This window comes from Streptomyces sp. CA189 (genome assembly GCF_056428985.1).
Genome location: NZ_JBWJVM010000004.1, coordinates 1 through 106134 on the forward strand (window position 1 = coordinate 1; position 106134 = coordinate 106134).

Consider the following 106134-nt stretch of genomic DNA (forward strand, 5'->3'; position numbering starts at 1 on the left):
TGGAGGGGCTGCGGCCCAGCTCCGCCGCTATCGCGCGGATCGTGGCCTTCTCCCGCAGGCGGTCGGCGATGTGGATGCGGTCGGCCTCGCGCAAGTACCGCGAGGGCACGGAAGGCGGCTCCACCGCGTTGAGCGGTGGAGCCGCCTTCTTCCCGCCGGACGGGTTGCGTCCGTATCGCCAGCGCTTCCCGGTCCGCCGGTTGATCCCGACGATCCGGCACGCTTCCGTGTTGCTTACGCCCTGCTCCATGAGCCGGGAGTATGCCGCCCGCTCACGAGCGAGCTTCTTACGTCCCTGCGGCTGCCGGTCCTCGCGGATCTCGAAGCCCATGCCACCCCTTGAACTGGGGTGTTGCAACGACTCCTAGAACCCAAGAGAAGCTGGGGGCCTTTCTCATCCCCGCATGCGCGGGGAGCAATGGCGGCGACGTGTGTCCTGGAAGACATACCGCCATGTGCGGTGCGCCGCCCTGAAAGGAACCAACTACGGCGTCCCGCGTGAGCCACTATGCCACTGCCGTGTGGCGTGCGGGGGCGAATCCCGGGATGCCGCGGCGCCATCCCGCGCGCACCCTGGAGGCATGAGCCAGGTCATCGTGGTCCACGCGCCAGACTCCTCCGGCGGTCGGCGCGTGCACGTCGACTCGGAGATCCTCGGCCTCGCCTACTCGCTGCGGGACGTCCAGGAGTTCCTTCGACGCGCTGGCCTGGACTGGGAGACGGAGCAGATCTCCAGCTCCCCGCTCATCGAGTGGCGGGGCGGCGGGCCCGACACGTGGCCGGCACCGTGGGGGCCCGGCGGGCCGTGAGCGCGCGGCAGCCCTCCCGTGGGGAGCCGGGAGGGCGACGAGCCCGGGATGATCCGGAGCCACACCATATGCACTGGTCGAAGCGGGACGGTAGGCATATGACAGGGGAGATTCCGGATAGCAGAACGCCCGCCCCCGCAGGATGCGAGAGCGGGCGTCAGGGCCTGGTCGTCAGATGCGACAGTCGATGTCGCACTCCTCCCGCTCCATGTGCCCGCAGGGCAGCGAGCCGGGCGGGAGCGGCGCTGGCTTAGGGAGGGCCGCACACACCGCGTCGTAGGCCTGCTCCTTCTCCTCCACGGGCCGGGCCGGCACGCGCACAACTTCGTCGTACCAGGCCCACAGCTCGGCGCTCGGGCGGGACTTGAGATCTGCGGGGATCGTCAGCATCCGCCAAGTCTGGCAGGCGACTCCGACAGCGGGCAGGCGTCAGGCTGGGTCGCTGGTCGGCGCCGGCTTCCACCCATGCTGGCCGCCCATGGGAACCCGGACGGCTCGTGCAACTGCACCAGCCTGCCGTCGGGCGAATCGCTCCCCGTACTCGTACTCCTCGCGCGCTACCGCCTCGCCCTGCAGCAACACCGAGTACGCGTCGCAAGCGGCTGCAACGGCGGCCTGCGCGTCATGGTGTCGCGAGGACGGGAGGTCGCCGTACTCCCACGAGAGGTGCCAGCCCTCCGCCTCGCCAGCGACGTACCCAATGCGGCCGATTCGCTGGTTGCCGTCGTGATGGCGGATGGCCAGACCGGCATCTCCCCACGGCACGAAGGTGGGCATGGGCGGCTTCTTCGGACGGGGCATGCGGTTCTCCCTCTATGCCGACGGGAGCCCATTCAACGCCCAGAGCCCCCGCCGCGGTAGGCCCAAGCCGCAGGGCAGCGCATAACGTTCCCTTAAGCGGTGGCCTTGCTCTGCTGCTCCTGCCAGGCGAGGCGAAGGTTCTGGGCTTGGCGGCACAGATCGTCGAAGCGGTGCCGTGCACGAGCCAGGGCCTGCCGCGCGTCTTCGATGTCATCGGCCACGCGCCGCTGCTGCTCGTCGTACTCATCCTTGGTCATGCTGAACTCCTTGAGCTAGAGACCGATGTCATCGGACGCGGCGTCGACCCAGCGGTCGGCTTCCTGGATGTACCCCCAGAACACGGGGCTGTTGGCGGCATGCCCGGACTGCGCGCGGATCTTCTCCTCGCGCTTCCCTGCCTTGCGGGAGGTGGTGATGAACCCGGCTCGCATCGAGTGGCCGGTAAGCCGGACGGCTACCCCGGCTCGTTCGGCGCTGCGGGAGATGATCTCCTGGCAGCCGGACGCGGTGAGGCCGTCGTCGCCGAGGTGCCCGTGGACGCTGACGGGCCGGAAGGCTGGGCCGCTGGTGAGTCCGGCGGCGGCTTTCCAGGTGAGCCAGGCGCGGACGGGGCAGGTGTCGGGGTTTTTGCCGTAGGCGACGACGACGTCGCGGGGCGGGCGTTGCTTGACGGAGGGGACGTGGACGTCGAGGCCTTCGCTGACGAGTTGGATACTGTCGGTTCGGAGGGCGGAGACTTCGGCGGACCGGCCGGCGATCCCGAAGGCCATGAGCCAGAGGGCACGGTCGCGGAGTCCGGCGAGGCCTGCTGGGGCGGCGGCGTACATCTGCCGGAGCTGGGCTGGCGTGGCGGCGGGAGCCTTGCCGCGGCCTCGGGCGATGCGGTCGGGGTCGAGCTTGAGGGGCTTGAGGGCTTGGCGGGCGGCGACGGTGGCGTCCTTGGGGACTTCGACCCCTTCGGCCCGCGCGGTGACGGTGACCCCGGTGATCCTGCGGTCGATGCTGGCCGGCGCCGCGAGCTTGACCGTGTCGAGCCAGACTACGAATCCGACGAGCGTTCCCTTGGTGACGGCGGTGAGCGGCAGCCGGTGTCCGGTGCGTTCGGCGAGCCAGTCGTGGAACTCGGCCCAGAGTGCCCAGTCGTTGGCGTAGCCGCGCTTGGTGTTGTGGGGGCGGATGGCGTCGAGGTGCTCTTCGGCGGCTTGTTCCATGGCGGCGAGGACGGCGAGAGTCGCCGGGTCGTAGACGGCCGGGGCGGCGCCGAGCTGGAGCGGAACGAGGCCGCTCATGACTCACCTTCCAGCATGCAGCCGAGAAGTCCGGCCGGGCTGTAGCCGTGCCCTTGAACCGGAGGTCCCGTGCGGTGCGGTTCGAACCGCCGCCACTGCTTGCGCTCGTGCCCGTTGAGGAAGCGCACGGCGTCGTAGCACGTGAAGCACAGGCGGGCGTCGGTGTCCTGCGTCCCGCACTTGGGGCAGCACCCTGCGAGTACCCAGGCGTGACGTTGGCGTAGTCCGAGTTCGCGCGTCGTGGCCTGGCTTGCCTGCACCTCGGCGAGTCGAAGAGCGACGTGCTTGTCGATGGCTGCCATTACGACGGCGATCTCCCACTCAACTGCGGGGCTCATCCTCGTGTGGCAGCAGATGGTCGATGCGACCACTCCTTCGAGTCCCTCGCGCGTCATCGGGACATCCCCGGACTGATCACTATCAAGGCTCTGAGACATGCTCAAGTATACCAATTTCGGGCGCTGATATGGCATCTTATCGCTGGCAACCCCTTCTAAGGCAGGGCCAGTTCGGCGGGCATAGCAAGAGGCCCCCACCGCGGCGGCGGTGGGGGCGGTCAGACTCCAGTTCGGTTGTACTCATCTACCGCGTCCGGCGGCGCCGGCGGTTCCATGCCGTTCGCGCGCATCTGGCCCGTGAGGTGACCTACGTAGGAGGAGAAGGCGCGGACAAGGACTTCAAGTCGGTAGACCCTTCCGCGCAAGGATCCGTTCTCCTCATCCACCCTCATCACCGATGCCTGCAGGATCGCGAGGCTGGCTTCCTGCTGAGCCGGCGCGGCAGTTGCACGGGCCGCCGCCTCGTTAGCCAGACCGATGGCACGCTGGGCGTCCGCTGTTACTTGTGCCGCGCGGACCGTGGCGCGGGCTACGAACCAGCCGCCGCCTCCAAGGACGCTGCCGCCCGCCGTGGCCACGGCCGCCCACTCCCCAATGTTCATCCGCCCTCAGCTTTCCGGGCCGCGACAGGAGCGGGTACCGAGTACTCGGGCACCGTCGAGGCCCACAGAATCACCCCCACATGGGAAGTGAGGTACCAGGTAGCGACGTAGCCGCCGCGTGAGTAGTCGCCGGTGATGACTGCGGCGAGGTATGCGATCGCCCAGACGGCTGGGGGGACGAGAGCAGCGGCGAATCCCGCCCAGTCACGGCCGATCTTCAAGAAGGCACTGGACGTCGTGACGAAGCCGGCGACAATCCAGAGCCACGCCCAGGACTCCATGGGGCACCACTGCGTGAGCAGCCCCAAGCCCTGGACGCTGGGTGGGTCGGCGATGAAGCTGATGCCCAGGTTCGTCATACCGACACCCAGCAGGACAAGGAACGGGCCGCGGCGGCCCAGCAGCTTGCACAGCCACCGGACCGCACGGCAGATCACTACACGCTCCGGGGCGAGCCAGCCGTGACCAGACTGTCCTGGGCCTTGCCGCTGATGCCTGCGGGCTTCCACAGCCCGAAGTGGGCGAGGACGCCGGTGGCGAAGGCGACGGCGGCCAGGACCGCGGCGGTGCCGAGGTCGAAGCCGGGGCCCGGGTTGGCGACCTCCACGAGGAGCCCGTTCGCCGTGGACAGCGCGAGCAGGAGAACGGCCTTGGTGCCGGCCGAGGTGATCCGGGTCGTGACGAGGCCGACGAGAACGGGGAGGATGACGGAGATGAGGAGGCCGAGCCAGTAGGCGCGGTCGAGGGCGACGTTCATGATTCTCCTTAGTTGGCGCCGGTGACGTTGACGTCCACGTGGACGACGGCGTTGGCGATGGCCTGCTCAACGGCGGCCACGATGGTGTCCGTGTCGACGTCGTCGTGCTGGCCGAGCTGGGTGGCGAGCGCGGTCACGGCGGCCTGTGTCGCGGCGAGCTGCCGCACGACCGTCTCGGTCTGCGTGTTGTGGACCTTGTCCATCCAGGCCATGACGGCGCCCGGGGTTACGGGCTGTCCGGTGGCCACGTTGGTGAGCTGCTTGGCCCAGACGGCGTCGGCGATCTCCTGAGCTGTGGGCATGTCGTCCTCCTCGGACGGGTCGGGGGTCTGGCCGTTGGCCCGGGCGACGATGCCCGGGAAGATGACCTCGCGGAACTGCTTCACGCGGGCATCTCCGGGGCATGCGGTGCCGCCCTTTGCCCAGTCCGCGTGAAGCCGGTGGTAGCCGTAGCCCGGATCGGATGCGGTACGGCAGGTGCGGAGCGGGATGCCGTGGCGCTGGTGCAGCCACACGCCGAGGCTGATCAGCCCCTCAACCTGTGCGGCTGTCCACGGGTCGGAGTGATCTTTATTGGACGCGGTCTCGATGCTGACGGCGCCAGTCCCGTCAGGCCTGCGATTGGCCAGGTACGTTGCGTCGGCGCGGGTCTCGGTTCCGATGTACTGGGCGATGCTCCCGTCGTAGGACTGGCCGAAGTGGGACTCGAGATTCGTGCTGTCGCGCCAGTACTCGAAGGTGCGCTCCTTCGTCCAGGGAGCGGCGATGGAGTGCAGCACGAACTGTGTTGGGACGATCGCGGGCTGGTCGTCGGACTCCGGCTGGAGTTCCATCCGGACTGCTCCGGGATACCAGGCCATGAGGACCTCCAGGGTCGGTAGTGGTGGGTTAGGGGCAGCCGGTGAGGAGGATGAGCCTGTAGTCGAACGTGCCGGTGCCGCCGCTGACACGGTGCTTGCTGGTCACGGTGAGGGTCTCGCCGACGCTCAGTCCCGTCAGCCGGTACGACAGGTCGACGCTGACGTTGGCGGTGCCGCCGATGATCAGCCCCGCGTTGTCGTTCGCGGAGTACACCGTCCCGGAGGTGCTACCTGAGGCCGACCAGCTCGTGATCGTGTTCGTGGCACCGGAGTTGCGCTGCGTCGACCGGATCTCGACGACCACCTCCCCCGACGCGGGCACGATCACCACCGCTGACAGAGCCCCACCAGACGCGTCCGTGTACGACGTACTCGTCGTCGTCCGCGTAGTCGTGTCCTCAGTCTGGGCGTTCCCGACGGTCAGCAACCCCGCGGTGAGGCGCTGACCGGCCCTGAAATGCGTACCCATGAGATGGCTCCTAGAGGGCGAGGATGGTCGGGGTAGCGAGGCGGATGTCCTCGCTGGCGGCTTGGGCTTTCACCACGCCGTTTGCGCTGCGGGTGACCGTGATGCGCTGTGGTGTCTCGATGAGCCAGTCGTCGAACCTGCACTCGGGGGCCACGTTGGTGTTGCCGGTGAGGGCGGCGGCGGCGAGGCCGACCGTGCCGGACGGGATCGGGCTGGAGGTGATCGTGCGGTCCATGTGCCAGACGAGCGGCTCGGCCGTGCCGGTCGCCCAGGCGCGCCCCAGGACGCGGTCCCCGATCACCCGAGCCCGGACTTGGATGATGTCTCCGGGTGTATAGGTGAGGCCGGTGACTGTCTCGGCCGTGTCGATCTGCACCGCGACCCGAGTCACGCTGAGGCCCACGGTCCCGGATGTATTGAAGTGGGCCCGGAGGCGGTAGTGCTCGGACGAAGAGACCCATCGCACGATGACAGACGGCGTGAGTGCGGCGCCGGTCGCCGTGGCCGACACGGACACCGCGACCAGCACGTCGCAGTCCTGGCAGGTCTCCGCCACGGTCTGAAATCTGGCATTCGTAGGCGTCGCACCCAGCGTCACGATGCCCTGCCCGCTGGCCACCGACCTCTCGCTGGATGACCCGCCGGTCAGCGTGTACGTGTGGCCGTCGCTCGCCGTGCCCCAGCCGCCGGCAGCGACCGTCCGGGTGAAGTTGTCCGCCGCGAGGCTGGTGGCCGCCGACGCGGTGACGACCTCCCCGCCCACCCGCAGGTCGAACGGAAAGTCGCCAGCGTCCTCAGTCCAGATCGGGGTCATGCCGTCGGCGGTCTGTGTGGTGTGGACGGTGAGCGTGGTGGCCGTGCTGGTAGCTGCAGCGCCGAGGGTGGAGCCGTCGGTGTCGAGGCGGCCGAGGTCGTCATCGTCGAGGACGATCACCGTGTACGGGGACGCGGGCGAGCAGTTCAGCTCGACGTCCCATTCGAACTGCGCCAGGGTCTCGCGGTAGCCCTGGACGATCTGGTCGATGTCCCCCGGCGGCAGCTTGGTTGTCGGGTCGAGGATCTTGAAGCGGCTGCCGCAGTCCAACGACATCACCGCATCGGCAATGGCCGGGGCAGCCTGCACCAACACCCGAACCACCGGATAGCGGAGCTCATCCACCGTGCCCAGGTTCACGTACCAGGAAGCATGCTGGGCGGGCTGCTCATCGGTGTATAGGTTGCGGGTGAGGCTGGTCGGGTAGCGGCCCATGCCGTCGGGCGCGAGAGCGATGGACATCGGCCCCTCGCCTTCGACGGCGTACCCCCACGCCCCGTCAACCCGCTGCACAGCCACCACGTTCCTGGCGAGCTGATCATCATCCGTCGGGGCGAGGCCAGGCATCAGGTCGGTCGAGTAGGTGAGCTCCACGGGTGCCTGGTTGTACAGCGTAGGCAGGCCGCGGTATTGGAGAGCTGACTGGTGACGGGCCTCGTAGAGGATGCCGTGACCCACGTCCGCTGCATCCCGCATCAGCTGCAGGACGGTCGAGGACTTCTGTGCACCGACAGGCTCGTCGTCTCCCTTGTTGAGAAGGGTGACTGGAAGGTCTTCCTCGTCAGCGAGCCGAGCAATGCGAGTGGAGGCTGCCTCGCCAGCGTTGCCAACGAGGGCACCCGACGTGAAGGCGAAGCCCTGCTCGGTTCTGGAGAAGGCGATGTGTCCGAAGGCTGTGCCGGACAGTCCGTAGGTTGCTCCGACTCGAATCTCGGTGATGCGCCCGAACGTCTCCGAGGAGAGCGTGCCGGTCAGGGTCGACTCAACAACTCCGCTGTCGACGTCGAACGACCTCAGGGTCCAGGCCGTGTCAACACCGTCCTGAAAAAGCTCAAGCGCGATCTGCACCTTGCTGCCGGTGATACCTGCGGTGAGCGTGGAGGACGTCAGGATGTTCACGACGTCGGCGTCGAAGGCCTTCAGGATCAGGTCTCCGCCGGTGGTGACCCTCACGGTCCACGTCTTGGCTGTGCCCGTGCCAACCATGTCGAGCAGGGTCGTCTCGGAACCCACCGCCTGCGGGAGGTGGAAGAAGCAGCGGAGCTGAGCCACGCCTGCTGCGGTGTAGTTGGGAACCTGGCCCGTGGCGATGCTGTCGGTGCCTAGGGTCGGCAGGGCGTCCGATGCACTCCAGCCTGAGTAGGCGGCCAGGCTCATGGCTCCGGTGATCACCATGCCGGGTTCGCCTTGGTTGGCTGATGCGAGCAGGGTGGCCGTGGTGCCGTCCTCGCAGGGCCAGTACGCGACGATCCCCTCATCGGGTATCCCGCCGGGGTAGACGATCCCATGCAGTGCCGGGTCCCCAAGCTCCCGGCGCATCGCCGATTGGATGGCCTCGTCGCCCTGCCCGAGCCGGCGAAGGATCCCTGCGGCTTCGATCGGGGTGTAGATGTCTTGGCCTGAGGTGTCCCATCGGGGAGGCCAGGAGGTGACCTCGCCGACGAAGCGGGGCTGCCTGTTGATGATCGTTGCGTTGCCCGCGAGCGTCCACGTCCTGCCAGCACTGTCCGCGAAGCTTGTGGTGCCGACGGCCTGCGCTGTCCAGTCCGGGTTCGCGCGGATGGCCCCGCCGATCCCGGAACGCACCTGCGCAGCGAGGACTTGGCCGACGGGGGCGAGGTGGCCCCAGACATCGCCTACATAGCCGACGTCGAGCGCGCCGCCGCCGGAGAAGATCGAGGTGACGCCCGCGTCGATGTTGGCTTCGCCGAGCTGCGTCCACGCTCCTGACGAGATGCTGGGTGCCGTGTAGAAAGTCACGGTGTGGCCGCTCGCGCCGTTGTTGACGTCAAGGGTGGCCCTGACGGCGAGGCGGCGCGACCCCGTCAGCACAACCTTCTCAGTGCACATCTCGCTCTGGAAGGTTCCGATCGTTCCGTCGGTAGTCCATCCGAAGATCAGACTGCCGTCGAGGATGGTGAGCAGCCACGAGCGTCCGCTGGTGTTGTACTTCCCCATCAGGAAGGTCGTGTCGGCCGGGTACCAGTCGTCGAGGATGCCCTCGAAGGCGACGTCGATGTCCCCCACGATGTCGAGGTTGGCGTGGTCGACGGTCGTCCCGCGGTCGCCCACCGTGTCGGCGATGTTGAGGTACGCGTCGCCATGGTTGACGCTGACCCGGATCGGGGTATTGCGGCCGATCTTGCCGTAGTAGACGCCCGTTGGATTTCGCGGGCTGTACTTGCCCGTCCGGTTGTTGAGCGTCAGCTCACAACTCGACGGCCCAACCTGGCCCTCTTCATTCGATCGGCCGCGGGTGATGGTGATCTGGTCCCGCCGGTACACGTCCGACGTGATCTCAGTCCACGCTCCGTCGATCATGAGGTCGACCTGGATGTCCAGAGGTGTCTGCGGGAAGGTCATCGTCCTCGACTCCCAAGCACTACCTGCACGTCGCCGCCCTTCACGCGGATCGCACCGCGGAGGATCTCCAGCAGCAGGTCATCGATGCGGGACCCCGAGGATCGGATCTCCAGGACCGCCGGGCCACCGCGACCGCCGCCGGCCATGCCGTCAGCGATCCTCTTCGAGTCCGGGTTAGAGCGGACCCTCGACCCGGGCGCCAGGTCGACGAGTTCGGGGCCCTGCTCGCCCACGAGGGTCATCCGGGACCGCGGGCCGCCGCCAGCAGCTCCGATAACGCCGCCATGCGCGAACTCCCGGCCACCCGACGGCAGGTACGGAGAGCCAGTCGCCTTGTAGTGCACCCACACGGTGTAGTTCTTCCGCATGCTGCTGAGCGCGGCTTCGGCCTGCGCGATCTGGCCTTCCAGGTTCGCGATGTCCGCCCGGATCGACGCCTTCCGCGAGTCCGGAACGTTCGCCAGTTCTACCTTCGCGGTCCTGAGCTTGGCCTGCAGGTCCTCGAGGTTGCCCCGCACCCACGTCGTCTTCTCACCCGGCATTGCCAGGATCTGATCCGTGAGCGAGCGCGCCTGCACCTCGGTGAGGCCCATCTGCTGGGCGCTGGCCATCAGCTGCTGCCGGCCCCGCTCGTAGATTCCCCCGACGGTGACCCACGACTCGCCGTTCTCGCGGGCTGCGGCCGCGGCCTCATCGGTCGTAGTAGCCAACGCCGCCAGCAGCGACGCGGCCGTCCGCGCCTTCTCACCGTTGAGGTCGAGGACACCGTTGACCATGTTGAGGGCGCCTGCATTCTCGGCAGCCCCCTTCGCTGCAGCATCGATGGCGGCCTCGAAGCCGATCATCCCGCCGAGGGCCTGCCGGTTGACGTCGTTGAGGGCCTGAATGGACTGCCGGAGGCCGTCCGTGGACTGCCTCTGCAGGTCGAGCTTCGCCTGCACGGCGATGGCCTGCTCACCGAACATGCCCATCGCGCGGGCTGTGATCTCCTGCTCCGAGGCAACATTGGCCAGTGCCTCGCCATAGGACGGCATGAGGTCCTTGACCTCTTGCAGCGAGTACCCGCCCTTCTGGGCAGCTTCGGCGATTTGATCGAAGGACGCGGCGGCGAGGTCTGCGTATCCGCTCTTCACTGCGTCGGACATGGCTGCGTCGAGGCCCTTGAACTCGTCCTGCAGTGCGCGGAGGGACTTCTCCCCCTTGTTCATCTCCGTGAACTTGGTGCCGAGCCAGTTACCGATGTCGTCGAGGACAGGGATCTTGAAGCCGAACGCTCCCTTGCCAGCCTCGCCAGCCTTCTTCGTTGCCTCGTTGAGCTGCCCGATCTTCTCCACCAGGCCGTCCATGTCTCCGAACGACTTCCGCAGTTCGCCGCCGAACTTCCCGGTCGCGCCGAGCTCCTTAAGTGAGACGGTGAGCTTGTCGACGTCCGGGGGCGCACCTCGCGCCTTCTCTGCCAGCGCGTTCACCGCGAGTCCGATGCCAGCGACGACGGCGATGACGACGGATGCCTTCTGCAGGGCCGTGAGGCTGGCCACGACACCGGAGATGGCCATCGAGACACCAGCGAACCGTGCGGATGCGATGAAGGTACGGATCGCGCCAGCCGCCACCAGAATGGACGGCCCAACAAGGGCGAACCCAGCCGCGGCCAGCCTCACCGCGTTCAGGGCGACGGCGGTCTGTACCAGCACGGTCAGTAGGCCGAGCGGTATCGCGTTGACCAGGCTGGCGAATGCGTTGACGACGGAGAGGATCGAGACACCCGTATCCGCGGCTGCACGCGCGATGTGGGCGAGCATCTCACCAAGGTTGCCCAGGGTCTCAGCGACTAGCGGACCATTCTCCTTCGCGTACCGCATGAACTCGGCGATGCCGCTGGACGCCTTGCCTGCATCGAGGTTCGCGGCGAACCGGACCAGACCGCTGTTCGCCTTGGCCAGCGTCTCCGTCGCGAACGTGCTGAAGCTGGCCATGAACCGGTCGAAGGTGGGCGACTGAATGCCGCCCGTCGCCAGAGTCATGAACCGGCCGAGCTGACCCGAAGCACCCGCTACCAGCGGCGTGAGCTTCGGGAACAGGGCGCCGAACGCGGCGAAGCCTTTCGTGGCGACAGGCAGCGTGTCCCCACGAAGTTCGTTCGACCAGTCCTTGTACTCCTCTTTCATCACGGACAGGGACGCGGCTGCCCGGCGGACTTCAGGCGAGGCCTTCTGGACCTCTTTCAACCATGCGCTTTCAGCCTTCGCTGTCGAGGCGGCGTGCCGCCCGTTCTCGGCGAGGGAGGCGTTGTACGCCTTCTGCGCTTCAGTGATCTTCCCCATCGCAAGCGTCTGCGGAATGATGGCCGCCCCGAACGCCGTCACGGCAACGCCGGCAGCAGCCGCGCCCGCCGCAATCGGCGCCATCTGAGCGGCTATTGGCAGGAGTGCCGGCGAGAGGGTCAACGCCGCCGACTTAAGGCGCTGCATGCCGCTCTGAGCCCCCGCGAACCCCGCATGAGTGTTATTGGTGGCCGTGACCTGGATGTTCACATTGTTGGCCATGACTCACCTCACTCTGCGGCCGAAGGGGGCGTTCCGAGACGTTCGATTTCAAGGAGGCGCATGACCGTTGCCTCCTCACTGAGGATCTGACTGGGAGGGCAGTGGAAGCGCTCGCACAAGCCGAGCACGATCTCCGCGTAGATCAGCTCACGAGGCTTGCGGGCAGGGTGTCCATCGGAATCGACTCCACCAGGGACGGCTCGCCAACGGGCGAGCTCGGCCCCAAAGGGGCGGAAACCGCCGTGAGCCCGTCCAGCCACGCGTTCAGCACGGCGATCATCAGCTCGCGGTCCTGGTCCATGACGGCCTCAAGAGTCGTCGGAACGGGGCCGTCCTCATCCTCAAGATTCCAGCTGACCAGCTTGTCGGCCATCCTGCGCAACTGGTCCCCGACGTGCCGGACCGTGGGCTCCTCGTCGTCGCCCATGCCAGTGATCTCCAACCACTCGCCCAACTTCAGCTTGCGAAGAACGACCGTGAGGCCGTGGTACTCGTGGCCTTCCTCGAAGGCCACGTTGATGCGCGGGATCTGGTGCTTGTAGCCCATGACGAGCCCCCTTTGTCGTAGTGGTCAGCTCCAGGCCGGAACTACGCCATCCGCAAGAACGCCAGGAGCGCTCCACGTAAGTTCGCCGGAGTCGGCACGGTTGAGCTGGTAGTCGGTGAAGAGGAGCTCCGGAGCAAGGGTCTGGCCGGAGATGGTGGCCGTCGTTGTGCGGGCCACGCTGGTGCTGGACACCGTCTTGAACACGATGTGGGAGGCACCCGCAGCGTCGTTGAAGACGCCGTTGAGGGTGACGCTGACGTCAGCCAGGAGCAGCAGTCGCTCCGTCGCGGACTTGTCGATGCCAGTCACGTCCTGGACGGCCCTCGGAGTGGAGATCGCGAGGTTGGTGATGTCGTTCTTGATTGCCTGCGGGCTACCCGCACTATCGTCAACCGACAGTGTGGTCCAGGCGAGGCCTGATTCCTTCGCGATGGCTACTGCCCTCCTTCATGATTGGAGGGCAGTAGCTGCCGCCCTCCACTATTGACCCGACTCGGCCTCATGGCTGAGTAGGAAGTTGATGGCCTGCTGCATGAGTTCGACGTCCTCACCAAAGAGGCCGATCGCTCGGTTGCACGCATGACAGAGGAGCGCTCGCACGCGACCAGTCGCATGGCAGTGGTCAACGGGCATGCGCATGAGCTTTCCCTGCCGCACGACTCGTTCAGGGCGCCGGCATATGGCACACAACCCATTCTGCTGTTCAAGCATCGCCGCGTACTGCTCAGGAGTGAGCCCATAGTTCTGCTTGAGTTGCAGCCTTCGCCGATTCGTGTTGCTGCGATCGCTATTCCGGCCGTACCACTCGCGCACCTGCGAGGAGTGGCAAGGCTTGCAGATGCTCTTGAGCACGGGACCGTACTTGCCCTCATGACTCTTATGGAATTCGGACCGCGGCTTGACTTCTCCGCACTGGGTGCACTTCTTGGCGCCCCCCCGTCTTGCCTCCAGGCGATCGCGGACGACCGCCGGATCCATGGCGCGCGACTGTGTATCCGCGGCTGCGTGGCGTGCTGCATCGCAAGCCTTACAGGAGGCCTTGCGGCCATACTTGCCGCGTGGCGCCTTGGAAAATTCAACCAGAGGCTTTTCGGTGCCGCATTTGCGGCACTCGCGGGAGTCGGGGAGCATGCCCCAATTCTATTGAATTCCTTAGCCACTTTCCTCAACTCCTTTCGATTGCCGGTGTGATGTGGTGCAGCTAGCCGCGCATTTTGGCGTCGATGAGGCGCTGCTGGTTCTCGGACATTTCCTCAACCCAGTGCTCCGGGCGTGTGTGCTGGCGGGCCTGCCCGAAGGTCTGTCGCCAGTCGCCGTCCTGCACCAGGTACAGCTCCGGCTTGCCGATCGGAGTCTTGTGCTGACCGGCCCGGAAGCAAGGTTGGCCCGGCTCGAACACCAGCCACGTCTCGCCCGCCGCCAGCGCCTGCTCGCGGTAGCGGCGACCGCTGGCCTTCGCCGCATGGAGGAGCTCCGGGGTGAGGCTTTCCACACGGACCTGCCAGCCGCTCAGCCAGTTCGGGCAGTCGACCTCGGCGCACGTCGCTGGCCGGAAGTGCGACGAGACCGGCGCCGAGATCCGGAAGGTGCGAAACGTGTGGGCGGGGAGGGCAGGCGCGATGCGGTTCAGTGGCATGTCATCCCCTAGAAACTGGTGGCGGTGTCGTTACGGCAGACGGAGACAGCGAAGACGGCGTTGGAGAAAGTTCCGGTGGTAGTCACCCGCAGGTAGCGCTCGACGGTTTGGCCTGCCGCCGTGGCGATCCGCTGAGTGGTGATCCCGGTGGCCGCCGTGAACCCGCCGCCGGTGACGTCTGCCCAGGCGTCGCCGCCGCCGTTGTCGCTGGACTGCTGCAGCTTCACCGTGACGCTGGTACCGGTGAAGCTGAAAACGTGCAGGTAGGCCTGCAACCCGTGGACCGTCGACCCGGTGCCGAAGTCGACGCTCGTCCCGCTGGTCGCGGTGGTGTCTGTCCGCTTGCCAGCCGTGAGCTGCGTGCACCACTCAAGGCCAAAGCCGTTGGCCTGCGCCTGCACAGCGAACGTGAATGCCCCGTCGTCGCCGCGGGTCGCGGCGTAGTCGATCTGCTTGGCGATCAGGTTGGCGGCTGGCGAGCCCAGCGTGGTGCCGCGGCAGTACGTGATCTGCACGTCCGTCAGCGGTAGTGCTGAGAAGCGTTCGTGAGCCTGGTCCGTGGCGGGGTTGAAGTACGACACCCAGTCGATGCCGCCGTCTCGGAGACCGCCGATGCGCTGGAAGGCGCTCTTGTCGATACCGGTGACGTCGAGTACGGCGGGGCCGCCGCCTATTCGGCCCAGCGAGTTGATGTCCCCGCTGACGTCGTAACCCGAGACGTACAGGTTGTCGCCCAAGCCGCTCTGTTTCATGGCGCCTGCTCCCAAAGGTCATTGATGATCAGCGGCAGGGTGATCGTGAAGACCCGGAACTCGCCCTCGGCCACCGAGAGGTATCCGGACGTGGCCTCAAGTGATTCCCCTTCGGCCCCCAGCAGGTCGACTGAGCGGATCAGCCCGCCAAGGGTGAAGTCACCGGAGTAGGCGGACATGAGGGCGTCCACAGCCGCGGTGAGTGCCGGGTCGATCCAGTCCTCCGGCTGAGACAGCAGGTTGGAGTAGAGGCGAAGGCTGAACAGCAGGTAGCCGGACGTCGAGGACAACCCCGACGAGGTGCGGGCCGGCCGGATCCGCTCCACCCACACGGCGGCGCTGAGCCCGTTGCCAGGCGGGTTCTTCGGTTCGTGGCCGTTGACCTGCTCGAAGAGGCCGCTGGCCATGGCATGCGAGGTGACAGCGGACACGATGTCGTTGATGGCGAGGGTCATCCGAACGCCCCCCTTGCCCGGTAGCGGGCGAGGAGGCGCTGCGCGATCCCATTGGCCTGCCGGTCCACGAGCGCCTTGGTGCGCCGGAACGTGGAGTAGCCGCGGAACCGGGTCACGGGGAAGTTCCGGCTGCCTGTGCCCTCAAGCCACGGTCCGTAGACGACGCCGCTGTCGTGGACCTCGTAGGTGCTGCCGCTGGGGCGCACGCTGATTCGGGTCTCGTAGTAGGGCGTCGGGTTCTTGAGAACCTGCTGCAGGCGGGTGAGTACAAGCTCCTCGGCGCGTATGGCGACGGCGTACCGGATATCGTCGGTGTAGTTGCCAGCAGCCCGCTGGGCGCGGCCGTCGAACATGGGGCCGCTGGCGTTGACGTTGGCGCGTATCTCGAAGCCGGGCATGTCACACCCCCCTGATCCGGGCCATACGGCCGTGGGATGCACGGACCGAAGCACGCAGGTCAGCGAGGCCAGCATTGGATACGCGCCGCTCAGATCCTTCGCCAACGCGGCGGACTTCCGAGTAGGACGTTTTCTCCAGCTGGAGGCTGTAGAGCGCCTCAGCGATGGCAAGCTGCCGGATGGGGCCGGGCGGGTCCCACCGGTAGATGGTGGCTGCCAGGCTGTGTGCGGCCGCGGCGGTGCCGAGGGCGCCGCGCTCCACGGTGAGGGTCCGCGGCGCGTAGATGTCCACGCCGGCGGCGTGTGCGGCGATGACGGATCCGTCCCATGCCCGCTTGACGGTGAGGTTGTTGCCGGCGATGTCCACGACGAGCATGCGCTCGGACTCAACGAGAACGACTTCGTCAGGCGTGAAGGCCGCGCCGCTGGCCACGGTCAGCGTGACGGAGTTGTTCTGAGCCGTGAGCCCGGATCCGCCGACGTCCTGCCCGGTGTCGAGCATGGTCCGGCCGGTGACGACCATGCGCTCGGAGTCGATGCGGAGGACGCTGCCGACGCCAACCTCCGCCGAGGTGGCGCTGTCCACGTCCATGCCCGTCTCGGACGCATCGAGCGCTTCAGCTACGGCGCCGAGCTGCGTCTCGTCGTTGCGGTAGCCGTACAGGCCGGTGATGGTGATGTCCCTCTGGTGGCTCTGCCCGCCGCCGAAGGCTGCGCTGCTGCCGAGGTTCAGCTCGAGACGGTTGTACGGGGGTCCGTATTCGTTCGGCTCGAGTAGGACGTCGCTGGTGGAGATGGTGGTGCCGCCGGAGGACACGGCGCTGACGGAGATCAGCTCGTTGGCATCGAGCCAGAGCCGCCACGGCGCCGCGTGCTGACTGTTCGGCCAGTCGAAGGACTTCGTCGCGACGTGCGGGTAGAAGATGCGGTGGCAAAGACCTTCGACCAGAACCGATGCCGATTCGAGGGCACGGTCGATCTGCCGGGCGGACCGTGCGGTCTCCTTGAAGTCGAGGGCCCGCATGACGTCCTCGCGGGTGGCGTACACGATGCCCATGTCAGCTCACCACGTACCAGTTGCCGCCGGAGGGGATGACCGTGACGGTCTCCCACTGCGTGGTGAGGACTTTGGTGGTGGCGCCGTCGATGGTCTCGGAGCCTGCCCCGTCGATCGTGACCGTGTTGACCGATGCGTCTGTCTTCTTGATCGTGTAGTTGTTCGGGGTGGCTACGGCCGAGATCAACGTGATGGTCACGTTGCCGGCCGTGGCGTCGACGAGCAGCACTTCGTCGATGACGCGGACGGTCGCGTTGGCTGTCACGACGCGGACCGGGTAGGGGTCCTGCCCGTTGATCAACTTGATGCCACAAGGACTGCCGACCGTCACACCCGACTCAGTGAAGAGGCCGGTGAGGCGAATGGTGCCCCTACTCGCCTCCATCGCGGCGGTGCTGCTACCCGCGATGTTCGGGGTTCCCGACTCGGTGGACAGCTGGTCGATGTCGATGATCGGCCCGACCCCTGAGGAGCCGGCGCCCATGATGTAGACCTCGTTGGTGCAGGCCTCAATGCTGGCGCTAACCACCTTCATGGCGTGGACGGAGCCGACTGAGCCGGAGTAGGTACCCACGGCGACGATGCCTGCCCAGCAGTACAAGGCCATGTACCGGTCGATCAGGGCATGTTCGGTTACGAAGGCCGCGTAGGTGTAGCCGCCGCCGATGCTGACATTCTTCGCAACGACGTTCGCGTTGTTCCCGGGGGCAGGCATGAGCATGCCGACGCTGAGTCCGGTGCCGAATACGCCTGGGGAGGTGTAGTCGGTGGACGGGCTGGCGACGGTGCCGAGGGTGCCGCACCCGAAGTTCTCAAGGTGCATGTTCGCGCAGCCGTAGAAGTTGTACGCACCGTAGGTCAGGCCGAACGAGCTGTGCGTGGTGAGGATGGCCATGTTGCGGAGCACCGGCATGATGTTGCTGAAGAGGGCGGCGGCGCCGTAGCCAAACCCCTCGTTCGGCCCCGACAAGACCCCTGGATTTCCGTCAGCGTTGATGGACGTGATCTGTGCGGCCGTCGAGGCGTACACCCCGGCGGACACCCAGCAGCTACCGGAGATCTGCGGGACCGTCTGCTGCCAGTGCCGGACCGCCGCGGCACCGTCAGTCTCGCCGCAAAACTCCAGGATCGGCTTGTTGGCGGTCGTCGCGTACACCCCGAAGACGATCTGCCCGTTGCCCGACTTGGAGTTGTTCAGCGGCCCGGCGATCAGGAACGGCTGCGGCGGGGTGTAGACCTGCGCGTAGGTCGCTCCGGCGGCGAGGTAGGCCTCGGCGGCGTCGACTGCGTCCTGGATGGCGTCGGTGTTGTCGGTGCCCCAGATGACGAGGGCGCCCGAGACCGTGGTGGCCGCGTTGGCAGCAAGGGTGACCTGGGTGTCGCTCGTCCTGCTGAGGATGGTGGTGACCAGGCTGGTCACGCCGTTTGCGGCGGCACCCTTGACGATCACCGTCTTGCCGACAGGGCTCGAGGCAGCGGTGAACGGCCCGGAAGCGCAGGTGAGGGTGGCGGCGCTGGAGGTCATCGCGCCGTCGGTCGCGGTCCGGACGTCCCCCACAGCACCGTAGGTGGCGATGTCGAACACCCAGGGCGCCGCGGCCGAGAAGCGGTCGTCATCGCCGGCCGCCACTGTGCCCGCCGTCGTGCCCACGTTGAGGATCGCGGCGTCGCCAAGGCCAAGCCGTGCGCGGCCCTCGGCTGCTGTGTTCAGTGTGCTCATGAGTCACCTCCTTCCGGTGCCATCGGGACTGGGCTATTCGTCAGGTGTGGCGTCCGTCGGGTCGCCATCCGTCGAAGGGGCAGAAGAGTCCGCCGTCTGGGCCTTCTTTGAGCGGCTCGCCGTCTTGCGGGCAGGCGAAGGGGGTTCGGTCTCGGTCGGCTCGCTGCTCGGCTCGGATGTCTTTGACGATGCTGAGGAGCTGTTCCCAGGAGATGACGCACCTCCGTCGTCGGGGGCCGGTGCCGTGCTCGCGGGGGGCTCAACGGCACCGGCTGTCTCGGGGTCGTGGCGGCTGCTGGCGCCGCCCGCAACGGTGATCTTCGGCATGGGGTCTCCTGGCTCGAGGTAGGTAGTGGCCTGGCAGTGTGGGCAGCGTGGAGCGCCCACCGAGTAGGCGGTCGTACAGTCCGCGCACACCCACACCGCCATGTCAGGCCGCCACTACCGTCGCGCCGTCGTCCAGCGGCACGTAGGTCAGGTACCAGGTGATTTCGCCGTCCGTGCCAGCGGACACGGACTCGATCTGACCGACGGGGAGGATCAGCTGCGCCGGGATGTTATAGCCGCCCTTGAGGAGCGCCGGAGCTGCGGTGGTGCCCTGGCCGAAGCCGATGACCGTGCCGGCCGCCGTGTCGGTCGTACCGATGTCCGTCGCGGCGTTGATGTCGGTGGTGTCGCCCGCGGTCGGGTTGTTCTGCAGCTTGTAAGAGTTGGCGACGGTGATGGCTGTGCCGACCACACCCCAAAGCGCGGTGATCATGACGCGTCCACCGGTGATGGTGAACAGGGGCACCGTCGTTGCGGCGAGTGTGCCGGTGCTCTTCGAGAGCGGTGCGCCACCGAGATGCAGGTTCCGGTAGGACCTGCCAGACGTGGGAGATGCAGACATCTGTCAGGCTCCTTAGCTCAGCGGGGCAACGAGGTTGGCGGGGGTCCGCTGGACGGCGAGGTCGCGCAGCAGGTAGAGCCCGGAGCAGTGGCGGGTGCCGTTGGTGCCGAGGTCCGGGATGTCGAGGCTGATGTAGTCGTAGCCGTCGGACAGCTGGCGGGCATCGACCTCGATGACGAGGAGGAGTTCCTCGGATGCGGCGCCCACGTTGGTGATCTCCGAGGCTGCCGTCTGCGAGGCCCGCGTCCAGGTCTCATCACCGTCGAGCGTGGTCTCCGACTTGTAGTAGTAGTAGGTGATCACGTCGAGGTCGGCGGTCGTGCCACCGGAGGAGGCAGTGTGCTGCTGCAGGTCGACGTCGGTGATGTCCGTCGAAGCGCCAGTGGTCTGCACGACGATCGTGCAGCCACCCGCGTTGCGCAGCGAGACGCGCTTGCCGGTGACCGCTCCCGCGACCGCGTCCGTGGGGACGAAGGCCGTCGAGATGTCGAAGAGGCGTCCCAGTCCGTCCTGTGCCATGTCTTTGTCTCCTGTCTGAGGGGCCCTGCCGGGGCGACACTGCCGGCCCGGGTGATAGCGGGCGCCGGGGGTTGATTGCCGACGCCCGCCCGGTGGTTACGCGCGGTCCGCGATTTCGACGAATGGGCTGAGCGGCGGACCGCCGTTCGCGGGAGTGATCGGGTTCTGCAGCCACGGCCGGCCATCGACGCGCTGGATGATCCGGTAGGCGGTCTGGTCGTTGCCGAACTTGTACTCGGTCGAGGAGGCGGCGGTCATCTGCTGCCGGTCGCCGATGAGGTAGTACGACAGGTCCACGAAGGACAGGTCGGAGCGGTCGCCGAGGCGGCCGGCCTTCTCTGCGACGACGAGGGGGCGCCCGAAGATGGTCATCGGGGCGGGGCCTGCGACGTTGGTCAGCATGACCGGGCCGCCACCCGTACCCACGGAGAGCGCCATCGTGTACAGCTCGGGGATGGCCTCCGGGGAACACACCCAGATCCCGCGCGACAGCGACGAAGGCAGCATCCGCGAGTACATCTTGATGACGTTCTCGACGACGATGGTGTCCGCCGTCTGGCCGGTCTCCTTGGCGACCGCGACACCCGCCGGGTTGGCAGAGCCGAGGAAGCCAAGGGGCTCGCCGACGCCAGTGCCGGACATGAACGCCAGGTCTTCAAAGAACGCGAGGGCCTTCGGCCAGAGCGATTCGATCAGCGAGGAGAAGCTGACGAGCGAGTCCTGCAGCAGCTCGTTCGGGACGAGTGCGAACCCAGTCAGCTTCTTCGCGTCGAGGACGGCGCGCGCGAACTTCGGGTTGGACTCGACGAGCGCGGCGCCTTCCTCACCCCAGTAGCCGATCATGCCGCCGAAGACCGAGCCGACGTTCGTCGTCGAGTCGATCATCGGGAACGGCACGCGGGCCGTCTCCATCGGAACGACCGTCGCCCTCGGCCGGACGACGGACTCCTCTAGCGCTATCTGCAGCAGCTGCGAGCGGAGCGTCTCCGGAACGAGGAACCCACCATCCGCGGGGATGACGGAGCTGTACGCGTTGCGGAGCTCGTCCATCTTCGCGATGGCCTGCGGGTCGCGGTTGAGGTGCCAGGCGTGCCGGAAGTAGTCCGCGGCGTTCTCGAACTTGCCGTCGAGGACCGAGCCGACGGCCTTCGCGTTGTAGGCGGTGGCCTGCTTGTGGCCGGACAGCATGTTCGCCGGCCGGGTCTGCGGGTCCAGGTTGAGACGCTGGATGGCGTCGCGGTCGGACTTCTGGTCGTTCTCCCGCAGGTGGTTGGCGAGCTGCCGCTGAGTCTCCTCAGCGATCTGCCGCTGCATGTCGGTGCCTTCGCCCTGCTGGCGCTGTGCGTAGGCGTCCATGAAGTCCTTCGTGGACTCCTTGGTCGCGAAGATTGCCTTGCTCTTGGCGGGGTCCGCGAGCATCTCCGCCAGCTCATCGCTGGTGCGCGGCGTGGGGATGGTGGTGGTCACGATGCCTCCTTAGGCATGCCTGTCGCCGCGCTGTGCGACGTGGTGGGGTTCGTCAGATTCGCGACGACAGCAGCCCACGAGTCGGGGGCTGGCGTGTAGAGGTGGGCGGTGATGGCAGCCCAGTTGTCCGACTCGGGCTCGATGAGCGGCTCCGGGGGCCAGGCAGCATCCGGCAGCAGGTCGATGACCTCCGGCCCCTGTTCACCTTGCACGGTCATCTCCATGACGAGCGGGGCCGGCTCGACCCTCGGAGCGACGGCCGCGCGCAGAGCTTCGACGAGTTGCTCGTCAATCACGCTGCCGATGTTGATCGTCAGCGTCGTCGACTCGGCTGTGACCGGCGGCTTCGGATTCGGAGCGGGCGCCTGGGGCGGGCCGGTGTAGCCGTATGCGGCGAGGTCGAAGGACTTCCGCATCTCCGGCTCGGCCTCGTCGGGCTGCTGCTTCCGAGAGGGCATGACCTCATCGGCCAGTCCAGCCTCGACGGCTTCGGCGGCGGTGTACCAGGTCTCGGTCTTCATGACCTGCCGCCAGTCGGCGCGGTCTCCGCCGGCCTTCGCGACATAGGCGTCGGCAATGTTGTCGCTGATCTTGTTGAGCAGCGAAGCCATGTCGGCCATGTCCTGGGCGTTGCCGAGGCAGACGCCGCTGGCGTCGTGCACCATCAGCATCGACTGCGGCTGCATGACCACCCGGTCAGCCGCCACTGCGATGACTGAGGCGATCGATGCTGCGATGCCGTCGACCTGCACGGTGACCTCGGCAGGGTGGGCGCGGAGTGCGTTCGCGAGAGCCACGCCCTCGAAAACCGAACCGCCGGGGCTGTTGACCTTGACCCGGAGCCGCGGTGCCGTGACGGCCTTCAGCTCGGCGAGGAAGTCGTCGGCGAAGGTTCCCCAGCCGCCGATCTCGTCATAGAGCAGCAGCTCGACTTCATCGCTCGCGACGTTCTTGAACCGGAACCACGGCTGGTGCTGCCGTGCCTGCGCTCGCAGGCCCGGCACTGGCAGGTCGGGCAGGTCAATGAAGGGCACTGGTCTGCACCTCCTCTCGGGTCTGCTTCCGCTGGTGGGTTCGCTCGGCGTGGCAGTTGGCACAGACGACCTCGCACTTAGCGATCTCGGCAAGGAGGCGCTCGTAGCTTGCGCACGTCACGCCAGCTCCGACGTTGAACTCCTTGACCGAGCCGTCAAGGTGGTCGAATTCCATGACGTAGTACGGGTACTGGACGCCACAGTCGGTACAAGGCCTGTCCTTCGCGGCTCGCAGGGCGGCCCGGCTCTTACCGATGACGCGGTGCTTGGCAGCTTTGGCGGCCGCGGGATCCCGCTCCCGCCAGCGCTTATGGGCGGCAGCGTTCTCCGCGCGGAACTGTGCCTTCTCCGCGTCGGACAGAGCATGCCGCCTGGCGAGCGACTTGGCGGAGAAGGCATCAAGGCAGGGTCGGCATGCCGACTCGCCCGCGTCCCGATGGGCCTGATAGCCGGCCGAGGTACCAGTACGTCCTGCGGGGTACTTCTTGGTCGGCGTGGCGCAGACGAGGGCTACCGGCGACATGACAACGATGTCACCCTGCCGGTGGACGTGGTCCACGACGAACTCCGACTCTCCCCGCGAGCCACTGACCATCATGCACCATCCCCCTCACTGGCCTTGCGCTTCACAACGCGGCACCTGCAGTCGTTGCCGAACTCGGCACCGACGCATTCGACGTAGCCTGCGCCACCGGGGTAGTCCCGGTAGGCGGCGGCCCGATTGCGATACGTCTGGCCGTTGTTGTCGCGGCAGGGTTCGCACGTGTTGTCGTCGTCCTCGGAGACAGCCACCCACTTCTGGGCGGCCTGCACGTCGGGGATGCCGAGCATCGCGGCCATCTCGGGGCCGAGAGGCAGAGCATTCGCCGACTCGGCAGGCGCCGCGGGTGCGGCAGGAGGAGTGTCCGGCAGCTCGAAGCCGAGCATCGGCAAGATCAGCGGCGACAGCAGCGGCGCCCCGATGACCAGCTTGATCAGCAGCTCGCGGTCCTGATCTGCCCCCGGCTGCCCGAACGCCATCACCGGAAGGCCGACAGCCTCGAGGGCTTCAGGCCCGTACACGCCGGCGTCCACAAGTTCGCGCACTGCGGCGGCCTTGGCGGCTAGTTCCTGCGCGGCTAGCTCGCGGTCCTCGGGCACCGGGTTCTCGAAATCGAACTCGAGGTCGCGCGCGGCAAGCCCAAAGAGTGGCAGGAGCTGGTTGTTCAGGGCGTCCTTGACGGCCTCGAGGTCGGGGACGACGAGCCAGCGGGCGAACATGACCTCGCCGGCGTCGGCGTTGGCGCGGTTGACGTCGTCGACGGTGCCGAGCATGGGCTTGGGGAACCCGAAGGCCTCACGGATGATCTCCTGGGCGACGTGGCGCAGCTCAACGAACTGCATGTCGCGCTGGCTGTACTTGCGGTCCTTCCACACCCCGTGCTCGAGGATGGCGACCCGGTGGGCGTTGGCGACGCCGCGGTGCTGCTCGTTCCAGCGTTCGCGGAGCTGGTCGAAGTCCGGGTCGCTGAGGGCGTTGGGGACTTCGATGATGCCGCCGGGCTCGGCCGAGTTCAGGAAGAAGTTGCGGTTCCACTCGGCGGAGTACCGCACCGCGTCCAGGTCGGTGAGTAGAGCCTGAACGGGCCCGATGCCGCGGTATGGGTCGGTGGGGTGGGGCGTGCGGATGAAGATGACGTCTTCGATGCGCAGGGCCACCTGCTCGCCGTTGGGGCCCGTGTACATGTAGCCGCTGATGAACTTTTCGGGGTCCGGCACCGGCCGCATTCGGTCGGGGCGTACTGGCCACAGTTCCAGGGGTATCGATGACCGTTCGTCGCGGCCGATGATCCACCACTGTTCGCCGGTCAGCTGCTTGTGCTGGGCGCCTGCCTCGACGAACACGCTCTGCGTGTAGAAGGCGTTGGGCCGGTTCCAGAGGTCGAGGGCGGCGTGTGAGGTGACCTCGACGCGGTCTTCGTCCTTGCCGGATTTCGCCTTGCGCAACAGCTTCCAGTCGACCTGCGCTTCGGCTTTGGCTGTGCGGTTGACGATGGCGAACAGGGTGCTGACGGAGCCCATGCTCTCGAGCTCTGCTGTGGTGCCTCGCCGGCCGAGGCCGCCGAGGGCGTAGGACTGGGCGCGGGAGGCGAAGGGGACAGGAGTGTTGGTCTGGGCGGTCACGCGGTTGAGGATGGCGCCGAGCATCGTCCTGCCCATGGCCACCTCCCAGCGCTACGCCTCAGTGCCGCCGTAGTGACGCCACTCGAGGAGCCATGCCCCCAGCCCAGCGGCGATCCAGCCCGCCGGTTCATAGGCCATGCCTATGCCAATTGCCACAAGCATAGTTCCAGTCAATGACAAAGTGGAAGGCATGACTTTATTCAGGAGCCCCAGGACCGTCGTTCGCTTCACAGCCACCTCACCCGAGTACGGCCCGCGCTGTAGAAGGCGAGCAGGAGTGCGTCGGCGTTGTCGGGGCTCCGACCAAGCCGTTTGATGATTTCCGTCTTCGGTTCGACGCGGATCCTGCCGCTGGGGTCGACGTCCCAGCGGGGCTCGAGGAGCTGCGCGATCGTGGTGTCGGCGTTGTCCATCTTGGTGAGGTCCCAGCCAGCGGAGGCGGACAGGCCGCGGCCGATCTCCCACCAGATCTCGGCGCGCAGGTTGATGTACTTGGTCTTGTCGCTGGCGGATTCGGAGACGTTGACGGCGATGATCTGTGCCGTGTGTTCTTTCCGGTTGGCGGCGTTGCGGAGTTCGCCGATCACGCCGAAGCCGACGCCTATGCTGTCGATCTTCACGGCGGTCGCTCCGGTCTCCCGGATGGCTTGGATGATGAGCGGGGCGATCTTCTCCGGCCGGTCCGTGTGCGCCCGCCACTCCCTGCCAGCCAGTGGGCCGCGGCGTTCGCGGATGACGGTCTCGTCTCCACCGCCGCCGACGTCCACGCCGAGCTCGACGGGCTCGAGGGACTCCATCGGGGGCCGGCGCGAGTTGGGCTCGACGCGGCACTTCGCGATGTCGCTGGCCCTCACGACCTGGTTCGGGGAGTCCGCGGTGAACTCACCGAGGACCTTCGACTTGTAGACCGGATTGTCCTCGCCCCACTCGGCGGCCTTCTCCGCGACCCACTCGGCGCCGACGAGGGAGAGTGCCATCTCCTCCGGCACTTCCTCACCGGTCAGGTTGGGACTGTCGAAGGCGCTGATGCTGATCTGGTGCCAGCTCGAGCCGGGGGTGCACACCTTGCGGAAGTGGGACGCCGGGTTGTCGGGGTTGCCGATGGCGAGGATCCGGCAGTCAGGTCCGGTGGCCAGCGCGTCGGCGGCGATCCACAACTGCTCGGGGATTCCGCAGGCTTCGTCGAGGACGACGAGGACGTAACGGGCGTGGATGCCTTGGAACCCGGACTCGTCGTGGTCGGCGGGCTTCCGGCCGTACCCGACGAGCTCGTCGTCGATCAGCCACTCGGTCTGGTTCACCCGGCCGGCGAGCTCGCCTGTGCGGTGGTGCTTGCGGATGTACCGCCACAGGATCGCGCGGACCTGGGAGAACGTCGGGGCGGTGGACACGACGAACGCACTGCCGGGCGGGTGGGTGTCGAGCCACCAGCAGACGACGAGCGCCGCGGTCCAGGACTTGCCGACGCCATGCCCGGAGCGGACGGCGGTACGGCGGTGGTCCCGGACTGCGGCAAGGATCTCGCGCTGCTTGGACCACACAGTCTGCCGTAGGCGTTCCTGAACCCAGCCGACCGGGTCGCCCTGGTAGCGGGCCGCGCGGACTGCAAGGTCGCGCTTGTCGAGGCCAGCCTTGAGTCGGTCGCGGACGACCTTCAGCTGCTTCGAGTCCCCCGCCTTGATCAGTGTTTCGACCTGGGCGCGGAGGACTGTCAGGTCAGGTGGCGCTGTCATCGGTGGGGTTCGTGAGGCGGTCGAGGATGTGGGCTATCTCGGCGCCGATCTGCTGGGCTTCGACGGAGACGCGGGCCGGCTCATCGGCGCCCTCGAGCTTGCGCTCGGACTCGTTGATCCGCAGGAGGAGGCCGACCGCGTTCAGTGCTGGCCCGGGGTCCTTGAGCGGCTCGTCGTTAAGGGAGACGACGCGCCCGTTGGAGACGACGATGTGCTCGCGCTCGAGGATCTCCCACGTGGCTTCGGTGAGCATGCGGAGTTGCTCGCGCTTGATGGCCCGGAACTCGTCGCCGGCGTCCTTCGCTGTCTCGGCGAGGACGCGTTGGACGGCCTTGTGGGCGGAGGCCTTGTCTGAGTAGCCGAGCTCGTTGGCGATGCGGAGGTAGGTCCAGCCTTGGGCTCGGAGCCGGGCGGCTGCGGCTCGCTTCTCGGCGTCGTCGATGCTCTTTGTGAACCTGTGGCGGCCGTCGCGAACTCGATCGCTTCCCATGATTGGCCTCCCTCCTGACGCCATGGTGGCATGGAGGGCAGGCAATTGGCCCGCCTCTGGGTGCGGGATGCGGGCCAGTGGTGGGCCAATTAGGCGGCGAGGATGCTGGCGCGGATGGCCACGAAGCGGGCGGCGCGGGGGTTGTAGGCGGTGATGAGGGTGAGGAACTGCCGGTCGGTGTAGCGGGTGCAGGGCCGCTTGGGGGCTCGCTTGGGGAGCTTTCCGGCGGAGGTCTTGCAGGTGAGGGAGCGGCGGCCGGTGACGCCGAGGGCCTTGGCTTTGCCGCGGAGGGCGCCGGCGACGCAGTTGGCGTCGGAGGGGTTGGCGCCGCGGGTGAGGAGGTGGCTGGCGAGGGTGTGGGGGCGGCGGGCGTCTCGGTTGGCGCGGGTGCGGTTGCGGAGGGTCTGGCGGGCGGTGCGGGCCTTGGCGTTCATGGGGTCCCCCTCGTTCGACGCTGTCTATTTTCTAGACACAAGAAGCATCGCAGGATCCGCCACCCCTGTCTATGGATTAGACGAAACCCGTCTAGGAATCAGACAGCCTTCGTGGGACCATGAGCCCATGACCGACTGGGAGAAGCAGCTGCAACGGAAGGCCGCGACCGTAGACCGCGCCAAGACCGACCTCGACGAAGCCATCGCCGCCGCCCGCCTCGACGGCAAGACCTTCCGCGAGATCGGCACCTGGGCCGGCGTCAACCACGAGCGCGCCCGGACCATCGCCATCCGCATCAACGGCGACTCCCGAACTCGAGCCGAACGAGAGGCCGCAGCGTGACTGCACGCGAGAACGTCCTGTTCCATGTGCATGATCTGTTCTTCGAGCAGATGCAGCTTTGCGGCTGCAGCAACCCTGACGCCGCTTACGGCCTGGTACGGGATCTGCTTGTCTTGGCCCCGTTCCATGAGGATCCGCAGGCGGTTGAGAGGCGCGTTGGGGAGCCGGGCGCGTACCACATCGTGCTCTGCACGCTGGAGCGTGCCGACCTGATCGAACACGGCGGCAGCATCGGCGGCTCCTGGTTGACACCCAAGGGCGAGTGGTACCTCAAGGCCTTGCAGTCGATCGACGACTGGGAAGACATCCAGTTCCCCAAGTACGACTCACCCGACGCTCACGAGGGTGACTGCACGTCGGCGTGCTGGACCCGCGAGGTGACGCCGTGACCGCCCGGGATGAGCTGCTGCGGGAGATGACCGCCCATCACCTGTACATGACCGACGAGCGGGCCGAGGAGCTGATCGACGCCTACGCGCACGAGCTGGCCGAGAGGATCCGCACGGAGGCCGAGCGCATGGGCGCAGAGGAGTACGGCAGCTACCAGAACGTCCTCGAGGCGGCCGACCTCATCGCCCCCCAGGCGAGGTAACCCGCCCCAACCAGCAGCACCGAGACCCCCAGGCGCGGCATGATGCCCGCATGGGGGTCTCTTTCGGTATCGCGGCTGATACGGCGCAGGAGTGCGCGGACGGCCTGGCCCTGCTCGTGCACCGGCTCGGCGCCGAGATCACGTTGCAGCCGGCGCAGGTCGGCGGAACCCGCTGGGTCGCGCGGGCCGTACCCACGCCGAAGGCCCCCGCGGATGGCGAGGGCCTGGTCGAGCCGTAGGTCAGCCGAGCATCCGCAGCACCGGGCCGGGCCCGGACTGGGCGTCGTTCCAGGCGCCGGAAGACAGGGTGTCGGGGGCTTCGCGGCGGATCCGGTCGAAGAACACCTCGGACGCCTCGTCTGCGAGCGGCCCTGATCCGCCAGCTGCGACTCGGATCGCGCCGATCGCGCAGTATCCGACGCCCGCGTGGCCGACGTAGCCGCGGATCCAGCCGTGGGTGCGGATCAGTCGGGCCGCCTCGACGAATACCTCGTCGACGGTGGTCGGCTGTACGGCGGGGGCTACGGCTGGGAGCGGGTCGGCGAGGATCTCGGGGATCTCGATGTGGGCGGTGCGGATGACGTACTGGACGCCGGCGCCGCCGAGCCGGTCATCCATGGCCAGCTTGGACAGGGCGAGCCGCTCGTCGAGGGTGAGGGTGCGGGCCGTCGCCCTCACCCGGGACGCGATGGTGGGTGCCATCAGAACCACGAGGTCCGCTTGCGGCGCCCGGCCTTGAGGTCGGCGTTAGCGCGATCCTCCGCCTCATCGGCGTCGTACTGCCGTTCCTTGAGTTCCTGGCGGTCGAGGCGGCGGCCGAACTCTTCGCCAGCGGGGAGCGGTGCGGCGACGCGCGGTCCAGGGTCGGAGACGTGCGGGATGCCGCGCGGCTGGGTGTCGTAGATGGTGCCGCCACCCTGCCCGAAGAGATGGCTCACGCTCTTGGTGGGGTCCCCGTCGAAGTACCAGTTGCCGATCAGGGGGTGCCGCTTGGTGCAGGTGTGTGCGCTCCACATTCGGGCGTGGTTCCAGAGGCCGGAGTCTCCGGCGTAGTTGGGGGTCTCGATGATGTAGACGGTCTTGCCTTGGCTGAGCCAGCGGCTGAGCTCTTTCTCGTCTCCGCGGCGGCGGGTGGTCCAGGTCTTGCCCATGACGGCTCCTTCGGTGCGCGGTTTGTGTGGGTTTGCGGGCCGGACACGGCCCTAGTTTGCGGTGGTTTGCACCCCGGACAGTGGCCGGACACGGGGCGGACAGGGCCGGGTTGTGTCCGGGGGCTGTCCGCCCTCTGTCCAGGGTGCGTATCGGGAGGAACTGGGTGCTGTCCGGGGGTTGTCCGGCCTCTACAGGGCCTTGAGTGCGGCCTCGAGGCAGGCCCGGTCGTAGCCGCGGACGCGGCCCTTGCCGGGGATGTCGACCTTCTCGGGGCGGACGACGCGGGCGGCCCGCAGCCCGTCGGCGAGGACTCCGGCCGGAGCGCCGAGGAGCTCCGCGAGTTCCTCCAACTGAGCCGTGTCCCGACCCAGCTGGTCCATCGCCTCAAGGCAGCCGACAACGAAGCGGCGTGACTCTGCGGTCCGCTGGGTCCGCTCCTCGCGGGCAGCGGCATCTCCGGTCAAGGTCCCGGCTTCAATGCGGAGTTGCCGGCCGCGCTCGCAGATCTTCACGAAGTCGGGCAGGTCGATCACGTCGCCGCGCAGTGTGCGGTAGCCGTCTTCGGCTCCCTCGTCGAGGACGAAGACACCCTTGGAGCTTTCGAACAGGGCGTGAGGTGCAGCGCCAGCAGTGACGGCGAGGTCGCCGAGGACCATCTTCGAGCTCTCCGGGCTCTTCGTCCGGAAGCACGCCCGCTTGACGCAGACCTCCCGCAGCTCGGTGGGGACGCTGTCCGAGTCGGGCCGCTGGGTGATGTACAGGCCCATCCCGAGCACGAAGCGCGTCATCCGGTTGAAGCGAGCGAAGATGTCGACGAGCGGCCCCTTGGCGGACACGAGACGGGGGTTTTCCGAGTCGTCGTCCGGCAGCGCCATCTTGGTGACGGCGGCACCGTCGAGGAGTTCCTGGAGCTCCTCGACGATGAGGAGTACCGGGCCCATCCCTTCCTCGGCGAGCTCGGGCGTGATCTTCCCCTGGGGTACCCGGTGGGGCTCCTTCTCGAAGATCCGGTCGAGCTTGGTGCCGCGCTCCTGCATCTCCATGATCGTGTCGTCCATGAGGCTGAAGATGCTGCGGATGGTGTCCGGGTCGGCGCCGGCGATCCAGCGGTGGGCAATGGCTTTGAGGGGCGCCCAGTCGGGTCCGGTCTTGCCGGTGATGACGATGATGCGCACCGTCGGGTCAAGGGCGGCAGCGGCGGCGATGAGGCGGGCCAGGTAGGACTTGCCGTAGTCCTGGAGTCCGCCGATGAGGATCGACGACCAGATCAGGCGGAGGACCTGTCGGGCCTGGCGGGCGTCCATGCCGACCGGGATCCCGTCACGCCAGAAGTGCCAGCGGGGTGCGTCGATGAGCTCGCTGTGCACCTTGGGTCCGGCGTGGGGGTTTGGGCTGTCCGCGACCCAGAGGGTGGCCATGCCTTCGTGCCCGGTCTCGGAGGTGTCGGGCCGGAGTTCGAGCTGCGCGGCCTTCTTGCGGAGGGCTCCGGCAAGGTTGTTGACCTTCGCCGTGGCCTTCACGGCCGGCATGCCTTCGGGGAGTTCGATCTTTGCTGCCCAGCCGGGGCCGTCCTGCCGGATACCGCCGACGATCCGGGTCTCAGAGCGCTGCGCCTGGGTGATGATGTCGGCCTTGACCAGGGCGGCGATGAGGGCATCCTCCTGCGGATGCACGGCGCCGGGCGTAGCGGCCTGCCCCGTCTGGGCGAAGGTGTTCTCGATGGCGCCGCGGGCCACCGGTGCATCATCCTTGGCTCCTTGGCGGATGCCGTAGAGGTAGGCGCCGAGCCCGGCTGCGAGGGTGACCCAGAAGCCTCCGGTGAGAGTGCCGGCTGTGGTCGCGGTGGCGGCGGTGGCGGCCCACATGCTGGTCTTGGTCGAGTGGATGATGCGGTGCCGGCGGGAGTCAGCGCGGAGCTGACCAACCACGGCCTTAAGTTCCTGCTGTTCGGAAACGTCGTCGGTCGCGGTGAGTGCCCGTCGTGCGGTGTCGATCATGTGGGGGTAGTCGTCGCGGTGCTGGTCGAGCCAGCGGCGCCCGAGCCGTGCGTAGCCGCGGGCAGCGAGCGGCGCGTACAGGTTGCGGTCCGTCGCATGGTTGACGGCGGCCCCCAGCCACGACGGCCGGGCGGCCTTCTCGACGGCCGCGGTCTTCTCGATGACGCCTTCGAGCGGGACGGCCAGCTGCTCGGGGACGATGGTCAGGTGCGGGTACTCGGCGGCGATGCTCACGCGGTCTCACCCTCTCGGTTCTCAGCGTTGGACTTGCGCTTGGACTCGCCTGCGGCGATGCATGCGAGGGGGCTGTACGGAGCGGTGTCACCGGGCGTCCGCAAGGGCGGCAGACCGCCGTTCGAGCGGCGCCCGTCAGGGGCGCTGGGGTCCTTCTTGGCGGGAGTGTTCATTTGGGATTCGACCTGCGGCGTTGATCCTTCGAGCGCACCCTCTGTGGCAGCCTTCATTCGGGCGGCTGCGCTGCGGCTCTGGGCCTCGAGCTCGGGCCAGATTCCGACAACCTTGGAACCGGTCTCGCGGTACCAGGCTTCGCCCCAGATCTGGTCGCTGACGACCTCGAGGCCGCGGGCGGAGCGCATCGCGTCGGCGATCTTCCACACCGCCGGGTGGGCTGTCTGGCGATCCTTGTCCTTGCGCTCCTGCTCAGTCCGCGCGGCGTCCTCGGTCGCCCTCTTCTCGGAGGCACGAGCCAGGTCTGCGGCCTGCTTCTCGGCGGCCTTGCGGTCGGCCTCGGCTTGCTCTGCCGCGGCACGCTTCTCCTCGTCTCGGCGCTCACGCCAGGACGGGATTTTGTCGCGCTTCTGGGTGATGCCGTGCTCGTAAGCCATGAGCACGAGCGGGCCGCCAAGGGAGGCAAGTGCGCCAACGATCCCGGCTCCCAGGCCGATGCGCGGGTCATCGATTCCATGCCACAGATTGACGCCGGCGGCGGTGGCTGCGGCCACCATGATCCAGATGCGGTACGGCACCACGTCCCGGCGGTGGGCCACCGCCCAGGCCGCGGCGAACGCCAGCACCAGGGCGAAGCCTTCAAGGAGCAAGGGCGCAGCGATCATGAACGGCTTGTCCTGAGAGTAGAACGCCATCAGCTGCAGTGGGAGGGCGATGATCAGGCCTACCGCGTAGATGCCGCGGGCCGCCCACTTCCAAGTGGACTCGCTGCGCCGCTCCTCCTTCTCCTGGGCGACAGCCGCCTCAGCCTCGTCCGCCACAGCGCGGCGCGCACGCTCAGCGGCAGCTTCCGATTCGGCGACGGAGGCGGCCAACTTGGCGACCCGCTCGTCCTTCATGGCGCGGTCGAGGTCGAGCTTCATCGCAGCCCGCTCGTTCTGCAGCCGCAGCTTCTCCGCTTCCTCCGCGCCGACGATCTCGGCCGCCTTCGCCTTGCCCTCAGCCTCGATGCGCAGGGCTGCGGCTTTGGCGTTCGCTTCGGTTCGGATGGCCTCAGCTTTGGCGAGGGCGATGGGATCGAACTCGGGCTCGATCTTGAGCGGCCACGGATCCGTGCGCTCGGGGGCAACGGTCCCGTTGACGTGGTCCATGGTGCTGCTCACGGCAGGGATCCCTTCGTGGTGGTGGGGTTACGCGGCTTTGTCGAAGCGGGGGTGGGGTACGCGGGTCTTGTGGTCGTCGAGGTAGACGTCGGCGGCGATGGCTGCCGCGGCGAGTACGGCGAGAAGGATCCGGCTGCCGGCTGGTGGCGTCATGCCGAAGAGCCAGGCGAGGGTCACGAAGAAGGCGAGTACGCGGGTCCGGCGGGCGGCATCCCGCAGGTCGCGGATCATGACCACTCCCACTTCTCGCCAGCGCGGGCAGCGCGGAGTGCGGAGTCGCCGATCTGGCGGGCCATCTGCGCCCACTCGGCAGGCAGGTAGCCGGCCGCGAGGAGGAGCGCGTTGCCGACCTGCCCGGCGTCCTTCGGCTTCACCTTGAACGGGTCGCCAGAGCGGCGAGCAAAGACCGGGCGGACCGTCTGCATGTCGGCCGGGCGGAGGATGGCGCCGAGCCACTGGTGAAGCTCGGTGATGTCGCTGTAGGAGTAGCCGTGCTTGGTGCCGCCGTGCGAGATGTCCCAGGTCATGGCGAAGCTGCCCTTCATGCGTGGTGGGTGGGTGGTGCTGGCCGGATCTCCAGGCCGCCCGTGCGAGACGGGCGGCGTGGGCTACTGGTCAGCTGCCGTAGTCCTCAGGGAATCCGTGGCGGCGCAGCCACTCGTTCTCGAAGTCGTTGCGACCGACCGCTTCGAAGGCGGCTCGGGCGTCGTTCACCTCGTCGTCCGTCATCTCGGGTGCGGTCTTGTTCGCCCACGTCTTGCCGGTGAGGTCGGGCCAGTCGCCTCTGGAACCCACGCGATGTCCTCCTGGTCAGTTGTCCCTGGTCCGGGGCTGTCCCGGGCTCCCCTCACCGCCCGCACCTGTCGGGCGGATCGGGCAACCGGTCAGCCAAGGTCGTAGTGTTCGTGCTCCGGGATGGGGCAGGCGGTGCCAGCGTCGCAGCGTTCCCAGTAGCGGCCGAGGACCAACCGGCAGGCCGTATTGGCGACGGCCATAGCTACCGGGCCACGCGCGTGGCCCGCAGACACGATCACGTGTGCGGTCTGGTCGAGTCGGGTGGATACCTTCTTGCCGAGCTTGGACATGGCGTCTCCTAGCGGATGGCGTTGGCGAGGGCGGGCCACAGGCGGTCGTCGCGGCCCCAGGTCGGGTCGACGAGGTTGAGTACGGCACCGTGGTCGCGGAGTTCCTTCAGGCCCTGGCGGCCGAGGCAGGACCACTCTCGGGCCAGGTGGTTGCGCGGGAGGGTCCCGTACAGGCCCATGACGGTCTCGCCGTCCCGGTCGGTCAGCGAGGTCAGCCGCGGATGCCGGGTGCCGCGAAGGACGGTCACACCGGCCGCGTCCACCGTCCGGGTCAGACTGGCGAGGAGCGGGTTCCGGTCGTCGACGATGGCGGAGAGGTAGGCCTTCTGCCGCCAGTGGGCCCCGTCGTAGCCGCGGCCTTCGAGTCCGGGCTGCGAGTTGGTGGTGATGACGCCGGCCCGGTTCAGAGCCACGAGCAGCGGCAGCAGGGGCTTGGTCTCAGGGTCGACGCCGTCGCCGTGTCCGGACCAGCCGCGAACCTCGCCGGTCAGCCAGCGGGCCATGACCTGCCCGATGTCGGCGATCGTTCCGGCGTCCCGCCACACGCTGCCCATCAGGCGGCCTGGGCGGTGTCGCCGTCGAGCTCGTCGACGAGCCGGCTGGTCCCGGGGTTGGCCATGTCGTACTCGATGGCGGCCCAGCGGGCGGTGGTACGAGCGGCCTTGGTGGTGGCCCGGTCGTAGGCGTCGATGATTCGCTGACGGTCCTCGTGCTGGGCCCATGCGGTTTCGATCTCGTCGGGCTGCTCAATGCTGGTGGCGGTGGCGTTCATGGCAGTGGTCCTTCCGGTGGTTAGGCGGTGTGCGGTCAGAAGCTGTGGGCGGGGTGCCACGGGGAGACGATCCAGGCGGTCGGCTGACCGTTGGCCTGTCGCTCGGCGGTCCAGGTCTCGTCGGCGTGGCGGGTGAATGCGGTCGGGTGGACGAGGACGTGCAGTTCTCGGTCGCGGAGCTCGTCCCGGATCCGGGCCGGCAGCTCGTCGGGGTCGACGAGGCGGGCGAAGGCGGACAGGGCGGCGAGGGCGCGGCGAGGGGTGACGTCCCGGCCGGTGGCCACGTAGCCGTAGTCACCGTCGTCGCCGAGGGAGGAGACGAGGAGTCCGTAGTGCTCGGACTCCATGTCGGCGGCGACCGGCGTGAACGGTTCGTCGTCCGGGTTGTCGGCGGCCTCGCAGTCGGTGTTGCAGTACGGGTAGCCGCCGGGGGCGCCGCAGAGCAGGCACTCGGATTCGGGCATGGCGTCAGACCTGACCAGCGGCGAAGGCGTCGAGGCTGGTCTTGTGGTTGCGGCGGTGGGCGGCGACCTCGGCGTCGGCGATGCCGTGGTGCCGCTGCATGGCCACGGCGTTGGCAAACACCTGCTGCTGGGCGGGAGTCAGCGTCCGGCCGGACCGCTCCCAGTACTCCTTGGTATGGGCGTATGCGGCGACCCACTCCAAGACGCGGGTGCGCTCGGTGATGTCGGTTTCGGGCATGGCTGTGCCTCCAGTGGTCGAGCTGGGGGTGGTCTAGCGGTTGGTGTGCTGCTGGCCGGTACCGAGGGCGCCGCGGTCATCGGCATAGTGGTGGCCTTGCGGATCGGCGCGCTGGGACTGCGCGGCCCGGTAGTCGGCGCCGCAGGTCTGAGCGGTGGCCGGCCGGTCGACGATGCTGTGACCCGACTGGGTCGCGGCCATCAGTTGCTACCAGCGGGGCGCGTCGGGTGGATCTTCGAGGTGGGGATGTTCCACTCCGCGGCGAACGCGGCGGCGTCCTGGTACTCGTTGAACCAGACCGGGCTGCCGCCGTAGAAGGCGACGAAGCGGGCGGTGACCGGGTCGACGATCTTGGCGCCGAGGTAGGTCAGCGGGCCGGAGCCGCGCTCGGACCCCGCGGCGATCAGGCGCCGGGCCGGGAAGTGGTGATCGAGACCGGCGCCCACGTCGGTAGAGTTCTGCGTAGCCATCAGGGTCATCTCCTGTTGGTCAGGCCCTGGCGTGTGGGAGTGGAGTCCCTGCGCTGGGGCCGTTCTGTTTTCGGTTGTGGCGTGCCGGTGGAGCGGCACTGTGAAGCTTTCCGGGGGTGGAGCCCCGTTCGCTTCAATACCTCTATTGAAGCGAGATGGTGATGCTGTGTCAACACCTTCCACCATCCCATTGAAGGCGGCTGGAATCGGCCCTAACCTAAGGCCATGACCGACTCTCTCATCGGCGCTCTCGAGGACGCCACAGCAGCCGTAGCCGCCATCGAATCTCCGGTCGAACGCTTCCAGGCGGCACGGGAGCTGCGGGCCGTTCTTGCCGAGGCTGTGCGCGAGCTCGGCCGGGTTGAGCAGAGCGTCTCGCTCGAACTGCACGATGGCCGGTCTTGGGCCGAGGTCGGATCCATGCTGGGTTTCAGTGGCTCCCGCGCGGAAGCCATTGCCCGCGGCCGGTGAAGGCGTCTTCTGCATGCTTCCAGTCAACGACGTGTGAGCGTGGCCGACGAGCGGCTCCCGTACAGCTCGCGTACAGGAGACGATCAGTGGCCGTATAGATCGCCGGACACCCAACGCAGGGGGCGCGATTGTGGACGTCACCACCTGGACCGGCGCGCTGGCCTGCCACCTGCAGGCCGCGTACCGGATGACGCGGGATGAGTTCGCCGGACGCCTCGGCGTGCACCCGCAGACCGTGGCCAGCTGGCACCTGAAGCCGGGCACCATTCCCCGCGCGGAGATGCAAGCCGCCCTGGATACCGTCTACGAGAAGGCCCTGCCACCTGTGCGCTTACGCTTCGCTCGCCTCGCCCAGCCACCCGCGGACACCACGGCGCAGGCCCTGCGCGTCGCCATCGCTGTTGTTCAGCGCCGCGGCGAGGTGCTGCTCGTCTGCCGGCGCGATGGCGGAACGGCGGCCTGGCAGTTCCCGGCCGGGATCGTGAAGCCGGGCGCGGTGCCGGAAACGGTGGCCGTGCAGGAGACGCTCGGCGAGACCGGCGTGCACTGCGCGGTACGGCAGCACCTCGGCAGCCGACTCCACCCCGTGACCGGAGCGCAGTGCGAGTACCACCTAGCCGAACACCTGGACGGTGAGCCCGCCAACCTGGATCCCGTGGAGAACTCGGCAGCCAAGTGGGTACCGATCTCCGCGCTGACCCGGTTCATCCCGACCGACCGCATCTACCCGCCGATCCTCACCGCTCTGGAGGCGCACGCATGACCGAGACGACGACCGAGCAGGGAATCTCCGCCGCGATCATCGTGGCCGACGGCCGCGTGCTCATGATTCGCCGCCGGGTCTCCGAGGGTGAGCTGATGTGGCAGTTCCCCGCGGGCGGCATCGAGGACGGCGAGACACAGGAGGAGGCCGCGGTCCGGGAGACGCTCGAGGAGACGGGCCTGACCGTCGAGGCGGTCAAGCTGCTTGGTGAGCGGGTCCACCCGAAGACGGGCCGGCTGATGTCGTACACGGCCTGCTCGGTCCTGGACGGCGAGGCCTTCATCGGGGACGCGGAGGAGATCGCGGAGGTGGCTTGGGTGTCCCATGGGGAGATCGCCGAGCACGTTCCCTACGGCCTCTTCGCCCCGGTGCAGGAGTACCTCGACGGAGCGCTCCCGCGCTGACCCCGAACACGCGACGGCCCCCGCCTCTCTCGAGGTCGGGGGCTGCGTCATGTCACGGGCGGGGTGTGGGGGTGATCAGGCCGGCGTCTCGCAACGTCTTGTGCATGTTGATCACGTTGTAGTCCTTGTCCTTGAGCGGCTCGCACGCCTTGGGCTTAGCCTTGTCGGCCAGGTAGCGGGCTTCGACGGCGGCCATGCACTGCTGGATGGATTCGTCGTAGCTGGGTTCGCCGCAGCCGGCGAGGAGGAGTACGGCTGATGCTGCGGCGAGGGCGATGCGGGTTGGGTTCATGAGTCCCACAGGGTGGCCGTGTTCCGGGCCGGCTGTGGGGTGTGTTGCTGGGCTGTGACCTTCAGTGCCAGATGTGGATGCTGGCCTTGGGGTGTGCGGTACAGGCGTCGCGCAGGGCGGTGAGGTAGGCGAGGGCGCCGTTGTAGTCGCCCCATCCGTTGGACGGCTCCATGGCCCGGTAGCGGTCGGGGCTGGCGAGCATCCGGTCGACGGCCGCAGTCAGCGCGGGGAGGCTGTCGCCGGCGTTCTTCTCCTTGAGGTCACCGAGGCTGTGGCCGAGGGCGTCGGACCACATGAACGCCACGTTCGAGGTGCAGTTACCGATGTCGGCGACGGTCATCTCGACGGGCTCGGCGCCACCCGTGTCGACGTTGAGGTAGAGGCTGATGTCGTAGCTCACGGGCGGGATTCCTGTCTGGGGTAGGGCAGGGGCTGGGCAAGGGCTGCGAGGAGGGCTGTCGCGTCGAACGGCGAGGGCGGTGCCAAGGCTGGGAGCGCGGGGTATAGGGCGAGGCTGCGTCCCTCTACCGCCCACTGGTAGCGCTTGCCGAAGAGGACCACCTGGCGGAACTCGTCTCTCACGGCTTGGCCTTCCAGTTGGGTCCACGGAGCGCGGCAGGTACGGCGGCTGTGGGGGTGGCCGGGCGGAGGAGCGTGCCCATGAGCCACGCGTCCCACTGGGGGCGCGCGCCGGTCTCCTGCCGGGGCGGCTGCTGCGGCCGGTCAAGCTGGGCAAGCTCGGCCTCGGTGATCCCGTAGCCCTCGGCAAGGTCGAGGAGTTCGGGGCAGTCGTTGAGGTTGTCGGTCTCGGGCCAGTCGCAGTCGCCGTACACGCCGCAGCCGTGGCAGGCGGTGGCCTCATACGAGTCGGCTTTGGCAGGGTCGACGTTGTGGCGGGCGAGGATCTTTCGGTCGGCGACGCAGCGGCGGATGGCAACCACTGCCCAGGGGGCAGGAGCGTCCTCGCTGGCAGCACGCTCGACCTGGTCGATCTGCTGGCTGATCCAGCCGTGCAGGTCAGGCATCGCGGGTCTCCTTCGTCGCCTCGAGGGCCGCAATGGTGGCGCAGGGGTGCCCGACGGGCGCGTTGTCGGTGCTCTGGCCACAGAAGGCCGAGCATTCGCCGCAGATGGTCTGACCGCGGTAGTCGACGGGCCGGTGCAGCTTCCGGATCCGGTCGCGCTGGTCGTCGAGCAACTGCTGGATGCGGACCGCCCGCTGCTGGCTGGCTTCGATCTCGGCGTCGGGGTTCGCGAGGATGTGCGCTTCGGCGATGCGGAGTCCGGCGGCGATGGCGTTGTGCTCGTTGCTGATGCGGTGGCGGTCGGCGTCGTGTGCTTCGTCGGCTTTCGTCTCGTGGGCGGTGATGCTGGCGCGGATGAGGTCGAGGGGGTCTGCGGCTCGGTAGGTCTGGCCGGGCTGGATGGCGGTCATGGGTTCCTCCGGGTGTCGGGTCGGGGCGGCGGGGCTGTGCGGCCCCTGTGAGGCTCTGGGGTTGGCTCCGGCGTCGCGGGGGACTCCGGAGCCCTGCGAGGCGCCTACGCGGCTTCCTGTGGCGCCTGGCGGGGCCGCAGCGGGGTGAGTTGAAGTTCCGCGCGCAGAGTCGCGTCGAGAATCTGCACCGGGATCGTGCGCGTCCCCCGCTCCCGGGCCGCCCGAATCAGCGCGGCCACAGCGACGAGCCGGCGTCCTGCTTCCCGCTGCTGCCGAGCCCTAGCGCCCAACCGGCCGCCAGCCGAGCGGCGGTCCGCGTACATGGCGGTGATGCCCTGCCGCAGCCGGGCCGCCTCCGCCGCGGTGAGTGGGCCGCGCTCGGCCCGGTCGGCGAGGACGAGAAGCTGCTCGCGGGTCGGGCCGGTCACGACGTGGCCTTGGCGCAACTGCAAGCGCAGTTGCCAGTCGGCTCGGGCTGCCCGGTGGCTGCGGCGTGCTCGATGTCCTCGGGCCCAGCCCACTGGTGGGGTGCGGGCTCGTCGTAGTGCTGGCCCCACTGGCAGGGCTCGCACTTGGCGTAGCAGATGATCGCGGCGCCGCTGGTGAGCGCGGCGTGCAGGGCTTCGGCGGCTACGGCCTTCGCGGGGTCGACGGGCTCGGTCATCGCGGGTCTCCTTCGGTGCGGTGAGAGGATCGGGGTGTCCGGCCAGCCGCCTTGCCTGCGGCTGGCCGGACGTGTCACGGGTTGGGGTAGGACTCGTAGTCGGGGGCTTCGGCACCGCAACGCCGGCATTCGAGACCGCGGTAGTCGTGCTCAGGGTGGTGGTGGCCGGAGCCGTCGATGCAGTCGTCGTCAGCGGGCTGGTCGGTCATGTCGTGGCCTTTCGGGTCCGGTGGGTGCGGTAGACGGCGGCGGCGAGGTCGGCGTAGTGCTGGGCGGGCGCGGTCACGGGAGGGTGCGGGCACGCTCGTACCGCTGGCGGGCGGCGATGAACTCGACGTCGGTGCCGCCCCGGTCGGGGTGAGCGTCGGCCATGGCGGCCTTGAGCTCGGCCAGCGATGGGCGCTTCGGCGGGCCGGGGATCTCCGGCGGCGCCAAGTGCAGGCGGCGCATCGACCGGCCGTGGTAGATCGCTCCGTCGGCCTCGATCCGCTGCCGGTCGACGAACCCTGCCCGGCCATGGATCGTGAAGTAGATCCGCTGACTGGTCTTCCGGGTGATCGGATACTGGTGGATCTTGTAGTTGCCGAGGGGGCCGTCGTCCCAGTTGGCGTCCCACAGCTCGTACAGGAACTCGCGGACTACGGGCTGAGCGGTCATGCTGCGGCTTCTTGGGCTTCGGTGTAGCGAGCGGCGTGGACGGGGCTGCTGTCGGGTCGTTGGACGCCGTCGTTGTGGCAGGGGTAGCCGGGTGTGGTTTGGCAGGTGGTGCAGACGGCGGTGGCGGTGGCGTGGGCGGCTTCCTCGGCGTGCTCGGTGCGGGTCATGCGGCTTCCTCCAGTTCGATGGTCTGCGGGCGGCCGTGGCGGTGTTCGGCTTCGGCGACGAGCTCGAGGAGGTCTCGCCTCGAGGGGTCGGTGTTGATGGCCTGGTTCCAGGTGGCCGGGGGGATGAAGCCGTTCCAGCACTCGGGCCGACTGAACCGGAAGGGCTTGTCGGTGAGGCGGGCGGCGAGGTCGGGATGCTTGAGGACGAGGGCTCGGCGGTGGGCGGCGACGCGGCGGGCGTCTTGCATGTGGGCTTTGATGAATGCGCCGAGGTCGCCGTCTTCGCGCATGGCTCGGGTGTCGTCGAGGCTGAGGGGCTCGGTCATGCGGCACGCCCTTTGCGGAGGTCGTCGCCGCGGAGGATGACGCGTTCGCACATTTCGGTGAGCCTCGAGGCGACGCGGTCGCCGAGGAGGTCCTTCATCTGGCCGGGCGGCACGTTGCTGGTGATCATCGTGGGGAGGCACTGCTCGTACCGGTGGTTGACGATCCGGTAGGTGATCTCCTCGGTCCATTCGGTGGCCTTCGCCGCAGCGAGGTCGTCAATGAACAGGAGGCCGGCGCCGCTGTACGAGGCGAGGGCTGCGTCGGGGTCGGGGCTGCCCTTGGGGCGGAGGGTGGCGTACATGTCGACGGCGGTGATGGCGCGCCAGCGGCAGGCGAGGGCGGATCCGGACTGGGCGACGGCCCGGAGGGTGCCCCAGGCGAGGTGTGTTTTGCCGGTGCCGGTGGGTCCGATGAGCAGGAGGCTGGGTTCGGTTTCCGGGTTGGCGATGACGCGGCGGACCCAGTCGGCGGTGCGAACGTCGGGCTGGACGGCGGCGTAGCGGCGGGGGACGGTCTCGATGAACCGCTTGCTGCCGGCTTCGGCGAGGCGGCGTTGCTCGCCGGCGATCTCGTCGTGGAGCCACTGGCGTTCGGCCGGCTCGAGGTCGGAGGCGGGGAGTTCGCCTTTGTAGTGGGCTTTGATGCGGGCTACGCCGTCGTCGTCGCCGAAGTAGTCGGCGGGGTGTGGGTAGTGGGCGGGCGGGGCGGTGAGGCCGAGGGCCTGCCAGTCGATGTGGGGCCGGTTGGGTCGGTTGCTGGTCATCAGATCAAGTCCTCGTCCCATACGGAGTCGTCGGTGGGGTTTTGGAAGGGGCGCCAGCCGTCGCCGGACACGGCGCGAAGTTGGGGCCGGCCGGCGGGTGCGGGCTCGTCGTCGTAGCAGCCCTTGTTCAGCCACGTGGCCGGGTGCTTCGTGTACTGGGGGTCTTGGTCGCGGCGCTCTCGGGCATAGGCCTGGGCGCGGTCGACCATGTGGGCGGGATCCGTTCCGCGCTCGATGGCCGCGATCCAGGCTTTCTTGGCTTCCTCGCGGGACCGCTTGAGCGGGTAGTTGCTCCAGAACGCCCCGAAGGCTTCGAGATGCTGGTTCGGCTGGCTGGCTGAGCTCGCGGCGGCGGGGAGATAGATATCTGTCTTTGGTTGAGCTGACGGTTGTTGGTGGTTAGGGCGGCGTTGAGTGCGTGACGGCTGGGCGTTAAGTGCGTGACGGCTGGGCGCAGAGTCTGTGACATCGCCTGTCACAGACTCTGAGTGCGTGACCGTCACGGCTTCTCCGTCCGTGACGGTCACGGACTCTGCGTCCGTGACACCCTTCGAGCGAGACCGGCGCTTGCGCTCCGCGGCAGCAGCGCGGTACTCGTCCTCCTCGCGCTCCAGTTCCTTCCAGTCCGTCGCCGGCCGCACCAGTTCCATGGCCAGCTGCCAGCGGGTGCGACCGTCGACCGTCCCGTCCTTGCGGATCAGTCCAGCCTTCTCGAGCCGGCGGAATGCGCGCTGCACCGTGGTCCTGTCGTAGCCGCTGCGGTACTGGACGCGGAGGACCGAAGGGTGCGAGTTCGAACCGTCGGAGCGTGCGTGCTCGGCGAGCACCTGGAGGACATGCCGGGCCGTGGTGTCCGGCTTGCCCTTCTCGGTGCGCGGCATGGGCGCGTCGTCCATAGCCCAGTTCATGGCCTCGGTACTCACGGGTCTCTTCTCTCGGGAGGGCGGCGACGCAGCTGCTGGCGATGTCTCCGGGCAGCCCTCATGGAGGCTTCGGTGGGGCCGTGTTACGACCTCCGGTGCTCTCTGATTCTACCCCAGGGTGTATAGTCACCCGCAATACATCAGAGATACGCGAGAGGTGGACGCAGTGACTAGTCAGTGCACGGTCAGCTACGCTGGCGATATGACTACGAAGGGGACGCCCGGCCGCATGGTCCGCATCGACGACGAGATGTGGGCCGCCTACGGCGAGCTGTGCACCGAGGAGGGCACGTCCCGTGCCGACGACATCCGCCGGCACGTGCACGCTCGGGTCAAGGCATGGCGCACTGCTCAGCGCAAGGCTGCTGCGTCGTCCTGACTCCACTGCTCCTCCTCTCCTCGAGCCCCGCGGTGACCGCGGGGCTTTGTCGTGTGCGGGTGGTGGTCGGCTAGGCCGCAGCGGCGGCGAGCTCTGGGCCGTTGTCCTGGCGGCTGTGGATGACGGCTCGGAGCCGTGATCCGATCCATTCGCCGACCTGCGGGGATACGGCGTTGCCGAAGCCGTCGACTTGGTTGCGGGCGGAGCCCCAGACGGTGAAGGTGCCGCGGTAGTCGGCGAAGTCGACGTCGAAGCCGCAGCCGCGGCCGACCTCGTGCGCGGCCATCATTCGGAAGTAGCAGTCCTCGAGCGGCAGTGCGGCGAGGGCGGCCCGCCACTCTGCTGCCAACAGCGACTTGAATGCACGGTGGTTGATCGTCCCGGCGGCCGTGAGCAGTCCCGGAATCTGGTCCGAGGTGATCGTCGGCATGGCCTGGCCGGACATCGCGGCGAGGGTGTTCTTCCGGAACGGAACGATTCCGGACGACACCACAGCGAGCGTCTCTGAACCGACCTGGGTGGGCAGCGGAGTGTCGACGCCGCGGGGGCTCCCCTGGTAGTTGTCGACCGCAAGCAGGATTGCCTTCTCGTGCGTTGAGGTCACTGTGTCCATGGGCCGGCTGATGTGCTGGCCGTCCCCGTTGTGCCGGTGGGCGGCGATGACTGCCCCGGTCGACAGGAGTGCGGTTTCCTGCTGGCTGGTCTGGGTGGCCAGGGGCTGCAGCAGGTGCCGTTCCGAGCCGTGTACGGACTTGGCCGGCATGAGCAGCGCGGGGAAGTTGGCGAACCGCTTCCGTGCCCGTTCGGCGCGCGCCATCGTTGCCGGGGCGAGGGGCTTGGCGCGGTCTCCGATGCGCTGGCCCAAGGTGCTGAGGTCCAGTGCGGCCAGCGAGGGCGTCATCGGCGGGACGACCGGTCGGCGGCAGGAGGGGCACCGGTACTCGTACTGCTTGCCGTAGCGCACCGACCCGGTCGGCGGGACCCCGGTGCGCCACGTCCACACCGCTTCGACGTCCTTGTCGCAGTGCTGGCAGTGCGATGCCGGCCGGTGCTCGAGGTCGGGGGCGGGCAGGGTCTTGTCCCAGAACGCGATGTACAGCCGGTCGCGGGACTGCGGTACGCCGAAGAACTGCGAGTTCAGGTACAGGACTTTGTGCCGGTAGTTGAGCAGGTCGAACTGCTTGAGCCACCAGCGGTAGGTGGTGCCGTCTCCGACCTTGGCGCGGCCCTGGACTGCGGGCCCCCACGAGGTGAGTTCGGTGGTGCACTCGACGAGGATCAGGCGGGGGTGGTGCTGGGCGGCGTAGTGGAGGACGCAGTTCGCGGTCGCTCGGTCCCGCTCGGACTTGGTGACCCGCGCCTCGTAGTCGGGGTCGTCGTAGTCGAACAGCGTCGCACCCTGCTCGTAGGCCTTGATGGTGTTGGCCTGGGAGTGGTTGACGCAGCTCACGCCAGCGACCAGAAGGTCGGCTGCGGGAAGGTCTCGGGCGGAGTGGTAGTCCGCTGCTTCAGGGTCGACGAGGTCGGCGATCCAGTGCTCGGCGTCAGGGTGGTTCGCTTCGTGGACTTCGACCTTGTAGCTGTTGTGGTTCGCGGCCATGATCGTGGTGAACCCGGCCATCTCGATACCGCGGGTCAGGCCACCGAAGCCCGAGAACAGGTCGACGGCGACGAGGTCGTCGTGGCGGAAGGTTCGGCGCCTGGCGGCCGGCCGGTGCGTGGCGGTGCGGGCCTTCTGGTTGGCTCCGGTGGACATCAGGCTGCCTTTCGCATGTCGGTGGCGGTGGTCTTGTTGCGGCTGCGGTCGCGCGGCTTGCCGTTGCGGAGCTCGGTGGCGATCTCGCGGACGTAGTTGACGGAGGCGCCGGTCCGCGCACTGACCTCGGCATTCGGGACGCCGCACGAGAGCAGGTGCTTGACGTCGACGTGCATGGACACGAATCCATCAAGGCTCGGCGTGTACTCCGGATCGATGAGTTCGTCGTCCTCCCACCAGGCGGGCCCGAGCCAACCCGCCGCATTCGCACGGTTGATGGCTCGCTGCGACGGGCCGCGGCGGGTGCTGAGCAGTCGGTAGGCGCCAGCTACGGCCCGGTCGTTGGCGGCGGAGATGAACTGCCTGGAGCCGCTGACGATGTGGTCGACGGTTCGGGGGCGGAGTCCCGGTGCGGCGGCGGCGATGTAGTAGGCACCGTGGCCGGCGGCGTACAGGGCGCGGCAGCGGCGTTGGCTGGCGAAGGCGGGGACCCAGCTGTCGCCGGCGAATTGGTCGGGCTGGACAGCGAGGATCTTGGCTGCGGTGGTTCGTCGGATTCGCGGGAGGCGTCCCTCAGCGTGGTAACGAACGGTGGTGGCGTCAGCGTTGGCGGCGACGGCGATCTGCCTACGGGACATGCCGCTCGCCTGCAGCTTGAGGATGTGGCTCGTCACCTGGGTGCTGGGGATGGTGGCGGGGCGGCCTTCGAGGCGGGCGAGGAGCCGCTTCTGTCCAGCTCGGGTCCAGCCAGCCACACAGGTCGGGCAGTGGCATGCGGGGCGTCCGACGGCGCCGGCGTAGCGGGCTTCGCTGCCGTGGGGCGGGATCGGCTTCGTGGTCACTTGTCTTCCTCCGTCCGGCGGGCCTGGGGGATGGTGTTGCGGTTGCGGTACGGGTGGTGCAGCCATGCCTCGAGCTGGGCGATCTCGCGTTCCCGGCGGCGCTCGGCGACGTCGTCCGCTACGTCCTCGACGCCGGTGGATGCCCGCCAGCGCTTCGTGTCGTCGTCGCGGCCGAGCCGGCGCAGGATCCAGGCGGCGGTGAAGACGAAGGCGACGATGGCCAGGTCAATGAGGGTTTCCATCACGCGGCCTCCCGTCGGGCTGCTGCGGTGCCCTTCCAGGTCCGCACTCCGGAGTGGTGGACGGTGGGCCGCGGGGAGCAGGCCCAGCCGGCGGTCCGCGTGTAGCCCTCTTCCTTCAACCGGGTGGCGAGGCGTCCCCACATGTGGCTGTCGGGCGGTTCGGGGAGGCGCTGTTCGTCGGCGATTTCGGCGAAGGTGAAGATGCGGCCGGTTGCCGCGGCGGCTATGTACGCGGACCAGACGCTTTCGATCCACTCCTCGTAGTCCGCGGCACGGCGGACAGCGGCGGGGGTCTTCGGGGTGGGGATGGTGCCGTCGAGGGCGGGCTGGACTGCGTTCATGACTGCCTCCGGTGTGGGACTCTGGGGGCGGGCCTCCCCGATTGCCGCGGGGAGGCCCAAGTGCTGCTAGAAGGGCGGCGTGTCGTCCCACGGGTTGGGGGTGTCGACGGCCTTGCGGGTGATCGGGGACTTCCAGGCGCTTGCGGCGTCTCGCTCGTGGACGGTCTCGAGGTAGGCGTCGACTTCGCTGCGGATGCTGAGGCCCGCCTCATCGAGACCGCGGGCGAAGCGCACGACTCGGCGGTGCTCGTCGTCATCGCTGCGGAGCAGGGCTTCCGCGACGTAGGTGGCGACGAGCTGCCTGTAGGCGGCGAGGCCGGCCCGGTAGGCGGTCAGGTCGAGGGTGGCGTTCTCGGGGTAGTCGTTCATGCGGCACCGCCAGGCTGTGCAGCTTCGGGCCAAGTGGCGGGCTGCTGAGGTGCCGGGCTCGAGGAGGTGGTCAGCTCGTCGACGCTCACGCGGACGGCGGGGAACTCCTCGTCGCGTGTGACTTCGCCGCGCTGGATGGACTCGAAGATGACCTGCAGCTGGCCGAGGTCCGGGTCGGTCCACTTGTCGGACTTGCGGCCGAGCTTCGTTTCGATCTGGTCGACGGTGATGTTGATGCCCTCGAAGGCCTTGACTGCGTCGGCCACTCGCTGGGCTCGGGGCTTGTCGCCGCTGGCACCGCTGAGGGTGGTGCTGCAGATCGTCTTGGCCTGTTCGATGAACCAGACGGGCAACACGGTAAAGATCATTTCTCGGAGGCGGCGAGCACCGTTGTTCGCGTTGTTCTCGTAGATGTCCCGGAAGTCCGTGAGCTGCTGCGCCTGGCTGTTCGCCCACCGGGCGTGCGGCACGATGAACGTGGTCGAGGCACGCTGATTGGTTTCCAGATCCCAGGCCCAGGCCTGCATCTCCGACTGCCTGTACTCGTCGTCGCGGCGGAGTTCGATGAGACCGTGCTGGAGATTGCCCCAGCAGCCGGCCAGGGCCTTGGCGAGCTGGATGGTCTCGCCGGACACCTGCGAGGTGCCGCGGGGGAACCGGAAGAACGCGCGTCGTGCGAGCTCCGGCTGCGAGCAGGCGACCCGCATCCGTGCCACGGACTGTGCTTCGTTGCGCGGGAACTGGCGGGCGATCACGACGGCGGCCTGAACTTCGGCGACCGCTCTGGACTGTTCGACTGCGGTGCCCTGGCCGACGCGTCCCGGCGTCGGTGCGGACTGCAGGTTGTCGGGGTAGTTCACGAGTACTCCTCGTCGTGGCGGATCTGTTCCCAGGGCGGGAGAGAGACGATGGCGACGCCTTCGTGGTGGCCGGGCCAGACGCCGGTCTCGGTGCACTCGGCGTACTTCTCAATGGCCCGTCGGTTCTTCTGCCGCCCGCGGCGGATGTCGTCGCGGGGAAGCTGGATGACGCTGATCAGGTACGGGGCGGTCTTTTCCTGGAACACGAAGACCATCTGGGTGTCGTCGTCGCCCAGGTCCAGGGCGATGGCTCCGTCGATGTACCAAGCGCCCTGCTGGTGGTAGCCGTAGGTGGCCAGCGTTCGGGGTATGGCGGTCAGGCTGGCGTCGGTGGTGGTCTTGTAGTCGGTGAGGATGAGCCGGCCGCCGACGCGACGGGTCTTGGTCCAGTCGACGAGCGCCCGGCGGGTAATGCCGGTCGGGCCGTCGGTCCAGAACAGGGCCTGCTCGGCGATGCCCTCGCCGGGAGTGAAGAGCGGTCCGGCGATGGGGTGCTGGCGGATGGCCGCGGCCATGGCCTGCACCTGCTCGTACTCCTTGGTGAGGAGCGGCGTCTTCTTGTCGAAGCGGGCGGCGTCGCGGTCGGTCTGGGCCGCCTTGGTCTTGTAGTCGGAGTGCTTGATCTCGACGATGTCTGCGCCTTCGCCGAGGACGAGACGGTGGGCGGCGTGGCCGAGATCGAAGATGCGCTTGGGGGCCTGGCTGTGGTCCTGCTCGTGCCGGTAGATCGCGGGGCTGCGATCGAGGAGCTTGCGGGCGCCGGAGGAGGAGAGGCTTCCGCCGGGGACCGGGTCGGCGTGGTACTCCTCGGCGGTCATCGGGTAGACGCCGGGCTCGGTGACGACGAGCGTCTCGGTGGTCGCGGTCACGGTCGCTCCCAGTTGAAGGTGTAGTAGCGGCGGGCCGGGTCGTCGTGCCGGATCAGCCGGCCGCTGGCTTCGAGGTCTTTGAGATCGCGGCGGATAGTGGCTCGCCAGATGTGAGTGGGGAGGGCCTCGCGGTACAGGGCCTTGACCCGGCCGACGGTCCACTCGCCGCCTTGGATGCGGATCATGAAGAGAAGGAACTCGCGGGTTTTCTCCCTCTTCCAGGGCAGGCAGCCTTCGCAGCGCCATCCGTTGTTGCCGCAGTAGGAGTGCGGTCCGTCCGTGTCCTTGCAGCGCTGGCAGGTGATGGTCATCTGGTCCTCGTTGAGGGTGTGGCGGGCCGCGGGCGGGCGGTGGTGCCCGTCCGTGGCGGTGGTTGGTGGCCGGGTCCGCGGTCCGAGGGGATGCGCGGGCCCGGCGGTCTAGAGGAGGCCGGCTTCGGCTGCGGCGGAGAGCCGCATCGGCACGTACACCGGCGGGCTGGTGCTCGTGGAGACGATCGGGATGGGCTGCGTCTCCGCGACCGCAGGGTGCGCGGTCAGGTCGTGGACCTTGCGACTGTTGGCGAGCTGCGACCGGAGCGCGGCCACCTCCCGCTCGAGGGCATCGGCGCGCTGCGTGGCCTCGGCCGCCCGGAGCTCTGCGTCTCCGAGCCGACTGGCCTTCGCGTTCGCCGCGTCCCGGGCGGTGGTGGCCTCGATGTACCGACGGGACAGGTCCCCGTACCGGACCGCGCTCTCGGCCAACGCCTCCCGCAGCCGGCGGACCTCGTCGACCGCGCGGTGCAGGCCCAACGGACGGGCTATGTCGAGGAGGCTCACCAGGTCCTGCCGATCTCGTGCAGCTCGCCGGTCCGGGCGCGCACCTCGGCCAACGTGAACTGTCCACCCGAGGGATGGACGTAGCCGATCCACTCCTCTCCGTCCGACGTGACGCTGCCATCCACCCAGACCGAGCCTTCTCCGTCGAGGTAAAGCCGGCGTCGCCTGTCATCCGGGGCGTCCTCCCTCTGGCCAGAGGCGGCCTGGATGACCGTGGCCGGGGTGAACTTCCCGTCGGACGCGGTGCCGTCGGAATCCGCTTCCCTGCACAGGTCAAACACGGCGTTGAGGCAGCGGTTGAGGTAGGCCATCTCCTCGCGGAGGGTGGGCTCCTTGCCGACATACTTGTCGAGTTCGGCACGCAGCCGCGCGAGTTCGTCGCTCATGCGGGGACTCCTGCCTGGTCGTCGCTGAGGTCGACCTCGTCGGCGAGGAGTCCGGCGATCTGCTCGTCACGCTCGACGAGCGTGGTGGCCAGGTCGTCGACTCGGCGCTCGGCGATCTCCAACTTGATGCGGGCTTCGACCAGCTCAGCGGCCGTCTCCGGGGACTGGAGCAACCCAGCCGCATCCAGGGCGATGGCCAGCGTCACCGCGACCGTGGACTTCTTCTCCGCAGCGCAGATGACCTGCGCCGCTGCGGCGATCGACTTGGTGTTCATGCCGCTTCCCCCCAGTTCGTGGCCCGCTGCCGGGCGATGTGCTGATCGACCTGGTACGCGCTGAGGACGTTCTCCGACCAGTTGGCGGGCGGCCCGAACAGCTCCTGGAACTCGGAGTCGGCCTTCGCCAGAGCGGCCTGCACCACGTCCTCCTGGCGGACCTCCACCGGGGCGCTCACGACTGGCCTCCGAGGCTGAGGTACGGGCTGTACGGGACGGCCGGGTCGTCGACCTGGTGATGCCACTCGAGGTCGAGGCCATGCCTCACGTAGTCACTGGGAGCCACCTGCAGCTCGGCGGCGACCGCGGCCAGGTGCTCGGCCGCAGCGGCCTGACGGGCCAACTCCTCCGGCGACGGCGTGTACCCGGAGCTCGGCTGGGTCTTGCGGATCGCAGCCATCAGTTCCGGCAGCGGACGATCCAGATCGGCGATCGTGCGAGGCGTCGGCGTGGTCATGACAGCACCGCCGTCGACTGCCGCAGCGCCACACTGGACAGGACCTTGTCGGCCGCCGCGTGCTGGGCGAGGAGCGTCTCGCGGTCACCCTGATCCTCGACGGACAGGACCGGGCCACGGAAGCGCCACATCTCGGCGTCGATCCGGTCCAGCGTGCTGGCCGCGCGGATCTGCTCGGTCGGACGCTGAGCCGCCGAGAACCGGCGAACCGCATCCGACGTAGGCGCCGGGGTCTGCGGCTTCGGGAGGAAGCTCATCGGGCACCGCCGAGCGGGGCGAAGGTGAACGACGCGACCAGTCGGCCGTCCTGCGCGGCTAGGCCGCGGTCCTCGCCGTCGGCGATGCTCACGTCCAGCGGGCCCGGGATGGCGCGCTGCAGGTACTGCTCGACGGACTCGCCGATCTCCTTGGCAACGACCGTCAGCGGGTCCATCGCGGTGGAGGGATCGAACGTGACCAGAAGGATCTGAGATGATCGGGACATCGGGTCCTCTTCCTCTTGCAGGTAGATGCGAGAGACGTAGGTGGATCTCGTAGGCCCTGACTTGCCGGTTCCTGCCAGGTCACCGGCGGTCGGGGCCGCATAGCTCTCAGCCCGTGGGGCGGAGCTGCTTGTCAACGGCCGGCTTGGCGGTGCGAGTCGAGGGACGCTTGCGGGTCGCTGTGCGTCGACGGCCGCGAGTCTCCGGCTTGTTCCGGTTCAGCTCCTGGATCTCGGCCAGGTCGGACTCCGTGAACTTCAGGACCCCAGCCATGCGGTGGCAGGGCCATCCCTGCAGGTTGACTCCGTCGCGAAGCCACTTCTCGCCCTTCTTGCTGGGCTTGCCGTGCTTGTCGACCTCGTCTTCCTCGCGGAGCTGCAGCTTCACTGCGGCTTCCGAGACCGTGTAGGTGTTCTCCACGATCTTGAGAGCGGGCGCCTTCGTGGCGGCCATGTCACTCCTTGCTGGGCTCGTCCTCTTGGTCGAGGAGGCTGTCGTCGGTCACTCGGAGGGCAGTGCGGAGCGCCGCGTATATGGGGGGTCTGGGGTGGCGCCGGTGACCGAGTTCGAGCTGGTCCAGGTACGGCCTGCTGATCCCGGCGGCGGCGGCACACTCGGTCAGTCCCATACCGAGTTCCTTGCGGCGTGTGCGGATTGCCGCCCCGTTCACCTGGTAGGTGGCTGGGGGTCTTTCCATGCCTTGAATCTAGACTTGTCATCCAGTCACGTCTAGAAGAACTGGGGAGTAACTTCTAAAAATCTCTAAACAGATCGAATCGCAAGGGCATCTATGGGCAGATTCCGGCCGCACCCACAGCCGTTTCTAGCGGTAGCTAGAGGTAGCTGGGATGATGGGCCCCATGGCTGCAGCTATCGAGACCCCCACTGACCAGCAGACCCTCCTCGGCGTGCTGGTCAGACAGCGCCGCGTAGCGCTCGGGTACACGCAGGCGCAGGGCTCCAAAGCCTGCGATCTGTCCGGGCAGACCTACTGGAACGTCGAGCACGGGCGACCGGCCAGCGCTACGACCTACGCGAAGGTCGAGCACGGATACGGCATGCGCGCTGGCTCCTGCCAGGCAGTCCTCGACGGCGCGGACTCCATCACCCTGGACGATGGCACTGAGCTCATCCATGGCGGGCAGATTCAGCGCGTCGAAAAGGGCCGGCTGGCCGAGGACATCCGGGCGGCCGTCAACTCAGCAGCACGCCTGACGGCACCGGACATGACCCACCGGCAGACGGAGGCCATGACCGACAAGGTTATGGAGGAGCTGCGAAGGCTCGGAACCCTTCCCGTCGACTCCTGATCTGCGCAGATTGGCGTACAACCTTTTCGCCGTTACCGTTCCGCAACGTGACGGAGCGGCGCAATGTTCAACCAAGCAGTGACCAACAGGCGTTCGATCTGTCAGGCTTTAGGGCACCTGGAGGGGTCTCCGCAAACTAGGGGGACCTATGAGCACTGTCATCGAACTCGATCTCGGGGCCGGTCACGAAGCACACGCGGTCCGAGTTGAAGACAAGATGGTGTGCGTCCTGGCGCCGCAAGCGGCCACCGATGCGTGCATGCAGAAGCGCATACGGCGACTGATGCGAGGCGAGGGCGTGGACTGCAGGACGTGCCGCGGGTGCCCCGTTGGAACGTCAGAGTAGATCTGCAGTTAGACGCGGAGGGGCCGGCGGCCTGGGGTGCACGCCGGCACATCCGTCCCTACTCCAGACGACGTGAGGGGACCCCATGCCCTTTGTGGAACAGCGCGGCAACAAGTTCCGGGTCAAGTGGTGGGCCGGCGAGTACCTCGACAGCGGGAAGAAGAAGTACGAGGGCGAGTCCGGCTTCGACGACTACGACGCTGCCTACGACTACGGTCTCGACCGCGAGTATGAGGTGCGGCACGGAACCCACCTGCGCAAGAGCAGCGGCGAACTGCTCTTCAAGGACTACAGCCTGCCGATCTGGCTACCCGACCAAGACCTCCGGCCGTCGTCCCTCAAGACGTACCAGTCGATGATCAAAAGTCAGCTCAACCCGCAGTGGGGCCGGCGCCGAGTCGGCGAGATCGACATCCCCGAGTACATCGCCTGGCGAAACCAGCTGAACCAGAAGGCCGCCGCCGGCGAGCTGTCCCGCACCTACGTCACCGACGTCCTGATGGTCTTCGGGATGATGATGGCCGACGCCGTCAAGCGCTACAAACTTCGCAGCACCGTGCCGATGCCACCGGAGACACCCCGGCGAGGGAAGTACGTGAAGAAGCCGCGGAAGGTGAAGAAGCCGCTAGCCATGGCGCCGGTGTACCAGCTGGCCGTGAACGCCTACGTGGTGTGGGGCTTCACCGGCTGGGCCTACATCTGGCATGCGGCCTTTGCCGGGATGCGGCCAGCGGAGATGTACGGGCTACAGAAGGACTTCTCCGCCCCCAGCTGGCCGGCGAGCGAGCCCGACAAGAAGAAGCGGCAGGACGCCGTCGAGCGGTACGACAAGACGCCCGCCACTCGCGTCGAGTACCAGCACCAGTGGGTCGAAGGACAGATGGCGCTGGTCGACCCCAAGTACGACTCCCACCGGACGCTCGTGCTGCCGCCGTTCCTTGCCGAGCTCCACCAAGAGCAGGCTGCTTCGCACACCTCGCCGTGGCTGTTCCCCGCGATGAACGGCGGTCCGCTGCTGGGGACGCGGTTCGAGCAGAGCTACTGGCACCCGATCCGGGACGGTTCGCCAGCCCGGGAGGCGCGGCGGGACTTCTCGCGGCCTGCTATCCCTCCTGTGAAGGAGTTCTCGGCGCTCCCCATCTACCGGCTGCGGCACTGGATGAAGGAGTGTCTCGACGAGGAGGGCCACTCGGAGGTCGCCGTCGAGACGCGGATGGGCCACGAGCTGGCGGGCGTGAAGGGGCTGTACAGCAACCTGACGCTGAAGATGGAGGCCGATATCATGGAGTCGCAGCAAGAACGGTGGGACCAGTTCCATCGCGCTGCGGGCGGTCTCTGGATGCCCCCGTTTCCCAGTTCTCTCCCAGTTGATCTTGACGGGCTGGATGAACCGCAGATCAACGGCACTGAGCGGCTACCGCTCTACTGATGGCCAAGCTGATCAAGCAGTTCTCCGGCGAATGGGAGATGACGGCCATGGGCGAGTTTGTGAAGTCGCGCACAGTGCGGGGCATGGTCAAACCGGCCGCGCAGGCACTCTGAGCAGGTGGGCGGGCACATGGAGCGACGGAGGCCCTCCCCGGGTGATCTGTTCCACCCTTAATACGGAGGTGGCTGTCAGTGCCCGCCCGTAGCCTTGGAACCATGCACCAGACACTCCAGCCCGCGGGCCCCGCGCGCCCGTCCGCCGCCGAGGCGAACGAGGCGATCCGGCAGCTCGTCGAGAGCCGGGTGGACGGCGAGTGGCCCTCCGAGGCGTACGAATTCCTCCTCGAGGAGTGGGCCGCGGCCAGCCGCGCCGAAGCTCAGTAAACGAACAGACGAACAGGTGGGACAACGAGAAGAGCCGCGGGGCCCCACGGCCCGGCGGCTCTTCTCATGTCCACCGCTCCCAGGTCAGCGCCGGCGCCGCCACGGCCCCGTGACGGCCAGCATGATGCCCGGGTCCTGGATGCTGACGAACAGCGTCCGCCCGTCCGGCGAGAAGCAGACGCCCGCGAACTCCGAGTACTCCGGCTCCTCGGCCGTCCCCGTGTTCATCTCGTTGCGGGCCAGCGGGTACGTGCGCCCCGACTCGGTCGCACCGAACAGGTGCTGCAGCCCCGACCCGTCCTCGGCGATGATCACACCGCCGTACGGGGAGACCGTGATGTTGTCGGGACCGTCGTACCCGCCCTCCACCGACGGGTCGGCGTTCACCCCGAGCAGGACCTGCAGCCGCACCGTGCGCCGCTTGGGGTCGTAGAACCACACCTGGCCGTCGTGGGCCGCACCCGGGCTCTCCTCACGGGCGTAGGAGGACACGAAGTAGGCGCCGCCGTCGGCCCACCACATGCCCTCCAGCTTGCGCCCGCGGGTCACGGCCGCCGCGCCGAACTGCTTGCGCACCGCCACGGTGCGCCCGTCGCGGTCCGGGACCGGCACCCAGTCCACCCCGTAGGTGGTCCCGATCTTCGTCGCCCGCGAGAGGTCGTCGACGAACAGCCCCGAGCTGTCGAAGCACTTGGCGGCCGCCAGCACACCGGCGTCGTCGGCGAGCGTACGGAGCTTGCCGCGCCCGTGCCGGAAGCCGCTCGGCGGGGTCCAGCGGAAGAGCAGCCCGTTGGGGTTGGAGGCGTCCTCGGTGAGGTAGGCGTGGCCCTGCCGCGGGTCGATGACCACGGCCTCGTGGTCGTAGCGTCCGAACGCCTTGACCGGCTTGGGGTCGAGGTTGGCACGGCGGTCGTGCGGGTCGACCTCGAAGACGTAGCCGTGGTCCTTGGTCATCCCGTTCTTGCCGGCGAGGTCCGAGTTCTCCTCGCAGGTCAGCCAGGTGTCCCAGGGAGTGGAGCCGCCCGCGCAGTTGGTCGACGTACCGGAGATGCCCACCCATTCGGCGACCTCGCCGCCGCGCCGGACCTCGACGACCGTGCAGCCGCCCGCCGCGGCCGGGTCGTAGACGAGGCCCTCGGCGAGCGGGACGGGGTGCGTCCAGTTGGTGCGCGGGCCCTTCAGCTCGTGGTTGTTGACGAGGAGGGTGACGCCCCGGTGGCCTTCGAAGGCGGCCGTGCCGTCGTGGTTGGACGGGGTGCTCTCACCCGAGTCGAGCGTGGTGACACCGCTGTGCGTGATCACGCGGTACGTGAATCCGGCGGGGAGGGCCAGGATGCCGGCCGGGTCGGGCACGAGCGGTCCGTAGCCGGGGCCGTGGCCGTGGCCGCCCCGACCCGTTTCCCGGTCGGTGTCCAGCCGCGCGCCGTCGTCCGCGGCGAGGGCCCCGGGGGCGGTGGCGAGTGCGCCGACCGTTCCGGTGAGCGCGACGCCCGCACCCGCGAGTGCGGTGCGGGCGGTGAAATCTCTACGGCTGAGCGGCATCGGGTCTCCAGGGGTGGGGAGGTGGTGCGCCTGTCGTGCGGTCGTCGGCGCACACGCTCCCGCCCGCACGTGAACGCCGACTGAACTACCCGGGAAAACGAATCGACCCTTGCCCGGTGTCCGCGTTGGCCGAGTCCCTTTCGGGAACGGCTGGTTCCCCATGCCTCATACGCCCCGGGAGCGCGCCTTGAACGCGGCCTTCCGGGCCTCCTTGGCGGCCTTCTTGTCGGGGTGCAGCCGCCCCATCGCCTCCAGCACGTGGGCCGTCGCCGGGTGGTCCACCCGCCAGGCCTGCTCGAAGAACCCGGCGTGATGGGCGGTCAGCGATTCGATCAGGAGCGGCAGCTCCGCCTCGGCGCCCTCCCCACCCTCGGCTCCGCCGCCGCTCCCGACACCCGTGGCGAGCTGCGCCGCGATCGTGTCGACCGTCAGCCAGAACACCATCTCCTCGTCCGGCGCCGGTACGTCGGCCACCCCGCGCTCGGCCAGCCAGACCCGGGCGAGCCCCCCGAGCTCCGCGTCGTCCAGCACCGCGCGGACGGCCGGCTCGGCCTCCGCTCCGGTCGGCGCGAGGGCCTGCTGGCAGCGCAGCCGGCGCAGCGGGGCGCCCGCGTCGGCGCCGCGCGCGGCGGTGAGCAGTTCCGCGACGGCCTCGGGCACGGGGCGGCCGGCCAGCCACTGTTCGATCTCGGCCTGGGCGGCGGCCTCGGAGTAGTGGGAGACCACGTCGAGCAGGACGTCCGCGCCCTTGTCGGCCAGTTCGCCGACGGCCGGGGCCTCGACGCCCGCCTCCAGCATGCGCGCCCGGATCCCGTACAGCCCGAGCGGGGTCAGCCGTACCAGCCCGTACCGGGAGACGTCCTCCTCGTCGAGGGCGGCGCCCGCTCCCCCGCTCGCGAGGAACTCCTCGTCCTCGGCCTCCGCCATCAGCTCCTCGTCGACGGGGCGGAACTCGACCAGCCCGATCGGCTCCAACTGCCGGAACTGGTCGTCGAGGCGCATCATCGCGTCCGAGACAGCCTCCAGTACGGCGTCGGTGGGTTCTCCCATGTCGTCCGGCACCACCATCGAGGCGGCGAGCACCGGGAGCGGCACGGGGCCGTCGGCCGTGCCGCCTTCGGCGACGGCGAGCAGGTAGAGGTTGGCGAGGACCCCGTCGAGGAAGTCGGCCTCGCGGCCCGGGTTCCAGTCGAGCTGGGAGAAGTCGATCTCGCCACCCGAGTCGAGGGCGTCCACCAGGTCGTCCAGGGCGGGCACCGCCGCGTCCGCGAGGACGGTGTCCAGGGCGGCCAGCCACAGGTCGAGCACGTCGCCGGGGGTTCCGCCGGTCACCAGTGCCAGGTCCTCGCCGGGTTCGGCGGTGCCGAACTCCTGCTCGTCCCAGGCCGCTTCCCCGTCGGCGGAGAGGTGCTCCTCCGGTTCGGTGACGTCCACGAGGCCGGTGTCGACGGCCACCCGCCAGGCCTGGCTCGCGTGGGCGGCGGAGTCCTCGTCGGCGGGGTCTAGCCCCAGCAGGGCCACGGCCTCGGGCAGTTGCTCGGCGGCGAGTTCGCCTCCGGTGTCCACCCGGGTGTCCGGCCCGGCCCAGCGGGCCAGGCGCACGGCGCGGGCGAACAGCGGGGCGGCCAGGGCGTCGCGGGCCAGTTCCGCGTCGGGGAGCAGCCGTACCGGCGGCAGCGTGGGGTGCGAGTCTGCGGACATGGGGCGGTTCTCCTCGCGGACACGGGTTGTTCGGGTACCGGTGGTTCGGGTCGGGGTCGTACGGCGCCCCAGAGTAGACGCATTTCGGGCGCCCCCGGCGGCCGATCCCCTTTGGTTCATCCCACAGTCAACCCACGTCTTCCCTGTAGGGCTTGACAACTTTGCCGGCCACGAAGGAAATTGACGCGCGTAGATATCTGCTTCCTCCTCCACACACCGGAGTTCCCGCCCATGCGCTCCTCGCATCCCCGTTCCGCCGCCGTCGCGGCCCTCGTCGCCACCGCGCTGGCCACCGGCCTGCTCGCGGGCACCGCCGACGCGGCCGAAGGCGCCGCGTCCGCCGATCCGATACGCATCCACGACATCCAGGGCACCACCCGGATATCCCCGCTGGTCGGCAAGCAGGTCGCCGGTGTCGCGGGCGTCGTCACGGGCGTCCGTACATACGGTTCGCGCGGCTTCTGGATCCAGTCCGCCGGCGCCGACACCGACGACGACGACGCCACCAGCGAGGGCGTGTTCGTCTTCACCAGCTCGGTCCCGACCGTCGCCGTCGGCGACGCCGTCACGGTCTCCGGCCTGGTCGGCGAGTACATCCCCGGCGGCGTCTCCTCCGGCAACCAGTCGGTCACCCAGATCTCCAAGCCCGTCGTGACCGTGGTCTCCTCCGGCAACGCGCTGCCCGCGGCCACCGCCGTCAACGAGTACTCGGTCCCCTGCGCGTACGCCCCGGAGGGCGACCCGGCCGCCGCCGGCAGCGTCAACGGCCTGACCCTGGAGCCCTCGCGCTTCGCCCTGGACTACTACGAGTCCCTGGAGGGCATGAACATCGCCATCGGCACCTCGCGCGTGGTCGGCGCCACCGACCCGTACGCGGAGCTGTGGGTGACGGTGAAGGGCTGGGAGAACAACACCAGGCGCGGCGGCACGGTCTACGGTTCGTACGACTCCCAGAACACCGGCCGCCTCCAGATCCAGCAGCTCGCGCCCCTCGCGCAGCAGCCGTTCCCGGTGGCCAACGTCGGCGACAAGCTGACCGGCCCCACCGAAGGCCCGCTGGACTTCAACCAGTTCGGCGGCTACACCCTGGTGGCCCGCACCCTCGGCACGGTCACGGCGGGCACCCTCGCCCCGGAGAAGACCAAGCCGCAGGCCGAGAAGGAACTCGCGGTGGCCACGTACAACGTCGAGAACCTCGACCCGTCCGACCCGCAGGAGAAGTTCGACAACCTGGCGAAGGCGGTCGTCGAGAACCTCGCCTCCCCCGACATCCTCGCCCTGGAGGAGATCCAGGACGACAACGGCGCCAAGAACGACGGCACCGTCTCGGCCGAGGCCACGCTGACGAAGTTCACCACGGCGATCGCGGCCGCGGGCGGCCCGGCGTACCAGTGGCGCACGATCAATCCGGAGGACAAGAAGGACGGCGGCGAGCCCGGCGGCAACATCCGCCAGGTGTTCCTCTTCAACCCGGCGCGGGTCTCCTTCACCGAGCGCGCCCCGGGCGACGCGGTGACGGCGACCGGTGTGGTCAAGGAGAACGGCAAGGCCGCCCTGACCCACTCCCCGGGCCGCATCGACCCGGCGAACCCGGCGTGGGTGGACAGCCGCAAGCCGCTGGCCGGCGAGTTCGTCTTCCGCGGCAAGACGGTCTTCGTGATCGCCAACCACTTCGGCTCGAAGGGCGGCGACCAGGGCCTGACCTCCTCGAACCAGCCTCCGGTGCGCTCCTCCGAGGCCAAGCGGCTGCTGCAGGCGCAGGCCGTGAACGGCTTCGTGAAGGACATCCTGGCGGTGGAGAAGAAGGCCGCGGTCCTCGTGGTCGGCGACATCAACGACTTCGAGTTCTCGGACACGACGAAGGCGCTGGAGGACGGCGGGGCGCTGTACGCGGCGATCAATTCGCTGCCGAGGTCGGAGCGTTACTCGTACGTCTACCAGGGCAACTCGCAGGTCCTCGACCAGATCCTGACGAGCCCGGGCATCAAGCAGTTCAGCTACGACAGCGTGCACATCAACGCGGAGTTCGCGAACCAGAACAGCGACCACGACCCGCAGGTCCTGCGCTTCCGCCCGTAGCGGCGGCGCCGAAGGGGCCGGGCCGCATCGCCGCCCGGCCCCTTTGGCATGATCCCGGCATGATCTTCCGCACCGCGACGCGTCAGGACCTGCCCGCCGTACTCGCCCTGCTGGCCCAGTCCGCCGACACGGCCCCGGCCGCGGCCGCGGCGCCGGCCCCCGAGCCGGTCTCCGAGGCCCACGAGCTGGCCTTCGCCGCGATCGAGGCGGACCCGCGCAACGAGATGCTGGTCCTGGAGGACGCCGGGGTTCTCGTCGGCTGCCTGCAGCTGACGTACATCCCCGGCCTCGGCCAGGGCGGGCGGGAGCGGGCCCTCGTGGAGGCCGTACGGATCCGCGCGGACCGGCGGGGCGGGGGGCTCGGGGCCCGCCTGATGGAGCTGGCGGCGGACCGCGCCCGCGGGCGCGGCTGCGGCCTGATGCAGCTCACCAGCAACAAGCGGCGCACCGCCGCGCACCGCTTCTACGAGCGGCTGGGCTACGCCCGGAGCCACGAGGGCTTCAAGCTGCCGCTGGCCTGACCGGGACGGACGGGACCCGAGGACGGGACCTTTGGCCCTGGCGTGACGCTCAGCACACCCCTACCCATTCGGGCGGTTCTGGTGTTGAGTGTCTCCACGCCCGATCTTGTACCGCACTCCAGCACTCCTTTGGAGGACCGCGTGTTCCCCTCCATCTCCCTCGCTCAGGAAATCGGCATCGCCGTCCTGCTCGTGGCCGCCGCCGTCTGGCTGATCGGCCTCGGCCACATGCTGTGGGACAGCCGTTTCCACCACCCGGAGCCAGGCACCTTCGAAGGGCTCTCGGTCATCCCGGCCCAGCGCGGCACCTCCGTCCACCCGATGGAGTCGGTGGAACTGACCGAGGCGGAGCAGCAGGCCTTCGCCGGCCTGGTTCGCACCATCCCGCTGCGCTGACCCCTCCGCGCGGAACCACGTAGTGGAGCGCCCTCCCCCGCTCGGGGCGGGAGGGCGCTCACCACGCACGGTGCCCTCCCACCCCGACGGGGTGGGAGGGCACCGGTACGACGGGACCGCGGTCGGTCAGTTGTGGCTGTGGAGGACCTCGTTCAGGCCGCCCCAGGCCGCCTTGTACGGGCGGGCCTCGACGGCGCCGGTGACCGAGTTGCGGCGGAAGAGGATGTTGTTGGCGCCCGAGAGCTCCAGGGCCTTGACGACCTGGCCGTCCGGCAGCGTGACGCGGGTGCCCGCGGTCACGTACAGGCCGGCCTCGACGACGCACTCGTCGCCCAGCGCGATGCCGACGCCCGCCTCGGCGCCGATCAGGGTGCGCTCGCCGATCGAGATGATCTGCTTGCCGCCGCCCGACAGGGTGCCCATGGTGGACGCACCGCCGCCGATGTCGGAGCCGTCGCCGACCACGACGCCCGCCGAGATGCGGCCCTCGACCATGGAGGTGCCCAGGGTGCCGGCGTTGAAGTTGACGAAGCCCTCGTGCATGACGGTGGTGCCCTCGGCGAGGTGCGCGCCGAGGCGGACCCGGTCCGCGTCGGCGATGCGCACGCCCTTGGGGGCGACGTAGTCCGTCATCCGCGGGAACTTGTCGATCGAGGTGACCTGGAGGTGCAGGCCCTCGGCGCGGGCGTTCAGGCGGACGGTCTCGACCTGGTCGATCGCGACCGGGCCGAGCGAGGTCCAGGCGACGTTGGCCAGCAGGCCGAAGACGCCGTCCAGGTTCTGGCCGTGCGGCTTGACCAGGCGGTGGCTGAGCAGGTGCAGGCGCAGGTACGCGTCGTGCGCGTCCAGCGGCTTGTCCTCCAGGGAGGCGATCACGGTGCGGACCGCTACGACCTCGACGCCGCGGACCGCGTCCTGGCGGATCGCCTTGGGCGCGGTGGCGCCCAGCAGCTCCACGGCCTGTTCGGCGGTGAGGCGCTCGGTGCCGGCCGGGCCGGGCTCGGCGACCAGCTGGGGGGCGGGGAACCAGGTGTCGAGGACGGTGCCGTCGGCGGTGATGGTGGCAAGTCCGGCGGCGACGGCGCCGGTGGTACGCGTAGCAGTCATGCCCGAAACCTAACCGGCGACGGCCCGCGGTCGCGAACCGGTCTCATGTGCCGGGCGCGGGTCGTGTCGCACCGGGTCTTCCACGGGCCAAAGCACCGGCTCCCCCACCGCGGGGACCCCCACCGCGGGCTCCCGCACCGGGTGCGCCGCCGGCCCGGGTCGCGGCTCCCCTCCCCGCGCCACCCGCGCCGACATCCACAGCACCGCCCCGCCCGCCAGCGCCGCCAGCCCCGCGCACAGCGGCCACAGCAGCCCGGGCGCCGCGGAGTACAGGGCCCCGCCGAGCGGCCCGCCGAGTACGACGCCACTGACCGAGACCCCGGCGTACAGGCTCTGGAACAGCCCGATGGCGTGCGCGGGCGCCTGGTCGGCGACGTAGGCGGTGGCCGGGGTCTTGTAGAGGATCTCCCCGAGGCTCAGCAGCAGCATCATCACCACGGCGGCCGCGATCCCGGTCCCGAGCAGCAGCGCCCCGTACCCGGCGCCGACGAGCAGCAGCCCGACGCCGATGACGCGCAGCGGCGGGCGGGCGCGCAGGGCGACGGCGGCCGGCAGCTCCAGGAGGAGGATCACGGCGCCGTTGAGGGCGATGATCAGCCCGTAGGCACCGGTGTCCAGCCCGTGGTCCGCGAGGTAGAGCGGGAAGGTCGAGTACTGCTGGCGGTAGATCACGTCGACGACGAAAACCGCGGCCAGCATGACGAGGACGGCGGGCCTGGCCCGGAGCTCCCCCCATACGCCGCGGCCCAGACCCCCGTCCGGGGCCGCGGCGGGGGTGTTCGCGGCGCCCCGCGCGGGAACGACGCGGGCGGTCCACACGGCGAAGACGAGCGTGCCTATGCCGTCGGCGACGAAGAGCCAGTCGTAGGAGACGCCGGTCGCGATCAGCGCGCCGAGCGGCGCACCGACGGTGAAGCCGCCGTTGGAGACGCAGCGGACGACGGCGAAGGACTGGCGGCGCGCGCCCTCGGGGACGATCACCGCGACGAGCGCCGCGTTGGCGGAGCGGATCGCCCCGATGGCGTACTGGGCCGGCGGCAGGGCCGCGTAGAGCACGGCGGTGGGCAGCACCGGCAGGAGGACCAGGGCGCCGCCGGCGAGGGCGGAGGCGATGAGCAGGACGCGGCGGTGGCCGTAGCGGTCGCCGAAGCCGCCGCCCGTGAAGTTCCCGGCGACCAGGCCGATGCCGCCGATTCCCGTGATCAGGCCCGCCTCGGCGACGGAGAGTCCGCGCGGGCCGGTCAGGTACACGAAGACGAAGACGAAGGTGAAGCTGGACACGGCGTTGACGAACACGCCCGGCGAGAGCAGCCAGACCGCTCTCGGCACCTCTTTGAACCCTTGCAGCAGCACCCGCAGCATTCTTCTGGCCCCCGAGTTAGTTCCCTTTGGGAACGGACTATGCCAGCATGACAACCTCGGGTCAACGGACAGAAGGAGTGCCCATGGCCCAGCGCACGCACCTCGACGACGCGGACTGCTCCATCGCCCAGGCCCTCGACGTCGTGGGCGACTGGTGGACGCTGCTGATCGTGCGCGACGCCGCGCGCGGCGTGCACCGCTTCGACGAGTTCCAGCGCGAACTGGGCATGTCCCGCAAGGTCCTGACGGAACGGCTGAAGCTGCTCGTCGAGGCGGGCGTGCTGACCCGCGAGCCGTATCAGGAGCGGCCGGTGCGCCACGCGTACCGGCTCACCCCGCGCGGGCGCGGGCTGCTGCCGGTCCTGGTCGCCCTCCAGGACTGGGGGGACACCTGGATCCTGGGCGAAGGGGAGCTGACGGCGACGACACGGGAGACGTCACGGGAGGCGGTACGCGTGCACGCGCTGCGCGGCACCCGGCTGCCGGAGCTGTCGCTGCCGGACCTCGCCGGCGAGCTCCGCGACCCGGTGGCGGACACCCCGTTCACGGTCCTGTACTGCTTCCCGGGCGCCTTCGTCCGGTCCGAGTCCTACCCGCCGGGGTGGGCCGGGATCCCCGGGGCGCGGGGGTGCACCCTCGAATCGTGCACCTACCGGGACCGGCTCGGGGAGTTCACCGCGGCGGGCGCGACGGTGATCGGGGTGTCCACGCAGCGGCCGGACGAGCAGCGGGAGTTCGCCGAGGCCGAGGGCCTCCGCTTCCCCCTCCTCTCCGACGCGGAGCTCGGCCTCGTGACGGCGTTGCGGCTGCCGACGTTCCGGGCGGGGGGCATCAGCCGGCTGAAGCGCCTGACGCTGGTCGTGGACCGCGACCGGACCGTCCGCGAGGTCCTCTACCCGGTGCGGGACATCGAGGCGAGCGTGGCCGCCGCCCTCGCGGCGATCCGCGGCGTGTAGACCCGGGGCCATCAGGGCTCGCCGCCGTCAGGGCCGCAGCACCCGTCGCAGGATCTCGTAGGCGTACGCCTCGTCGTACGCCGTCCCCGTCAGCAGCACCTGCAGGCTGATCCCGTCCAGCACCGCCACCAGCGCCCGCGCCGTGGCCGGATCCGTCCGCGCGGACAGCGCCGCGGAGACGGCCTCGCACCACTCCGCCGCCACGGGACGCAGCGCGGGGCGGCGCAGGGCGGCCAGGTACAGCTCGTACTCCAGCTCCGCCCGCGCCCGGTCCGCCCCCAGGAACTCGCCCAGCAGCACGGCCAGGGCGCCCGCCAGGTCCGCGCCCGGATCGGCCAGCGCCGCGGAGTCCGCCACCGCCCGGGCGAAGCCCTCGTTGGCCTGCCGCAGCGCCGCCACCAGCAGGTCGTCCAGGGTCTTGAAGTGGTACGTGGTGGAGCCGAGCGGTACGTCGGCCTCCGCGGCCACGCTGCGGTGGCTGAGCCCCGCGATGCCCCGGGCGCCCACCACCCGGATCGCCGCGTCGATGATCCGGTCCCGCCGGTCGGGGTCGTAGCGGCGCACCGATCCGGCCATCAGCGGTCGGCTCCCGTCACGGCGGCGGGCCCCGTCACGGCGGCGGCGGGCGACTGGCAGGGCATGCGTACGACAGTACACACGGCCGCGGCGCTCGGGACGGTCCGCGCGATCAGTGCGCCGTCCCTCCGAGGTTCAGCAGCACGACCCCGGCGATCACCAGGGCGATGCCGCCGATCTTCGCGGCCGTCGCCGCCTCCCCCATGAAGATCATGCCGATCGCGGCGATCGCGGCCGTGCCGACGCCGGCCCAGATCGCGTACGCGGTCCCGACCGACATCGACTTCAGCGTCTGCGCGAGCAGCGTGAAGGCGATGACGTAGCCCACCAGCGTGATCAGCGAGGGCCACAGCTTCGTGAAGCCCTCGCTGAACTTCATGGCGGTGGTGCCGGCGACCTCGGCGACGATGGCGGCGGCGAGCAGTATGTAGGGCATGCGTACGACTGTACACAGCGTTATGGACGACCGTACATATCAGCGTGTCCCCGGGACTTCCCCGGTCCCGGCGGCTACGGTGTCCGCGCCGCGGCACCGAGGCGCGCGCACCGGGGGACGGGAGATCCGCATGGCCCAGCACGAGGCCCCGCACGGGACCCAACACGAGCCGCAGCACGAGTCGCCGTACGAGTCACGGCACGGCACGCGCGAGTCGTCCCGGCAGTGGACCCCCTGGGGCGGCGGCTGGCTGCCCCCGCAGCCTCCCCGGCCCGGGGTGATACCCCTGCGGCCGCTCACCTCCGGCGAGATACTCGGCGGCGCCTTCGCCGCCCTCGCCCGGTACGGGGTCCGCCTCGCCACCGCCATGCTCCTCGGCCAGCTCGGCGCACTGCTGCTGGTCGCCGCGGCCGCCCTGACCGCCCTCGCGCTGCACGCCCGGCCCGTCGCCGCCCTGATCCCCGCCGCGGCCCTGGCCACCCTGCTGACCTCCGCCCTGGCCGCCGGCCTGACCGGCGCCGTGCTCCGCCCGGCGGTACTCGGCCGCCCCGCCACCGCCCGTACGCTGCTGCGCGCCGCCCGCCCCCGCTTCGCGGCCGTCCTCGGCACCCAGCTCCTGATCCTCGGCGCCGTGGCCGGACCGGGCGCCGCCGTCCTGGCCGCCGGGCTGCCCCCGCTGCTGGCGGCCGCCACCCTGCCGGCGGCACTCGGACTCGGGGTCCTGTTCGCGCTCGCGCCCACGGTCGCGGCCTACGAGGGTCTCGGCCCACTCGGCGCCCTGCGCCGCTCGGCCCGCCTGGTGCGCGGGGCCTGGTGGCGCACGCTGGGTCTCACCGCCCTCGCCGCCGCCCTCGCCGCGGCGGCGGCGTACGCCGTCCAACTGCCCTTCGCCTTCGCCGGGGCTCTCAGCCTGATCCCCGCCGTGGACGGCGGCCTCGTCCACGCGATCCTCACCGCACTCGGCGGGATGGCCGCGCAGACGCTCCTGCTCTGCTTCCCGCAGCTCACCGCCGGCCTGCTCTACGCGGACCGGCGGATCCGCCGCGAGGACCTGGCGGCGGAGCTCACCAGGCAGTCCGGGGAGCTCAGTTCAGCGTGAACCAGGCCGCGCGGGACTTCTTCCACTCCGGGTGGGTGAGCTCCTTGGCCTCGGTGCCGTCCCCGTACAGGTCGGCGGAGCCGCTGTCGGTGATCAGCTGGACGCGGGCGCCGGGCACGCGCAGGTCGGGCACGGAGACCACGGCTTCCCAGCCGCCCGGGTCGGTGGTCGGCAGGTCGGCCCGCTTCACCGGGGCGTGGCCCGGGACGCCGTCCCACTGGTAGAGGGCGTACGGGTCGGAATTGTCGTCCGCCGCCCAGGAGCCGGCCAGGACCAGGTACTGGTCGGCGGCGTTCTTGCGGATGTCGCGGACCGCGAGCCCGCCGAGGTCCATCTCGATCGCCTCGCCGAAGACCGGCTTGGCCGCGCCGGCCACGACCTGGTCGATGTTGGTGACGGGCACGACCAGCGCCTTGCCGCCGGGCACCGCGGGTGCGAGCGGGGCGCGGAAGCCCAGGTAGGCGGTGGTGGTGGAACCCGGGGCGAACTCCAAGCCCTCCACGTTGAACCCGTCGATGCTCTTCGGGATCTTGCCGGCCGCCGTGCCCGCCGCGAAGCCGTAGCGGTTCCCGTTCGCCGTGTCCCAGGCGATCAGGTCCTCGCGCAGGCCCTCGTAGGCGGAGCCGAAGACGATCTCGGTGTCGGCGCCCGTCCCGGTCAGCCGGGTGGTGAAGACCGTGTTGCGCTCGGCCTTGTACTTGCCGTCCTTGTTGTTGCCGAGCGAGCCGGTCCAGTACACGGTGTCGCCGACCCGGGCGGCGGCCTCGATGTCGGCTTCCTTCTTGACGCCGAGCGCGGGGCCGAGGTCCCAGGTCTTCACGGGGGCGCCCGAGCGGGAACGGTCGTACAGGCGAAGCACGTTGGTCTCGTCGTCGGCCACCAGCGCGTAGCCGCCGCCGACGTCCACGGCGGCCGAGGAGTCGGCGGAGCCCGTGAGGTAGCGGGTGGAGAAGGCGCCGGTGGCCAGCCGCGCCGAAGCGGCGTAGGAGAGCGTGGCCGTGGCCGTCTTGCCGCCGCGGCCGGTCACCCGGAGCGTCAGGTCGGTGTAGCCCTGGGCCTGCGGGCGGACGGTCAGCTCGCGTTGGCCGTGCCCGGTCCGGCCGATGCGCACGTCTCCGGGCCCGGCGACCGCCGGGTTGCTGGAGGAGAGGACGTCGACCTTGAGGAAGGCGGCGGGTATCCCCTCCTGCGCGATGTCCACGGTCACGCCCGGGTCGCCGATCGCGCCGACGGCCCCGGACAGGTGCCCGGCGGAGAGCGCGATGGTCGGTTCGGCGGCGGTGTCCTGGGCGGCGTGGGCGGGCGCGGTCAGCCCTGCGGCGAGCAGGGCGGCGGCTCCGGCGGCTCCCACGGCACCGAGGCGGAGTGCCGGCGAAAGGCTAACGGTCAACGGAGGGTCCTCTCGTGTGCGGCGTCACGATGCGACGGCCGTCGAGAAGATTCGGCCACCGTGGCCAACTCCCGGTGCACGCGGCCCGTCCCCCGGGAAAACAGCGGACCCCGGCACACCCGTGCCGGGGGTCCGCTGTTCACTCGGCCGTCGGACGGCCGTCGTGCGGGGTCTTGCAGGGGCTAGGCGTCGATCAGACGTTGAAACCGAGCGCGCGCAGCTGCTCGCGGCCGTCGTCCGTGATCTTGTCCGGGCCCCACGGCGGCATCCACACCCAGTTGATGCGCAGTTCGCTGACGATGCCGTCCGTAGCCGACTTCGCCTGGTCCTCGATGACGTCCGTCAGCGGGCAGGCCGCCGAGGTGAGGGTCATGTCGAGGGTCGCGATGTTCGCGTCGTCGACGTGGATGCCGTAGATCAGGCCCAGGTTGACGACGTCGATGCCCAGCTCGGGGTCGACCACGTCGTAGAGGGCCTCGCGGACCTCTTCCTCGGTGGCCGGCTTGATGGACGCCTCGGGCGTCGCGTTCTCGGTCATGCCGTCTTCCTCTCGGCGTCGCCCAGTGCCTGGGCGGTCGCGTCCTTCCAGGCCATCCAGCTCAGCAGGGCACACTTCACCCGGGCCGGGTACTTGGAGACGCCGGCGAACGCGACCGCGTCCTCCAGCACCTCCTCCATGGCCTCGTCGGGCTCCAGCTTGCCCTTGGACTGCATCAGCTCCAGGAAGACTTCCTGGATCTTCCGCGCCTCGCCCAGCTCCTTGCCGACGAGCAGCTCGTTCAGTATCGACGCGCCGGCCTGGCTGATGGAGCAGCCCTGGCCCTCGTACGAGATGTCCGTGAGGGTCTCGCCGTCGTACTTCACGCGCAGGGTGATCTCGTCACCGCACGTCGGATTGACGTGGTGCACCTCGGCGTCGCCTTCGCGCAGGCCTCGCCCGCGCGGGTGCTTGTAGTGGTCCAGGATCAGTTCCTGGTACATCGATTCCAGCTTCACTGCGCCCTCGTCGCCTTCGTCGCTTCGTCTTATCCGAAGAAGTTCCGTACGTGCTCCAGCCCGTCGATCAGTGCGTCGACCTCGGCCGGAGAGGAGTACAGATAGAAAGACGCTCGCGTCGTCGCCGGAATTCCGTACCGGAGGCAGACGGGGCGGGCGCAGTGGTGTCCCACGCGGACCGCGATGCCCTGCTCGTCCAGTACCTGGCCGACGTCGTGCGGGTGGATGTCACCGAGCACGAAGGAGATCGCGGCGCCGCGGTCCTCGGCCGTGGTCGGGCCGATGATGCGCAGGTCCGGGACCTCCGCGAGGCGCTTGATCGCGTACTCGGTGATCGCGTGCTCGTGCGCGGCGATCTTGTCCATGCCGATCGCGGTCAGGTAGTCCACGGCCGCGCCGAGGCCGACGGCCTGGGCGATCGGGGGCGTACCGGCCTCGAACTTGTGGGGCGCCGGGGCGTAGGTCGAGGAGTGCATCGAGACGGTTTCGATCATCTCGCCGCCGCCCAGGAAGGGCGGCAGGTCCTCGAGGAGCTCCTGGCGGCCCCAGAGGACGCCGATGCCGGTCGGGCCGCACATCTTGTGGCCGGTGAAGGCCACGAAGTCGGCGCCGAGCGCCTGCACGTCGAGCGGCATGTGCGGAGCGGCCTGCGAGGCGTCGATCAGCACCAGCGCGCCGACCTCCTGCGCGCGCCGGACGATCGCCTCGGTCGGGTTGACCGTGCCCATGATGTTGGAGACCAGCGTGAAGGAGACGATCTTCGTCTTCTCCGTGATGACCTCTTCGATGTTGGACAGGTCGAGCCGGCCGTCGTCGGTGAGGCCGAACCACTTCAGCTTCGCGCCGGTGCGCTGCGAGAGCAGCTGCCACGGCACGATGTTGGAGTGGTGCTCCATCTCCGTGATGGCGATCTCGGTCTCGCGGTCGACCCGGTAGGGCTCGTCCGCCCAGCCGAGCATGTTCGCGACCAGGTTGAGCGACTCCGAGGCGTTCTTGGTGAAGATCACCTCGTTGCGGCTCGGAGCGTTGATGAAGGCGGCGACCTTGTCGCGGGCGCCCTCGTACAGCGCCGTGGCCTCCTCGGCGAGCACGTGCACGCCGCGGTGGACGTTGGCGTTGTGCTGCTCGTAGTACTCGTTCAGCGCGTCGAGCACCTGGCGCGGCTTCTGCGAAGTCGCCGCGTTGTCCAGATAAACGATCTTCTTCCCGTCGTGGACCACACGATCCAGAAGGGGGAAGTCCTTGCGGATCGCCTCGATGTCGAGGAGGCCAGGCAGCTGTGTCACGCGGTCGCGCCACCCTTCGTGCTGTAGGACTCGTAGCCTTCGGCCTCCAGCTTGTCGGCGAGCTCGGCGCCGCCGGACTCGACGATGCGGCCCTCGGAGAAGACGTGGACGAAGTCGGGCTTGATGTAGCGGAGGATCCGCGTGTAGTGCGTGATCAGCAGGGTGCCGGTGTCGCCGGTCGAGCGGACGCGGTTGACGCCCTCGGAGACCTGGCGCAGAGCGTCGACGTCGAGGCCGGAGTCGGTCTCGTCGAGGATCGCGATCTTCGGCTTGAGGAGCTCCAGCTGCAGGATCTCGTGGCGCTTCTTCTCACCGCCGGAGAAGCCCTCGTTGACGTTGCGCTCGGCGAAGGCCGTGTCCATCTGGAGCTGCTCCATCGCGGACTTGACCTCCTTCACCCAGGTACGCAGCTTCGGCGCCTCGCCGCGGATCGCGGTGGCCGAGGTGCGCAGGAAGTTGGAGACCGAGACGCCGGGGATCTCGACCGGGTACTGCATCGCGAGGAAGACGCCGGCGCGGGCGCGCTCGTCGACGGACATCTCCAGGACGTCTTCGCCGTCGAGGGTCACGGTGCCCTTGGTGATGGTGTACTTCGGGTGGCCGGCGAGGGCGTACGCGAGGGTGGACTTGCCGGAGCCGTTCGGACCCATGATGGCGTGCGTCTCACCCTGCTTGATGGTGAGGTCGACGCCCTTGAGGATCTCGCGGGCGCCGTGCTCGGCCTCGACGGAGACGTGCAGGTCGTGGATTTCAAGCGTTGCCATGGATACCTCAGGACTCCTGGGTGAGGGAGACGAGCACGTCGTCCCCTTCGATCTTTACGGGGTATACGGGGACGGGGCGCGTCGCGGGCAGGCCGGACGGCTTGCCGGTTCGCAGGTCGAAGGCCGAGCCGTGCAGCCAGCACTCGATCATGCAGTCTTCGACCTCGCCCTCCGAGAGGGAGACGTTCGCGTGCGAGCAGATGTCGTTGATCGCGAACACCTCCCCCTCGGCGCGGACGATGGACACCGGCGTGCCGTCGAGCTCGACCCTCTTGGGGGCGTTCTCCTCCAGCTCGCTCAGCGCACAGGCCTTGACGTAAGTCATCAGACGGAACCCTGGAGCTCGGTCTCGATCTTGGCCAGCAGGCGCTCCTCGATGTCGTCGACACCGATCTGCTGGACGAGCTCGGCGAAGAAGCCGCGCACGACCAGGCGGCGGGCCTCGTCGGCCGGGATGCCGCGGGACTGCAGGTAGAAGAGCTGCTCGTCGTCGAAGCGGCCGGTCGCGGAGGCGTGGCCGGCGCCGACGATCTCGCCGGTCTCGATCTCCAGGTTCGGCACCGAGTCGACCCGCGCGCCGTCCGTGAGGACGAGGTTGCGGTTCATCTCGTAGGTGTCGGTGCCCTCGGCGGTCTTCTCGATGAGCACGTCACCGATCCAGACCGCGTGGGCGTCCTGGCCCTGGAGCGCGCCCTTGTAGACCACGTGCGACTTGCAGTGCGGGGCGTCGTGCGTGACCAGGAGGCGGTGCTCCTGGTGCTGGCCGGCGTCCGTGAAGTACAGGCCGAGGAGCTCGGCCTCGCCGCCGGGGCCGGCGTAGCTGACCCGCGGGTGCAGCCGTACGACGTCGCCGCCGAAGGTGACCACGATCGACTTGAAGGTCGCGTCGCGGCCGATCAGGGCGTTGTGCTGGGAGCAGTGGACGGCGGTGTCGTCCCAGTCCTGCACGGAGACCACGGTGAGCTTGGCGCCGTCGCCGACGAGGAAGTCCACGTTGGCGGCACGCACGCCGTCACCGGTGTGGTCGATGACGATGACCGCCTCGGCGAAGGCCTTCACGTCGAAGACGGTGTGGCCGAAGGTGGTGCCGCCCTCGCCGTGCAGCGCGACGCGCACGGGCTCGGTGAGCACCGCTTCCTTGGGCACGGTCACGACCGTGGCCTTGACGAAGGACGAGAACGCCTGGGCGGCGATCCGGTCCACCGGGGTGCCGGCCTTGCCGATGCGCGCGTCGCCGCGCTCAACGGACTCGATCGTGACCACGTCGGGCGCGTCGATCTGGGCCTTCATGGTGCCGTTGGCGACCGCGGTGCCGTCGTGCAGGCCCTTGAGGCGGGCGAGCGGCGTGAAGCGCCACTCCTCCTCGCGGCCGTTGGGCACGGGGAAGTCCGCCACGTCGAAGGACGGGGGGGCACTCATCCGGGTGGCGACGGTGGACTCGGCGGCCACCGCGATCGCGCCGGCGGTGGTTGAACCCGCCGGAATGTTCTGAGCTCCAGCCATGGCTGTCGTGTTGCTCTCTTCCTTAAAGAATCTGCTGCGGGACGTCGGGCGGGCCGGGACTAACCGACCGAGCCTTCCATCTGCAGCTCGATCAGCCGGTTCAGCTCCAGCGCGTACTCCATCGGCAGCTCACGGGCGATCGGCTCGACGAAGCCGCGCACGATCATCGCCATGGCCTCGAACTCCGTCAGACCGCGGCTCATCAGGTAGAAGAGCTGGTCGTCGGAGACCTTGGAGACGGTCGCCTCGTGGCCCATGGACACGTCGTCCTCGCGGACGTCCACGTAGGGGTAGGTGTCCGAGCGGGAGATGGTGTCGACCAGGAGCGCGTCGCACAGCACGTTGGACTTGGAGCCGTGGGCGCCTTCGCCGATCTCGACCAGACCTCGGTACGAGGTGCGGCCGCCGCCACGGGCCACCGACTTCGAGACGATGTTGGAGGAGGTGTTCGGCGCCATGTGGACCATCTTGGAGCCGGCGTCCTGGTGCTGGCCCTCGCCCGCGAAGGCGATGGAGAGGGTCTCGCCCTTGGCGTGCTCGCCCATCAGGTAGACGGCCGGGTACTTCATGGTGACCTTGGAACCGATGTTGCCGTCGATCCACTCCATGGTCGCGCCCTCGTACGCCACGGCGCGCTTGGTGACCAGGTTGTAGACGTTGTTCGACCAGTTCTGGATCGTCGTGTAGCGGCAGCGGCCGCCCTTCTTCACGATGATCTCGACCACGGCGCTGTGCAGCGAGTCCGAGGAGTAGATCGGGGCGGTGCAGCCCTCGACGTAGTGGACGTAGGCGTCCTCGTCGACGATGATCAGCGTCCGCTCGAACTGGCCCATGTTCTCCGTGTTGATACGGAAGTAGGCCTGGAGCGGGATGTCCACCTTGACGCCCTTGGGGACGTAGATGAACGAGCCGCCCGACCACACGGCGGTGTTCAGCGAGGCGAACTTGTTGTCGCCGACCGGGATGACCGTGCCGAAGTACTCCTGGAAGAGCTCCGGGTGCGTCTTCAGCGCGGTGTCCGTGTCGAGGAAGATGACGCCCTGCTCCTCCAGGTCCTCACGGATCTGGTGGTAGACGACCTCGGACTCGTACTGGGCGGCGACACCGGCGACGAGGCGCTGCTTCTCCGCCTCCGGGATGCCGAGCCTGTCGTACGTGTTCTTGATGTCCTCCGGCAGGTCCTCCCAAGAAGCGGCCTGCTTCTCGGTGGAACGCACGAAGTACTTGATGTTGTCGAAGTCGATGCCCGAGAGGTCGGCACCCCAGTTGGGCATGGGCTTCTTGCCGAACAGCTTGAGGCCCTTGAGGCGGAGGTTCAGCATCCACTCCGGCTCGGACTTCTTCGCCGAGATGTCGCGGACGACCTCTTCGGACAGGCCTCGCTTGGCGACCGCGCCGGCCGCGTCGGAGTCGACCCATCCGTATTCGTAGGTGCCCAGGCCATCGAGCTCAGGGTGAGCAGTCTCCGTGGTCATGCGGGGTTCCTCCCGGCCGTACTTGCAGATACTGATGTGTCGGTCTGTGTGGCGCCTGTGGCAGCGACGCCGTTCCCACTGCGTGGAATGAACGTCGTGCACACCCCGTCGCCGTGGGCGATCGTGGCGAGACGCTGCACGTGCGTCCCGAGCAGGCGGGAGAAGACCTCGGTCTCCGCCTCGCAGAGCTGCGGGAACTGCTCGGCGACGTGCGCGACCGGGCAGTGGTGCTGGCAGAGCTGTTCACCGCTGTGCGGACCGGGAGCGCTCTTCGCCGTAGCAGCGTACCCGTCTCCGGTCAACGCCCTGGCAAGGGCCTCGGTGCGCTGCGCCGGGTCGGCCGCTTCCACGGCTTCGCGGTAGGTCTCCGCCTGCGCCGTCAGCCTGGCCTTCGCGAACGCGGCGATCGCCGCCTCGCCCTGCTCCCCGCCCCCGGCGGCCTGCCCGATCCAGCGCATGGCGTCGGCGGCGAGCGAGTCGTAGGACTGGTCGAAGGCGTCCCGACCGCAGTCGGTCAGCGCGAAGACCTTGGCGGGCCGGCCTCGGGTCCGCGCACCGTACACACGCTGCTCACGGGGTTCGACGACGTCGTCGGCGACGAGCGTGTCGAGGTGGCGGCGAACGGCGGCCTGGGTGAGGCCGAGGCGCTGGGCGAGGTCGGCGACGGTGGAGGGACCGTGGTCCAGGATCGACCGCGCGACCCGGTTGCGGGTTGACCGCTCCCCGGTCGCGAGTTCGCCCTGGGGGGCCTCGCTCATCCGTTCGCCGTATTTCACAACGCCATTGTTGCGTAATTAGTCGGGCCCCGACAAGCCGTGATGGAGGCCACTTCTGGTGGCCTCCATCACTAAGGGTTACCTTATTTATCTACGGAGCGTTAAGCGGAAGTCGACTCTCCGCCTTCGCGCAGGGCCCCGCCGGTGAACCAGTACACGGCTCCCACCAGCAATCCTCCGCCCACGATGTTCCCGGGCACGGTGAACATCAAATTACGGAAAAGATCACCGAACCCGGCTGAGCCATCCAGGATCGCGAGGCTGAAAACAGCCATGTTCGCTACACAGTGTTCGAATCCGACGGCAACAAAAACAGCCACGGGCAGCCACAGGACGAAAATCTTGGCCGCATCGCCGCGGGCCCGGGTGAACATCCAGATGGCCAGGCAGACCAGCATGTTGCACAGGACCGCGCGCCAGAACAGCTGCCCGCCGCTCAGCGCCATCTTCCCGTGCACCATCTCGGTGAGCATGGACCGCGCGGAGGGCGAGGAGGCCACGCCCGAGGCGTGCACCATGGCGCCGAAGGCGAAGGCCCCGACCAGGTTCCCGGCCAGCGAGAGCGTCCAGGAGAGGATCAGGTCCCTGGGGCCGGTCCGCCCGGACAGCGCGCCGACCAGCATGACCATCACGTTGCTGGTGAAGAGCTGGGCGCCGGCGAACATCACGATGGTCAGGGCGATCGGGAAGACCGCGCCCTCCAGCAGCTTCACGGCCGGCGAGCCCTTGGCGACGAACGGCGAGATCGCGACCAGGAGCAGCACCTCGCCGATGGCGATGTAAGCGCCGGCGAGCATCGCCGACACGAAGTAGCGCGGCGGATGCCCGAGGTCATGGGCCTTGTGCTCGGCCTGCCCCGAGGTGGCTTCGACGTTCTGAGCGATGCTGTTCACCACTCGACGTTAGAGTCGCGCCCGGTCCCCGGACGGACGATAAAGTCACGAGTACGCAGGTCCGTGACCCTTCGGGGGCAGGACCTACGACCCCACCCCGGTCACCTCCCGCGGCTCCGTAGACTCACTCCCCATGAGCAACGACCCCGCCGTGGAAATCCGCGGACTGGTGAAGCGGTACGGCCCCAAAACAGCGGTGGACGGCCTGGACCTCACCGTCCGGAGGGCCTCGGTCACCGCAGTCCTTGGTCCCAACGGCGCGGGCAAAACGACCACTGTGGAAACCTGCGAGGGCTACCGCCGCCCCGACGCCGGATCCGTCCGCGTCCTCGGCCTCGACCCCGTGGCGCAGGCCGAGTCCCTGCGCCCGCGCATCGGAGTGATGCTCCAGTCCGGCGGCGTCTACTCCGGCGCCCGGGCCGTCGAGATGCTGCGCCACATGGCCAAGCTCTACGCCGACCCCCTGGACGTCCCCACCCTGGTGGAACGCCTCGGCCTCGGCGGCTGCGGCCGCACCGCCTACCGCCGGCTCTCCGGCGGCCAGCAGCAGCGCCTGGCCCTCGCCATGGCCGTCGTCGGCCGCCCCGAGCTGGTCTTCCTGGACGAGCCGACCGCCGGGCTCGACCCGCAGGCCCGCCGCGCGACCTGGGAACTCGTACGGGAACTGCGCGCCGACGGGGTGTCGGTCGTCCTCACCACGCACCACATGGACGAGGCCGAGCAGCTCGCGGACGAGGTCGCCATCGTCGACGCCGGCAAGGTCATCGCCCACGGCACCCCCGACGCGCTGTGCCGCGGCGGCGCCGAGAACACCCTGCGCTTCACCGGCCGCCCCGCCCTCGACGTCGGCTCCCTGCTGAAGGCCCTGCCCGACGGCACCCAGGCCGCCGAGCTCCTCCCCGGCGTCTACCGGGTCACCGGCGACGTCGACCCCCAGCTGCTGGCCACCGTCGCCTCGTGGTGCGCGCAGCACGGGGTGATGCCCGACAGCCTCTCGGTGGAGCGGCACACCCTCGAAGACGTTTTCCTGGAGCTCACCGGTAAGGAGCTGCGTTCATGACGCCGATCGCCACCGACCCTCGCCGGGGGTCCGGGGGTTGTCCCCCGGGAAGGCACAGCCTCGAACTGACCGGTAAGGAGCTGCGCGCATGAGCGCCGGTACGTTCACCCCCCGCCCGGGGGCCGCGCCCGTGTCCCGCATGATCCTGGCGCAGACCGCGCTGGAGACCCGGATGCTGCTGCGCAACGGGGAGCAGCTCCTGCTCACCGTGATCATCCCGGCGCTGCTGCTGACCCTCTTCTCCGCCGTCGACATCGTCGACACCGGTGCGGGCAAGTCCGTGGACTTCCTCGCCCCCGGCATCCTGGCGCTGGCCGTGATGTCCACGGCCTTCACCGGCCAGGCCATCGCCACCGGCTTCGACCGGCGCTACGGGGTCCTCAAGCGGCTCGGGGCCTCCCCGCTGCCGCGCTGGGCCCTGATGGCCGCCAAGACGCTGTCCGTGCTGGTCACCGAGGTGCTGCAGATCGCGCTGCTGACGGTGATCGCCTTCGCCCTGGGCTGGTCCCCGCACGGGAACCCGCTGTCCGTCGCCGTGCTGATCCTGCTCGGCACCGCCGCCTTCTCCGGGCTCGGCCTGCTGATGGCCGGGACCCTGCGGGCGGAGGCCACGCTGGCCGCCGCCAACCTGGTCTTCCTGCTGCTCCTGGTCGGCGGCGGGGTGATCGTGCCGATGGACAAGTTCCCCGGCGCGGTCCAGTCCGTCCTCGGCCTGCTCCCGATCTCCGCACTCTCCGACGGGCTGCGCGGGGTGCTCCAGCACGGGACCGCGCTGCCCTGGGGCGACGCGGCCGTGCTTACCTGCTGGGCCGTACTCGGCCTGGGCGCTGCTGCACGCTGGTTCCGCTGGGATTGACCCCAGCTCCCCCGCAGGCGAGGGAACTTCCTGGCTCACCCTGCTCACCTGTCCAGCGGACGGGTAAGTCTTACGCGATCAACGCCAGCCGGGTTGAGACCCGCTCGGTTACGCAGCGCAACCATGTCATCACTCGAATGGCCTGGGGTTTGATCGGAACACATGCACCCGGCCGGGCGTTCCCTGGGAGGATGGGCACCTTCACGCATGGAGCCGGGGGGCTGACATGGCGCAGCGGGAGGCCGTACTGCGGCTGGACGAACAGTGGGCACGGATCCGGTCGGGCGCGGCGCACGCGGAGCCCGCGGAGGCCGACGCCCTGCTGGCCGAGCTGATCGGAGCCCTGCGTGAGCCGGCCCGCACCGACGCCGAGTGCGCGGCCCGGCTGGGTCTGCGGCTCAGCGACCTGGCGGCCCGCCGGTTCGCCGGCGGGGACCGGGCCGGGGCCCTGGCCGCCATCGAGGAGGGGCTGCGGTTCTCGCAGCAGGCGGCCGGACACGCCGCCGAGTACGCCCGCTGGTACGCCCGGGGCCTGATCAACCAGGGGGTCTGGCTGTCCTGGCCCCTCAGTGACGGGGAGCGGCTGCCGAAGCATCCTCTGGGCCCCGGCTCCGAGAGCGGCCCGAGCGCCATGGAACGGGCCGCCGGGGAGCGGGCCCGGGACCTGACGCGCGGCGCGGTGGAGGTCTGGGCGGGTCTGGACCAGGGGGATCCGGTCAATCAGCGGGGTCTCGCGCAGGCGAAGGTGTTCCTCGGCGACCGGCTCGCGGAGCTGGGCCTGGCCGAGGAGTCCGTGGCCTGGGCGGTCGACGCGGAGGGCTCCTTCCGGCGCCTGCTGCTCGCCGATCCCGGCTCCGAGGAGTCGCAGGAGGCCGAGGAGGCCCTGGACCACGTCGGCCGTCAGCTCGAACTGCGGCTGCGCTTCCTGTCCTTCACCTCCCTGGCCGGCCTGCGCACGCGCGGGCTGCTGCCCGAACGGCTGCTGCCCCAGGCCGTGGTGGCCGCCCGCGTCCAGGGCGTCCCCGAGGCGGAGATCGCCGCCCGGCTGGGTCTGGAGGCCGACCAGGTCCACACGATGCTGGAGGTGACCCCCTGGCTCGCGGTGTGGCGCATCGAGGTCCGCGCCTCCGACGGACTGTGGAACGTACAGCCACATCCCTGGCACAGCGGGGCGGAAGTGAGGAATAGGACAGCCGAGGACGTAGGCGCCGAATTGGTACGCGGCTTCGCCGCCTCGGCCGACTACCCGGGCCAGGGCGCGCATTGGCGGGTCCGCGTGTGGTGGCACGCGGAAGGCGACCCCGCCGGGGCCCGGTTCCGCCTGGTCCTCGGCCCTGACGGAGTGGCCGCCACCCCCTCGTGAAACTTTGCACAAGTGTCCGCGTACGATAAGCGCCGTGTTGACCCCCCTCGCATATCTCGCCCGCCGCTGGACGCCGTCACCCCGGACCGTCCAGCGGGCCGCGTTCGCAGCGGTGCTCATGAGCGTCGTCATCGTCGTCACCGGCGGCGCGGTGCGGCTGACCGGATCCGGTCTCGGCTGCGACACCTGGCCCAAGTGCACCGGCGACAGCCTGATCGTGACCCAGGAGCAGGGCTTCCACGGCGCCATCGAGTTCGGCAACCGCATGCTGACGTACGTGCTCTGCGCGGCCGTCGGCTGGGCGATCACCGCCGCCCGCTGCGCCAAGCCGTGGCGCCGCTCGCTGACCCGGCTCGGCTGGCTCCAGTTCGCCATCGTGATGGGCAACGCGGTCCTCGGCGGCATCACCGTACTGACGGGTCTCAACCCCTACAGCGTGGCCGGGCACTTCATGCTCGCCACCGCGCTGATCACCGTGACGACGATCACCTGGCAGCGCACCCGCGAGGGCGACGGCCCGGCCCGGCCGCGCGTGCCCGCTCCGGTGCGCAAGCTCTCGTGGGCGCTGCTCGCGGCCACCGTCATGCTGATCGCGGCGGGCACGGTGGTCACCGGTTCCGGTCCGCACGCCGGCGACAGCAGCGAGATCGAGCGGATGCCGTTCGACTGGTCGGCCACCGTCCACGTCCACGCGGTCTCCGCCTGGGTGGTGTGCGCGCTCGCCGTCGCGATGTGGCTGGTGCTGCGCGTGGTCGACGCCCCCGTGGACACCCGGGCGCGCGCCCGCGACCTGCTGATCGTGCTGCTCTCCCAGGGCGCCATCGGCTACCTCCAGTACTTCACCGACGTGCCCGAGGCCCTCGTGGCGGCCCACATGCTCGGCTCCTGCCTGGTGTGGATCTCGGTGCTCCGGGTGGCGCTGAGCCTGCGCGAGCGTCCGTCCGAGCAGGCCGGCAGCCCGGACCGGGACGACGCCCGGCTCGCCGCGGTCTGACCCGCTGACCCAGCGGGGGGAGCCGACCGCTCGTCAGCTCCGTTCGTCAGCGCCGCTCGTCCAGCCGGTACACGCGGCGGGCGTTGCCCGCCGCGACCATCGCCGCCACCCGCTCCGCGTCCCGCCAGGACCAGGAGCCGTCGGCGACCCAGCCGCCGAGCACCCGGCCGAGCGCCTCCCGGAAGACCAGCGCGCCCACCGCGTGCAGTTCGGGCAGTTGCCGTCCGCCGCCGGAGAACATCAGCTTCCCGAACGGCGCGGTCTCCAGGCACTCCGCCAGCACGGCGGCCGCCCGCGCCCCCACGGGCCCCGACGCCGCGCCGAGGTCGGCGTGGACGTGCGGGAAGGCCGCGGCCAGCCGCGCGGCCTGCCGGTGGTGGGGGTACCCGCCGAGCAGGACCAGCCGCGCCCCCAGCCCCTCGGTCGCCCGTACGAACCCGGTCAGCCGTTCCGGCTCCCCCGACGCCCCGCCCGTGTGCAGCTGGAGCGGCAGCCCGGAGGACACCGCGCTCCACGCCAGGTGCCGCAGGAGTACGGGATCCCGTACCGCCCCGCCCTTGGCACGCGCGGCCAGCCAGCGCCCGGCCGCGCCCCGCACCTCGCCCGGACCGGGCGGCTCGGGCGCGGCTTCGAGGGCCGCCCCCCAGGCCCGGGCCGCACTCCCCGCCGCGGCCCCGCAGGTGAACGCCACGGCCCCGGCGGCGGCGTGGTGGACCGCCCCCGCCAGGTTGGCCAGGAAGGCGGCCACGGTCCCGGAGGTGTCCGCCGCCTGCTCGGCCAGCAGCTCCAGCCGCACCAGCTCGTAGGCCTCCGCCCCGCCCGCCAGGGCCAGTTCCTTGGGCCCGGTGAGGTCCCCGGGCACCCCGGTGTCGACGAGCCGGGCACCGGCCCCGCAGCCGCACAGCAGCCGGCGGGCCGACTCGGCGGCGCCCAGCTCGCGCCGCCGGGCGAGGTAGCGGGCGGGGGAGCAGTGCGGTTCGAGGCCGAGCAGCGGCGGGCACCAGCGGCGCACCGCGAAGCCGGTCTGGGTGTCGAAGAAGGTGGTGCCGGCGGCGGGCGGGCCGGCGGCGGGGATCAGCTGGGCCTCGAAGGTGGCGAGTCCCAGCTCCGTGCGGAGCACTCCCTGGCAGTACTGGTCCACCAGGGGCGGCGTTTCGATCATCCGGGCATCCCGTTGCGGACGTGAGGAAGGGGCTTCCACACGTCCTAACGGGTGAGCGGGGTGTGAGGTGTTGCTCGCGCTGTTGACCGAGCGGGTGACGCGGAAACGATCAAGCCAATGATCAGGCCAATGATCAACCGGGTCAGGCCGTCGGGTTCGCGGTTCCGCCGAGCTGCATGCCGGCCATCCGGGACCACTCGTACGGCCCCGTCCGCACCCGCGCGGCGAACTCGCCGTCGAACTCCTCGTGGAGGGTCAGCCCGGCCTTCTCGGCCGCGAGCCGCGCGGTGTCGTACGTCGGGGCCACCAGGTCGCCCCAGCTCCCGTCGGTGCCGACGAGGACGATCCGGGTGCCCGCCTGGCCCATGTGCGCGAGGTTGCCCTCGGCGCCGCCGTGCTGCTTGGCGAACGCGCCGATCTGCTTGGCCAGCTTGGCGGCCGTACGGTCCTGCTTCTTGTCCGCCGTGGCGGCGGTCCCCTCGGTGTCTGCCATGGGCAGCATGCTACCGGCGAGTAACGAACGAAGGAAGCATGAACGAAGGAAGCAGGAACGAAGGAGGCATCGGCGAAGGAGGCATCAGCGGAGGAAGGGATCCACGGCGACGGCGACGAAGAGCAGCGACACGTAGGTGATCGACCAGTGGAACAGCCGCATCTCCTTGAGCTTCGCGCCCGTCACGCCCGACTTGGCGCGCGCGTTCAGCCCGTGCGCCTCCCACAGCCACCAGCCGCCGGCCACCAGGGCGACCGAGGTGTAGAACCAGCCGGTGTACCCCAGCGGGGTCAGCAGCAGCGAGACCGCGACCATCACCCAGCTGTAGAGGACGATCTGCTTGGCCACGGCCTTGTTGCCCGCCACGACCGGCAGCATCGGCACGCCGACGCGCGCGTAGTCGTCCTTCACCTTCATGGACAGCGGCCAGTAGTGCGGCGGCGTCCAGAAGAAGATGACGAGGAAGAGGATGACGGCGGCCCAGGAGACCTCGTTCTTCACCGCCGACCAGCCGATGAGCACCGGCATGCAGCCCGCGATGCCGCCCCACACGATGTTCTGCGAGGTGCGCCGCTTCAACAGCATCGTGTAGACGACGACATAGAAGAGGAGCGCGCCGAGCGCGAGCGCGGCCGACAGCCAGTTGATCAGCAGCCCGAAGAACAGGGTCGACGCGATCCCGAGGGTGATGCCGAAGACCAGGCACTCCCGCGGGCTGACCATGCCGGTCACCAGCGGGCGTCCCGAGGTCCGGTCCATCAGCGCGTCGATGTCGCGGTCGATGTACATGTTCAGCGCGTTGGCGCCACCCGCGGACAGGTAACCGCCGAAGCAGGTGGCGAGGACCAGCCACAGCGAGGGCACGCCCTGCTCGGCGAGGAACATCACCGGCACGGTCGTGATGAGCAGAAGCTCGATGATCCGCGGCTTGGTCAGTGCCACGAAAGCCATGGCCCGGGCCCCGAACGGCCGGTGGTTGGGGCTCGTCCCGAGCACCCCCGCTGGACGGGATTCGACGGCCGTCACGCACACCCCTGACAGAGAATCCAGCAAGCTCCGACGTGAACCCTTTTAAACATGAAGGTCCCGTAAAGGCTTGCGCGTACCACGCCACTCTAGACGTAGCCATTGGCTCGTCCCGCGCGGGGGTCGCCCCGTGTTGGTCCGATCGGCGCTCAGACGTCACGAGTGGACCGCGGGTACTCGAATAGCTGCACGCTGTGGCGGGGGTAGGCTCGGAATCGCGCCGGTGCACCGTTCGTCACCGGGACTAGACATGTGGAGAGGAGCCCTGACCCACGGTGAGCACCAAGCCGACGACCACAGAGCTCGACTGGACCGAATTGGACCAGCGTGCTGTCGACACCGCCCGGATCCTGGCCGCCGACGCGGTCCAGAAGGTCGGTAACGGCCACCCCGGTACGGCGATGAGCCTGGCCCCCGCCGCGTACACCCTCTTCCAGAAGGTGATGCGGCACGACCCGGCGGACCCGGAGTGGGTCGGCCGCGACCGTTTCGTGCTCTCCGCCGGTCACTCCTCGCTGACCCTCTACACCCAGCTGTACCTCGGCGGGTTCGGGCTCGAGCTGGACGACCTGAAGGCCTTCCGCACCTGGGGTTCCAAGACCCCGGGCCACCCGGAGTACGGCCACACTGCGGGCGTCGAGACCACCACCGGCCCGCTGGGCCAGGGCATCGCCAACGCCGTGGGCATGGCCATGGCCGCCCGCTACGAGCGCGGCCTGTTCGACCCCGAGGCCCCCACGGGCGCCTCCCCGTTCGACCACATGGTCTACGCGATCGCGGGCGACGGCTGCCTCCAGGAGGGCATCTCCCACGAGGCGTCCGCGCTGGCCGGCCACCAGAAGCTCGGCAACCTGGTGCTGCTGTGGGACGACAACCACATCTCCATCGAGGGCGACACGGAGACGGCCGTCTCCGAGGACACCCTGAAGCGCTACGAGGCCTACGGCTGGCACGTCCAGCGCGTCGCGCAGCAGGAGAACGGCGACCTCGACCCGAAGGCGCTGTTCGCCGCCCTGCAGGCCGCCAAGGCCGAGACGGAGCGCCCCTCCTTCATCGCGGCCCGCTCGATCATCGCCTGGCCGGCCCCGCACGCCCAGGGCACCGAGGCCTCGCACGGCTCGGCCCTCGGCAACGACGAGGTCGCCGCCACCAAGCGCGTGCTCGGCTTCGACCCGGAGCAGACCTTCGAGGTCTCCGACGAGGTCATCGCGCACACCCGAGCCCTCGGCGACCGGGGCCGCGAGGCCCGCGCCGCCTGGGAGAAGGAATTCTCCGCCTGGCGCACCGCCAACCCGGAGCGCGCCGCCGAGTTCGACCGCATCAACGCCAACGAGCTGCCCGCGGGCTGGGAGGACAAGCTCCCCGTCTTCGAGGCCGGCAAGGGCGTCGCCACCCGCGCCGCCTCGGGCAAGGTCCTCGAAGCGCTCGGCGCGGTCATCCCGGAGCTGTGGGGCGGCTCGGCCGACCTGGCCGGCTCCAACAACACGACCATCGACAAGAACTCCTCGTTCCTGCCGGTGGGCAACCCGCTGCCGGAGGCCGACCCGTACGGCCGCACCATCCACTTCGGCATCCGCGAGCACGCCATGGCCGCGGCCATGAACGGCATCGCCCTGCACGGCCACACGCGCGTCTACGGCGGCACCTTCCTGGTGTTCTCCGACTACATGCGCAACGCCGTGCGCCTCTCCGCGCTGATGCACGTGCCCGTCACCTACGTGTGGACGCACGACTCCATCGGCCTCGGCGAGGACGGCCCGACCCACCAGCCGGTCGAGCACGTCGCCGCGCTGCGCGCCATCCCGGGCCTGAACGTGGTCCGCCCGGCCGACGCGAACGAGACCGCCGTCGCCTGGCGCGAGATCCTCAAGCGCCACACCAAGGTCTTCGGCAAGGGCGCCCCGCACGGTCTGGCGCTGACCCGCCAGGGCGTGCCGACCTACGAGCGCAACGAGGACGCCGCCAAGGGCGGGTACGTGCTCTTCGAGGCGGCAGGCCCCGAGGGCGAGACCAGCCCCGCCGAGGTCGTCCTGATCGGCACCGGCTCCGAGGTCCAGCTCGCCGTCGCCGCGCGCGAGGCCCTGCAGGCCGAGGGCGTCCCGGCGCGGGTCGTCTCGATGCCGTCCGTCGAGTGGTTCGAGGAGCAGTCCCAGGAGTACAAGGACAGCGTCCTGCCGCCTTCGGTCACGGCGCGTGTCGCGGTCGAGGCCGGCATCGGCCTGACCTGGCACCGCTACGTCGGCGACGCCGGCCGGATCGTCTCGCTGGAGCACTTCGGTGCCTCGGCCGACGGCGCCGTGCTGTACCGCGAGTTCGGCCTGACCGCCGAAGCCGTGACCGCCGCCGCCCGCGAGTCGCTCGCCGCCGCCGCACGCTGACTCCCGCACCCAGACCAGTAGGAGATGCAATTCCCATGACAGACGCACTGAAGCGCCTTTCCGACGAGGGCGTGGCGATCTGGCTGGACGACCTGTCCCGCAAGCGGATCACGTCCGGCAACCTGGCCGAGCTCATCGACCAGCAGCACGTGGTCGGTGTCACCACCAACCCGGCGATCTTCCAGAAGGCGATCAGCGGGGGCGAGGGGTACGGGCAGCAGCTCGCCGACCTGGCCGCCCGCAAGGTCACCGTCGAAGAGGCGATCCGCATGATCACCACGGCGGACGTCCGCGACGCCGCCGACATCCTGCGCCCGGTCTACGACGCGACCGAGGGCCAGGACGGCCGGGTCTCGATCGAGGTCGACCCGCGCCTCGCCCACAACACCGCGGCGACCATCGCCGAGGCCAAGCAGCTCGCGTGGCTGGTGGACCGCCCGAACACGCTCATCAAGATCCCGGCGACCAAGGCCGGCCTGCCGGCGATCACCGAGGTCATCGGCAAGGGCATCAGCGTCAACGTCACGCTGATCTTCTCGCTGGAGCGCTACCGCGAGGTCATGGACGCGTACCTGGCGGGCCTGGAGAAGGCGAAGGCCGCGGGCCTGGACCTCTCCAAGATCCACTCGGTCGCCTCCTTCTTCGTGTCCCGCGTGGACTCCGAGATCGACAAGCGCCTGGACGCCGTCGGCACCGACGAGGCCAAGGCCCTCAAGGGCAAGGCGGCGCTCGCGAACGCCCGTCTGGCCTACGAGGCCTACGAAGAGGTCTTCTCCACCGAGCGCTGGGCGGCCCTGGACAAGGCGCACGCCAACAAGCAGCGCCCGCTCTGGGCCTCGACCGGCGTCAAGGACCCGGCGTACAAGGACACCCTGTACGTGGTGGACCTGGTCGCCCCCGGCACCGTGAACACCATGCCCGAGGGCACCCTCGAGGCCACCGCCGACCACGGCGTGGTCGAGGGCGACACCATCCGCGGCACGTACGAGCAGTCGCGCGCCGAGCTCGCCGCGGTCGCGAAGCTGGGCATTTCGTACGACGATGTGGTGCAGCTGCTCGAGGAAGAGGGCGTCGAGAAGTTCGCGGTGTCCTGGAACGACCTGCTGAAGTCGACCGAGGCGGAGCTTGAGCGCCTCGCCCCCACGGAGGCCTGAACACTTTGTCTGTAAACGGAGCGAACCCGCTTCGTGACGCACAGGACCGGCGGCTCCCGCGCATCGCGGGGCCGTCCGGCCTGGTCATTTTCGGCGTTACGGGTGACCTGTCGCGCAAGAAGCTGATGCCTGCCGTCTACGACCTCGCCAACCGCGGCCTGCTCCCGCCGGGCTTCTCGCTGATCGGCTTCGCCCGACGCGAGTGGCAGGACGAGGACTTCGCGCAGGAGGTTCACGACGCGGTCAAGCAGCATGCGCGCACCCCCTTCCGTGAAGAGGTCTGGCAGCAGCTCGTCCAGGGCTGCCGCTTCGTCCAGGGCGACTTCGACGACGACCAGGCGTTCGAGACGCTGAAGTCGACGATCGAGGAGCTGGACAAGGCGCAGGGCACCGGCGGCAACTTCGCCTTCTACCTGTCCGTCCCGCCGAAGTTCTTCCCCAAGGTCGTCGCCCAGCTCAAGAAGCACGGGCTGGCGGACCAGAAGGAGGGCTCCTGGCGGCGCGCGGTCATCGAGAAGCCGTTCGGGCACGACCTGACCAGTGCACAGGAGCTCAACCAGCTCGTGCACGACGTCTTCCCGCCCAACGAGGTCTTCCGGATCGACCACTACCTGGGCAAGGAGACCGTCCAGAACATCCTGGCGCTCCGCTTCGCCAACACGATGTTCGAGCCGATCTGGAACCGGTCGTACGTCGACCACGTGCAGATCACCATGGCCGAGGACATCGGCATCGGCGGCCGGGCCGGCTACTACGACGGCATCGGCGCGGCCCGCGACGTCATCCAGAACCACCTGCTCCAGTTGCTGGCGCTCACGGCGATGGAGGAGCCCGGCTCCTTCCACCCCAAGGCGCTGGTGGCCGAGAAGCTCAAGGTGCTGACCGCCGTGGAGCTGCCCGAGGACCTGGGCAAGCACACCGTGCGCGGCCAGTACTCGGCTGCGTGGCAGGGCGGCGAGAAGGTCGTCGGGTACCTCGAAGAGGACGGCATCGACCCCAAGTCGAAGACCGACACCTACGCGGCGATCCGCCTGGAGATCAACAACCGCCGCTGGGCGGGCGTCCCGTTCTACCTGCGGACGGGCAAGCGCCTGGGCCGCCGGGTGACCGAGATCGCGGTCGTCTTCAAGCGGGCCCCGTACCTTCCGTTCGAATCGGGCGCGACCGAGGAGCTGGGGCAGAACGCCCTGGTCATCCGGGTCCAGCCGGACGAGGGCGTGACGGTGCGCTTCGGTTCCAAGGTTCCGGGCACCTCCATGGAGGTCCGCGACGTGACGATGGACTTCGCCTACGGCGAGTCCTTCACGGAGTCGAGCCCCGAGGCCTACGAGCGGCTGATCCTCGACGTGCTGCTGGGTGACGCGAACCTGTTCCCGCGCCACCAGGAGGTCGAGCTGTCCTGGAACATCCTCGACCCGATCGAGCGGTACTGGGACACGCACGGCAAGCCCGCGCAGTACCCGTCGGGCACCTGGGGACCGGTCGAGGCGGACGAGATGCTCGCACGAGACGGACGGAGCTGGCGCCGGCCATGAAGATCGATCTCACGGAGACCAACTCCAGCAAGATCAACGCCTCGTTGGTGCAGGCGCGCCGGGACATCGGCACGCCGGCCATCGGGATGGTGCTCACGCTGGTGATCGTGACCGACGAGGAGAACGCGTACGACGCGCTCAAGTCGGCGAACGACGCGTCCCGCGAACACCCTTCGCGGATCGTCGTCGTCATCAAGCGGGTCAGCCGCTCGCCGCGCAGCCGCCGCGATGCCCGTCTCGACGCGGAAGTCCGCGTGGGGACGGACTCCGGCACCGGCGAGACGGTCGTGCTCCGCCTGCACGGCGAACTGGTCGACCACGCCCAGTCGGTGGTTCTCCCGCTGCTCCTCCCGGACGCGCCCGTCGTCGTCTGGTGGCCGGAGGGCGCTCCGCAGGACTTGGCGGGCGACCCCCTGGGGGCGCTCGGCCAGCGCCGGATCACGGACACCTACTCCACCGAGGAACCGATCGGGGCGCTCGGCAGCCGGGCGGCGGCGTACGCGCCCGGGGACACGGACCTGTCCTGGACCCGGATCACCCCGTGGCGCTCCATGCTGGCGGCGGCGCTCGACCAGCAGGTCCACTCGGTGTCCTCGGCGACGGTCGAGGGCGAGGACGACAACCCGAGCTGCGAGCTGCTGGCGATGTGGCTCGCGGACCGGCTCCAGGTCCCCGTCAAGCGCACCTCCTCGGCGGGCCCCGGGCTCACCGCGGTCCGCCTGGAGACCAAGGACGGCGAGATCGTCCTGGACCGGGCGGACGGGGCCCTGGCCACGCTGTGCATGCCGGGGCAGCCGGACCGTGCGGTGGCGCTGAAGCGCCGCGACACGGCCGAGCTGCTGGCGGAGGAACTCCGCCGCCTGGACCCGGACAACACCTACGAGGCCTCGCTGAAGTTCGGCGTGGCCCGCCTGGCCCCCACGGACGGACCGGCGCCCGCGAAGCCGGCTCCCGCGAAGGCGGATGCCCCGGCCAAGGCGGATGCCCCGGCCGCGAAGCCGGCTCCGGCGAAGCCGGCCAAGAAGGCCGCGGCGAAGTAGTACACAGGCCGCTGCGCGGGGCAGTCCCCTACCCGCCCTTCCACCGTTCCCTGGGGCTCCGCCCCGGACCCCGCGCCTCAAACGCCGGCGAGGCTGGATGTACTCAGCCCGTCCGGCGTTTGAGGACCGGGGTCTGGGGCGGAGCCCCAGGAAACGGCGAAAGGGCGGGGCGGGGAGCAGCTCCGCGCAGCGGCGTCCGCACCCGCACCACACGACCCCGAACTACCGACAAGGCGGCAGCACATGGGTATGACGACTCCCCAGGTTGTCGTCCACCGGGACAAGGAGCTGATGGCCCAGGCCGCGGCCGCCCGGCTGATCACGAAGATCGTGGACGCACAGGCCGCCCGCGGCACCGCGTCCGTGGTCCTCACCGGCGGCCGCAACGGCAACGGCCTGCTCGCCGCACTGGCCGCGGCCCCGGCCCGGGACGCCATCGACTGGGCGCGGATCGACCTGTGGTGGGGCGACGAGCGCTACGTGCCCGCCGACGACCCCGAGCGCAACCACGTCCAGGCCCGTGTGGCCCTCCTGGACTCCGTCCCGGTGGATCCCGCGCGGGTCCACGCCATGCCCGCCTCCGACGGCCCGTACGGGGTCGACGTGGACGCGGCGGCCGCCTCCTACGCGGCGGAGCTCCTCAAGGCCTCCGGCCCCGAGGACCACGGCCCGGTCCCCCGCTTCGACGTCCTGATGCTGGGCGTCGGCCCCGACACGCACGTGGCCTCGCTGTTCCCGGAGCACCCGGCGTCCCGCGAGACCGAGCGCACGGTCGTCGGCGTGCACGGCGCGCCCAAGCCGCCGCCGACCCGGATCTCGCTCACCCTCCCGGCGATCCGGGCGGCCCGCGAGGTCTGGCTCCTGGCGGCCGGCGAGGACAAGGCCGGAGCGGTGGCGATCGCGCTGGGCGGAGCGGGCGAGGTCCAGGCGCCGGCGGCCGCGGCGTACGGCCGCTCCCGCACCCTGTGGCTCCTCGACCGCGCGGCGGCCGCAAAGCTCCCGCCGGCCATGTACCCCCCGGCCTCCGCCTGACCCCGTACGACGCGCACGACGCGAAAGGGCCAGCCCTCCCCACGGAGAGCGGGCCCTTTCGTCGTCGGACGGGCCGGGGTCAGCGGCCCCGCAGCGAGCGGTACGCGGCCACCAGCGCGCGCGTCGACGCGTCCAGGCCGGGTACCTCCGTGCCTTCGGTGAGCGCCGGCTCGACCCGCTTGGCCAGGACCTTCCCGAGCTCCACGCCCCACTGGTCGAAGGAGTCGATGTTCCAGACCGCGCCCTGGACGAACACCTTGTGCTCGTAGAGCGCGATCAACTGGCCCAGGACCGCCGGAGTGAGCTCGGTCGCCAGGATCGTGGTCGTCGGGTGGTTGCCCGCGAAGGTCTTGTGCGGGACCAGCGGCTCGGCGACGCCCTCCGCCCGGACTTCGTCCGCCGTCTTGCCGAAGGCCAGCGCCTGCGTCTGCGCGAAGAAGTTCGCCATCAGCAGGTCGTGCTGGGCCGCCAGCGCCGGCGCCAGTTCGGCCACCGGCCGCGCGAAGCCGATGAAGTCGGCCGGGATCACCCGGGTGCCCTGGTGGATCAACTGGTAGTAGGCGTGCTGGCCGTTGGTGCCGGGCGTGCCCCACACCACCGGCCCGGTCTGCCAGTCCACCGGGTTGCCCTCGCGGTCCACCGACTTGCCGTTGGACTCCATGTCCAACTGCTGCAGGTACGCGGTGAACCGGGAGAGGTAGTGGCTGTACGGGAGCACCGCGTGCGACTGGGCATCGAAGAAGGCCCCGTACCAGATCCCCAACAGGCCCAGCAGCAGCGGTGCGTTCTCCTCGGGCGGCGCCGTGCGGAAGTGCTCGTCCATGGCGTGGAACCCGCCGAGCAGTTCACGGAAGGCCTCCGGGCCGATCGCCACCATCAGCGAGAGGCCGATCGCGGAGTCGAAGGAGTAGCGCCCGCCGACCCAGTCCCAGAACTCGAACATGTTGGCCGTGTCGATGCCGAACCCGGAGACCTTCTCCTCGTTGGTCGACAGTGCCACGAAGTGCCGTGCCACGGCGGCCTGGTCGCCGCCCACGCCCGCGAGCAGCCACGCGCGCGCCGAGGTGGCGTTGGTGATGGTCTCGATCGTCGTGAAGGTCTTCGACGCGATGATGAACAGCGTCTCGTGCGGGTCCAGGTCCCGCACGGCCTCGTGCAGGTCGGCGCCGTCCACGTTGGACACGAAGCGCAGGGTCAGGCCCCGGTCGGAGAAAGCGCGGAGCGCCTCGTACGCCATCGCCGGACCGAGGTCGGAGCCGCCGATGCCGATGTTGACGATGTTCTTGATGCGCTTGCCGGTGGAGCCGGTCCACTCCCCCGACCGGATCCGGCGGGCGAAGCCCGCCATCTTGTCGAGGACCGCGTGGACGCCGGGTACGACGTTCTCCCCGTCCACCACGACGACCGCGTCGGCCGGTGCGCGCAGCGCGGTGTGCAGCACCGCCCGGTCCTCGGTCGTGTTGATCTTCTCGCCCCGGAACATGGCCTCGCGCAGCTCGGACACGCCGGTCGCGGCGGCCAGTTCGCGCAGCAGCGCCAGCGTCTCGTCGGTCACGAGGTGCTTCGAGTAGTCGATGTGCAGGTCTCCGACCCGCAGGGTGTAGCCGGCGCCCCGGCCCGGATCCGCCTCGAACAGCTCCCGCAGATGCGTCTGCCCCAGCTCGTCCCGGTGCTTGCCGAGTGCGGCCCACTCCGGCATCCGATTGAGCCTCGTACGGCTGTCTGCGTTCATCTCGGACATCAACCCACTTCCTGTCCTGTCGTGCCCCGCCGGTTCCAACCTAAGGGATGGGAAGGGGCACAACCGACACAAAGCGGCCCGGCCCGCAGGAGAGAAGTCTCCTGCGGGCCGGGCCGGATGCCACTTCGGTCGTTCGGTGGGGACGCGTCAGATCTCGCCGCGCAGCTTGGCGAGCGCCTCGGCGAGGATCGCCTCACCGTCGGCGTCCGTCCGCCGCTCCCTTACGTACGCCAGGTGCGTCTTGTACGGCTCGGTGCGCGGCGGCGCGGGCGGGTTGTCCCGGTCCTGGCCGGCCGGGAACCCGCAGCGCGGGCAGTCCCAGGTATCCGGCACCTGCGCGTCGCTGGCGAAGCTCGGCTGCGTCTCGTGCCCGTTCGAGCACCAGAAGGAGATGCGCAGGCGGGGCGCGGACTCGCCGCGCTCGGCCTCGCCCATCGGCCCCGCTCCGACCCGACTACCACGGATCGCGTTGCCACTTGCCACGGTCGTAACTCCCTGCGTGATGGTGCCGCGAAACGTGAGTGGATTCCGTCGCGGGCGCCCAAGTCTACGTAAGGCCCAACGCCCGTCCAGGAGTGGAGTTACCCATTCCAGACAAGAACGCCGGACCTCATGATAGGCCGGGGGGAGCCGACCGGACTGCCGGAATGGCCAGAACGGTTCAGCTGCCGGACTTCATGAGCAGACCGAGTGCGACGATGCACGCGAACCAGAGCAGACCGACCACCACGGTGATGCGGTCGAGGTTGCGCTCCGCGACCGAGGAGCCGCCGACCGACGACTGCATACCGCCGCCGAACATGTCGGAAAGACCGCCGCCCTTGCCCTTGTGCATCAGCACGAGCAGCATCAGCAGGGCGCTGAAGACGACCAAGGCGATCTCGAACCCCAAAATCACGGCTGATTCCTACTTTCTGGGCTTACTGGCTTTCGGCTTTCCCGCATTGCCGATTATGAGCACGGGGGCCGGCAGCTCGTCCAGCCTGCCGGCCCCCGCAAGGGTACGACGGATCCGTCCTACCGCATACTCACGATGAACGTCACTGGTCGCGGAACCGGACGATCTTCACGAACTCGTCCGCGTCCAGCGCCGCGCCGCCGATCAGGGCGCCGTCGACGTCGGGCTGGGCCATGATCGCGGCGATGTTGCCGGACTTGACCGAGCCGCCGTACTGGATGCGGACCTTGTCGGCCAGCTCCTGCGAGTAGAGCTCCGCGAGACGGACGCGGATGGCACCGCAGACCTCCTGCGCGTCCTCGGGGGTGGCGACCTCGCCGGTGCCGATCGCCCAGACGGGCTCGTACGCGATCACGATGGACTCGACCTGCTCGGCCGGGACGTCCTTGAGGCCGCCGTCGAGCTGCTTCAGCGTGTACTGGACCTGCTGGCCGGCCTTGCGGATGTCCAGGCCCTCGCCGACGCACAGGATGGGCGTGATCCCGTGCTTGTAGGCGGCCTTGACCTTGGCATTGCAGATCTCGTCGCTCTCGCCGTGGTACTGGCGGCGCTCGCTGTGGCCGACGGCCACGAACGTGCACTTCAGCTTCGACAGCATCGGTCCGGAGATCTCGCCGGTGTAGGCGCCGGAGTCGTGGGCCGAGATGTCCTGGGCGCCGTACTTGATCTTCAGCTTGTCGCCGTCGACCAGGGTCTGGACCGAGCGGAGGTCGACGAAGGGCGGCAGGACCGCGACCTCGACGAAGTCGTAGTCCTTGTCGGCCAGCGCGAAGGCGAGCTTCTGGACGTGGGCGATGGCCTCGAGGTGGTTGAGGTTCATCTTCCAGTTGCCCGCCATCAGCGGGGTACGGCCGGCGGTGTTCTCAGTCATCAGGGTTCAGACCTCCAGTGCGGCGAGGCCGGGGAGCGTCTTGCCCTCGAGGTACTCGAGGGAGGCGCCGCCACCGGTCGAAATGTGGCCGAAAGCGTTCTCGTCGAAGCCGAGCGTGCGCACGGCGGCGGCCGAGTCGCCACCGCCGACGACGGTGAAGGCGCTGCTGTCGACGAGGGCCTGCGCGATGGCGCGGGTGCCGCCGGCGTAGTCGGGGTGCTCGAAGACGCCCACGGGGCCGTTCCAGAAGACGGTCTCGGCGTCGGCGATCTTCGAGGCGTACAGCTCGCGGGTCTTGGGACCGATGTCCAGACCCTCCTGGTCGGCGGGGATCTTGTCCGCGTCGACGGTGATGAAGTCCGCCGGGGCCTTGGTCTTCAGGTCCGGGAAGTCCTTGGAGGCGAGGATGTCGACGGGGAGGACCAGCTCGACACCGTTCTTCTCGGCGCGCTCCATGTACTCCTTGACGACGTCCACCTGGTCCTTCTGGAGCAGGGAGATGCCGACCTCGTAGCCCTTGGCGTAGAGGAAGGTGTACGCCATGCCGCCGCCGATGAGGAGGCGGTCGGCCTTGCCGAGCAGCTCGTCGATGACGGCGAGCTTGTCGGAGACCTTGGCGCCGCCGAGGATGACCACGTACGGGCGCTTGACCTCGGCGGTCAGCTTCTTCAGGACGCCGACCTCGGTGGCGATGAGGTAGCCGGCCGCGTGCGGGAGGCGCGCGGGGAGGTCGAAGACCGAGGCGTGCTTGCGGTGGACAGCGCCGAAGCCGTCGCCGACGTAGATGTCGGCCAGCTCGGCGAGCTGGTCCGCGAAGGCGCCGCGCTCGGCGTCGTCCTTGGCGGTCTCACCGGCGTTGAAGCGCAGGTTCTCGATGACGGCGACCTGGCCGTCGGCGAGGCCGGCCACGGTCTCCTTGGCGGAGGCCCCGACCGTGTCGGTGGCGAACGCGACGTCCACGGCCAGCAGCTCGCCGAGGCGGGCGGCGGCGGGCGCCAGCGAGAAGGCCGGGTCCGGGGCGCCCTTGGGGCGGCCCAGGTGCGAGGCCACGACCACGCGGGCGCCGGCCTCGGCGAGCTTCGCGATGGTGGGCTGCACGGCGCGGATGCGGCCGTCGTCGGTGATCTCACCGTTCGAGAGCGGCACGTTGAGGTCCGCGCGTACGAAGACACGCTTGCCGGACACGCCCTCGGCGAGAAGTTCGTCGATCGTCTTCATGCTGTTTTCTACTCCTTTTCCCAGCCCAGGACTCTACCCGGACGGGGTGAGAGGGGTACGAGGCAAGCAACAGGGCCCGTACAGCGCTTCGTCGCGCTGCCCGAGCCCCGGTGCTCACATCGTGGTGCCTGCCTTGGTGCTTAGAGCTGACCGCCGACGAACACGGTCAGGTCGACGAGGCGGTTGGAGTAGCCCCACTCGTTGTCGTACCAGCCGATGACCTTGACGCTCTTGCCCTGGACCATCGTCAGGGAGGAGTCGAAGGTGCAGGAGTACGGCCAGTTCACGATGTCGGAAGAGACGATCGCGTCCTCGGTGTAGTCCAGGATGCCCTTGAGCTGGCCCTGAGAGGCCTTCTGGAAGGCCGAGTTGACCTCGTCCTTGGTGACTTCGCGCTCCAGCTCGATGACCAGGTCGGTCACGGAACCGGTGGGGACCGGGACGCGCATCGCGATGCCGTCGAGCTTGCCCGCCAGCTCCGGGATGACCAGCGCGGTGGCCTTGGCGGCACCGGTGGTGGTCGGGATGATGTTCTCGGCGGCCGCGCGCGCCCGGCGCAGGTCCGAGTGCGGGAAGTCCAGGATGCGCTGGTCGTTCGTGTACGCGTGGACCGTCGTCATCATGCCCTTGACGATGCCGAAGTTCTCCAGGAGGACCTTGGCCATCGGCGCCACGCAGTTGGTGGTGCAGGAGGCGTTGGAGATGACGTGGTGGTTGGCCGCGTCGTACTTCTCCTGGTTGACGCCCATCACGATCGTGATGTCCTCGTCCTTGGCCGGAGCCGAGATGAGGACCTTCTTCGCGCCGGCCGCGATGTGCTTGGCGGCGTCGGCCTTCTTGGTGAAGATGCCGGTCGACTCGATGACGATGTCGGCGCCCAGCTCGCCCCAGGGGAGGTTCGCGGGGTCGCGCTCGGCAAAGGTCTTGAAGGTGTTGCCACCGACGGTGATGGTGTCGTCGGTGTGGCTGACCTCGGCCTTGAGGCGGCCCAGGATCGTGTCGTACTTGAGGAGGTGAACCAGGGTTGCGTTGTCAGTCAGGTCGTTGACACCGACGATCTCGATGTCCGCTCCCTGCTCCAGGAGCGCCCGGAAGTAGTTGCGGCCAATTCGGCCAAAACCATTGATGCCTACGCGGATCGTCACGAACCGATCTCCTCGTTGGTGCGCCGGCCTGTCCGCCAGCGAGCTGTATGGGATGTCCCCGACCGCTTACGACACTACCTCTCCGTGAGCTTCGGAGTGACATCGAGCATCCTGAGACACGCCCCGAAGCCCCGCACTCCAAGACGGGTACGGGACCTCGGGGACTTTGTGCCCGGTCACTCACGGTGAGCCCGGTCGGGGCCTTTGATCAGTGGTTCAGCGAGCGGAGTGCCTTACCGACGAGTACGGCGCGGTCGGCCGCGGCCGGCACGTGTTCCAGACCGAAGCCCAGGAGCACGGTGTCACGCGTAGTGACGGAGGCGTAGGACTTGAACAGTTCGCCCGACCGGGACCAATCGCCCGGAACATCAGGGCTTCCGGCAGGTGCGCCCTGGGCGGTCCAGACGCCGAACGAGGACTCGAAGCCCTCGGCCGCCTGGTCGGTGCCGCCGAGCGATACGCGGGCCTCGTCCGCGAAGACTCCGCGGCCGCCCGAGCCCGGGTCGGTGATGTAGGCGAGGGAGACCTCCACGGTCTTGCCCGCGTACGCGCTCAGGTCGAAGGAGACCTGCTTCCAGCCGCCGGAGGAGGCGGTGAAGGAGTTCCAGGTGCCGGTGGTGCCCTGCGGGGTGCAGCCGCCCGCGTCGAGGGTGAGGTAGCGGCGCAGGAACGGGTGGCCGTTGATGAAGAACCCGGCCCCGCACTCCTCGGGAACGGTGGTGGTGGTCAGGCCGCCCAGCTCGGGCAGCGTGGTCCAGTCGTCGCCGCCCGCGGTACGGGACTCCAGGACGGCGTGGTCGTAGCCCTCCTCGGTGTTCCAGTTCAGCGCCATCCTGAGCTTGGGCTGGTCGGCCGCGGTGACCCCGGTGAGGTCAATGGTGCGGGTGAGGCGCTTCCAGTCGTCGTCCGCGTGCGTGGCCGAGGCCATCGAGGCGCCTGCGTACGGGGCGTACGGGTTCACGACTCCGGCGTACTGGCCCGACTGCGCGCTCTTGAACTGCGGGAACTGCGCGGCGGGCAGGGTGTCGGAGGTGACCGTGTAGGAGCCCGGGCGGTCGAGCGGGTTGCCCGAGGCGTCGCCGAGGGCGCCCTTGGCCCCGGTCAGGGAGCCCGCGCCGGTGAAGCCGGTGGGGCCGGTGACCCCGGCGCGGCCGTAGGCCCCGAGGAAGTACTGGCTGAAGTCGTTGGTCACGGCGCGGCCGACCTGGGCGTTGCCGCCCGCCAGCTCGCCGGCCTCGATCAGCTTGCCGCCCTCGTTGAGGAAGTCCCGAACCGCCAGCTGGGTGTCACCGCCCGGGGACTTGGCCCCGGTGTAGTGGACGGCCGTACGGAAGTGGGAGAGCGCTCCGAGGTGGTGCGGGGCGCCCTGGACGGCCACGTCCCAGACCGCCGCGCTCTTGCCGTTGGCGCGCAGGGCGTCGACGTAGGACTGCGCGTGCTGCGCCGGGGCGCCCTCCTCGGCGATCACCAGCACGTCGGCGCGCGGCCGCTCGGCCACCGTGTAGGTGAAGTGCTCGCTGGAGACCTGCTTGCCGCGGTCGCGGCCGGTGAACCAGACCTCGACCTTGTCGCCGGGCTTGGTGCCGTCGACTTCGGCCCGGTACTCGTCGAACCAGTTGTTGTCCTCGCCGCCGTAGACCTCACCGCCCTTCCAGGCCTCGAGGTCCTCGTCGTGGGTGCGGCCCCCGTTGATCCGATAGTTCAGTTCCTTGTCCTTCAGCGCCTTGCGGGCCGTGACGGCGACCTCCTGGTCCTCGCCGCGGGCCGCGTAGGAGGTGGTGAAGGGGTCGAGGGTGAAGTCCGCGGCGGTCAGGCCCAGGGAGGACTTCGGCTGGTCCGGACGCTCGGCGCTCTCGCCCACGGAGAGCGCGAAGTTGATGTTCTTGGCGAACTCGGCCTGGATGAGCTTCTCGTCGTCCGGGAAGTTGAAGCCGGAGGCGCAGTCCTCGGGCTTCCACTGGTCGTCCGGGTCGATCGCGGAGGCCGTCTGGCAGGTGGTCATCTCCGGCGTGAACATCATCATGCCGTTGGCGTTGGCGGCATGGCCGTCGGCCTCGCCGTTGGTGGTGTAGAGCTCGGAGGAGACCTGCGGGTAGTAGCCGGGGACCGCCGGGTTCTCCGGGGTGCCGGCGAGCGCCTCGTAGGCGACGTCGTCGGGGGTGGGGGTGGCCACCTGCCAGCCCACGCCGTACAGGATCAGTTCGGCCGCGGAGTGGTAGTTGATGCCGTAGTCGAAGCCGATGCGCTTCTGGAACGTGTCGAGGGCGACGGTCTCGGGCTCGGAGGAGGCCTTGGCGCCGCGGTAGGTCTCGCTCGACGGGTTGGGCGAGGAGCCCTCGTTGTCGTAGCCCCACTTGTAGGTGAAGTTGCGGTTGAGGTCGACGCCGTCGCCCGCGGTGATCTTGCCGTCGGCGTTGTTGTCGCGCAGGTTCTTGCGCCACAGCCGCCGGCCGTCGGGGGCGAAGGTGTAGTCGTAGCCGTCGGGGTTGGCGGAGAGCAGGAACCACAGCTCGGTGGAGTCCACCAGCTTGGTGACCCGCGCGTCCTTGCCGTAGTTGTCGAGGGTGTGGTGCATCAGCCGCCGGGTCATCTCGGGGGTGATCCACTCACGGGCGTGCTGGTTGGACATGTACAGCGTGGAGGGCTTGGCGCCGTCCCTGGACTTCTTGGCGTTCTTCGTGACCTTCAGGGCGAGGATGTCCTTGCCCTGGACGGTCTTGCCGATGGAGACGACCTTGGTGAGGCCCGGGTTCTCCTGGGCGGTGCGCAGGATCTCCTCCTGGAGCCCGCCCTTGCCGCTGTACGGGCGGAAGACGCCGTCGCCGGCCGCCAGCGAGCGCGCCGCGGCATTGGCCTCGACCTTGCGCTCGGCGAGCGTGATCCCCTGGGCCGCCAGCTCCTTGGCCTGACCGCCGGTGAGGAAGAGCTCGACCTTGGCGGTCCCGGTCTCCGGGGCGCGCTCGGAGAGCTCGTGCGCGTCCTGCCCGGCCGCCAGGACCAGCGGGACCTGCTCCTTGGTGATGTCGGCGTCGTAGACCCGCACCTCGTCGGCGGCGGACGTGCCCGCCGCACCGGGCTGGGGCTGGGCCGCTGCGGGTAGTGCGGCGAGTGTGGTGCCGAAGACGAATGCGCTTGCGGCGAGGATCGATCTCGCGCGGTGCCTCATGTGCCCCCCTGGGCGTCGTCTGCCACGAAAGCTCCCGTCTGCCACGAAAGCTTCGGACGACAGGCTCACGACCAGCCCATGCTCATGTCAATGGGGCATACCGGAAAGGGGCCCGCACGAGTGATCGTGCGGGCCCCTTTCGGAGGCACTGTTCCCGCTCAGCCGGCCATGTTGTCGGCCAGTTCCTCGCTGTCGCTGAGGTCGAGGTTCGACTCGGTGCCCGGGATTCCGAGGTCCTGGGCCCGCTTGTCGGCCATCGCCAGCAGGCGGCGGATCCGGCCCGCGACCGCATCCTTGGTCAGCGGCGGGTCGGCGAGCGCGCCCAACTCCTCCAGGGAGGCCTGCTTGTGCTCCATGCGCAGCCGGCCGGCCGCGGCGAGGTGCTCGGGGACCTCCTCGGCGAGGATCTCCAGGGCTCGCTGGACCCGGGCTCCGGCGGCCACCGCGGCCCGCGCCGAGCGGCGCAGGTTGGCGTCGTCGAAGTTGGCGAGGCGGTTGGCGGTGGCACGGACCTCGCGCCGCATCCGCCGCTCCTCCCAGGCCAGCACCGAGTCGTGGGCGCCGAGCCGGGTGAGCAGGGCGCCGATGGCGTCCCCGTCCCGTACGACGACCCGGTCCACGCCGCGGACCTCACGGGCCTTCGCGGCGATGGAGAGCCGGCGGGCGGCGCCGACCAGGGCCAGGGCGGCCTCCGGACCGGGGCAGGTGACCTCCAGGGAGGAGGAACGCCCCGGCTCGGTCAGCGAGCCGTGGGCCAGGAAGGCCCCGCGCCAGGCCGCCTCTGCGTCACAGGTGGCCCCGGAGACCACCTGCGGGGGCAGACCCCGGATCGGACGGCCGCGGCCGTCCACGAGGCCGGTCTGGCGGGCGAGCTGGTCGCCTCCGGCGACCACGCGGACCACGTACCGGTTGCCCCGGCGCAGACCGCCCGGAGCCATGATCACGAGATCCGAGGAGTGCCCGAAGATCTCCAGAATGTCCTTGCGCAGGCGGCGGGCCGCGATCCCCGCGTCCAGTTCCGCCTCGATGACGATCCGGCCGCTCACCAGGTGCAACCCGCCCGCGAACCGAAGGATCGCCGAGACCTCCGCCTTCCTGCAGCAGGTGCGGGTGACAGGCAGGCGGGCGATCTCATCCTTCACCGCGGGCGTCATCGCCATGGGCCGATCCTTCCATGCATCCGAAAAATACGGTCGTACGCGGCGGCGAGCAGCTCCGGATCATGCTTCGGAGAGCCGTCCTGCCTGGCAACCGGCGCCAGCTCGACCGCGGCGCCGAACCGTTTTGCGGCATCGGCGAGGGACTCGCGATCGGGCACGGCAGCCTGATCGGCCAGCACCACGTCCAGGGCGAGTTTAGGGGCGTGTCGGGCCAAAACCTCCAAATGACGCTGCGGAGAGAAGCCCTCTGTTTCGCCGGGTTGTGGTGCGAGGTTCAGCGAGAGCACCCTTCTGGCCTTGGTCTCGACCAGCGCGTCGAGCAGTTCGGGCACCAGCAGGTGCGGAATCACCGACGAGAACCAGGACCCCGGACCGAGCACCACCCAGTCCGCGTCGAGCACCGCCGCGACCGCCTCCGGCACCGCCGGCGGGTCGCTCGGCACCACCTGTACGGAGAGCACCTCGCCGGGGGTCAGCGCCACGGTGGCCTGCCCCCGTACGGTGTCCACGTCCTCGGGGCGGGCCGGATCGTGGCCCTTGACCAGGGCCTGGAGCTCCAGCGGGACCGCCGACATCGGCAGCACCCGGCCCTGGGCGCCGAGCAGCCTGCCGACGAGGTCCAGGGCCTGGACGGGGTCGCCGAGCTGTTCCCACAGGGCGACGATCAGCAGGTTGCCGACCGCGTGCTCGTGCAGGTCGCCCTGGGACTGGAAGCGGTGCTGGATGACCCGCGACCAGGTCTGGCCCCAGTCGTCGTCACCGCACAGCGCGGCCAGCGCCTTGCGCAGGTCGCCGGGCGGCAGGACCCCGAGCTCCTCGCGGAGCCTGCCGCTGGAGCCGCCGTCGTCGGCGACGGTGACGACGGCGGTCAGCTCGCCCGTGATCCGGCGCAGGGCGGTCAGCGAGGCCGAGAGGCCCATGCCGCCGCCGAGCGCCACGACCTTGGGAGAGGCCACCGCGGGGGCCTCGCCGCGGCGCAGGCCCGTGCGGCCCGCGCCGTCCTCGCCCTTGCCGGTGGTGAGCCGGCGCAGGCGGCGGAGCCGCATGGTACGTCCGGTCACTCGCGCCCCATGTCCCTGTGGACGACGACGGTCTCGACTCCTTCGGAGGCGAGGCGGGCGGCGAGCTTCTCCGACATGGCGACGCTGCGGTGCTTGCCGCCGGTACAGCCGACCGCGATGGTCACGTACCGCTTGCCCTCGCGTCGGTAGCCGGTGGCGATGAGCTGGAGCAGCTCGGTGTACCGGTCGAGGAACTCCTTGGCGCCGGGCTGGCTGAAGACGTAGCCCGACACCTCCTCGTTCAGGCCGGTGAAGGGGCGCAGCTCCGGGACCCAGTGCGGGTTGGGGATGAAGCGGCAGTCGACGACGAGGTCGGCGTCGACGGGGAGCCCGTACTTGTAGCCGAAGGACATGACGGTGGCCCGCAGCTCGGGCTCCTCGTCGCCGGCGAACTGGGCGTCCATCTTGGCGCGCAGCTCGTGCACGTTCAGGCTGGAGGTGTCGATGACCAGGTCGGCGTCGCCGCGCAGCTCGCGCAGCAGGTCGCGCTCGGCGGCGATGCCGTCGACGATGCGGCCGTCGCCCTGGAGCGGGTGCGGGCGGCGGACCGACTCGAAGCGGCGGACGAGGGCGTCGTCCGAGGACTCCAGGAAGACGATCCGCCGGGTGACCCCGCGGGTCTCCAGGTCGGCGAGGGATTCGCGCAGCGCGTCGAAGAACTGGCGGCCGCGGACGTCGACGACGACGGCGATGCGCGCCACGTTGCCCTGCGAGCGGGCGCCGAGTTCCACCATGGTGGTGATCAGCGCCGGCGGGAGGTTGTCGACGACGAACCAGCCGAGGTCCTCCAGGCACTTGGCCGCCGTACTGCGGCCGGCCCCGGACATTCCGGAGATGATCACCAGCTCGGGGATGGCCGCCTCGGCGGTATCTCCGGGCTCCACTGTCGTGCCCGTACTCACCTGTGCTCCGTCTCGGTCGTACTCGGATGCGATGTCACGTCCGGAATCCTGCTCGGATCCTCGGTCGTGCCGGGTTTCGCGCTCGGTCATTGCTCGGTCCCCCGATCGGATGCTGCTCCCGCGGACGCGGGGGTCTCATCCTCAATGATCTCCCCGGTCGCCGTATTGACGGCGGGACCGGCGGGAACCGCCTGGGCGAGGGCCACGGCCACGGTCTCGGCCGTCTTGCGGCCTATGCCCGGGACCTCGCAGATCTGGTCGATTGTCGCCTGTCTCAGCTTTTTCACCGAACCGAAGTGCTTGATCAGGGCCAGCCTGCGGCTCTCGCCGAGCCCGGGGACCTCGTCGAGGGGGCCGGCCTTCAGGCGTTTGCCGCGCTTGTTGCGCTGGTACTGGATGGCAAACCGGTGGGCTTCGTCACGGACCCGCTGGAGCAGGTACAGGCCCTCGCTGCTGCGGGGCAGCACCACCGGGTCGTCCTCCCCGGGCAGCCAGACCTCCTCCAGGCGCTTGGCGAGGCCGCACACGGCGACGTCGTCGATCCCCAGCTCCTCCAGGGCCCGCTTGGCGGCGGCCACCTGGGGCTGCCCGCCGTCGACGACGACGAGCTGCGGCGGGTACGCGAAGCGCCTGGGGCGCCCGTCGTCCTCGGCGGCGTCCTGTGCGACTTCCCCGCCATCTGCGGCCCCGGGGGACTCGGGTGACCACTCCCCCGTCTTCAGCTTCTCCTGGAGATAGCGGCGGAAACGCCGGGAGACCACCTCGTGCATGGAGCGGACGTCGTCCTGCCCCTCGAAGGATTTGATCTGGAAGCGCCGGTACTCGCCCTTGCGCGCCAGCCCGTCCTCGAAGACGACCATCGAGGCCACGACGTCGTCGCCCTGCAGGTGGGAGATGTCGAAGCACTCGATGCGCAGCGGCGCGCCGTCCAGCTCCAGCGCCTCGGCGATCTCCTCCAGGGCCCGCGAGCGGGTGGTGAGGTCGGCGGCGCGCTTGGTCTTGTGCAGGGCGAGGGACTGCTGGGCGTTGCGGTGGACGGTCTCCATCAGCGCCTTCTTGTCCCCGCGCTGCGGGATGCGCAGGCTCACCTGCGACCCGCGCCGCTCGGCGAGCCACTGGCTCAGGGCCGGGGTGTCCTCGGGGAGCGCCGGGACCAGCACCTCCTTGGGGACGGCCTCGCCCTTCTCCTCCCCGTACAGCTGCTGGAGGGCGTGCTCGACCAGCCCGGCGGTGTCGACGGCCTCGACCTTGTCGGTGACCCAGCCGCGCTGGCCGCGGACCCGGCCGCCGCGGACGTGGAAGATCTGCACGGCCGCTTCGAGCTCGTCCTCGGCGACGGCGAACAGGTCGGCGTCGGTGGCGTCGGCGAGTACGACCGCGTTCTTCTCCATCGCCCGGCGCAGGGCCCCTATGTCGTCGCGCAGCCGGGCGGCCTTCTCGTACTCCATCTCCTCCGCGGCCTCGTGCATCTGCTGTTCGAGGCGGGTGAGGTAGGTGCCGGTGCGGCCGGCCATGAAGTCGCAGAAGTCCTCGGCGAGTTCCCGGTGCTCCTCGGGGGTGACCCGGCCGACGCAGGGCGCGGAGCACTTGCCGATGTAGCCGAGCAGGCAGGGGCGGCCGATCTGCGCGGACCGCTTGAACACCCCTGCGGAGCAGGTGCGGACGGGGAAGACCCGGAGCATCAGGTCGACGGTCTCGCGGATGGCCCAGGCGTGCCCGTACGGGCCGAAGTAGCGCACGCCCTTCTTCTTGGGCCCGCGCATGACCTGGACCCGCGGATAGTCCTCGTTCATGGTGACCGCGAGGGAGGGGTAGCTCTTGTCGTCCCGGTACTTGACGTTGAACCTGGGGTCGAACTCCTTGATCCAGGAGTATTCGAGCTGGAGCGCCTCGACCTCGGTGGAGACCACGGTCCACTCGACGGAGGCGGCCGTGGTCACCATGGTGGCGGTACGGGGGTGCAGCCCGGCGAGGTCCTGGAAGTAGCTGGCCAGCCGTTGGCGCAGGCTCTTGGCCTTCCCGACGTAGATCACCCGGCGGTGCTCGTCGCGGAATTTGTAGACCCCCGGGGAGTCGGGGACCTGTCCCGGCTCGGGGCGGTAGCTGGAAGGGTCGGCCATGCCAACCACCCTACTGTCGCCCGCCGACAACCGGGCCGCGGCCCCGCAGGGCCCGGCCGCCCGGCAGGCGGCCGGGCGGCCGGGCCCCTCGGGTGGCTACGCCCGCACCACCCGCTGCCGCCGGGCGCGCCGCGCGGCCACCGCGCCGGCCGCGCCCAGCGCCAGAGCCACGGCTCCGGCGGTCATCGGGAGTCCGGCGAGGGCGGACCCCGTCGTGGTCGTGGCCGACGCCGTCGTGGCCGTGGCTTCCGTGGCCGTGGCTTCCGTGGGGGCGAAGCCACCGGCCTTCCCGGACTTGCCGTAGGCGGAGCCCGGCAGCTTGTCCCCGTAGGCCTGCACGACCCTCGTCCGGTAGGCGGCCAGGGTCGTTCCCTGCACGCCGACGGCGGTCGCCGCGTCCTCGTCCAGGGGCAGCACCCGCTCGCCGCCGGCCACGTACCAGGCGTCGATCTGCGGTTCGCGGAACACGGTTCCGCCGGGGAGTTTCGCCGCGCCGAGCCGTGCGTAGCGGAACTCGTCGTCGCCGGTGGCGATGTTCACCACCTGCCAGCCCGCTTCGGTCTTCGCGGTCCACAGGGCAGCCTGCTGGCCGTCCGAGGAGACGGCCTTGCTGGCGAGGAACTCCAGCCGGGCCACGCCCGCGCCCGCCTTCCCCGCAACGAAGTCCGGCGAGAGGTGGTGCACGGGAACCGTCTCGCCCTCGATGCGGGGCTGCGCGGCGGTGAGCGAGACCTTGCCCTCGCGGGCGAAGAAGCGGGACAGAGTGGCGAGGGTGTCGGGGGCCGCCGCCCTGCGCCCTGCGGCGGCCAGGTTCTCGGCGGTGGCGTTCTGGGGCTGCGGAACGGGCGCCGCGGACGCCTGGGTGGGGGCCAGGGCCAGTACGGCGGTCGCGGCGACGGCCGCGGCGGCGAGACGTGGATTCATGAGGTCACGCCCCGATCCGGTAGAGCGAGTGGGTCCAGGAGAAGGTGCTGTTGTCCACGTACCAGGCGTGGGAGGCCCAGTTGTAGCGGTCGCTGGAGGGCCACGGGTCTCCCCAGTACACCCAGCTGTTCGCGGTGTCGTAGCCGTAGATCACGTGCATGTGGCCACCGCCGTTGGACCACTGTATACGGGTCTCGATCGGGCGGTTGGCGTTGATCTCGGTCTGGACGGTGGAGTACTGGAGCCAGCCGTTCACGTAGGAGCCGGCGTTGATGCCGGCCCAGCGCAGGCCGGTCTGCACGTTGCCGAGGGTGGCCTGGTTGTTGGGGCAGTCGTAGCCCTGCTGGCGGTTGAAGGCGGCGTTGCAGAACTGGTTCTGGGTGTAGGTGCGGCCGAACCAGGTGGCGATGGTGTTGCCGCCGGCGGCCCAGCACCAGTTGGTCTTCTGCTGGGCCTGCATGGTGATGTTCAGCCGCTTGTACGCCAGTGCCGCGCTCTCGGCGGGTGCGGCGGCGGAGGTGGCGGTCGTGGTGGCGGTCGTGGTGCCCGTACCGGCGGCGTCATCGGCGGCGGTGGCGGCAGCGGTGGGCAGGGCGAGGAGCAGGGCGGTGGTGAAGGCGGCGAGGGTGAGCCGCCGGTTTCTGTTGCGCATCGCGTTCCTCCCGAGGTGGGGAGTGGGGGTGGAGGAGCGCGTCCGGACGCTGTGGAGGAGCATCAGGGTGTTGTCGGGAACAGGTCAACACGCTTCAATACGGCGTGACATCGCGGTGTGAACGGTGGGGCCAGAGTGTGAACGTCCGCCGTCACCCCACCTGGACCCACCGGGGCCAAGGGCGTCACCCGCCGGACCGCCCGCACCCCGTCGCGTGAACGTTCACAGGAGGAGCCGCCATGCGGTCGAGCGCGAACGGCACCCTCTCGGACAGCACCCCTGCGGCCGGCTCCCCACGGTCCGGCTCCCCACGGTCCGGCCCCGATCCGGCCGGCCCCGATCCGGCCGGCCCCCATCCGGCCGGTCCCGCTCCGGACCATGCCCGCGCGGAGGCCGCCCGGGACCTGCCGCACCTGCTGCGCGACGGCCCCTTCCACCTCGCGCTCCGCGCCGCCCTCACCGCCCGCGGACTGCCCCTGCACCGGGTGCAGCACCGGCTCGCCGCCCGCGGCATCAAGCTCGGGGTGACCAGCCTCAGTTACTGGCAGCAGGGCGCCCGGCGGCCGCGCCGCCCCGAGTCCCTGAAGGCCGTACGGGCCCTGGAGCAGATCCTGGAACTGCCCGAGGGCGCCCTGCTGCGGCTGCTGGCCGCGCCGGATCCCGCCGCGCCCGGCACGGCCCGGCCGCCCGCGCGTTCGTACCGGGCGCTGTTCAGCGTGGGCGCGGCCGTGGAGGAGCTGCTGGCCGGCATGGAGCTGCCCGCCGACGGCGGCCTGCACACCGTCGGGCACCACGAGCGGGTGCGGATCGGGCCCGCCGGGGAGCTGCTCGGCCGCGAATCGCAGCACGTCGTACGGGCCCACCGCGACGGGGTCGACCGGTACATCGCGGTCCACCACGGCGATCCGGGCTGCGATCCGGAGCGGATCCGGGTCCGGGCCGACGAGAACTGCCGGACCGGGCGCGTCCGCCGCCACCCCGAAGCGGAGCTGGTCGTCGCCGAGCTGCTC

The 106134-nt window shown here is 69.5% G+C and carries 133 protein-coding genes and 1 pseudogene (1 of these 134 only partly in view); 28 read left to right on the forward strand and 106 right to left on the reverse strand.

The window, feature by feature from the left end; all coding sequences use genetic code 11:
• On the reverse strand, nt 1–331 hold a 331-nt coding region (locus AC061S_RS04755), incomplete at its 3' end, for a helix-turn-helix domain-containing protein (protein ID WP_478684558.1).
• A 250-nt stretch (nt 332–581) separates the two neighbouring features.
• Here AC061S_RS04755 and AC061S_RS04760 point away from each other — a divergent pair.
• Entirely contained in the window at nt 582–809 is a 228-nt protein-coding gene (locus AC061S_RS04760) for a hypothetical protein (protein ID WP_478684559.1), read from the forward strand.
• Nucleotides 810–980: 171 nt separating this feature from the next.
• Here the strand turns inward: AC061S_RS04760 and AC061S_RS04765 are convergent, their stop codons facing one another.
• From AC061S_RS04765 to AC061S_RS04910, 30 genes are all read right to left on the reverse strand, one after another.
• Nucleotides 981–1199 carry a hypothetical protein gene (locus tag AC061S_RS04765; RefSeq protein ID WP_478684560.1) on the reverse strand — a complete coding sequence of 73 codons (219 nt, stop codon included), beginning with the start codon at nt 1197–1199 and terminating at the stop codon, nt 981–983.
• A 39-nt stretch (nt 1200–1238) separates the two neighbouring features.
• Nucleotides 1239–1586, reverse strand: coding sequence for a hypothetical protein (locus AC061S_RS04770; protein ID WP_478684561.1), 348 nt, complete (start codon nt 1584–1586; stop codon nt 1239–1241).
• Between the two features lie 116 nt (nt 1587–1702).
• On the reverse strand, nt 1703–1867 hold the full coding sequence (locus AC061S_RS04775; RefSeq protein ID WP_478684562.1) for a hypothetical protein: 165 nt from the start codon (nt 1865–1867) through the stop codon (nt 1703–1705).
• A gap of 15 nt (nt 1868–1882) precedes the next feature.
• Nucleotides 1883–2899: a site-specific integrase gene (locus AC061S_RS04780; RefSeq protein ID WP_478684563.1), complete on the reverse strand. Its 1017-nt coding sequence runs from the start codon at nt 2897–2899 to the stop codon at nt 1883–1885.
• The gene (locus AC061S_RS04785; protein ID WP_478684564.1) at nt 2896–3237 is read right to left on the reverse strand and encodes a hypothetical protein; all 342 of its coding nucleotides are present in this window, start codon (nt 3235–3237) and stop codon (nt 2896–2898) included. Before AC061S_RS04785 ends, AC061S_RS04780 begins: the two co-directional genes overlap by 4 nt.
• Before the next feature lie 218 nt (nt 3238–3455).
• Nucleotides 3456–3839 carry a hypothetical protein gene (locus AC061S_RS04790; protein WP_478684565.1) on the reverse strand — a complete coding sequence of 128 codons (384 nt, stop codon included), beginning with the start codon at nt 3837–3839 and terminating at the stop codon, nt 3456–3458.
• Nucleotides 3836–4198 (reverse strand): hypothetical protein, encoded by a 363-nt coding sequence (locus tag AC061S_RS04795; RefSeq protein WP_478684566.1) that lies wholly within the window; start codon nt 4196–4198, stop codon nt 3836–3838. Before AC061S_RS04795 ends, AC061S_RS04790 begins: the two co-directional genes overlap by 4 nt.
• A gap of 77 nt (nt 4199–4275) precedes the next feature.
• On the reverse strand, nt 4276–4596 hold the full coding sequence (locus tag AC061S_RS04800; protein ID WP_478684567.1) for a hypothetical protein: 321 nt from the start codon (nt 4594–4596) through the stop codon (nt 4276–4278).
• Between the two features lie 8 nt (nt 4597–4604).
• Nucleotides 4605–5456 (reverse strand): peptidoglycan recognition protein family protein, encoded by an 852-nt coding sequence (locus AC061S_RS04805; protein WP_478684568.1) that lies wholly within the window; start codon nt 5454–5456, stop codon nt 4605–4607.
• A 28-nt stretch (nt 5457–5484) separates the two neighbouring features.
• A complete protein-coding gene (locus AC061S_RS04810) occupies nt 5485–5925 on the reverse strand; it encodes a hypothetical protein (protein WP_478684569.1) in 441 nt (146 codons plus the stop codon).
• Nucleotides 5926–5935: 10 nt separating this feature from the next.
• Complete coding sequence (locus tag AC061S_RS04815) at nt 5936–9322, reverse strand: hypothetical protein (RefSeq protein WP_478684570.1); 3387 nt, start codon at nt 9320–9322, stop codon at nt 5936–5938.
• The gene (locus AC061S_RS04820; RefSeq protein WP_478684571.1) at nt 9319–11868 is read right to left on the reverse strand and encodes a hypothetical protein; all 2550 of its coding nucleotides are present in this window, start codon (nt 11866–11868) and stop codon (nt 9319–9321) included. Before AC061S_RS04820 ends, AC061S_RS04815 begins: the two co-directional genes overlap by 4 nt.
• A gap of 142 nt (nt 11869–12010) precedes the next feature.
• The gene (locus AC061S_RS04825) at nt 12011–12415 is read right to left on the reverse strand and encodes a hypothetical protein (protein WP_478684572.1); all 405 of its coding nucleotides are present in this window, start codon (nt 12413–12415) and stop codon (nt 12011–12013) included.
• 24 nt (nt 12416–12439) lie between these two features.
• Nucleotides 12440–12724, reverse strand: a complete 285-nt coding sequence (locus tag AC061S_RS04830; protein WP_478684573.1) for a hypothetical protein — start codon at nt 12722–12724, stop codon at nt 12440–12442.
• 171 nt (nt 12725–12895) lie between these two features.
• On the reverse strand, nt 12896–13546 hold the full coding sequence (locus tag AC061S_RS04835) for an endonuclease VII domain-containing protein (RefSeq protein ID WP_478684574.1): 651 nt from the start codon (nt 13544–13546) through the stop codon (nt 12896–12898).
• A 70-nt stretch (nt 13547–13616) separates the two neighbouring features.
• Nucleotides 13617–14051, reverse strand: a complete 435-nt coding sequence (locus tag AC061S_RS04840; RefSeq protein ID WP_478684575.1) for a hypothetical protein — start codon at nt 14049–14051, stop codon at nt 13617–13619.
• Nucleotides 14052–14059: 8 nt separating this feature from the next.
• Nucleotides 14060–14803 (reverse strand): hypothetical protein, encoded by a 744-nt coding sequence (locus AC061S_RS04845; protein WP_478684576.1) that lies wholly within the window; start codon nt 14801–14803, stop codon nt 14060–14062.
• Nucleotides 14800–15258 (reverse strand): hypothetical protein, encoded by a 459-nt coding sequence (locus tag AC061S_RS04850; protein WP_478684577.1) that lies wholly within the window; start codon nt 15256–15258, stop codon nt 14800–14802. Before AC061S_RS04850 ends, AC061S_RS04845 begins: the two co-directional genes overlap by 4 nt.
• Entirely contained in the window at nt 15255–15656 is a 402-nt protein-coding gene (locus AC061S_RS04855; RefSeq protein ID WP_478684578.1) for a hypothetical protein, read from the reverse strand. Before AC061S_RS04855 ends, AC061S_RS04850 begins: the two co-directional genes overlap by 4 nt.
• 1 nt (nt 15657) lies before the next feature.
• On the reverse strand, nt 15658–16680 hold the full coding sequence (locus tag AC061S_RS04860) for a hypothetical protein (protein ID WP_478684579.1): 1023 nt from the start codon (nt 16678–16680) through the stop codon (nt 15658–15660).
• 34 nt (nt 16681–16714) lie between these two features.
• Nucleotides 16715–18433, reverse strand: coding sequence for a hypothetical protein (locus AC061S_RS04865; RefSeq protein WP_478684580.1), 1719 nt, complete (start codon nt 18431–18433; stop codon nt 16715–16717).
• A 430-nt stretch (nt 18434–18863) separates the two neighbouring features.
• Complete coding sequence (locus tag AC061S_RS04870) at nt 18864–19322, reverse strand: hypothetical protein (RefSeq protein WP_478684581.1); 459 nt, start codon at nt 19320–19322, stop codon at nt 18864–18866.
• Nucleotides 19323–19334: 12 nt separating this feature from the next.
• A complete protein-coding gene (locus tag AC061S_RS04875) occupies nt 19335–19841 on the reverse strand; it encodes a hypothetical protein (RefSeq protein ID WP_478684582.1) in 507 nt (168 codons plus the stop codon).
• A 96-nt stretch (nt 19842–19937) separates the two neighbouring features.
• Entirely contained in the window at nt 19938–21308 is a 1371-nt protein-coding gene (locus AC061S_RS04880; RefSeq protein ID WP_478684583.1) for a phage major capsid protein, read from the reverse strand.
• Nucleotides 21305–22342 carry a head maturation protease, ClpP-related gene (locus tag AC061S_RS04885; RefSeq protein ID WP_478684584.1) on the reverse strand — a complete coding sequence of 346 codons (1038 nt, stop codon included), beginning with the start codon at nt 22340–22342 and terminating at the stop codon, nt 21305–21307. The genes AC061S_RS04880 and AC061S_RS04885 overlap by 4 nt, the downstream gene beginning before the upstream one ends.
• Nucleotides 22329–22940: a hypothetical protein gene (locus AC061S_RS04890; RefSeq protein WP_478684585.1), complete on the reverse strand. Its 612-nt coding sequence runs from the start codon at nt 22938–22940 to the stop codon at nt 22329–22331. The genes AC061S_RS04885 and AC061S_RS04890 overlap by 14 nt, the downstream gene beginning before the upstream one ends.
• Nucleotides 22937–24541, reverse strand: coding sequence for a phage portal protein (locus tag AC061S_RS04895; RefSeq protein ID WP_478684586.1), 1605 nt, complete (start codon nt 24539–24541; stop codon nt 22937–22939). The genes AC061S_RS04890 and AC061S_RS04895 overlap by 4 nt, the downstream gene beginning before the upstream one ends.
• A gap of 191 nt (nt 24542–24732) precedes the next feature.
• A complete protein-coding gene (locus AC061S_RS04900) occupies nt 24733–26238 on the reverse strand; it encodes a hypothetical protein (RefSeq protein ID WP_478684587.1) in 1506 nt (501 codons plus the stop codon).
• Complete coding sequence (locus AC061S_RS04905) at nt 26222–26728, reverse strand: hypothetical protein (RefSeq protein WP_478684588.1); 507 nt, start codon at nt 26726–26728, stop codon at nt 26222–26224. The genes AC061S_RS04900 and AC061S_RS04905 overlap by 17 nt, the downstream gene beginning before the upstream one ends.
• 89 nt (nt 26729–26817) lie before the next feature.
• Complete coding sequence (locus AC061S_RS04910; RefSeq protein ID WP_478684589.1) at nt 26818–27162, reverse strand: hypothetical protein; 345 nt, start codon at nt 27160–27162, stop codon at nt 26818–26820.
• Nucleotides 27163–27289: 127 nt separating this feature from the next.
• On the opposite strand from AC061S_RS04910, the gene AC061S_RS04915 reads away from it, so the two are divergent.
• The 4 genes from AC061S_RS04915 to AC061S_RS04930 are packed head-to-tail and all read left to right on the forward strand — an operon-like array spanning nt 27290 to nt 28336.
• Nucleotides 27290–27505, forward strand: coding sequence for a hypothetical protein (locus tag AC061S_RS04915; protein ID WP_478684590.1), 216 nt, complete (start codon nt 27290–27292; stop codon nt 27503–27505).
• Nucleotides 27502–27894 (forward strand): hypothetical protein, encoded by a 393-nt coding sequence (locus tag AC061S_RS04920; protein ID WP_478684591.1) that lies wholly within the window; start codon nt 27502–27504, stop codon nt 27892–27894. The genes AC061S_RS04915 and AC061S_RS04920 overlap by 4 nt, the downstream gene beginning before the upstream one ends.
• Complete coding sequence (locus tag AC061S_RS04925; protein ID WP_478684592.1) at nt 27891–28097, forward strand: hypothetical protein; 207 nt, start codon at nt 27891–27893, stop codon at nt 28095–28097. Before AC061S_RS04920 ends, AC061S_RS04925 begins: the two co-directional genes overlap by 4 nt.
• Nucleotides 28098–28147: 50 nt before the next feature.
• A complete protein-coding gene (locus tag AC061S_RS04930) occupies nt 28148–28336 on the forward strand; it encodes a hypothetical protein (protein WP_478684593.1) in 189 nt (62 codons plus the stop codon).
• 1 nt (nt 28337) lies between these two features.
• Here AC061S_RS04930 and AC061S_RS04935 read toward each other — a convergent pair whose 3' ends face one another.
• From AC061S_RS04935 to AC061S_RS05000, 14 genes are all read right to left on the reverse strand, one after another.
• On the reverse strand, nt 28338–28799 hold the full coding sequence (locus tag AC061S_RS04935) for a DUF6197 family protein (RefSeq protein ID WP_478684594.1): 462 nt from the start codon (nt 28797–28799) through the stop codon (nt 28338–28340).
• A complete protein-coding gene (locus AC061S_RS04940) occupies nt 28799–29248 on the reverse strand; it encodes a hypothetical protein (protein WP_478684595.1) in 450 nt (149 codons plus the stop codon). Before AC061S_RS04940 ends, AC061S_RS04935 begins: the two co-directional genes overlap by 1 nt.
• A 189-nt stretch (nt 29249–29437) precedes the next feature.
• A complete protein-coding gene (locus AC061S_RS04945) occupies nt 29438–31480 on the reverse strand; it encodes a hypothetical protein (protein ID WP_478684596.1) in 2043 nt (680 codons plus the stop codon).
• On the reverse strand, nt 31477–32817 hold the full coding sequence (locus tag AC061S_RS04950; protein ID WP_478684597.1) for a hypothetical protein: 1341 nt from the start codon (nt 32815–32817) through the stop codon (nt 31477–31479). Before AC061S_RS04950 ends, AC061S_RS04945 begins: the two co-directional genes overlap by 4 nt.
• Nucleotides 32818–32844: 27 nt before the next feature.
• Nucleotides 32845–33048 (reverse strand): hypothetical protein, encoded by a 204-nt coding sequence (locus AC061S_RS04955; RefSeq protein ID WP_478684598.1) that lies wholly within the window; start codon nt 33046–33048, stop codon nt 32845–32847.
• Entirely contained in the window at nt 33045–33362 is a 318-nt protein-coding gene (locus AC061S_RS04960) for a DUF7739 domain-containing protein (RefSeq protein ID WP_478684599.1), read from the reverse strand. Before AC061S_RS04960 ends, AC061S_RS04955 begins: the two co-directional genes overlap by 4 nt.
• A gap of 70 nt (nt 33363–33432) precedes the next feature.
• A complete protein-coding gene (locus AC061S_RS04965; protein ID WP_478684600.1) occupies nt 33433–33612 on the reverse strand; it encodes a hypothetical protein in 180 nt (59 codons plus the stop codon).
• Nucleotides 33613–33701: 89 nt separating this feature from the next.
• Nucleotides 33702–33902, reverse strand: coding sequence for a hypothetical protein (locus AC061S_RS04970; protein WP_478684601.1), 201 nt, complete (start codon nt 33900–33902; stop codon nt 33702–33704).
• Between the two features lie 8 nt (nt 33903–33910).
• Nucleotides 33911–34456: a DUF6919 domain-containing protein gene (locus AC061S_RS04975; RefSeq protein ID WP_478684602.1), complete on the reverse strand. Its 546-nt coding sequence runs from the start codon at nt 34454–34456 to the stop codon at nt 33911–33913.
• Complete coding sequence (locus AC061S_RS04980) at nt 34456–34674, reverse strand: hypothetical protein (protein ID WP_478684603.1); 219 nt, start codon at nt 34672–34674, stop codon at nt 34456–34458. The genes AC061S_RS04975 and AC061S_RS04980 overlap by 1 nt, the downstream gene beginning before the upstream one ends.
• A gap of 35 nt (nt 34675–34709) precedes the next feature.
• A complete protein-coding gene (locus tag AC061S_RS04985) occupies nt 34710–35138 on the reverse strand; it encodes a hypothetical protein (RefSeq protein WP_478684604.1) in 429 nt (142 codons plus the stop codon).
• Nucleotides 35139–35142: 4 nt separating this feature from the next.
• A complete protein-coding gene (locus AC061S_RS04990) occupies nt 35143–35376 on the reverse strand; it encodes a hypothetical protein (RefSeq protein WP_478684605.1) in 234 nt (77 codons plus the stop codon).
• A 33-nt stretch (nt 35377–35409) separates the two neighbouring features.
• The gene (locus tag AC061S_RS04995; protein WP_478684606.1) at nt 35410–35577 is read right to left on the reverse strand and encodes a hypothetical protein; all 168 of its coding nucleotides are present in this window, start codon (nt 35575–35577) and stop codon (nt 35410–35412) included.
• A complete protein-coding gene (locus AC061S_RS05000; protein ID WP_478684607.1) occupies nt 35577–35846 on the reverse strand; it encodes a hypothetical protein in 270 nt (89 codons plus the stop codon). Before AC061S_RS05000 ends, AC061S_RS04995 begins: the two co-directional genes overlap by 1 nt.
• Before the next feature lie 225 nt (nt 35847–36071).
• On the opposite strand from AC061S_RS05000, the gene AC061S_RS05005 reads away from it, so the two are divergent.
• From AC061S_RS05005 to AC061S_RS05015, 3 genes are all read left to right on the forward strand, one after another.
• On the forward strand, nt 36072–36317 hold the full coding sequence (locus AC061S_RS05005; RefSeq protein ID WP_478684608.1) for a hypothetical protein: 246 nt from the start codon (nt 36072–36074) through the stop codon (nt 36315–36317).
• A 130-nt stretch (nt 36318–36447) separates the two neighbouring features.
• Nucleotides 36448–37080, forward strand: coding sequence for an NUDIX hydrolase (locus AC061S_RS05010; protein ID WP_478684609.1), 633 nt, complete (start codon nt 36448–36450; stop codon nt 37078–37080).
• A complete protein-coding gene (locus AC061S_RS05015) occupies nt 37077–37484 on the forward strand; it encodes an NUDIX hydrolase (RefSeq protein WP_478684610.1) in 408 nt (135 codons plus the stop codon). The genes AC061S_RS05010 and AC061S_RS05015 overlap by 4 nt, the downstream gene beginning before the upstream one ends.
• Before the next feature lie 52 nt (nt 37485–37536).
• On the opposite strand, the gene AC061S_RS05020 is transcribed toward AC061S_RS05015, so the two are convergent.
• The 12 genes from AC061S_RS05020 to AC061S_RS05075 form a co-directional block, all read right to left on the reverse strand.
• Complete coding sequence (locus AC061S_RS05020; protein ID WP_478684611.1) at nt 37537–37776, reverse strand: hypothetical protein; 240 nt, start codon at nt 37774–37776, stop codon at nt 37537–37539.
• A 61-nt stretch (nt 37777–37837) separates the two neighbouring features.
• Complete coding sequence (locus AC061S_RS05025) at nt 37838–38176, reverse strand: hypothetical protein (protein ID WP_478684612.1); 339 nt, start codon at nt 38174–38176, stop codon at nt 37838–37840.
• 178 nt (nt 38177–38354) lie between these two features.
• The gene (locus tag AC061S_RS05030; protein WP_478684613.1) at nt 38355–38801 is read right to left on the reverse strand and encodes a hypothetical protein; all 447 of its coding nucleotides are present in this window, start codon (nt 38799–38801) and stop codon (nt 38355–38357) included.
• The gene (locus AC061S_RS05035; RefSeq protein WP_478684614.1) at nt 38794–39210 is read right to left on the reverse strand and encodes a hypothetical protein; all 417 of its coding nucleotides are present in this window, start codon (nt 39208–39210) and stop codon (nt 38794–38796) included. The genes AC061S_RS05030 and AC061S_RS05035 overlap by 8 nt, the downstream gene beginning before the upstream one ends.
• A gap of 104 nt (nt 39211–39314) precedes the next feature.
• Nucleotides 39315–39662 carry a hypothetical protein gene (locus AC061S_RS05040; protein ID WP_478684615.1) on the reverse strand — a complete coding sequence of 116 codons (348 nt, stop codon included), beginning with the start codon at nt 39660–39662 and terminating at the stop codon, nt 39315–39317.
• Nucleotides 39635–39874: a hypothetical protein gene (locus AC061S_RS05045; protein WP_478684616.1), complete on the reverse strand. Its 240-nt coding sequence runs from the start codon at nt 39872–39874 to the stop codon at nt 39635–39637. The genes AC061S_RS05040 and AC061S_RS05045 overlap by 28 nt, the downstream gene beginning before the upstream one ends.
• A gap of 74 nt (nt 39875–39948) precedes the next feature.
• Nucleotides 39949–40083: a hypothetical protein gene (locus AC061S_RS05050; protein ID WP_478684617.1), complete on the reverse strand. Its 135-nt coding sequence runs from the start codon at nt 40081–40083 to the stop codon at nt 39949–39951.
• 73 nt (nt 40084–40156) lie between these two features.
• Nucleotides 40157–40531 (reverse strand): hypothetical protein, encoded by a 375-nt coding sequence (locus tag AC061S_RS05055; protein WP_478684618.1) that lies wholly within the window; start codon nt 40529–40531, stop codon nt 40157–40159.
• Nucleotides 40528–40698, reverse strand: a complete 171-nt coding sequence (locus tag AC061S_RS05060) for a hypothetical protein (RefSeq protein ID WP_478684619.1) — start codon at nt 40696–40698, stop codon at nt 40528–40530. Before AC061S_RS05060 ends, AC061S_RS05055 begins: the two co-directional genes overlap by 4 nt.
• Nucleotides 40695–41024: a hypothetical protein gene (locus AC061S_RS05065; RefSeq protein ID WP_478684620.1), complete on the reverse strand. Its 330-nt coding sequence runs from the start codon at nt 41022–41024 to the stop codon at nt 40695–40697. The genes AC061S_RS05060 and AC061S_RS05065 overlap by 4 nt, the downstream gene beginning before the upstream one ends.
• Nucleotides 41021–41788, reverse strand: a complete 768-nt coding sequence (locus AC061S_RS05070; RefSeq protein ID WP_478684621.1) for an ATP-binding protein — start codon at nt 41786–41788, stop codon at nt 41021–41023. Before AC061S_RS05070 ends, AC061S_RS05065 begins: the two co-directional genes overlap by 4 nt.
• The gene (locus AC061S_RS05075; protein ID WP_478684622.1) at nt 41788–42711 is read right to left on the reverse strand and encodes a helix-turn-helix domain-containing protein; all 924 of its coding nucleotides are present in this window, start codon (nt 42709–42711) and stop codon (nt 41788–41790) included. Before AC061S_RS05075 ends, AC061S_RS05070 begins: the two co-directional genes overlap by 1 nt.
• A gap of 202 nt (nt 42712–42913) precedes the next feature.
• Here AC061S_RS05075 and AC061S_RS05080 point away from each other — a divergent pair, with 202 nt between their 5' ends.
• A complete protein-coding gene (locus AC061S_RS05080; RefSeq protein WP_403714357.1) occupies nt 42914–43090 on the forward strand; it encodes a hypothetical protein in 177 nt (58 codons plus the stop codon).
• 70 nt (nt 43091–43160) lie between these two features.
• On the opposite strand, the gene AC061S_RS05085 is transcribed toward AC061S_RS05080, so the two are convergent.
• From AC061S_RS05085 to AC061S_RS05165, 17 genes are all read right to left on the reverse strand, one after another.
• Nucleotides 43161–44846, reverse strand: a complete 1686-nt coding sequence (locus tag AC061S_RS05085) for a DNA cytosine methyltransferase (RefSeq protein WP_478684623.1) — start codon at nt 44844–44846, stop codon at nt 43161–43163.
• Nucleotides 44846–45688, reverse strand: coding sequence for a hypothetical protein (locus tag AC061S_RS05090; RefSeq protein WP_478684624.1), 843 nt, complete (start codon nt 45686–45688; stop codon nt 44846–44848). The genes AC061S_RS05085 and AC061S_RS05090 overlap by 1 nt, the downstream gene beginning before the upstream one ends.
• Nucleotides 45685–45930: a hypothetical protein gene (locus AC061S_RS05095; RefSeq protein WP_478684625.1), complete on the reverse strand. Its 246-nt coding sequence runs from the start codon at nt 45928–45930 to the stop codon at nt 45685–45687. Before AC061S_RS05095 ends, AC061S_RS05090 begins: the two co-directional genes overlap by 4 nt.
• Nucleotides 45930–46271, reverse strand: coding sequence for a hypothetical protein (locus tag AC061S_RS05100; RefSeq protein ID WP_478684626.1), 342 nt, complete (start codon nt 46269–46271; stop codon nt 45930–45932). Before AC061S_RS05100 ends, AC061S_RS05095 begins: the two co-directional genes overlap by 1 nt.
• Nucleotides 46272–46337: 66 nt before the next feature.
• On the reverse strand, nt 46338–46640 hold the full coding sequence (locus AC061S_RS05105; RefSeq protein ID WP_478684627.1) for a hypothetical protein: 303 nt from the start codon (nt 46638–46640) through the stop codon (nt 46338–46340).
• Entirely contained in the window at nt 46637–47500 is an 864-nt protein-coding gene (locus AC061S_RS05110) for a hypothetical protein (protein ID WP_478684628.1), read from the reverse strand. The genes AC061S_RS05105 and AC061S_RS05110 overlap by 4 nt, the downstream gene beginning before the upstream one ends.
• On the reverse strand, nt 47497–48369 hold the full coding sequence (locus tag AC061S_RS05115) for a PD-(D/E)XK nuclease-like domain-containing protein (protein WP_478684629.1): 873 nt from the start codon (nt 48367–48369) through the stop codon (nt 47497–47499). The genes AC061S_RS05110 and AC061S_RS05115 overlap by 4 nt, the downstream gene beginning before the upstream one ends.
• Nucleotides 48366–48680 (reverse strand): hypothetical protein, encoded by a 315-nt coding sequence (locus tag AC061S_RS05120; protein WP_478684630.1) that lies wholly within the window; start codon nt 48678–48680, stop codon nt 48366–48368. The genes AC061S_RS05115 and AC061S_RS05120 overlap by 4 nt, the downstream gene beginning before the upstream one ends.
• Nucleotides 48681–48788: 108 nt before the next feature.
• Entirely contained in the window at nt 48789–49187 is a 399-nt protein-coding gene (locus tag AC061S_RS05125; protein WP_478684631.1) for a hypothetical protein, read from the reverse strand.
• On the reverse strand, nt 49184–49573 hold the full coding sequence (locus AC061S_RS05130) for a hypothetical protein (RefSeq protein WP_478684632.1): 390 nt from the start codon (nt 49571–49573) through the stop codon (nt 49184–49186). The genes AC061S_RS05125 and AC061S_RS05130 overlap by 4 nt, the downstream gene beginning before the upstream one ends.
• Nucleotides 49570–49848 (reverse strand): hypothetical protein, encoded by a 279-nt coding sequence (locus tag AC061S_RS05135; protein WP_478684633.1) that lies wholly within the window; start codon nt 49846–49848, stop codon nt 49570–49572. The genes AC061S_RS05130 and AC061S_RS05135 overlap by 4 nt, the downstream gene beginning before the upstream one ends.
• A complete protein-coding gene (locus AC061S_RS05140; RefSeq protein ID WP_478684634.1) occupies nt 49845–50027 on the reverse strand; it encodes a hypothetical protein in 183 nt (60 codons plus the stop codon). Before AC061S_RS05140 ends, AC061S_RS05135 begins: the two co-directional genes overlap by 4 nt.
• Nucleotides 50024–50305, reverse strand: a complete 282-nt coding sequence (locus AC061S_RS05145; protein WP_478684635.1) for a hypothetical protein — start codon at nt 50303–50305, stop codon at nt 50024–50026. The genes AC061S_RS05140 and AC061S_RS05145 overlap by 4 nt, the downstream gene beginning before the upstream one ends.
• Nucleotides 50302–50562, reverse strand: a complete 261-nt coding sequence (locus tag AC061S_RS05150; RefSeq protein WP_478684636.1) for a hypothetical protein — start codon at nt 50560–50562, stop codon at nt 50302–50304. The genes AC061S_RS05145 and AC061S_RS05150 overlap by 4 nt, the downstream gene beginning before the upstream one ends.
• The gene (locus tag AC061S_RS05155) at nt 50559–50789 is read right to left on the reverse strand and encodes a hypothetical protein (RefSeq protein ID WP_478684637.1); all 231 of its coding nucleotides are present in this window, start codon (nt 50787–50789) and stop codon (nt 50559–50561) included. Before AC061S_RS05155 ends, AC061S_RS05150 begins: the two co-directional genes overlap by 4 nt.
• A gap of 106 nt (nt 50790–50895) precedes the next feature.
• Nucleotides 50896–51240, reverse strand: a complete 345-nt coding sequence (locus AC061S_RS05160) for a hypothetical protein (protein WP_478684638.1) — start codon at nt 51238–51240, stop codon at nt 50896–50898.
• Nucleotide 51241: 1 nt separating this feature from the next.
• Nucleotides 51242–51484: a helix-turn-helix domain-containing protein gene (locus AC061S_RS05165; protein WP_478684639.1), complete on the reverse strand. Its 243-nt coding sequence runs from the start codon at nt 51482–51484 to the stop codon at nt 51242–51244.
• A 163-nt stretch (nt 51485–51647) separates the two neighbouring features.
• Here AC061S_RS05165 and AC061S_RS05170 point away from each other — a divergent pair, with 163 nt between their 5' ends.
• The 4 genes and pseudogenes from AC061S_RS05170 to AC061S_RS05185 all read left to right on the forward strand — a co-directional run bounded on the left by AC061S_RS05170 (nt 51648) and on the right by AC061S_RS05185 (nt 54255).
• Entirely contained in the window at nt 51648–52097 is a 450-nt protein-coding gene (locus AC061S_RS05170) for a hypothetical protein (RefSeq protein ID WP_478684640.1), read from the forward strand.
• 431 nt (nt 52098–52528) lie between these two features.
• Nucleotides 52529–53872: an integrase gene (locus tag AC061S_RS05175; RefSeq protein ID WP_478684641.1), complete on the forward strand. Its 1344-nt coding sequence runs from the start codon at nt 52529–52531 to the stop codon at nt 53870–53872.
• Nucleotides 53860–53985: pseudogene (locus tag AC061S_RS05180) on the forward strand (TerD family protein); the annotation flags it as partial. The gene AC061S_RS05175 and the pseudogene AC061S_RS05180, both read left to right, overlap by 13 nt.
• Before the next feature lie 102 nt (nt 53986–54087).
• Nucleotides 54088–54255: a hypothetical protein gene (locus tag AC061S_RS05185; RefSeq protein ID WP_243338429.1), complete on the forward strand. Its 168-nt coding sequence runs from the start codon at nt 54088–54090 to the stop codon at nt 54253–54255.
• Nucleotides 54256–54339: 84 nt separating this feature from the next.
• On the opposite strand, the gene AC061S_RS05190 is transcribed toward AC061S_RS05185, so the two are convergent.
• Both AC061S_RS05190 and AC061S_RS05195 read right to left on the reverse strand, forming a co-directional pair.
• Nucleotides 54340–55797, reverse strand: coding sequence for an alkaline phosphatase PhoX (locus AC061S_RS05190; RefSeq protein ID WP_478684642.1), 1458 nt, complete (start codon nt 55795–55797; stop codon nt 54340–54342).
• Between the two features lie 165 nt (nt 55798–55962).
• Nucleotides 55963–57498: a hypothetical protein gene (locus tag AC061S_RS05195; protein WP_478684643.1), complete on the reverse strand. Its 1536-nt coding sequence runs from the start codon at nt 57496–57498 to the stop codon at nt 55963–55965.
• Nucleotides 57499–57729: 231 nt separating this feature from the next.
• Here AC061S_RS05195 and AC061S_RS05200 point away from each other — a divergent pair, with 231 nt between their 5' ends.
• From AC061S_RS05200 to AC061S_RS05210, 3 genes are all read left to right on the forward strand, one after another.
• Nucleotides 57730–59577: an endonuclease/exonuclease/phosphatase family protein gene (locus AC061S_RS05200; RefSeq protein WP_478684644.1), complete on the forward strand. Its 1848-nt coding sequence runs from the start codon at nt 57730–57732 to the stop codon at nt 59575–59577.
• 59 nt (nt 59578–59636) lie between these two features.
• Entirely contained in the window at nt 59637–60098 is a 462-nt protein-coding gene (locus AC061S_RS05205) for an N-acetyltransferase family protein (protein WP_478684645.1), read from the forward strand.
• 141 nt (nt 60099–60239) lie between these two features.
• Nucleotides 60240–60494, forward strand: coding sequence for a hypothetical protein (locus AC061S_RS05210; protein ID WP_478684646.1), 255 nt, complete (start codon nt 60240–60242; stop codon nt 60492–60494).
• Nucleotides 60495–60620: 126 nt separating this feature from the next.
• Here AC061S_RS05210 and dapD read toward each other — a convergent pair whose 3' ends face one another.
• Both dapD and AC061S_RS05220 read right to left on the reverse strand, forming a co-directional pair.
• Nucleotides 60621–61601, reverse strand: a complete 981-nt coding sequence (gene dapD, locus AC061S_RS05215) for a 2,3,4,5-tetrahydropyridine-2,6-dicarboxylate N-succinyltransferase (protein WP_388505713.1) — start codon at nt 61599–61601, stop codon at nt 60621–60623.
• Nucleotides 61602–61610: 9 nt separating this feature from the next.
• Nucleotides 61611–62948 (reverse strand): MFS transporter, encoded by a 1338-nt coding sequence (locus tag AC061S_RS05220; RefSeq protein WP_478684770.1) that lies wholly within the window; start codon nt 62946–62948, stop codon nt 61611–61613.
• Nucleotides 62949–63046: 98 nt separating this feature from the next.
• Here AC061S_RS05220 and AC061S_RS05225 point away from each other — a divergent pair, with 98 nt between their 5' ends.
• Nucleotides 63047–63919, forward strand: coding sequence for a winged helix-turn-helix transcriptional regulator (locus AC061S_RS05225; RefSeq protein ID WP_478684647.1), 873 nt, complete (start codon nt 63047–63049; stop codon nt 63917–63919).
• Between the two features lie 27 nt (nt 63920–63946).
• Here AC061S_RS05225 and AC061S_RS05230 read toward each other — a convergent pair whose 3' ends face one another.
• Nucleotides 63947–64495 carry a TetR/AcrR family transcriptional regulator gene (locus tag AC061S_RS05230; protein ID WP_478684648.1) on the reverse strand — a complete coding sequence of 183 codons (549 nt, stop codon included), beginning with the start codon at nt 64493–64495 and terminating at the stop codon, nt 63947–63949.
• A 112-nt stretch (nt 64496–64607) separates the two neighbouring features.
• Nucleotides 64608–64931 (reverse strand): DMT family transporter, encoded by a 324-nt coding sequence (locus AC061S_RS05235; protein WP_478684649.1) that lies wholly within the window; start codon nt 64929–64931, stop codon nt 64608–64610.
• A 130-nt stretch (nt 64932–65061) separates the two neighbouring features.
• On the opposite strand from AC061S_RS05235, the gene AC061S_RS05240 reads away from it, so the two are divergent.
• A complete protein-coding gene (locus AC061S_RS05240; RefSeq protein ID WP_478684650.1) occupies nt 65062–66030 on the forward strand; it encodes a hypothetical protein in 969 nt (322 codons plus the stop codon).
• On the opposite strand, the gene AC061S_RS05245 is transcribed toward AC061S_RS05240, so the two are convergent.
• The 10 genes from AC061S_RS05245 to AC061S_RS05290 form a co-directional block, all read right to left on the reverse strand.
• Nucleotides 66017–67420, reverse strand: coding sequence for a hypothetical protein (locus AC061S_RS05245; RefSeq protein WP_478684651.1), 1404 nt, complete (start codon nt 67418–67420; stop codon nt 66017–66019). The two genes, AC061S_RS05240 and AC061S_RS05245, sit on opposite strands and share 14 nt — an antisense overlap.
• 193 nt (nt 67421–67613) lie before the next feature.
• The gene (locus AC061S_RS05250; RefSeq protein WP_073913993.1) at nt 67614–67958 is read right to left on the reverse strand and encodes a metal-sulfur cluster assembly factor; all 345 of its coding nucleotides are present in this window, start codon (nt 67956–67958) and stop codon (nt 67614–67616) included.
• Nucleotides 67955–68416: a Fe-S cluster assembly sulfur transfer protein SufU gene (gene sufU, locus AC061S_RS05255; protein ID WP_478684652.1), complete on the reverse strand. Its 462-nt coding sequence runs from the start codon at nt 68414–68416 to the stop codon at nt 67955–67957. Before sufU ends, AC061S_RS05250 begins: the two co-directional genes overlap by 4 nt.
• 29 nt (nt 68417–68445) lie before the next feature.
• Nucleotides 68446–69702, reverse strand: coding sequence for a cysteine desulfurase (locus AC061S_RS05260; RefSeq protein ID WP_327252118.1), 1257 nt, complete (start codon nt 69700–69702; stop codon nt 68446–68448).
• Complete coding sequence (gene sufC, locus AC061S_RS05265; protein WP_478684653.1) at nt 69699–70466, reverse strand: Fe-S cluster assembly ATPase SufC; 768 nt, start codon at nt 70464–70466, stop codon at nt 69699–69701. Before sufC ends, AC061S_RS05260 begins: the two co-directional genes overlap by 4 nt.
• Nucleotides 70467–70473: 7 nt before the next feature.
• Nucleotides 70474–70791, reverse strand: a complete 318-nt coding sequence (locus tag AC061S_RS05270; protein WP_250742308.1) for a bifunctional 3-phenylpropionate/cinnamic acid dioxygenase ferredoxin subunit — start codon at nt 70789–70791, stop codon at nt 70474–70476.
• Nucleotides 70791–71969 carry a Fe-S cluster assembly protein SufD gene (gene sufD, locus AC061S_RS05275; protein ID WP_478684654.1) on the reverse strand — a complete coding sequence of 393 codons (1179 nt, stop codon included), beginning with the start codon at nt 71967–71969 and terminating at the stop codon, nt 70791–70793. Before sufD ends, AC061S_RS05270 begins: the two co-directional genes overlap by 1 nt.
• 59 nt (nt 71970–72028) lie before the next feature.
• The gene (sufB, locus tag AC061S_RS05280; RefSeq protein ID WP_422521759.1) at nt 72029–73444 is read right to left on the reverse strand and encodes a Fe-S cluster assembly protein SufB; all 1416 of its coding nucleotides are present in this window, start codon (nt 73442–73444) and stop codon (nt 72029–72031) included.
• Entirely contained in the window at nt 73441–74202 is a 762-nt protein-coding gene (locus AC061S_RS05285) for a helix-turn-helix transcriptional regulator (RefSeq protein ID WP_478684655.1), read from the reverse strand. The genes sufB and AC061S_RS05285 overlap by 4 nt, the downstream gene beginning before the upstream one ends.
• Nucleotides 74203–74321: 119 nt before the next feature.
• The gene (locus AC061S_RS05290) at nt 74322–75113 is read right to left on the reverse strand and encodes a formate/nitrite transporter family protein (protein ID WP_478684656.1); all 792 of its coding nucleotides are present in this window, start codon (nt 75111–75113) and stop codon (nt 74322–74324) included.
• A 133-nt stretch (nt 75114–75246) separates the two neighbouring features.
• Here AC061S_RS05290 and AC061S_RS05295 point away from each other — a divergent pair, with 133 nt between their 5' ends.
• From AC061S_RS05295 to AC061S_RS05310, 4 genes are all read left to right on the forward strand, one after another.
• Nucleotides 75247–76173 carry an ABC transporter ATP-binding protein gene (locus AC061S_RS05295; protein ID WP_478684657.1) on the forward strand — a complete coding sequence of 309 codons (927 nt, stop codon included), beginning with the start codon at nt 75247–75249 and terminating at the stop codon, nt 76171–76173.
• An 88-nt stretch (nt 76174–76261) separates the two neighbouring features.
• Nucleotides 76262–77029 (forward strand): ABC transporter permease, encoded by a 768-nt coding sequence (locus AC061S_RS05300; RefSeq protein ID WP_478684658.1) that lies wholly within the window; start codon nt 76262–76264, stop codon nt 77027–77029.
• 226 nt (nt 77030–77255) lie between these two features.
• Entirely contained in the window at nt 77256–78392 is a 1137-nt protein-coding gene (locus tag AC061S_RS05305; protein WP_478684659.1) for a hypothetical protein, read from the forward strand.
• Nucleotides 78393–78417: 25 nt separating this feature from the next.
• The gene (locus AC061S_RS05310; RefSeq protein WP_478684771.1) at nt 78418–79386 is read left to right on the forward strand and encodes a COX15/CtaA family protein; all 969 of its coding nucleotides are present in this window, start codon (nt 78418–78420) and stop codon (nt 79384–79386) included.
• A gap of 46 nt (nt 79387–79432) precedes the next feature.
• On the opposite strand, the gene AC061S_RS05315 is transcribed toward AC061S_RS05310, so the two are convergent.
• The 3 genes from AC061S_RS05315 to AC061S_RS05325 form a co-directional block, all read right to left on the reverse strand.
• On the reverse strand, nt 79433–80548 hold the full coding sequence (locus AC061S_RS05315) for an amidohydrolase family protein (RefSeq protein WP_478684660.1): 1116 nt from the start codon (nt 80546–80548) through the stop codon (nt 79433–79435).
• Between the two features lie 142 nt (nt 80549–80690).
• A complete protein-coding gene (locus AC061S_RS05320) occupies nt 80691–81041 on the reverse strand; it encodes a hypothetical protein (protein ID WP_478684661.1) in 351 nt (116 codons plus the stop codon).
• An 84-nt stretch (nt 81042–81125) separates the two neighbouring features.
• Nucleotides 81126–82073, reverse strand: a complete 948-nt coding sequence (locus AC061S_RS05325) for a heme o synthase (protein ID WP_250742345.1) — start codon at nt 82071–82073, stop codon at nt 81126–81128.
• Between the two features lie 269 nt (nt 82074–82342).
• On the opposite strand from AC061S_RS05325, the gene tkt reads away from it, so the two are divergent.
• The 5 genes from tkt to pgl all read left to right on the forward strand — a co-directional run bounded on the left by tkt (nt 82343) and on the right by pgl (nt 89206).
• Nucleotides 82343–84445: a transketolase gene (gene tkt, locus AC061S_RS05330; protein ID WP_478684662.1), complete on the forward strand. Its 2103-nt coding sequence runs from the start codon at nt 82343–82345 to the stop codon at nt 84443–84445.
• Between the two features lie 35 nt (nt 84446–84480).
• Complete coding sequence (gene tal, locus AC061S_RS05335; RefSeq protein ID WP_478684663.1) at nt 84481–85599, forward strand: transaldolase; 1119 nt, start codon at nt 84481–84483, stop codon at nt 85597–85599.
• A gap of 5 nt (nt 85600–85604) precedes the next feature.
• Nucleotides 85605–87134, forward strand: coding sequence for a glucose-6-phosphate dehydrogenase (gene zwf / locus AC061S_RS05340; protein ID WP_250742320.1), 1530 nt, complete (start codon nt 85605–85607; stop codon nt 87132–87134).
• Complete coding sequence (gene opcA, locus AC061S_RS05345; protein ID WP_478684664.1) at nt 87131–88174, forward strand: glucose-6-phosphate dehydrogenase assembly protein OpcA; 1044 nt, start codon at nt 87131–87133, stop codon at nt 88172–88174. Before zwf ends, opcA begins: the two co-directional genes overlap by 4 nt.
• 249 nt (nt 88175–88423) lie before the next feature.
• Nucleotides 88424–89206, forward strand: coding sequence for a 6-phosphogluconolactonase (gene pgl, locus AC061S_RS05350; RefSeq protein ID WP_478684665.1), 783 nt, complete (start codon nt 88424–88426; stop codon nt 89204–89206).
• Nucleotides 89207–89285: 79 nt separating this feature from the next.
• Here the strand turns inward: pgl and pgi are convergent, their stop codons facing one another.
• From pgi to AC061S_RS05415, 13 genes are all read right to left on the reverse strand, one after another.
• The gene (gene pgi, locus AC061S_RS05355) at nt 89286–90938 is read right to left on the reverse strand and encodes a glucose-6-phosphate isomerase (protein ID WP_478684772.1); all 1653 of its coding nucleotides are present in this window, start codon (nt 90936–90938) and stop codon (nt 89286–89288) included.
• A gap of 156 nt (nt 90939–91094) precedes the next feature.
• Entirely contained in the window at nt 91095–91430 is a 336-nt protein-coding gene (locus AC061S_RS05360) for an RNA polymerase-binding protein RbpA (RefSeq protein WP_007263454.1), read from the reverse strand.
• Between the two features lie 178 nt (nt 91431–91608).
• Entirely contained in the window at nt 91609–91845 is a 237-nt protein-coding gene (gene secG / locus AC061S_RS05365) for a preprotein translocase subunit SecG (RefSeq protein ID WP_478684666.1), read from the reverse strand.
• A 142-nt stretch (nt 91846–91987) separates the two neighbouring features.
• The gene (gene tpiA / locus AC061S_RS05370) at nt 91988–92776 is read right to left on the reverse strand and encodes a triose-phosphate isomerase (RefSeq protein ID WP_478684667.1); all 789 of its coding nucleotides are present in this window, start codon (nt 92774–92776) and stop codon (nt 91988–91990) included.
• Nucleotides 92777–92782: 6 nt separating this feature from the next.
• Nucleotides 92783–93994 carry a phosphoglycerate kinase gene (locus AC061S_RS05375; RefSeq protein WP_478684668.1) on the reverse strand — a complete coding sequence of 404 codons (1212 nt, stop codon included), beginning with the start codon at nt 93992–93994 and terminating at the stop codon, nt 92783–92785.
• 140 nt (nt 93995–94134) lie between these two features.
• A complete protein-coding gene (gene gap, locus AC061S_RS05380) occupies nt 94135–95139 on the reverse strand; it encodes a type I glyceraldehyde-3-phosphate dehydrogenase (RefSeq protein ID WP_243338363.1) in 1005 nt (334 codons plus the stop codon).
• 208 nt (nt 95140–95347) lie between these two features.
• Nucleotides 95348–98305 carry a M14 family metallopeptidase gene (locus AC061S_RS05385; protein ID WP_478684669.1) on the reverse strand — a complete coding sequence of 986 codons (2958 nt, stop codon included), beginning with the start codon at nt 98303–98305 and terminating at the stop codon, nt 95348–95350.
• A gap of 158 nt (nt 98306–98463) precedes the next feature.
• Nucleotides 98464–99465, reverse strand: coding sequence for a DNA-binding protein WhiA (whiA, locus tag AC061S_RS05390; RefSeq protein WP_112449750.1), 1002 nt, complete (start codon nt 99463–99465; stop codon nt 98464–98466).
• Nucleotides 99456–100526: a gluconeogenesis factor YvcK family protein gene (locus tag AC061S_RS05395; RefSeq protein WP_478684670.1), complete on the reverse strand. Its 1071-nt coding sequence runs from the start codon at nt 100524–100526 to the stop codon at nt 99456–99458. Before AC061S_RS05395 ends, whiA begins: the two co-directional genes overlap by 10 nt.
• Nucleotides 100523–101518: an RNase adapter RapZ gene (gene rapZ, locus AC061S_RS05400; protein ID WP_478684671.1), complete on the reverse strand. Its 996-nt coding sequence runs from the start codon at nt 101516–101518 to the stop codon at nt 100523–100525. Before rapZ ends, AC061S_RS05395 begins: the two co-directional genes overlap by 4 nt.
• Nucleotides 101515–103548: an excinuclease ABC subunit UvrC gene (uvrC, locus tag AC061S_RS05405; protein ID WP_478684672.1), complete on the reverse strand. Its 2034-nt coding sequence runs from the start codon at nt 103546–103548 to the stop codon at nt 101515–101517. The genes rapZ and uvrC overlap by 4 nt, the downstream gene beginning before the upstream one ends.
• A 96-nt stretch (nt 103549–103644) precedes the next feature.
• Nucleotides 103645–104472, reverse strand: coding sequence for a hypothetical protein (locus AC061S_RS05410; RefSeq protein ID WP_478684673.1), 828 nt, complete (start codon nt 104470–104472; stop codon nt 103645–103647).
• Between the two features lie 4 nt (nt 104473–104476).
• Nucleotides 104477–105124, reverse strand: a complete 648-nt coding sequence (locus AC061S_RS05415) for a papain-like cysteine protease family protein (protein ID WP_478684674.1) — start codon at nt 105122–105124, stop codon at nt 104477–104479.
• Nucleotides 105125–105363: 239 nt separating this feature from the next.
• Between AC061S_RS05415 and AC061S_RS05420 the strand changes: the two genes are divergently transcribed.
• Nucleotides 105364–106134, forward strand: partial view of a hypothetical protein gene (locus AC061S_RS05420; RefSeq protein ID WP_478684675.1) — the 5' portion only. 303 nt of this gene lie beyond the right edge of the window; only the first 771 of its 1074 coding nucleotides appear in the window; it begins with the start codon at nt 105364–105366; its stop codon lies beyond the right edge, outside the window.

Bases quoted from the DNA above. Each gene is read 5' to 3' on its own strand.
- AC061S_RS04760 (WP_478684559.1), top strand. From the start codon at position 582: ATGAGCCAGGTCATCGTGGTCCACGCGCCAGACTCCTCCGGCGGTCGG.
- AC061S_RS04765 (WP_478684560.1), bottom strand. From the start codon at position 1,199: ATGCTGACGATCCCCGCAGATCTCAAGTCCCGCCCGAGCGCCGAGCTG.
- AC061S_RS04770 (WP_478684561.1), bottom strand. From the start codon at position 1,586: ATGCCCACCTTCGTGCCGTGGGGAGATGCCGGTCTGGCCATCCGCCAT.
- AC061S_RS04775 (WP_478684562.1), bottom strand. From the start codon at position 1,867: ATGACCAAGGATGAGTACGACGAGCAGCAGCGGCGCGTGGCCGATGAC.
- AC061S_RS04780 (WP_478684563.1), bottom strand. From the start codon at position 2,899: ATGAGCGGCCTCGTTCCGCTCCAGCTCGGCGCCGCCCCGGCCGTCTAC.
- AC061S_RS04785 (WP_478684564.1), bottom strand. From the start codon at position 3,237: ATGAGCCCCGCAGTTGAGTGGGAGATCGCCGTCGTAATGGCAGCCATC.
- AC061S_RS04790 (WP_478684565.1), bottom strand. From the start codon at position 3,839: ATGAACATTGGGGAGTGGGCGGCCGTGGCCACGGCGGGCGGCAGCGTC.
- AC061S_RS04795 (WP_478684566.1), bottom strand. From the start codon at position 4,198: ATGACGAACCTGGGCATCAGCTTCATCGCCGACCCACCCAGCGTCCAG.
- AC061S_RS04800 (WP_478684567.1), bottom strand. From the start codon at position 4,596: ATGAACGTCGCCCTCGACCGCGCCTACTGGCTCGGCCTCCTCATCTCC.
- AC061S_RS04805 (WP_478684568.1), bottom strand. From the start codon at position 5,456: ATGGCCTGGTATCCCGGAGCAGTCCGGATGGAACTCCAGCCGGAGTCC.
- AC061S_RS04810 (WP_478684569.1), bottom strand. From the start codon at position 5,925: ATGGGTACGCATTTCAGGGCCGGTCAGCGCCTCACCGCGGGGTTGCTG.
- AC061S_RS04815 (WP_478684570.1), bottom strand. From the start codon at position 9,322: ATGACCTTCCCGCAGACACCTCTGGACATCCAGGTCGACCTCATGATC.
- AC061S_RS04820 (WP_478684571.1), bottom strand. From the start codon at position 11,868: ATGGCCAACAATGTGAACATCCAGGTCACGGCCACCAATAACACTCAT.
- AC061S_RS04825 (WP_478684572.1), bottom strand. From the start codon at position 12,415: ATGGGCTACAAGCACCAGATCCCGCGCATCAACGTGGCCTTCGAGGAA.
- AC061S_RS04835 (WP_478684574.1), bottom strand. From the start codon at position 13,546: ATGCTCCCCGACTCCCGCGAGTGCCGCAAATGCGGCACCGAAAAGCCT.
- AC061S_RS04840 (WP_478684575.1), bottom strand. From the start codon at position 14,051: ATGCCACTGAACCGCATCGCGCCTGCCCTCCCCGCCCACACGTTTCGC.
- AC061S_RS04845 (WP_478684576.1), bottom strand. From the start codon at position 14,803: ATGAAACAGAGCGGCTTGGGCGACAACCTGTACGTCTCGGGTTACGAC.
- AC061S_RS04850 (WP_478684577.1), bottom strand. From the start codon at position 15,258: ATGACCCTCGCCATCAACGACATCGTGTCCGCTGTCACCTCGCATGCC.
- AC061S_RS04855 (WP_478684578.1), bottom strand. From the start codon at position 15,656: ATGCCCGGCTTCGAGATACGCGCCAACGTCAACGCCAGCGGCCCCATG.
- AC061S_RS04860 (WP_478684579.1), bottom strand. From the start codon at position 16,680: ATGCGGGCCCTCGACTTCAAGGAGACCGCACGGTCCGCCCGGCAGATC.
- AC061S_RS04865 (WP_478684580.1), bottom strand. From the start codon at position 18,433: ATGAGCACACTGAACACAGCAGCCGAGGGCCGCGCACGGCTTGGCCTT.
- AC061S_RS04870 (WP_478684581.1), bottom strand. From the start codon at position 19,322: ATGTCTGCATCTCCCACGTCTGGCAGGTCCTACCGGAACCTGCATCTC.
- AC061S_RS04875 (WP_478684582.1), bottom strand. From the start codon at position 19,841: ATGGCACAGGACGGACTGGGACGCCTCTTCGACATCTCGACGGCCTTC.
- AC061S_RS04890 (WP_478684585.1), bottom strand. From the start codon at position 22,940: ATGATGGTCAGTGGCTCGCGGGGAGAGTCGGAGTTCGTCGTGGACCAC.
- AC061S_RS04895 (WP_478684586.1), bottom strand. From the start codon at position 24,541: ATGGGCAGGACGATGCTCGGCGCCATCCTCAACCGCGTGACCGCCCAG.
- AC061S_RS04900 (WP_478684587.1), bottom strand. From the start codon at position 26,238: ATGACAGCGCCACCTGACCTGACAGTCCTCCGCGCCCAGGTCGAAACA.
- AC061S_RS04905 (WP_478684588.1), bottom strand. From the start codon at position 26,728: ATGGGAAGCGATCGAGTTCGCGACGGCCGCCACAGGTTCACAAAGAGC.
- AC061S_RS04910 (WP_478684589.1), bottom strand. From the start codon at position 27,162: ATGAACGCCAAGGCCCGCACCGCCCGCCAGACCCTCCGCAACCGCACC.
- AC061S_RS04915 (WP_478684590.1), top strand. From the start codon at position 27,290: ATGACCGACTGGGAGAAGCAGCTGCAACGGAAGGCCGCGACCGTAGAC.
- AC061S_RS04930 (WP_478684593.1), top strand. From the start codon at position 28,148: ATGGGGGTCTCTTTCGGTATCGCGGCTGATACGGCGCAGGAGTGCGCG.
- AC061S_RS04935 (WP_478684594.1), bottom strand. From the start codon at position 28,799: ATGGCACCCACCATCGCGTCCCGGGTGAGGGCGACGGCCCGCACCCTC.
- AC061S_RS04940 (WP_478684595.1), bottom strand. From the start codon at position 29,248: ATGGGCAAGACCTGGACCACCCGCCGCCGCGGAGACGAGAAAGAGCTC.
- AC061S_RS04955 (WP_478684598.1), bottom strand. From the start codon at position 33,048: ATGATCCGCGACCTGCGGGATGCCGCCCGCCGGACCCGCGTACTCGCC.
- AC061S_RS04960 (WP_478684599.1), bottom strand. From the start codon at position 33,362: ATGAAGGGCAGCTTCGCCATGACCTGGGACATCTCGCACGGCGGCACC.
- AC061S_RS04970 (WP_478684601.1), bottom strand. From the start codon at position 33,902: ATGTCCAAGCTCGGCAAGAAGGTATCCACCCGACTCGACCAGACCGCA.
- AC061S_RS04975 (WP_478684602.1), bottom strand. From the start codon at position 34,456: ATGGGCAGCGTGTGGCGGGACGCCGGAACGATCGCCGACATCGGGCAG.
- AC061S_RS04980 (WP_478684603.1), bottom strand. From the start codon at position 34,674: ATGAACGCCACCGCCACCAGCATTGAGCAGCCCGACGAGATCGAAACC.
- AC061S_RS04985 (WP_478684604.1), bottom strand. From the start codon at position 35,138: ATGCCCGAATCCGAGTGCCTGCTCTGCGGCGCCCCCGGCGGCTACCCG.
- AC061S_RS04990 (WP_478684605.1), bottom strand. From the start codon at position 35,376: ATGCCCGAAACCGACATCACCGAGCGCACCCGCGTCTTGGAGTGGGTC.
- AC061S_RS04995 (WP_478684606.1), bottom strand. From the start codon at position 35,577: ATGGCCGCGACCCAGTCGGGTCACAGCATCGTCGACCGGCCGGCCACC.
- AC061S_RS05000 (WP_478684607.1), bottom strand. From the start codon at position 35,846: ATGGCTACGCAGAACTCTACCGACGTGGGCGCCGGTCTCGATCACCAC.
- AC061S_RS05005 (WP_478684608.1), top strand. From the start codon at position 36,072: ATGACCGACTCTCTCATCGGCGCTCTCGAGGACGCCACAGCAGCCGTA.
- AC061S_RS05015 (WP_478684610.1), top strand. From the start codon at position 37,077: ATGACCGAGACGACGACCGAGCAGGGAATCTCCGCCGCGATCATCGTG.
- AC061S_RS05020 (WP_478684611.1), bottom strand. From the start codon at position 37,776: ATGAACCCAACCCGCATCGCCCTCGCCGCAGCATCAGCCGTACTCCTC.
- AC061S_RS05030 (WP_478684613.1), bottom strand. From the start codon at position 38,801: ATGCCTGACCTGCACGGCTGGATCAGCCAGCAGATCGACCAGGTCGAG.
- AC061S_RS05035 (WP_478684614.1), bottom strand. From the start codon at position 39,210: ATGACCGCCATCCAGCCCGGCCAGACCTACCGAGCCGCAGACCCCCTC.
- AC061S_RS05045 (WP_478684616.1), bottom strand. From the start codon at position 39,874: ATGACCGAGCCCGTCGACCCCGCGAAGGCCGTAGCCGCCGAAGCCCTG.
- AC061S_RS05050 (WP_478684617.1), bottom strand. From the start codon at position 40,083: ATGACCGACCAGCCCGCTGACGACGACTGCATCGACGGCTCCGGCCAC.
- AC061S_RS05055 (WP_478684618.1), bottom strand. From the start codon at position 40,531: ATGACCGCTCAGCCCGTAGTCCGCGAGTTCCTGTACGAGCTGTGGGAC.
- AC061S_RS05060 (WP_478684619.1), bottom strand. From the start codon at position 40,698: ATGACCCGCACCGAGCACGCCGAGGAAGCCGCCCACGCCACCGCCACC.
- AC061S_RS05065 (WP_478684620.1), bottom strand. From the start codon at position 41,024: ATGACCGAGCCCCTCAGCCTCGACGACACCCGAGCCATGCGCGAAGAC.
- AC061S_RS05070 (WP_478684621.1), bottom strand. From the start codon at position 41,788: ATGACCAGCAACCGACCCAACCGGCCCCACATCGACTGGCAGGCCCTC.
- AC061S_RS05080 (WP_403714357.1), top strand. From the start codon at position 42,914: ATGACTACGAAGGGGACGCCCGGCCGCATGGTCCGCATCGACGACGAG.
- AC061S_RS05085 (WP_478684623.1), bottom strand. From the start codon at position 44,846: ATGTCCACCGGAGCCAACCAGAAGGCCCGCACCGCCACGCACCGGCCG.
- AC061S_RS05095 (WP_478684625.1), bottom strand. From the start codon at position 45,930: ATGGAAACCCTCATTGACCTGGCCATCGTCGCCTTCGTCTTCACCGCC.
- AC061S_RS05100 (WP_478684626.1), bottom strand. From the start codon at position 46,271: ATGAACGCAGTCCAGCCCGCCCTCGACGGCACCATCCCCACCCCGAAG.
- AC061S_RS05105 (WP_478684627.1), bottom strand. From the start codon at position 46,640: ATGAACGACTACCCCGAGAACGCCACCCTCGACCTGACCGCCTACCGG.
- AC061S_RS05120 (WP_478684630.1), bottom strand. From the start codon at position 48,680: ATGACCATCACCTGCCAGCGCTGCAAGGACACGGACGGACCGCACTCC.
- AC061S_RS05130 (WP_478684632.1), bottom strand. From the start codon at position 49,573: ATGAGCGACGAACTCGCGCGGCTGCGTGCCGAACTCGACAAGTATGTC.
- AC061S_RS05135 (WP_478684633.1), bottom strand. From the start codon at position 49,848: ATGAACACCAAGTCGATCGCCGCAGCGGCGCAGGTCATCTGCGCTGCG.
- AC061S_RS05145 (WP_478684635.1), bottom strand. From the start codon at position 50,305: ATGACCACGCCGACGCCTCGCACGATCGCCGATCTGGATCGTCCGCTG.
- AC061S_RS05150 (WP_478684636.1), bottom strand. From the start codon at position 50,562: ATGAGCTTCCTCCCGAAGCCGCAGACCCCGGCGCCTACGTCGGATGCG.
- AC061S_RS05155 (WP_478684637.1), bottom strand. From the start codon at position 50,789: ATGTCCCGATCATCTCAGATCCTTCTGGTCACGTTCGATCCCTCCACC.
- AC061S_RS05160 (WP_478684638.1), bottom strand. From the start codon at position 51,240: ATGGCCGCCACGAAGGCGCCCGCTCTCAAGATCGTGGAGAACACCTAC.
- AC061S_RS05165 (WP_478684639.1), bottom strand. From the start codon at position 51,484: ATGGAAAGACCCCCAGCCACCTACCAGGTGAACGGGGCGGCAATCCGC.
- AC061S_RS05170 (WP_478684640.1), top strand. From the start codon at position 51,648: ATGGCTGCAGCTATCGAGACCCCCACTGACCAGCAGACCCTCCTCGGC.
- AC061S_RS05175 (WP_478684641.1), top strand. From the start codon at position 52,529: ATGCCCTTTGTGGAACAGCGCGGCAACAAGTTCCGGGTCAAGTGGTGG.
- AC061S_RS05185 (WP_243338429.1), top strand. From the start codon at position 54,088: ATGCACCAGACACTCCAGCCCGCGGGCCCCGCGCGCCCGTCCGCCGCC.
- AC061S_RS05190 (WP_478684642.1), bottom strand. From the start codon at position 55,797: ATGCCGCTCAGCCGTAGAGATTTCACCGCCCGCACCGCACTCGCGGGT.
- AC061S_RS05195 (WP_478684643.1), bottom strand. From the start codon at position 57,498: ATGTCCGCAGACTCGCACCCCACGCTGCCGCCGGTACGGCTGCTCCCC.
- AC061S_RS05200 (WP_478684644.1), top strand. From the start codon at position 57,730: ATGCGCTCCTCGCATCCCCGTTCCGCCGCCGTCGCGGCCCTCGTCGCC.
- AC061S_RS05205 (WP_478684645.1), top strand. From the start codon at position 59,637: ATGATCTTCCGCACCGCGACGCGTCAGGACCTGCCCGCCGTACTCGCC.
- dapD (WP_388505713.1), bottom strand. From the start codon at position 61,601: ATGACTGCTACGCGTACCACCGGCGCCGTCGCCGCCGGACTTGCCACC.
- AC061S_RS05225 (WP_478684647.1), top strand. From the start codon at position 63,047: ATGGCCCAGCGCACGCACCTCGACGACGCGGACTGCTCCATCGCCCAG.
- AC061S_RS05230 (WP_478684648.1), bottom strand. From the start codon at position 64,495: ATGGCCGGATCGGTGCGCCGCTACGACCCCGACCGGCGGGACCGGATC.
- AC061S_RS05235 (WP_478684649.1), bottom strand. From the start codon at position 64,931: ATGCCCTACATACTGCTCGCCGCCGCCATCGTCGCCGAGGTCGCCGGC.
- AC061S_RS05240 (WP_478684650.1), top strand. From the start codon at position 65,062: ATGGCCCAGCACGAGGCCCCGCACGGGACCCAACACGAGCCGCAGCAC.
- AC061S_RS05250 (WP_073913993.1), bottom strand. From the start codon at position 67,958: ATGACCGAGAACGCGACGCCCGAGGCGTCCATCAAGCCGGCCACCGAG.
- sufC (WP_478684653.1), bottom strand. From the start codon at position 70,466: ATGGCAACGCTTGAAATCCACGACCTGCACGTCTCCGTCGAGGCCGAG.
- AC061S_RS05270 (WP_250742308.1), bottom strand. From the start codon at position 70,791: ATGACTTACGTCAAGGCCTGTGCGCTGAGCGAGCTGGAGGAGAACGCC.
- sufD (WP_478684654.1), bottom strand. From the start codon at position 71,969: ATGGCTGGAGCTCAGAACATTCCGGCGGGTTCAACCACCGCCGGCGCG.
- sufB (WP_422521759.1), bottom strand. From the start codon at position 73,444: ATGACCACGGAGACTGCTCACCCTGAGCTCGATGGCCTGGGCACCTAC.
- AC061S_RS05285 (WP_478684655.1), bottom strand. From the start codon at position 74,202: ATGAGCGAGGCCCCCCAGGGCGAACTCGCGACCGGGGAGCGGTCAACC.
- AC061S_RS05295 (WP_478684657.1), top strand. From the start codon at position 75,247: ATGAGCAACGACCCCGCCGTGGAAATCCGCGGACTGGTGAAGCGGTAC.
- AC061S_RS05300 (WP_478684658.1), top strand. From the start codon at position 76,262: ATGAGCGCCGGTACGTTCACCCCCCGCCCGGGGGCCGCGCCCGTGTCC.
- AC061S_RS05305 (WP_478684659.1), top strand. From the start codon at position 77,256: ATGGCGCAGCGGGAGGCCGTACTGCGGCTGGACGAACAGTGGGCACGG.
- AC061S_RS05315 (WP_478684660.1), bottom strand. From the start codon at position 80,548: ATGATCGAAACGCCGCCCCTGGTGGACCAGTACTGCCAGGGAGTGCTC.
- AC061S_RS05320 (WP_478684661.1), bottom strand. From the start codon at position 81,041: ATGGCAGACACCGAGGGGACCGCCGCCACGGCGGACAAGAAGCAGGAC.
- tal (WP_478684663.1), top strand. From the start codon at position 84,481: ATGACAGACGCACTGAAGCGCCTTTCCGACGAGGGCGTGGCGATCTGG.
- opcA (WP_478684664.1), top strand. From the start codon at position 87,131: ATGAAGATCGATCTCACGGAGACCAACTCCAGCAAGATCAACGCCTCG.
- pgl (WP_478684665.1), top strand. From the start codon at position 88,424: ATGACGACTCCCCAGGTTGTCGTCCACCGGGACAAGGAGCTGATGGCC.
- pgi (WP_478684772.1), bottom strand. From the start codon at position 90,938: ATGAACGCAGACAGCCGTACGAGGCTCAATCGGATGCCGGAGTGGGCC.
- tpiA (WP_478684667.1), bottom strand. From the start codon at position 92,776: ATGACTGAGAACACCGCCGGCCGTACCCCGCTGATGGCGGGCAACTGG.
- AC061S_RS05375 (WP_478684668.1), bottom strand. From the start codon at position 93,994: ATGAAGACGATCGACGAACTTCTCGCCGAGGGCGTGTCCGGCAAGCGT.
- AC061S_RS05385 (WP_478684669.1), bottom strand. From the start codon at position 98,305: ATGAGGCACCGCGCGAGATCGATCCTCGCCGCAAGCGCATTCGTCTTC.
- whiA (WP_112449750.1), bottom strand. From the start codon at position 99,465: ATGGCGATGACGCCCGCGGTGAAGGATGAGATCGCCCGCCTGCCTGTC.
- rapZ (WP_478684671.1), bottom strand. From the start codon at position 101,518: ATGACCGAGCGCGAAACCCGGCACGACCGAGGATCCGAGCAGGATTCC.
- uvrC (WP_478684672.1), bottom strand. From the start codon at position 103,548: ATGGCCGACCCTTCCAGCTACCGCCCCGAGCCGGGACAGGTCCCCGAC.
- AC061S_RS05410 (WP_478684673.1), bottom strand. From the start codon at position 104,472: ATGAATCCACGTCTCGCCGCCGCGGCCGTCGCCGCGACCGCCGTACTG.
- AC061S_RS05415 (WP_478684674.1), bottom strand. From the start codon at position 105,124: ATGCGCAACAGAAACCGGCGGCTCACCCTCGCCGCCTTCACCACCGCC.